The sequence below is a fragment of the Exiguobacterium sp. s59 genome (assembly GCF_018617475.1).
Taxonomy (GTDB): Bacteria; Bacillota; Bacilli; order Exiguobacteriales; family Exiguobacteriaceae; genus Exiguobacterium; species Exiguobacterium aestuarii.
The window spans coordinates 1-115343 of record NZ_JACSKG010000007.1; the positions used below are offsets into that span (position 1 = coordinate 1).

Genomic DNA, 115343 nt, shown 5'->3' on the forward strand with positions numbered 1-115343 from the left:
AGTGAAGTGAAGTGAAGTGAAGTGAAGTGAAGTGAAGTGAAGTGAAGTGAAGTGAAGTGAAGTGAAGTGAAGTGAAGTGAAGTGAAGTGGGCAGTGGTGAGAGACAAACTAAGTTGTGAGTTGACGACTAGAGAGATTATGGAGAAATACGGAATCAAAAATGAATTCCAGATTCACACATGGATGAGATGGTATCGGTCCAATGAAATCTATCGATTCGGCCAACCGATCGGGAAGCAGTACACCTACGGACTCGGTCCTGATTCCGCCAGCGAGGATGACAAGAAAGAGCGTCAACTATCCCACCTGAAGACGGAGAACGAAATCTTAAAAAAATTCATGGAGATCGAAAGAGAGTTGAGAAAGAAGTAGTCCTAAAGGTTGTAGAGCTCCTGAGGAGCAAATATACAGTCACGACAATCCTACGTGTGATAGACGTTCCGCGGGCAACCTATTACCGTTGGGCCAGAGAACCGGTGAAGCACCCTTCGGTGCTAGAGCAAACAATCGTCGTAGTATGTAAGCTTACAAAGTATCGATATGGACATCGAAAGATAAAGGCCCTATTAGAACAAACCTATGAATTGGCAGCAAACCGGAACACCGTACAGAGAATCATGAAGAAGCACCATCTCCAGTGTCGGATCAAACCCAAACGAAAATGGAAGTCTCAGGGTGAGAGTATCGTCATCGCCCCTGACCTTCTCAAGCGAGACTTCACTGCCAGTAGACCGAATAAGAAGTGGGTGACGGACATCACCTACATCCAATACGGGGGCACGACGAAGTACCTCTCCACGATCATCGACCTATTCAACAATGAGATTGTTGCCTATAAGCTATACGATCATCAACAGACGCCCCTCGTCATCGATACGTTAAGGATGGCGTTGGAGAGTCGGAACAATCCCGAAGGGGTTATCATCCATTCAGATCAAGGAAGTGTCTATACATCATATGCCTTTCAAGATTTCGTAAAGAGGAAGTATCTGACGAGCAGCATGTCTCGAAGAGGCAACTGTTGGGATAATGCGGTGATCGAATCGTTTCATTCGAACTTGAAGTCTGAGGTGTTCCAGTACGTCAAGTTCAACTCGTTAAGCGACTATGAAGTGCGTGAGCGGGTGAATAATTACTTAACTTACTACAACGAAGAACGTATCCAAGAAAAATTAGGCTACCTCACACCGATAAAATATGGTGTGGCGGTAGCCTAATCAAGGTATTTTTATTAGTGTCTCATATAGCTAGGTCAGTCTAATCTTTTCTTTTTTTTAGGTTACAAATAGTTCATTGGGTTGACACTATTCGCTGCAGAATAACTGCTGTATTTATAACTGTTTTTATGAATCTCAAAGTGCAAATGATTTCCGAACGAGTTTCCTGTATTCCCAACTGTTCCAATCTTCATACCTTTAGAGACTGTCTGACCACTTTTTACCGAAAGGCTGTTCATATGAGCATAAACGGTTACGTATTTTTGATTCTGTAGACTATGTGAAATCATAACGTGTTTACCGTATGCACCGCTGTTTTTAGATGTAATGACTTTTCCACTGGCAGAAGCGTAGACGGGTGTGCCTTTTGCTGCAGCTAGATCAACGCCATTATGGAATGTATAACCGTAAGCACCATTAGAGTTTCCGTATCCTTGGGTCAGCCGACCTTCTGTAGGAGAAGCAAAAAGAGAGTTATTATATGATGTTTTTTTGGCAACGTGGCTCTTATATTTTTTTAGGTAAGAACTATAGATATACCGTGTGTTTCCTTTGTAAAGTACTTTTGTCCAAGCCCCTTTTTTTCCTAAATAAGAAAAGGTCTGCCCAGTGTTAGTGATGCCGACAATTTTGTGATTGAGAGAAGGACCAGTCCGAACACGAAGATCGTCTGTCTTCACTTTTACGTTATATGCACTACTTGCTTCGACTTTTGGACTATGCATTGAAAAAGTTGTTGTGAGTAAGACACTAGAAGCGATAAGTATTACCTTGTTTTTCATTAGTTGTACTCCTTTAAAGATAAAGATACAGTGACGAACGATTTGTTAAAAGGAATATAGCATCACTATATTACAAAAAAGTATATCAAATTCATTTCAAAAATTGACAAGAGATTTAATCAAAAAATGCATAGTTTTTTCACAAACGGATTTTATGATAAAAATTAAACACATTTCTTTTTTATAAATATTCCAAAAAATAGATTTATTTTTTGTGTGTAGGAAAAAATTGATGGAATTATCTTTTTTGTTAGCTTTTGGGCAGGGTTTTTATCTTTCATTTCGCCATGTTGTCTGGCTTTATATCCCGTTTTTTTATCTTACATTACAGGGGTTTCAGTTAGAGAGTTAAAAGAAAATGAAAAGTGGAACTGGAATGGAGTTCCCCATACATTAGTTTTCCTACTTGGATTTTCGAGCGTATTTTTAGTGATGGGTTTTTCAACGTCATACTTGGCTGATTTTTTTATAGTGTATAAAGATGTTTTACAGATGAGCGGTGCACTTATTTTATTCATATTTGGTGTTATTCTAACTGGTCTATGGACTCCAACATTTTTACTTAAAGAGCGAAGATTGAACTTAGGAACAAGAAAGCGTGGCTATATCGGAACGCTTTTGGTCGGAGTCGGATCAGCTGCTGGATGGACTCCTTGTACAGGACCAATTCTCGCTGGAGTTATTGCTTTGATTGCCACAAATCCTGGTAATGGATTTTTATATATGCTTTTTTATGTTCTAGGTTTCTCCATTCCATTTTTCTTAATGTCGTTTTGGGTCGGGAAATCAAGATATTTAATGAAGTATTCTTCAAAGGTTACAAAAATAGGTGGAGGGTTTATGATTTTATTAGGTATCATATTGTATTTCGATGGTCTAACGAAACTAACTACAATATTGATTGATTTTACAGGGTTTAGAGGGTTCTGACGCTCTATTTTCTATTTCAAGAGGAGAGGCATCGTAAATGTTTCGTAAAAATGTCCTGATGATGGGAGTAGAGGAAAACTGGAAAGTGATGGAGAACATAAAACAACTTAAACCCTCAGGTATAGATATTCATATTTCTTCAAAAGAAGGATGGGTTCGAAAGCTACTTCCTGATTTTAAATATTTTGATTCATTTTCAAAAAAAGAATCAGAAGAAGGGTATATTAGTAATCTCATTGAATATTGTACTTCTCAAAAAATAGGCTGGATTATTCCTTTAAGCGAACAAGAAGCAACTACGCTATCGAAACACAAGTTAAAAATGAGAGAAAATAACGTAATGTTTATAACATCCTTTGATTTGGATAAAACAATACTTCATGATTTATTTTCGGTTCAAGGTAATACCTTTACTTACTCTTTTGACCAAATAAAGAATGCGCCTGAAGGTGTAAAGCTGGGGAAAATTGATGCATATATCGATTATCGATCTGATGAAGTGATTTGCTGTTTTATGAGAGAAGAGTATGAACGGTACCAAGATACTGTTCTTTCATACGAGGTGTTTGCCAACTCGATTTTAGAGGAGTGCGTAGCAATAATTGCTCAAAGGCTTAATATAAAGGGTTCTTTTTCTTTCGATTATCAACGTGATTCGGAGGGAATGTATACGATTACAAAAATAGAATGTTTCATGACGCATTCTACTCGTGAGGCTATTTTTAGTGATTATGATTTCGCTAATTATTTGTGGAGCAATATTCAAGGAATTGTCCTTTTAAAAGAATCAAATGATAAAAGCTCTTTTGTGTATCGCCTAAATGAAGAATACTTTCTTTTCTAAATCTCAACAGTTTGTTTTTATATGTAATCATCTTAAATGAGAAAGGTACTTTATGAATAAACTTTCATTTAAAATAACGTTATTTTATTTTTTCGGGATTCTCATGATTTTCATTCTCTCATCTGCTATTGTATACAACATTCTTGAGCATCAACAAGTAGAAAGTGAGCTGGAGAGCCTTCAAGAGAGAGGCAATAGTCATCGAGATGTTCTTTCCACTAACTTCGACAAGCAAACAGTTGAACACGTTGTTTTAATGGAGGAAAAGGCGATGACTGATGTGATTATCTTAGACAAAAATAATCAAGTCGTCGATTCATCTAACGACGCTGAACAATTTTTAAACCTGGATTGGATTCAAAAAAAGGATGGAATCGTAGAAGGTAATTGGAGAGAAGGCAAATTTTTAGTGACGGTGAGTAATATTGAAGATGGCGGTCAAATAATCATGTTAGAGCCGACGAAGTATATACAGCATTTGATGGGGGAATTGAAACAACAAGTAGTGTTCTCTCTATTCTTGTTAGTACTTTTTCTATTAGTAAGTGTTTATTTTTTGAGTTATATCATTATAAAGCCACTTTTATCAATGAAAGAGGCGACGGTAAAGTTAAGTCAAGGCGAGGTGCTGAAAATCAGAGAAGCTGAGAGAAGCGACGAAGTAGGAGATTTAGCACGAGCGATCACTAAGTTATCTGTTGATTTACGTCACATTCAAAATACAAGAAAGCAATTTCTGACTTCAATCACACATGAATTGCGTACGCCGATTACCTACATCAAGGGATATGCAGGACTCCTCAAAAAAGACGAATCGAGATTTGGAGATATTATCTATGAGGAATCCGAAAGACTTCAAGAACTGATTGAGGATTTGTTTGAACTTGCTAGATTGGAAGAGCCACATTTTCAAATAGATCCTCAGATTACAGAGATGAATGATTTCTTAAAACAGATCAGTGAAAGAATAATTGTTAAATTTGAGGAGAAACAAGTGAAATTAATTCTTCAAATTAATAAAACTCCCATCTACAAAGAGATAGACCAAGCTAGATTCGATCAGGTTCTCTTAAATTTACTGGATAACGCGCTAAAATATACACATGCGAACAAACGCGTATTTTTAAAACTTGATGAAAACTTTATTGAAGTTACGGATGAAGGTGGTGGTGTGGATGAACAATCACTCCCGTATCTTTTTGATCGTTTTTATCGAGTAGATTCTTCACGAAATCGTGAAACAGGAGGTACTGGGCTCGGTCTGGCTATCACGAAAGAAATAGTTGAAGCGCACAAAGGGACCATCGTAGCTATTAATGTAGAAAACGGGCTGAAGGTTGTCATTGACTTGAGGGGGATTCCAGGATGAGAACCATTGCTTTGGTAGATGATGAGAATCGAATGTTAGAACTGATTGAACTCTATCTGCAAGACAGTTATACCTGTATTAAGCTGAACAGCGGAAAAGAGATATTGAACTTGATTGATGTAGATGAGCCTGACTTAATCATATTAGATGTGATGATGCCTTTAATGGATGGTTTTGAGACTTGTCAAAGGATAAGAGAAGTTTCGAATGTACCAATCATTTTATTGACAGCACTCGACGGAAAAGAAGAAATCGTAAAAGGATTGCAACTGGGAGCAGATGATTACATTGTGAAACCGTTCGACGAGGCGGAATTGAAGGCAAGAATTCAATCGATTTTCAGACGAACTACAGTTTCTTCAGGATCAAAAATCGAATCGTCGGGTCTAATCTTAAATGAAGACGCCCATGAGCTGTATTACGATAATCATTTAGTCAAAGTCACACCAAAAGAATTTTCATTACTTGCTAAATTATTAAAAAATCCAGAACGTGTCTATTCAAGAGAGGAACTGCTCTCAAGTTTATGGTTAGCAAATGAGTGGACAGATGAACGAACGGTCGATTCTCATGTAAGAAACTTAAGAGAAAAGCTTAGGAAACTCGAGTTTCCTATTGAAGAACACTTTCGCACAGTATGGGGAATTGGTTACAAGTGGGTTCCTTAAATAAGGAGAAAGAAGACAAGAGAGGAACGGTTAAAAAACCGTTCCTCTCTTGTATATCGTTTATTCTGCAGATAGTTCGTCTTCAGTCACCCATTTATGATTTTTCACTTCTTCACCTGTAGTCGATTCAAAATCAATCATATACACTGTTGTTTGCTTAGCTGAATCGATAGTGGCCGTAGCGTCCTTCATTCCTCCCATATGATCCGCGTCTACTTTTACTTCATCGCCTACTTCATAAGGAGATGACTTGGCATCTACAATCTCTTCTTGAATAATCCATTTATGATCCGTGACGCGTTTCCCGCCATTTGTAGGGTCATAAGAAATGCTATAAGCAGTAGTATCATAAGCACCTACAATTTTAGCCTCAGCCCCTTTCATGCCTTCCATATGTGCTTCTTTGATCATCGCCATGTCGCCAACTTTAAATTTAGGGTTTTTAGCCTCTTGGAGCCCTTTCGGAACCTCTTTCGATCCAGACATGTCCATCGTCGAATGATCCATACCATCCATATTTTTATCCATGCTTCCTGTTGATTTAGAATCATCACTATTGCTTCCGCACGCAGCGAGTGCTAAAGAAAGCGAAGCAGCCATAGTTGTCATAATAATCTTTTTCTTTAATTTCATAAAAATTACCTCCAATTGCTTTTTTATGCTTTCCATAGACTCTATCACATAAATTTGCAGAAACATTGCAGAGAGCAGAAAAGTAACACATTGAAAAAAAACTATAAAATTCATGGGTAGAAAGACATAGTTCTTTCACAATCATTCTTTAAGTTAAAGATAATAATTGATTGGAAGGAATGATCCATATGAAGATAACATGGTTAATCGCAACTATCGGTATCTTCACTCTCATGATTATAGTGGGCGGTTCGTATTTACTTCTTACCCGAGGTACTATGTCAAACAACAAACAGCACATGGGATCTATGATGAATGGAGGAAACACTACTACAAATCAGAATATGATGGAAGGTATGGGACATGGTGCGAGTGTCGATTTAAAATCAACTGAAGAAAAAGAGCGACGATTAAACATCCCTAAGATACTAAAAGCCGATCGTGAAACCAAGAATTCCATTCAATACACGATTGTCGCTAAACAAGGGGAAACAAAGTTCTTTCGAGATGCTAAAAAAAACTAAAACTCTAGGATATAACGGAAATTATTTAGGTCCTGTAGTGGAGTTAAAAAAAGGGAAAACAATAACAATCCGTACGGTGAATCGCTTATCAGAAGCCACTACATCCCATTGGCACGGTCTTGTTGTACCATCATCCGTAGATGGTGGACCACATCAGGTCGTGAAAGCTGGTGAGACGAAGGTAGTAAAGTTTAAAGTGAAGCAAAATGAATCGACATTGTGGTTTCATCCACATCCAATGGGTAAGACTGCTGAACAAGTATACAAGGGGTTGGCAGGATTGTTATACGTAAAAGATGAAAAAACTAAAGAGACGATGCTACCTCATAAATATGGTGAAAATGATATTCCATTAATTCTTCAAGATCGAAAAGTTAAAAATAGGAATGTCCTTGAATATGCTGATGTAGAAAAAATAGATGGGGCTTTAGGCGATACCCTCCTCGTAAACGGAACGATTAATCCGTATTTTAACGTGAAATATTCGCAACTTAGGGTCAGGTTGATAAATGGTCCAATGCACGGAACTATGCAGTGAAGTTATCTGACGGCTCATCCTTTAAAAAAAATTGCTGATGATGGTGGTTACATCTCAAAAGCGAAAAACGTGAAAAAAATTGAATTAAGCCAGGCGAACGTATAGAGGTATTGGTAGATTTTTCAAAAAAAAAATTGGTGAGACTGTTTCATTTGAAACGAATGGAGTAAGGGTCGTTAACTTCAAACTGAAGGATAAACAAGGGGCGAACCTAAGTGCATTGGCGCTGAAAAATGGATATGAAAAGCCGCTAAAGACCTTGTCTACAGTGAATCAAAAATTAACTCTTTTCGGAATGGGCAAAAATGTTGAAATCAATGGGAAAAAGTTTGATAAGACGAGAATTGATATTAAGGCGAAACAAGGAGAATCGGAAATTTGGGAGGTCTATAATAAAAAAGACATGATGGGTGGAATGACTCATCCCTTTCACATTCATGGAGTCCAATTCAAAGTATTAGATCGAAACGGACAGAAACTGGATAATCAAGAAACAGGTCTAAAAGACACTATCGCTATAAAACCAGACGAACGAGTTAAGATTCAGATGACTTTCAAGGAAAAAGGGGTATTTATGTACCATTGCCATATCCTTGAACATGAAGAGAACGGAATGATGGGTCAGTTGAAAGTGGACTAAAAAATAGGTGAATGTTTTCATCTTTTCTTCACAAACTAAGGGAATAGGCTTTGTGTAAGTCAAAAAAGACGGAAAATGGAGGTATTTTAGAATGAATACTGGACAACAAGAAATCTTAGGTGCCCTACACAACTGTATAGTGACTTGTAATGAATGCTTTGATGCGTGTTTGAGTGAACATCATGTTTCTTCGATGGCAGAGTGTATACGTCTAGACAGAGATTGTTCTGAAATTTGTAGTCTTTTAGTACAAGCTATTTCTCGAAACAGCAGCAATATTGATGTTCTTGCAAGAAGCTGTGTTGAAATTTGTGAAAGATGTGCCGACGAATGTTCGAAACATGATCATGATCATTGTAAAAAGTGCGCTGAGGCCTGTAATGAATGTGCAAAAATCTGTCGTAAATTAATTGCTTAAAGCGAAGTGTTAAAAATGAAGGAGCATCTATGTCGCCATGCCGAAAAAGGTATGAGCTAAAAAGCTGATGCTCCTTTATCTATAAAAACTACGGTACTTAGTTATGAAAAATTTCATAACCTTTATAGACCAGTAGTATGGCGAGAAAAAAGAAGGATACATAGAGAGTAACGATTAAACTCTTCATAAATGCTTTCTATATAATCAACTCCATCCTATAGTTTGAGTTGATTATATAGAAAGTTCGTGAAAATAATGAGGAAATAGATTGACAATCATTTATTATTAAAAAATTCTAATGTAAGAGGTGGTGGCTAGGATGGATAAAATATTAATTGTTGATGATGAAATAAGAATGAGGCAATTATTAAGACTTTATCTAGAACCAATAGGATATGAATGTAGTATGGCGAATAATGGGATCGAAGCTTTGGAGAAAGTGAAAAAAGAAACTTTTGATTTGATTTTATTGGACGTCATGATGCCAATGTACGATGGAGTCGAAGTATGTAAGAAAATAACGGATTCTCACCCGGAAGTCCCAATCATCATGATAACGGCTCTAAATGATGCTGAATCCATCGTCAAAGGACTAGATGCTGGAGCTACAGATTATGTCACAAAGCCGTTTAATGGGGACGTACTTTTAGCAAGAGTTCGATCTGTCATGAGAAGAAAAGCAAAAGAACCCGTTATATACCACGGACTTACGTTCGATGAGAGCAACGATTTAATTGTGTTAGATGGTAAGTCGATTGATTTCACACCCAAAGCACATGCGTTACTGAGATTATTTCTTCAACATCCTGGAAGGCTATTCAACAGATTGGAGCTTTATGAATTCGTTTGGTCTTATACATCAGAATCGGATCCAAGGACAGTGGACTCTCATATTAAAATGATCAGAGAGAAGTTAAGAGAGTTAGATTATCCAATTGATAGCCACCTGAAAACAATTTGGGGGAGAGGATATCGTTGGAGTGAGGATGAAACAAAATGACACCTTTGCTATACAAGTAAAAGTGTCATAATAAAAATCATAAAGGAGTGGGTGTCGGTTTCGAGTAGCCATCTTTATACGAAGAATCGATTTCAGAACGAATATCTTTAATCGATTCTCCATCCCGTTGCTTCAAAATAGACTTTACAGCAATCTCAAGACATGTGCTGCATGTTGTTCCGTGGCTTGTCCATTTCACAGACCCATCCGTCGTATTTTCTTCTATGAAGCAATCATAATTATTTTTGTGATTGACTGTTTCACCACAGCCACAATAACAAGGCATTTTCTCTAGTAGTTTACGATTTTTTGATACAGCTTGATAAACATTTCGTACATCTTCAGGTTGAGTTTTTAAAAATGTAGGAAGTATCACCGATGATGATGTTTCTTCAATCTTGTCACCGCTCAAATGTTTCGCATGATCGGCTTCCTTTGAATGATTGGGAGTAGAAGACTTCGTCGTGTCTTGAGCACAGCCGACCGCGATCAAGGACAGGCTAATAAGGCTTACTCTTTTTAAGAGTATGTTAAGTTTCACGATTCGATTCTCCCTCGAGATAATTTTGTAGGCGCGCAAAACAAAGCGTGTGAATTAGCATTTTTCGTATTTTCTAGTAGCTCTTTTTTCTGTTCAAGATAATACCTATTCATTCATTTGACATAGTTTTCATTGATTCAGTTAATTCATGAATCGTCATCAATCGTTTGATGTATACCTCGAACTTGTCCTTCAATTCCTTTTAAAGTTCCAGTACTTGTGTTTTTCACTCTAAATAGTCTTCTTTAAACAAAGGGTCTCATTTTAAAAGATATACCCTACTTGTATGATAGTTTTTAATTTTTAGTGTGTCAAAATACATTTTATATATAAATATAATTTAAAGAAAAAACGATATGTCACTCTATATAGACACCATACAGGTATATATGAACTGAACCCCGAATGATGGACACTTGAAAAAAGTGCCTCACTCGGGGTTTTTCGTGTGCGCACGAATCGCTATAATGAATTCTGAGTGTACCGCTTTTTTTAGGTTATGCCTTTTTGTGTGGACAAGCACCTAAAAGAGAGGGACCTAATATGAAAGTTGTGAAAGTTTTTAACAATAATGTCGTTTTGATTGAAAATGATAATAATGTTGAAGAAATAGTGACTGGAAGTGGCATTGGTTCGGTATCCGAGAGGGAGACACCTTGAGAGATGTCAAAATCACACAAAAGTTTGTACTAGAACAACAGGCATCTGTGCATGAGCTGGAAGCACTTCTACAACGAATCGATGTGAAGGACATCGAATTGGCCGGCGATATTCTCCAACTTTATGAAACTGAAGTAGGGAATACGGTCAACAACATGGCTCTCCTTGGACTAGGTGATCACATTAATTTTGCGGTCGAACGTGCGCGAAAAGGGATGAACTTCCGTTCTGCGTTAGAGTGGGAAATTAAGCAGTTGTATGCGAAAGAGTACTCGGTCGCATCGGCGGAGATGAGTTCGTGATCCTTTCGCCTTATCCTTTGGACTTCAAGAAAGCGACATTTAAATACGAGCTCTCAATCGGAGATGTGCCGGTGACGCTCGATGCTTCAATTGGAGAAGCTGCTTATCCGACAGACGGGGACTCACTAGAGACACTGATTTTGGTCGCAGATGATGCGATGTACATACAAAAATATACATGATTGAGTCACGACATGCCATGACTCGACAACAAAAGAGAGTGTACACGTTTCGACGTCGAAATGTATACACTCTTTTATATATCCATCAAAGTGGAGTCGAATCGATTGTCTGGAAAGCACTCTGTCCCTTTAGAAATATACACATCTCAAAGTATTGTCGTCGCTTTTGATTATATATGACCATATATCATTTTTTTGTATACAAAAATCTAGATTGATCAGGAGAGGTAATTATCGAGATTAGGCGGTACGAGCGTAAGGTTAAGAAGGGCTCGATGAACGCATCAAGGACTCTTCCAACAACCGAGACTCTTCTAATAGTTCTTTTAACGTATTGCTATACGGGTTCAATGAGATTTGAGTATGTCCGATGCTTCCAAAACTGAACGAACGCTGCATCAATACACCCAGGAATGTCAGCTTGTCTGTACTCGTGTAAAACGATACGAATTCCGGGTCGTCGCTTAGCCTCGCCAGGAGGGCAGCCTCACGTTCTTGAGGGGGAAGTTGTTGAAAGACTGGATCACCGATCGATTGATAATAGGCGTCACAAGCGTAAACTAGTGTAAATTTAAGTTCGAGAGCAGCCGCGTGGTCATAGATGAGTTCAAAATGGCGAAGGTCGTTGTCATTCACTTGTGACAGAAGATGTAAGAAGAAAGCGGACTCACTATTCGCAGCGAGTTCTGGCCGGGCGAACACTTTCGCAGAGTAGATGGCCAATAGAATGGTCGACTGATAAGAGTGATTGGTCTCCGAAATCTCTTTGGCACGGGCGATGAACAGTTTGACGACATCATCGCGTGTCTTGAACTCATCCATGAGTCAGGACATGTTCTCGAGGGTCATATCGCCCTCCGAATACAGTTTCCATGCGAGATAGTCCATGAAGCGGTGTCGGTATCTCACATAAGGAGACTTTTCGAGCTCATCGGAAAGACTGACCGAGAGAAGTTTGATTGGGTTAGTTGCTATTTCACAAGCAAGGGCTCCGTAATGACCGAGTGACACAGCAGACTCTAAAACAAGTTTAGAGGCATATTTGACGACTTTGCGGATTGGTTTTCGTTTCTTTCCCATGTAGCATCCTCACACCTTCCTGTAAGGGCTGGTCAACAAACGATTGGACGTCAATAGTGGCCGAACAATTTTTTGAGGGACCTCCACTTGGGCGGGTAAGCATTGCTGCCGCTATAGGAACTAGTCTCCCCCCCCTTCTTACAGACCTCCAACTTCCACTGGGTCCCATCGTGAGTGATTGTTTCTGTTTCTACGAACAACTCCGGCCAGAGATGCGTCTTAAAAGAATTGAATTTCTTTAAGACTTTTGCAGAGTCATCCTGGTTGTACCAACCGGATTCTATCCGTTGTTCCTCGCCAAACGTTTGAAGGATCAAGAGTTCTCGTTTAACGAAACCGTTCGAATGAAAAGTCAAAATGGACTCGTTATAAACGCCAAAACTCCCGATCCATAGCGTCACTTTCATGATAGGGTCTGTTAGTGTTAATTCACTAAGCGGAATGGTTGGCTCTAAAGCTAAAGACTGACGACGTTTGTTCTTTAACTCTGACTCCTGAAATTCCTTCTTGTCGAGAGAATCATCTTTTTTGTGCATCCTAATTCCTCCCGTTACATAAGTTTGATGTTGTACGAAAGTCATTTGTAATGGAGAATTACATAACTGTGTAGAATAAAGGAAGTAATTATCCGAAATGACTTTTCATGGGCTCATCACCATAAGGTGTGGTTGACACATAAAATCCATCGGATTTTGAATTGAACATAGAAAAAAAGCGAAAACCCCGGTGTCGTAATTGTTGCTTAGACAAACCACGATTGGAGTTTTCGCTTTGCCCCAACAGTTTATCAAATTACCTCTTCCACTTCCAGCCCTTTTTCAGATCCAAATGTCGTCAGACGAAGAACCAAACGTTTTTCCGGTCATCCCGGGTCAACATGACATCCCTTGTCCGCTGTGCCAGAGAAAGACCATCCTGCATTCGAAAAAGCGGCGTCGCTTTCGACACGGTCATGCGTGGAACGTCGGTGTACTCTGGATCGAACTGGATGTCCCACGTCAAAGATGCAGCTCTTGTGATTTGACGTTCGTGTATGACTACGCTCTCGGGCTCGTCCGCACTTCCACCGAGGTTTTCCGGAAAGGCATCGCAAAACGTTGCCACGGACGGACAATCTCAGATGTCGCACGCGAGTACGGCCTCCCTTATACGACGGTGGAGCGCTGGTTCTATCAGTAGCTTCGGTGGAGACGATGGAGCGTGCAACGCATGTCCTGGTCGACGAGTTCGCCACGAGAAAGGGGCACCACTATGCGACGATTGTCCTCGATGCCAAGAGTGGCCAGCTTCTGTCCATTGTCCCGGGCCGGGACGTGGCAGCCATCACGGCAGCACTTCAAGGCATATTCGAGGATATCCGTTCTGTCGTCAGTGATTTTGCACCGGCGATGGCGAAGGCCATCAACCATGTCTTCCCGGAGGCAGAACATGTGCTGGACCGGTTCCACCTCGTCCAGTTCGTCACGGACGCCCTTCGCCGACGGCGTCGTTTTTTGAACGAGGCAAGACGCCATCACCACGTTCGCGTGATCGATCGTTCGCTCGCGCGTCGCCCGGAAACACTGACTGGGGAAGACCGGGAGGTCGTCCGTTCCTGTATTCAGGAAGATCCATTCATTCGGAACCTCTATCAAGGGCTCCAGCATATCCTGTATGTGCTGAAGGCGACGTGCGAGATACAGACGCAACGGCGGCTGTCGGACTGGTTGGACCGTTATCAGTTCCATCCGTGCGGGCCCCTGGCGAAGATCGCGAAAGCAATCCGGGTCCGGGAGCAAGCGATGCGCCAGACCATCGTGTCAAGGCTGTCGAACGGGAAGATGGAAGGGACGAACACTAAGATCAAGCTCATCAAACGCCGTGGTTATGGCTATCGAAACCTCGAACGATTCTTTTTAAGATTGCGCCTCGAGATCGGTCGTCAAAATAGCAACCACGAGTTATGGTGATGAGCCAGAAAAAGAGGATGAATTTATCGAAGTTTTCTCAAACAGGGGGTAAAATTACAAAGAATTTTTTCTTTTGTTCTTTGCCCAGATCACTAGAAACGATAGAAAGATCAAAATAAATAAGCCGTACTGATAACCGGGAGGTATGGATTCTACAAGGCCATAAACAACAGCCACTTCAAGAGAAACGGCCGGAATTTTACCGATGGTGCTGGCAATAATGAATAAGCCACCTGGAATGGGCGTCAAGGCCGCCCCTGCTGTTACCAGACCTGATGGGACAAAAGGAATTAAGCGCAGCAAGATGATTGCCCAGAAGACGCGGCTTATTGAAGAACTCTGGATGTATCTCCAGAACGGCCGCTTTAACCACTTTGGATTAACTTTTGAAAACCCATATCGATATAGGTAAAATCCGACGATAGCGCCAAAAATCTCCCCCGACAAAGAAAGGATGACGCCAATGGTTAACCCTAAAGAACTGATATTGAGAGACGTGAGCAAAAAGCTTGGGAAAAAGCCAACTGCACCCATACTTATGTTGAAAATGAGAAGCAGCAGAAATTCTAAAACGGGGAACTGAGTGTTTATGGTATAATCCGCCTCCTGCGCTGTTTAAAAAATTGATGGTATATAAAAGTTCAGTTGAATGAAATTTTAAGATAGAGAAGTGCGTTCTATATCCGTTTTTTTCGAATTCGGTAATACACTAATCCTGAAAAGCCAACGACGAGGAGGAACAAATAGATTGAACTTAAAATCCCAGGTGGGAAAAATGTGCGAACGTCTTCAGAATTAGAAGAAAGGTTTGTCTCAGAAGCACTGACAACGGGAAACTGATAAGAAGACAAAAGAGTGCCATCCTGATCAGTAATCCTTAATAGTCCATCTTCTTTTACAGCGATTGTCACTTGCTCATCTGTTTGGTGTGTATAAAAGAAATCGCCTGGCGTAATGTATTCCACATCACCGGCAAAAAAGCTGCTTTCTTTCGGAATGCTCACTGTTTTAAAATTTTCAAATCCAAAATCCAAAAGTTGAATAGTGTCAGCATAAGCTTCTGCCTCTGTGTCGCTTTTTAAGGTGACGACAATTAAATTCAGGTTTTCTCTTTTGGCTGTCGTGGCCAGCGTGACGCCTGCTTCTGGCACAAACCCGGTTTTACCACCCGTAACGCCTTCATAAGGTTTTTCCCTTAATAGTTTGTGGTGGGTATAAAGCGTGGTATCCCAGGATTCACCGTTCCAGGGCAGTTCTTTTGTTCCAAATATTTTCATGAATTCATCGTTCTTCATCGCATATCGGGTTAACTTCGCTAAATCTTCGGCTGTCGTAACATGCTCGGGATCAAAAAGACCGTGGGGATTTTCGAAGTTCGTATTCCGCAGGCCAATTACATCTTCTAAATATAAATTCATATCAGCAGAAAATAACTCAACGCTGCCGCTGATGTGTTCAGCAATGGCGACGCCGGCATCATTTCCAGAGTTGACTAAGAGGCCCAGCAACAGTTTTTCTAAAGTCACTTGTTCTCCCTCTTCCAAATAAACACGGGTGCCTTCCGTATTGCGTGCTTTTTTACTGATGGTTACAACATCATTTAATTTTCTGTTTTCAATTGCATAAATGGCTGTGGCAATTTTTGTTAGGCTGGCAGGATACATCTGCGACTGTGCATTTTTTTCATAGAGGATTTCTCCAGTCGTTGCTTCCATGACAATAGCTGCTTCACTGGATACGTTTGGCAGGGAAGGGTCATCAGTTTTACTGAAAACGGACGAAACGATTAAAGTGTTGATCATGATTAAAATGGTTGAAACAACACTTAGTTTTTTCATAACTATTCCCTCCTGAGTGATTATTTTAGTTCTGCTTTATTATATAATTGACGGTTTCCCGGTCCGAATCAGTCGGTAAATGAAAGGTTTGCTGGTATTTCTCGTGTCCTTTACCGGTAATCACAATCCAGTCGCCTTCCTTGCTTTCATGGATTGCTTGCTGAATGGCGAGTGTACGGTCTGGAACGATGCTGCCTTTTGAGTTGCCGTATGTTTCATTTAGTTGGTTTAAAACTTCCAGCATATCTCCTGGAGAAACATTGTTCAGGTCGTCCAACGTTAAAATGTAGCGGTCACTCATTTCAGCAGATATGGATAGCATGTGCTTTCTCTTGCTGGCATCTCGATTTCCACGAAAGCCGAAAATATGGGTTATTCGTTGGGCCCCTTGTGATTTTGCAGTTTCCAGGCAGTAAGAGATGGCATCCGGAGTATGGGCATAATCCACAATAACGATCGAGCCCTTGGCCAGTTTCGTGATCTCAAAGCGTCCATCGACTCCCTTGAAATGGTGAATGGAGTTTAAGAGCTTTTCTTTGGGGATACCCAGCAACAATGATGTTCCGTAGGCCATTAAGGTGTTATACATATTGTGCATTCCGGTCATGGCAGCGACCATTTGATACGTTTCGTTACTTTCAATCACCCGCATAGTGGAGGACAGAGAATGAAATTTTGCAACACGCAGGTTGCATTCAGTGGATGTGCCAATTGCATAAATCGGTTTTCCCTTTGTTTGCAGGATTCCACAGAGCTTTCGTCCCCACTCATTATCTGTATTCACTACAGCAATCCCATGTTCTTTCATCTGATTGAACATTGTAAGCTTCGCCTGAAAATATTCTTCCATGGAACTGTGATAATCCAGGTGTTCATGGTGAAGATTGAGGAACAAGCCGTAATCAAATTCAATGCCTTCTAACCGATACTGGGCCAGTCCATGAGAAGAAACTTCCATAATGACGACCTCATCCTGACTGAGGGTCAACAGTTTATGGAGAGCGAGTGAATTTGGTGTGGTGTTCGAGCTTTTCATTTTTTCGCCATTGATAACATTTTGGTTGGTACCGATGACAGAACAACTCATACCGTTGCTTTCCAGAAAGTGCTGGAGCATATAGCTCGTCGTCGTTTTTCCGTTGGTGCCCGTAATCCCAATCATTATTTTCTGGTCAGATGGACGGCCATAAAAATTCCTGGCCAGGATGCCAAGCGCTTTCCGGCTATTTTCCACCTGTAAATAAGGGACACCTAACCGGGTAATTTCTTGTTCTCCGATGATAAGGGCTGCCCCTTTTTCAATTGCCTGGTCAATAAACCCGTGACCATCAATTTCAAATCCTTTAATAGCAACAAACACAAAACCTTTTTCCACATCGCTTGAGTTATCGGCAATCCCCTTGATGTCTAATTCTAATATTCTGGAATCTAATCGGGAGATTAGACCGGATTCGTTCAAAAGCTGATTTGTTTTCATAGATTTGGTGACCTCTCTAAAACTATTTAAATTTGATTTATTCTATTATAAAAATGTTGAAAAAATGTGCAGAATATATACGGGAAGCCTAACTACTAAAACTTAATGTTTTTGTAATACAAACGAAATCGAATCCTTTATGAACCATTACAGATAAAAACCCGGGATCTTAAGGATAAAAAGAGAAATCGCTTGATTATGAGGACAAGTATTTGTTCATTCTGGTTGTCGCTATTGCATTTACCATCTACAACGGATTAACAAAAGAGAAAAACGAATTGCTGCAAGTTGGAGATTCGGCACCCGATTTTGCGTTGACGGATTTGAACGGGGAACGGCATCAGCTGTCTGAGTACAAAGGGCAGGGGGTGTTCGTGAACTTTTGGGGTACTTGGTGCAAATCGTGCGAAAAAGAGTTCCCGCTGATGGAAAAGCAGTACCAGGTATACAAGGATCAAAGTGTGGAGATACTCGCTGTCAATATTGCGCAATCCGATTATGAAGTGAGACAATTTGCTGAACAGCGAAATTTAACGTTCCCGATTGTTATCGATAAGGACAAAAGTGTTATGGAAGCTTATAATATCCGTCCATTGCCGACTACTCTGTTAGTCAATCAAGAGGGCAAAATCGAGAAAATTATTACGGGTGAAATGTCCGAAGAGGATATCGCGAGTTATATGGAACAGATCAAACCGTGCTGATACCTCTGAATTTCCCAAGCATAATGCGGGCCACGTTATTTTGAAAAATGCTGCAAAGAAAAAACGAGAAAAAAACATTTCTTTAAAGTGGACTAACCAAAAGAAAAGAAATGTCAGGTGTAGAAAATTTATAAATAAAAATCAGGCAAAGATCCTCCACCGGACCGATTGGAAGGATTATTCCTTTTGGGTCAATTGTAGAGGGAATGGATTACCTGTTTTGAAATCAAGATATCTGCACAAAAAGTCGAAACTTTTTCGTTAAACTTTAAGAATGTTATACTTATAAAAAATAAAAAATAAAAAATAAAAAATAAAAAAAGACATATTCGGAGGGCATCTACATGAAAAAAAAGAGAATAGGAACGGCAGTGCTGTCGGCTTTTCTTTTGCTGGCAGGCTGCAGCAATGATACAACGGATTCATTTGAAGTGCCGTTTGAAGGGGAACTGAACCATGTTCATGGGATGGGTTATGCAGGAAATGAGAACGGACTGTATTTTGCCTCGCATACCGGGCTGAAAATTTACCGGGAAGAGGGCTGGTTCGAAACGGCGGATAATTTTCATGATTATATGGGCTTTAATGCAACAAATGAAGGTTTTATTACGTCGGGCCACCCAAGTGCAGACTCAGAATTACCCAATCCCCTAGGGATACAGCGAAGCATCGACAGCGGTAAATCGATTGAAGAGATTGCATTTCAAGGAGAAACGGATTTTCATGCCATGGCGGTGGGATATAACAGTAACGACATTTTCCTAATCAATCCGGCCAAGAATTCCCTATTGGAAGCCGGCGTATATAAAAGCGGTGATGAAGGCGAATCATGGAAAACTGTGAAGGCTGAAGGGCTGGAAGGCGAAGTGACTTCGCTCGCTCTTCACCCGGCTGACTCAAACTTCGTCGCTGCAGCTACGGCTGCAGGGATTTATTTCTCACGGGATGGCGGAGAAAATTTTAAAGCCATTACAGACGGAAGTGAAACAGGCACAGCGGTGCATTTCACCGAAGACCATTTGTACTTCGGAAGCAACGGGACAGCGGCGGCTCTGGTGAAGTATACTATGGAAAATGAAGAACTCGAGCCGGTGGATACACCGGACCTTTCACAAGATGCCGTCGCTTTTATTGCACAAAACCCGATGGATGGAATGGAACTAGCGATCTACACATTTGAAGGCAATGCCTACTTGTCGGAAGACGGATTACAGACCTGGAAAACGCTGCTGGAAGAGGGAAAAACCAAGTAGAAACCAGCTAGCCGTTTGAAAAACGAACCGAATCCAACAGCTTTCGGCAGCAGTCTTTGTCTTGATTGCTGCTAACCAATCGACTTAAAGAGGGATGCCATGTTAAACAGGCTTGCATTGAAAATAGGTTTGCTGTTTTTTGTGTTTATTATCATCATTGAATTGGTTTTGTTTCTAACCCTGTACGTTACTTTTGTCAATGAACGGGTGGATGAAGTCATGACCAACCTGCTTGCAAGAGGGAACACCCACAGCGAAGTATTGGAAGACAGTTTTGAACCGGCGACATTGAACCATGTGGCGTTGATGGAATCTGCCTCCGATTTCATCGTCATCATCACGGATGCAGATGGCAACGAATTGACCCATTCCGATCTGATTGAACCTGAAATGAGGGAAGTGTTGGAACACACCGATTTTGATGAGGTTCTGCAGGGAGGGAAGGTCGTGGAAGAACGATGGGACAAAAAAGAGTTTATTGCGACGGACAGCCCAATCACCATTGAAGGAGAACATAGAGGCCACGTGTTCATGTTTGCGGAAACCAATCATATCAAAGGGATGGTCAGTCATTTGCGAAACCAATTCCTGATTGTTGGCCTGATTGCTGTCGGGTTGACCGTCATCACAATTTTTTTGCTATCCCGATTGATTACGTTGCCGTTGATTCGGATGAAAGAAGCGACGGAACAGTTAAGCGAAGGGCACCACGAGGTCAGCCTGAATATTGGCCGAAACGATGAGTTGGGAGAGCTGGCGAAAGCCATCACTGCTCTATCCAGTGACTTGGAACATTTAAAAAATGAGCGGAATGAATTTTTGGCGAGTATTTCGCACGAGTTGCGGACGCCGTTGACCTATATCAAAGGATATGCCGATATCGCGAGCCGGCCGGATGCATCCGAGGAAGAGAAAAAGGAATACATTGGCATCATCCGGGAAGAGACGGCCCATTTGACGGAATTGATCCGGCAGCTGTTTGAGCTGGCTCAGATGGATCATAACCAGTTCGCCATTCAAAAAGAGGAATTTTCACTGGAGATGCTTTTTGCATCCGTCGTTGCCTTGGTTCGGCCAGCTTTTGACGAGAAACAGATTTCATTGGCTGTCCATTGTGAACATGAGATTGTCGCCTTCATTGATCCCGAACGTTTTCAGCAGGTATTGCTGAATGTCTTGGACAACGCCCGCAAGCATTCTCCTGAAGGAACACAAGTGGTATTACAGGGAGTCCAAGATAAAGGTACCATCACCATAAAAATCCGTGATGAAGGAGAGGGCATACCGGAAAAAAATCTTCCTTTTGTCTTTGAACGATTGTATCGGGTCGATAAATCCAGATCCAGACAGTACGGAGGAAGCGGTCTTGGCCTGGCGATTGCGAAAGAAATCGTCGAATCGCACGGTGGTCTCATGACGCTTCAAAGTGAGTACGGACAAGGGACAACCGTCCTGATAGAATTGAAAAGGGGGGATTCGCTTGCAGAAAGTGTTGTTGGTTGATGATGAACAACGAATGCTGGATTTAGTGGCTTTATATTTGAAGCCGCATCAGTACCTCTGTAAAAAAGCACTGGGAGCTCATGAAGCCCTCGACTATTTGGAATCGGAACCTTTCGATCTCGTCTTACTGGATATCATGATGCCGGAAATGGATGGCTGGGAACTGTGCCGCGAAATCCGGAAATTTTCGGATGTGCCAATCATTATGCTGACGGCGCGGGAACAACAGGAGGATATTGTTAAGGGATTGAATATCGGGGCGGATGATTACATCACAAAGCCGTTTAATGAAGATGAGTTGCTGGCCCGGATGGGGGCGCTGCTTCGCAGGAGAACTCCGAAAAATACCATTGAAGTGGACGGTTTGGTGTGGGACGAAGACCGGTTTGAACTTACGTACGGCAAACATATCATCAAATTGACGCCAAAAGAATTTCTGATGGTGGGCCATCTGATGAAGAATGCCGACAAAGTGTTTACGAGGGAGCAGCTGATCCAGTTAATTTGGGGATTCGACTCAGAGACGGAAGGGCGGACCATCGATTCGCATGTGCGAAATGTTCGGGAAAAAATCCGCCAGTCCGGTTTTCCGGTCGATGATCATTTTCTCACGGTTTGGGGAATCGGCTACAAATGGATCCATGAAGCAGAATGATGCTTGATAAAAGAAAAGGTCCGTCGGAAAATATTTCCGACGGACCTTTTTGAGTAAGGTTATGCGGCGTTACGGCAAGCTTCTGCACATCTACGGCAAGCTTCCGCACAGCGTCTGCAATGTTCATGATGATCGGCGTGCTTCTCACATTCCTCTGCGCAAGCTTCGCAAATGGTTGCACAAGCGGCTGCCAGTTCGGAAACGAACGGTGAATTGTGAGTAATGGCATGTTCCAAAAATGCACAAATGTCCGCGCATTCCCGGTCTAATCGAATGCACTGTGCTAGCATCTTCACATCGTCTTCCTGCAGACAAGCGTCAAAACAATGGTTACATTCCGCTGCACAATCATGTAATGCCCGAATCAATTCCTGATGTTGTTCATGAGCCAAGTTAAAACCTCCATTTCTTATTTTTGCTTCATTTACTGGATTTCCCTCTCCTTTCCAAACTAAACAGAAATACCGAAACTCCATAGAAACTGCACATTTTATAGACAAGTAATCAAATATTAAAATCAATGGTGCGGTTTTTTTGGGGGGTCATTGTGAACTTCTAAATTAGAGTCATGGAAACAGCGATAAAGTAAAATGATACTAAACACTTGATATACCCTATCGGGGTATGTTAAGTTTAAGGAAATATTACTTTAGGAGGAATAATAATGATTGAAACATTAAAAGTACAAGGTATGTCCTGCGGCCACTGTGCAAACTCGGTTGAAACGGGCGTCGGTGAACTCGAAGGGATTTCATCTGTGACAGTTGATCTTAAAAAAGGCGAAGTGGCAGTAGACTATGATACTGCCAAGACATCATTAAACGAAATTCAGAAAGCGATTGAAGAACAAGGGTATGACGTCGTATAAGGGTGCTTTCACAGCACACTTTACTTTTAAATGAAATATACCCCCGCGTGGTATATTCGGCAAGAACTTTGTGAATGTTAAGAATGTAAATAGGGTTAAATAGGATAAGAACCACTAGTTTGGAGGAGGCGCACTGAATGGCTAAAAATGATAAAGACCATCACCACCATCAAGACGAACAGGTAGATCACAGTAAAATGGATCATTCCAAACATGTTGGGCATTCGTACCATGAAGACCAAGTGAAAGAAGGCATTCAAGACGACAGCAATCCTGCCAAAATTCATGATGATCATGCCCATCACCATCATGGTGGCCACGATCATAGTAACCATGGACATCACAATCATGGTGGCCACGATCATAGTGACCATGGACATCACCATCATGGGAATTTCAAAGAAATTTTCCTGAAGTCGCTGCCCTTGGGCATTGTCATTCTATTATTGTCGCCGATGATGGACGTTCGGCTTCCTTTCCAATTTACTTTTCCATACTCGGATATTGTGGTCGCTGTATTAGCAACTATCTTATTGGTTTATGGCGGAAAACCCTTCTATCAAGGTGCAATCGCTGAATTTAAGGAAAAAGCACCGGGTATGATGGCCCTTATTTCATTAGGGATATCCGTTTCCTATTTGTATAGCATTTACGCCGTGCTGGCACGCTACGTAACCGGCGATCACATCATGGATTTCTTCTTTGAATTCGCGTCCTTGCTGTTGATCATGCTCCTTGGGCACTGGATCGAAATGAAGGCTATCGGAGAAGCAGGAGACGCGCAAAAATCGCTCGCCGAATTGGTGCCGAAAGATGCACATGTGGTATTGGAAGATGATTCGATCGAGACGCGTCCCGTAAATGAGCTGAAAGTCGGAGACCTTGTACGGGTTCAGGCCGGAGAAAACGTCCCTGCCGATGGCATCATCAAAAGAGGCACCTCGCGGATCAATGAAGCTTTGCTGACGGGGGAATCTAAACCCATTGAAAAAGGAGCCGGAGACAAAGTGATCGGCGGTTCCACGAACGGTGCAGGCATCATATATCTTGAAGTACAGGAAACCGGCGACCAATCGTTCATTTCCCAAGTACAAACCCTGATAAGCCAGGCGCAGGATCAACCTTCAAGAGCTGAAAATCTGGCTCAAAAAGTAGCCGGCTGGCTGTTTTATATCGCCATTGTGGTGGCTTTCCTCGCTTTTGTCGTTTGGCTGTACATTGCTGACATTCAAACCGCTGTTCTTTTTACGGTTACGACATTAGTCATTGCATGTCCACACGCTCTCGGCCTTGCCATTCCGCTGGTTATTGCACGAAGCACCAGTTTAGGTGCAAGCCGCGGGCTGTTGGTGAAAGACCGCGAAGCATTGGAGCTGGCAACTAAGGCTGATGTAATGATACTGGATAAAACGGGTACATTGACTACTGGCGAATTTAAAGTTTTGAACATGGAAACACTGGATGGTCAACATACCGAAGCCGAAATCGCGGCGTTAATGGCAGGGATTGAAGGCGGGTCCAGCCACCCAATCGCCCAGTCAATCGTCCAATACGCTGAGAAACAAGGGATTCAGCCTGTCCACTTTGATTCGATTGATGTTGTGTCGGGTGCGGGTATAGAAGGAAACGCCAATGGCCGCAAATACGAATTGATCAGCCAAAAGGCACTTGGAAGAGATGTAGCGGTGGATGTTCCCCAAGGGGCAACATTAAGTATACTAGTTGAGGACGGGAATCCGATCGGTACGGTCGCATTAGGCGATGAATTGAAAGAAACGAGCAGAACGCTGATACAGGCATTGAAGCATTACAATATAAAACCGATTATGGCTACAGGTGACAATGAAACGGCTGCCCAAGGAGTAGCAGAGGAACTGGGCATTGAATACAGAGCCAATCAATCACCGCAAGATAAATATGGTTTAGTGGAATCACTGAAAAATAATGGACAAACGGTTATCATGGTCGGCGATGGCGTCAACGATGCACCATCCCTTGCAATAGCAGACGTTGGGATAGCAGTCGGTGCCGGAACTCAAGTCGCCATCGATTCCGCTGATGTGATTTTGACTCAGTCGGATCCAGGCGATATTGAATCCTTTATCGAATTGGCCAATAAAACAACCAGTAAAATGAAACAGAACCTCGTGTGGGGAGCCGGTTATAACTTTATTGCCATTCCCATAGCGGCGGGTGTTCTAGCCTCCATTGGGATTACGTTGGCTCCTGCCGCAGGAGCAGTTCTGATGTCCGTGTCCACGGTTATCGTGGCTATCAATGCGATGACATTGAAACTAAGAAATAGAGCTGTTTAACACCGTGTTTAATTGTCGTACACGAAAAGTGCTGCCTCCCAAAAGTTGAATTTTCTTTAACCTTGGGGGCACAGTTTTGTATTAGGTTAAAGTCAAACGGAGGTTTGAAGACTTTGGATAATTAAATATATTTTTATAGTTAACATATGAGATATTATCGGAAGAGAGGAAGCCCAAAAGCTTCTTCTCTTTTCTACTTAAATTCAATTAACACAAAAAAGTTTTCAAAAATTGATCATTCATTCATTAATCGCCGATTGTAAAATTAAGCTAGACAATTGAAAAAGCCATTCGTGGTACACTCACAATGTATTTTCCGACCAAAGAAAAACATAGAAGTGATTACGAATGACCTACACCCATCTTACCACGGATGAACTGGTGATGATAGAATCCTACCACCGCCAAAATATACCTGTAGCGATCATTGCTAAGTTGATGAACCGTTCCAGGCAGCCAATCTACAACGTCATCAATTTCCTGAAATCAGGACATACAGCGCTCGACTTCTACACGCAATACAAGAAAAATAAGAAACGCTGCGGCCGGCGGAAGATTGTCCTGCCGAAGAAACAAGTGGCCTATGTTCAAGACAAGGTGGCGCAGGGCTGGACGCCGGATGTCATTGTCGGCCGGGCAGAAACGGCCATCGATTGTTCCGCGCGCACCATCTATCGCATGTTCAAAAATCAGGTCTTTGACGCCGCCACGCTGCCGATGAAAGGAAAACGGAAACCCAATGGACACCAGGAACGCCGGGGAAAACAGGCGTTCAAACGCCATATTTCCGAACGGGAAGCCGACAACCCGTCGTTCAAAAAAGAGTTCGGGCATATCGAAGGCGACACCATTGTGGGTGCCCGCCACAAAAGTGCGGTGATCACGCTGGTCGAACGGCTGACGAAAGTCATCATCGCCCTGAAGCCTGCAGGACGCAAGGCTTGCGATATTGAAACTGCGTTGAACCAGTGGTTCCAAGGGGTCCCGAGAAATCTGTTCAAATCCATCACGTTTGATTGCGGCAAGGAATTCTCCAATTGGAAACCGTTGTGCAACCGGCACGACGTCTCGATTTACTTTGCGGATCCCGGCACGCCTTCTCAGCGCGCCTTGAATGAAAACTCCAACGGGATCCTGCGGAAAGACGGCTTGGCAAAGGAAATGGACTTCAACCAGGTGGATCAAACATTCATTTCGTCGGTGGACGACAAGCGGAATAACATCCCAAGAAAGTCACTGAATTACCGCACACCGTTGGAGGCATTTTTGAGTCACCTGAATGGAGTCGATCTGTCTAGCTTAAATTGACAAACGGAAAACTCAAAAGGGCACTGAAAGTTTCGTTCTCCACCATGATATAGATTCCTAAACCAATAAAGACAATGGGTATAATCCATCTACCGTAATTCTCTAAGGTTTCAGAGACATGTTTAAAAGCTGCCAAACGATATCCAATAAAACACCAAATCGCAACCATAATAAAGAAAGTAATAACCGTTACTGCTAGTTGGTTCATGGTTAAAGTAGAGAAGAAAGGAACATATATTCCAATGTTATCTCCGCCATTAGCAAATGTTATAAATGCTACACTTAAAAAGACACTATTATACTTTCCAGAATTTAAACTTGAAAGAATTGCATTTTCATCCTCATCTTCTCCCTTTATAAACAACATAATCCCTAAATAGATTGGGATTAGTCCAAGTAATCCTACCCATTTCTCTGGAATTAACATAACTCCAAAAGTTCCTAAGAGACTAACTACTACTAACAAGGTAAAACCTAGATATTGTCCAATAATTATATCCTTAGGGGATATATGCTTATTCTCTGTCTGGTTACCTTTTAAACCTTCACTCGTTTTCACCTGTGCTTTTGCCTGTGAAAATAGCAGCATCAAAACAAAAATATCATCAATATTGGTAACTATAAATGCCCCTATTGCAGAAATAACGTTCAAAATTAAAGTCAATTACATCAACTCACTAACTGATTTTTTATTATATTTAGAAGTTATACTCATAATGAGTCCTTTTTAAAAAAGGAATTTCCATCTGTCTGGAAGAGCCCTTTTTAGCACTTTTTCCTTTATTCTTTCACTCTCATTAGTCGCAAACCATTTAGAGCTACTAGAAGGGTTGCGCCCATATCGGAAAGAATGGCAATCCAAAGCGTTAACCAACCTGGGATAACCAATAGTAAGGCAATAAATTTAATAGCAATTGCAAAAGTAATGTTAGCTTTGATGATATTAAGAGTTTTCCGGCTAAGTTTTATAGTGAATGGAAGTTTTCTTAAATCGTCTCCCATTAGAGCGACGTCTGCAGTTTCTAAGGCTGTGTCTGTACCAGCTCCACCCATTGCAATCCCAACTGTTGAGGCCGCCAATGCAGGTGCATCATTGACCCCATCTCCTACCATTGCTACGTTGCCATACTCGGATCTCAACTGTTTAATAAAGTCTAATTTGTCCTGTGGCATTAATTCTGCCTCTATATCAGATACTCCAACCTGCCCTCCGATAGCATTCGCAGTGCCTTTGTTATCACCAGTAAGCATAATTGTTTTTTTGATTCCAAGTTGATGTAACTTTTGAAGAATTTCCTTACTTGACTCACGAACTTCATCAGCAACTGCAATAACTGCAAGTATTTCTTTTTCGGTTCCAATAATCATGGCTGTCTTACCTTGATTTTGAAGAGTAGTAACATTTTGCTCTAAGTCTTTATCGAAATCATTAGTCAATAATTCCTTAAAGAGTTTCGGGCTACCGATGTAATAAGTCGTCCCGTTTACGATACCCTTTATACCCTTTCCTGTGATAGAAGAGAAATCCTCTACCTGTACGTCAGAATAAGTAATGTTTTCTTCTTCTGCTTTTTTCATGATGGCTGAAGCAAGAGGATGCTGAGAACGATACTCCAATGCAGTAATAATGGATAGTAATTCTTTTTCATTTATCTGTTTGTTCAACACATTATAATCAGTTACAGCTGGGACCCCTTTTGTTAATGTTCCTGTTTTATCGAATGCAATAGCCTTTAAGGCGCCCATTTCTTCTAAATACACTCCGCCTTTTACAAGGACCCCTTTTTTCGCAGCATTTCCAATCGCTGAAACAATAGAAATAGGAGTCGATATAACCAACGCACAAGGACAACCAACAACAAGAACAGCTAATCCTTGATAAATCCATGTTTCCCAACTGCCATCAAAGAATAATGGAGGGACTATAGCAACTAATGCTGCAATGATCATAATAATCGGTGTGTAATATTTTGCGAATTTATCAACAAATGCTTGCGAAGGAGCACGTTCCCCTTGTGCTTCCTCTACAAGATGAATAATTTTAGAAATTGTTGTATCTTCTACAAGTTTCGTTATTTCTACTTCAAGTAATCCTTCTTCATTTAAGGTACCTGCAAATACTTCATTATCAACCGTTTTCTCGACAGGGACTGATTCACCTGTAATAGCTGCTTGGTTAACGGCAGAGTACCCACTTACAACTACACCATCCATCGCAATCTTTTGACCAGGTTTTACAATCATGATATCCCCAACAGCAATATCATCAACATGAATCATTATTTCTTGTCCATTACGTCTAACAAGTGCCTCTTTAGGAGCGATATCCATTAATGAACGAATCGATTGTCTTGCTCTATCCATAGAGAATCGCTCAAGTGCTTCACTGATTGCAAAGAGAATAACAACAATGGCAACTTCTGCCCATTCTCCAATAATAGCACCACCTATAACAGCCACTGTCATAAGGGTTTTCATATCAAATTCAAAACGTAGTAAGTTTTGCAAACCAACTTTAAAAAGTGATAATCCTCCGATAAACATGGATGCTAAAAACAATAAGGTAGTAACAATGTTCTCTTCTCCATTCACATACGAGGAAAGATAACCAAAGGCAATCAATAAGGAAGCATAAAGTAGAGTACTATGCTTTTTATAAAACGGCACTTTATCTTCTTTCGTATCTTCTTTTACCTCTTGTGATGCTTGGCGAGCAGATTTTTCAGGTGTCACTTTGAGATTCTCAAATGCACCTGCTTTTTCTAGTTCTTCTATCGTTGCATTACCATAAACAGCAATTTTAGATGCACCAAAATTTACTTTTGCATCCTCAACTCCAGATAGCTGTTTTACATTTTTTTCGAATTTACCCGCGCAGTTTGCGCAAGTAAAACCTTGTACACGATAGGCCTTCATTTCTTGTTCAGATGTTATTGCCTTTTGATCAGACATTGACATTCACTTCTTTCTTATGTTCTAGTACAATCATCATTATTTGTCTAATATGTTCATCGTCTAACGAATAAAACGCTAGTTTTCCTTCTTTTCTATATCTTACAATCCCCTGCTTATGAAGGGTCCTTAAATGATGAGAAGCATTTGCCACCGTAATACCAATAATATTTGCTATATCACACACACATAACTCTTCATCTTGACACAAAGCATAGGTAATCTTTGCCCTATTTTCATCCGCAATTGCTTTTAACATTTGGGCAACACTAACAATATCGATTGTTTTTAAATCACCTTGTATTCGATTGACCTTTTCCTCGTCATAACAAAAAATTTCACAAGTATCTTTCTTATTCACATTATCACCCCATTGATATTCAAGTGTTCACTTGAATGTAGTATATACCTTTCCTTGGTTAATATTCAAGTGAATATTTGAATGAAAAACATAATCTCGCCAAAATAAAATAGCAACAGCATTGCGAGAGATGGGTAGAATTGAAAAGACAATCTTTATATTAGACTATATTTCTAATGAAACATTACGCCGGCATATCCAAAGAGGATTAAATAAGGGTGAAGCTATGAATGGATTGGCAAGAGCCTTATTTTTTGGTAAACGTGGAGAGTTACGGGAAAGAGGATTGCAAGATCAACTTCAACGAGCTAGTGCCTTAAATATTCTTATAAATGCTATTACAGTTTGGAATACCGTTTATCTCACAGAGGCTACAAAGATATTAAAAGAAAAGGGCTTATTAAAAGAGGAGTTATTGCCTCACATTTCCCCATTGGGTTGGGAACATATAAATTTACTTGGAGAATATTTATTTGATTCGAAAAAGGTACCCAAATCAAATGAATTATGACCTTTAAAGATATAAAAATTAAGCTGATATCTCCTTAGCGTTGGTGATATCAGCTTATGTTTTCCATTTATTGTCTTAACGTGGTTTTTATGACAAAATGTTGGTTATACCCCGTATATGATGAGTAAGTTAAATGAGGACAGTTCCACACGAATTTAAGAATATTACTAAGAGTAAATCCTGTCATCTTTGATATAAGAGGGATCATCATGAACTTGAACGAACATAGCCGAGATAAGCTATTGGGAATATTTCAAGACTTACAGCGTACAAAATTCATGTCGCATGACACCTAGTATACTTGAGTCATCGATGCATATCCCTCATCAAGCTATAACGCTTATCAAATCATGAATTGATAAGCGAAAGCCTTGGTATATCAGAACGCTGACGTCAGAGCAATCCAAGTAGTGTCTCGTTTCTTCTGATGGGTTAGTCGTCAGAGGTGGTAACATCTAATGATCGTATTCAAAATTATTCTTCAATATGATTTGAAGCTTTTTTATATTTATAAAATGTGGACCTAGATATATCTAAAGTCTTTGTGATGTCGTCTACTGTCATCTTGGCTTCATACATCATCATTGCTCTGGCCATGATTTGTTCATCGATAGGTTTTCTGCCACCCATTCTTCCTCGAGCCCGGGCAGCCTGAAGCCCAGCGTTCGTACGTTCACGAATCAGCTCACGTTCCATTTCTGCTAGTCCAGCCATCATAGTAAAGAACAATCTACCTGCAGCTGTGGAGGTATCGACACCTAGTGTAATGATTTGAAGATTGATTCCGCGATCCTTCAAATCATCAATCAATTCAAGAAGCTTCTTTGTGGTTCTCCCCAACCGATCTAACTTCCAGACAACCAGGGTATCACCTTCTCGTAAATAATCTAAGCACTTTTCAAGTTTTTAACACTGGAGGCCTTCTCTTGAAAGATTTTAGTACAACCAGCTTTCTTAAGTTCATCTAACTGAGAGTTCAAGTTCTGATCAAAGGTTGATACTCTTGCATATCCAATTCTCGTCATGAATAACCTCCATTTATTTGTTTTTTTACTCATTAATAATAAAAGAAAACGAACATTGATAAAAAGATAAGTTAAAAGACAATGGAAACAAAATGAAAAGGGCTGTTTAAAGCCCTTTTCATTTTAATGTGAACTAACTATCAAACATATCTTTTTAACGTTCGTTTAATAGATTTTTTTTATAGTGTTTCTAAGTGTTAATAAATGATTTATTTTTTTGCCTATTCTATTTTGCTCCTCAATTGGAGGTATAGGAATAAGTAGTTTTTTTAGATTCTGAGCATTTACATTTGGCTGACCAGTGCCAGCAGACATTTCTCTTAGTTGTTCCCAATAAAGAGGGCTACGGAGATAGTACATTAAATACTCTCTATTAAAACCATCAATTAATTGAACCCTTATTAAATATGATGCGAACAGGATAGGGATATCAGATGATAAGTCACGTATTAAAAAACTTTTTCCTATAGTGCCACCAGTACGAGCGATTAAGACATCTCCCTGATTCAAACTATACTTTTCAACATTCTTTTCTTCAATCATACAGTATGGGACGTTATTCCAAATAACCGAGTTGTTTTGAATATCTGTAATCCTCAACAATTTAGCGTTTCCATTTTGTTGAGCTGATGCTGTATAACCGTAATGTATTTTTTGAGTGATTTCTCCAAGTCTCACCCATTCCCATGTCTCAGGAATATCAAAAGGAATTTCTTCCTCGATTATAGGAGGAAGAGCTTTTTCTTTCTTGATGATTTTTTCTTTGACCATTTGTTCCTTTTGTTCAGAAATTCGTTTCAGTAGTTCTGAAGCGGGTTCATCCGAAGTATCTTGTTCTACTAATTTTCCTTCAATAGCATATTGCAGAATTGATTTCTCTAAGTCTTTAGGGAAACGCATATTTAAAGCTTCTAGCTCTAGGTAATGGGTACTATATGAATCTATTTTTAAGATTAAATCATCAATTTTAGATACGATTCTTCTCTGCTCTTCTATAGGTGGGAGAGGGAAAACCATCTTTAAAATACTCTGACGATCAATCCCTGGAATAACACCTTGACCAGATTTTCTTATTTGATTGATGTTCGCTTTTAAATATATATCGATATATTTGATCTCCATTAAGTGAGAGTGTTTGATCGCCATTATCTGTCTAGCTATATGTGCCTTTTCAACATTACAAATGAGTGTTTTTCCAAATCCAGACCCTTTACAAACGAGAAGGAGGTCACCCGCATTTGCAATACATCTTGGCGTTTCTGTCCATCTATTAAGTAATATTCCTTCTCTGTTTAATGTGCTGGCACCAGTGATATAAGGGATACCTCTCTCCATATCATTATAGTTATCCGGAGAAAAATCTTGGCCAGACAAGAGTGAAATTACTTCTCCCAAACGAACCCATTTCCAATTATCAGGTATATCAAAAGGGATTTCTTGTTCAGTAATTAAGGGAAGAGATTTTTCTTTTTTGACTATTTTATTTTGAATCATAGCTTGTTTGTTTAGTTTAATATCTTCTAATAAAGTATGAGCCGATTCTTCACTAAGATTTTGATTGGACAGTTTGCCTTCGATTGCGAACTGTAAAATTGATTTCTTTAATTGATCAGCATTCATTTCGTTTCACCTAACATAGATTGAATTTCATTTAAGATACTATCAATTTCATGATTTAGACGTGAGCGCTCTGCTAAATAATTTTCGATTAGTTCTTGAGGCTCTAAAATAACTTCTTCATCTTGAGGAAACTTACATAGATCAAGGTTGTAATTTCGGTCGGTGATTTCTTCAGCTGTAAATTTACGTGCTTTTTCGTTTTTTCCGTCGATGATTTCTACACGATTATTCCACCACTCCAATGCAGGTTCGAAATGCTCTAATTTGATTGGACGTGATTTTGAGAAGTTTTTATAACCTTCTGGCATGTCTAATCGGTAAACCCAAACATCTTCTGTCGGTTTTGTTTTATCAAAGAACAACATATTTGTGTGGATGGGTGTATATGGTGCGAATACGCTATGTGGTAACCGGATAATCGTATGCAAATTGAATTCTTTGATCAGTTTTTCTTTAATCGCGAGCTTCGATCCATCTTCACCAAACAAAAAACCATCTGGTAAGATGACGCCAGCGCGACCATCCTTTTTCAACCGATACATAATAACGGACATAAATAAATCAGCTGTTTCACTACTGCGTAATTCGAGTGGGAAATTCATTTTAATGCCATCAATCTCTGATCCGCCGTAAGGAGGATTCATTAGTATCACTTCAAATTTTTCACGTTCAGAGTAATCGCGCACGTTTTTTTCTAAAGAGTTACCATGCACAATCATTGGATTATCGATGTCATGGAGTAACAAGTTTGTAATTGCTAGCAAATAAGGAAAAGCTTTCTTTTCGATTCCGAACACAGAAGCATTATAAAGTTCACGCTCTTCAGTTGTGGTGACTTGTTGGATTAAATGATTCAACGATGAAGTTAAGAAACCACCAGTTCCACATGCGAAGTCGGCGACACGCTCTCCTAGCTGAGGGTTAGTTACCTGAACCATGAAATCCGTGGTGGCGCGGGGAGAATAAAACTCTCCCGACGCGCGCTGAGCTTGAAGATCCTTTAAAATCTGTTCATAGATTTCGTTAAAGGCATGACGCTCCTTGTAATCAGTAAAGTCAATTTCATCAATGACGTTTATGACTTGGCGTAGGAGCACGCCATTTTTCATGTAGTTGTTCGCATCTTCAAAAGCAAATTTGACGATAGATTTACTTACCGGTGTCAATTCGTCTACCGGAAGCGTTTTGAGAGTAGGGAAAAGAGTACCGTTCACGAAATTAAGAAGTGCTTCTCCCGTTAAAGATCTTCCGTCTTTCTTATCGACGGCCCAATTTTCCCATCGACATTCTTCTGGAATGATGGAAGTGTAGTTATCGTCATGCAGCTCCCATTGTTCTTCTTTCGCTGCATAGACTTTGAGAAACAAAATCCAGACGATTTGTTCGAGGCGCTGCGCGTCACCAGAAATTCCGGCGTCGTTACGCATAATGTTTTGCATATTCTTTACAAACGAGGTGATTGACATGAATTACAACTCCTAGGAAATATAAATTTCATCTTTTAATTGTTTTAATGCATTTAAATACTCTTTTTTTCCACCAAAAGCCTTAACGATTTTAAGTGAACTGCCGAAACGCTGAAACTCTGGGAGTTCAAGAACGGTAGTACCGTCAATTTCTTTGACCCCTTCATTTTGGTACTTTTCAAGCAATAATTCGAGGACATCACGAGCCACATCTTGATACTGATAGATATAACCACGTTTTTTCACGTTGTTCGCTCGCTCAGCCTTTGTCAGTGGCTTTTGATCGTAAGCTAAGTGACAAATCAAATCAAACTCATCGAGATCCTTCAAGTGCGGTTCCTGATCGAACAAAGCTTCTAATAAAACACCGTGTTTTTTCAATTCATCAAGTAGGGATTGTTTTTGTTCGGCACTTTTCCATTTACGTAAAAACTCCTCTAACGTAGCATATTCACTACGAATATTGCGCTTCGTATAATCAATCAAATTTTCAGTGATGAGTTTTCCGCCCATATCATAATAATAAACACGTTCATTAGCGATTTTTACATCAACATCGTTGACCCGATATTTTTTGGGTGCTGCGTAATAGTCATCTTCATCACTGTTTCCGCCTGGAAGTCCAGTAGGAGAAGGAGTGTTCGTATTCGACGTTCCACCAGGCTCATTTGTTTCGTCTGGTAGCTCACCATCTTCAGGCACTTCGTAAATGACTTCAGGGTCTCCATCAAACTCTGGATCAGCAAATAGACGACTAACATTACGGAAGTCCATGATAGTGAAGTATTCTTTTCCAAATTCGGGATCAAGACGGGTCCCTCGACCAATAATCTGCTTAAATTCAGTCATCGAGTTGATATTTGAATCGAGTACGATGAGGCGACACGTCTTAGCATCGACACCTGTTGTCAGTAATTTTGATGTGGTGACAATTGTCGGGTATTGACTTGAACGATCGATGAAGTTGTCGAGCTGAGCCTTCCCTTCAGGCGTATCGCCCGTAATGCGCATGATGTACTTTGAGTTCTCTCGCACAAGGTCAGCGTTAAGGTTGACTAATGCGCTACGCATACGTTCTGCGTGGTCAATGTTTGCGCAGAAAACAATCGTCTTCATATAGCGATCATGCTTTTTTAAGAATTCTGTGATTCGTTTGGCGACTTCTTCCGTGCGACCATCAATAATCATGTTTCGATCAAAATCGGAAATGTTATACTCTCGATCTTCAATCTCATTTCCGAACATATCAACTTTACCTTTTTCAGGACGGTAACCTTCTAAATCCCGGTCCAATCCGACTCGAATTACTTTATAGGGAGCAAGAAATCCATCATCAATTCCTTGTTTTAGACTGTACGTATAGATTGGTTCACCAAAATACGTGATGTTGGAAGTATCTTTTGTCTCTTTTGGTGTAGCAGTCAAACCAATATGTGTCGTATCAGGCCCACTGAAGTATTCTAACACTTTACGCCAACGGCTTTCTTCTTTAGCTGACCCACGATGAGCCTCATCGATGATGACTAAATCGAAAAAGTCAGGCTCGAATTGTCGGAAAGGCTCCATTCCATCTTCACCGGCTAATTGTTGATAAAGAGCTGTATAAACTTCATAAGAACTGTCGAGAACACGATTTTCTACTTTTGTCATTACTTTTTCAAACGGTTTGAAATCGTTGATCATGGTTTGATCAACCAAGATATTGCGATCAGCTAAGAAGAGAATCCGTTTCTTTATACCAGCTTTCCAGAGACGATAGATAATTTGGAAGGCTGTGTAGGTTTTTCCTGTCCCTGTCGCCATAACGAGCATGATACGATTCTGGCCTTGGGCTATTGCATCAAGTGTGCGGTTGATTGCGACACGTTGATAGTACCGCGGTGTTTTATCACCGAGTTGGTAGTAATAGGGCTCATCAATCAACTGTTGTTGCTCGGTACTTAAACCGGCATCTTGTTGATAGCGAGACCACAGTTCATCGTGAGAAGGGAATTCTGACAACGAGATCGTCCGCTCTGCACCTGTTAAGCGATTGTGTTCAACGAATGCGTCCCCGTTCGAACTGTAAGCATAAGGGATATCCAAGATTTCCGCGTAATCGATAGCTTGCTGCATCCCGCCACCTACTGGATGATTGTTATCTTTAGCCTCGATAATAGCCAGAGGATAGTTACTTTTATGCATTAGCAGATAGTCTGCACGCTTTCCTTCAGCTCTAGCTGTCAAATTACCGCGGACAATTACACGCCCATCAGTAAAGTAATGTTCGAAATAGATTTGAGACTTCATGTCCCAGCCAGATTCTACAATGGCAGGAGTTATAAATTTATTTTTGATATCTTCTTCAGTCATAGCATGCTTCGGTTTCATAGACCCTGCTCCTCCTTGGGATAACAGATAATTACATCAATAGTTTACAGCAATTGGCTACTGAAACCTTAATAAATATTTTCTGTATATCTTCCAAAGACAACTTTTTTTGTGAAATCGCTGATTTTCATCAGATAAAAGTTTGAACACAAGTTTCGAGACGTCAATTACAATTCAGAGATTAATTATTTAGAAGTTTAAAAAGCCGAGGAGCGAAACTTCGTTTCGTGACGCAGACTTCAAACAACCGTCAGGGCGTTAGTCCATCGACCGTTCCACGTGAATGATAGCCTCGAACGGCACATGGATGACCCCGTCCCGCTGATTGGCCAGTTCGACGGTCCGCTCCAAATAGTTCGTTCGGTGCACGAACCCCTTGAACCGTTTCATCTCCCGCTCCGCCACATATTTCACCTCGACCATATCCCCACTGAAAATTGCGTCATTCAGCACATTTTCATAAACCGATAAGACCTGTTCATCGACATCTGGCATCTCAATCTTTTGAATCTCCTTGTAATACTTCGTTAGCAAGGCTCTGTGTTCGGGCATGAGGAACGGGATCCATTTCAGCTCACCCCGATCGCGATACATCGTCATCACAATTCTCCTTTCACATAAACGAACATTTGTTCTTATTTTATACCCAGTTTATCTCGTTTGAACAGCCTTTTTCGTGATTGGTTGATCCGTGCGTCCTGTTTCCGTACTCTAGCTCGCTGGTCGTCGGTGCAAGGGACGTCAAAAAAATGACGCGCCCTCCGGCCCGTCTTCCTTCGCTTTTGGCTCAAAGCAAGGCTTTTCGCTCGTTGGCTACGGAAGCCTGGTCCTCCGTTTGCTCTACGCATTTTTTTGAGGCTCTCCCTGCGGTCGCCCTTGCACCGTCTCCCGACGCTCGCTGCGTTCCCGTCAACAGGACGCACAACGGTGTTCGTTCTGAGGACAGCTTATCCGAAAGGGGACAAACCATCATGGAACTATCGTCAATCATCGAGGTCATCCGTATCAAACAAGAGGTTCGAGAAGAAATGGTCGCCCTCGAGCACGCCGTCATCCAATCACCCGACAATGCCCGACAAATCGGGGCATCCTTCATCGGGGACGATGACCGTGAAGTGTTCCTCGTCATCATGCTCAACACGAAGAATCGGGTCATCGGCGTCCATCGGGCGCACGTCGGGAGCGTCAATTCGAGTGTCGTCCATCCGAGAGAAATCTTCAAATGCGCCATCTTGAACAATGCCTCGTGCATCATCGCCTGTCACCAACATCCGAGCGGGGACCCGAGCCCGAGCCGGGAGGATATCCTCGTCTCAGAACGGTTGCATGAGGCAGGAGACCTCATCGGCATCCCAGTGCTCGACCATCTCATCCTCGGTGCGGACGAATCATATGTCAGCATGAAACAGCGAGGTTACATGGGTTGAATGGAATGGAGTGGGGCCGGGGGACCGGTCCCGGTCCGTCCGGTAAGGGCAAGGACGAAAAACATACGTTTTTCTTTGAGAAGACGGGCGACTCGCGTTGCTCTCGCCTGGATCCATAGAGCGGGATCCGGAAAAGGGTCGTTTTCGCATAACGAAAACGAGATGGTTCGTGTGTGAAGGTTGGACGTTGTTTTGGACTGTCTCGTAAGAAGATTGTTTGATGAAATGTCAGGAGTGAAAATACGGTTTGTTTATTGAAAATGACCATGTTTTCTAAACAAGCCCTAGGGCTTGTTTGAAACAACACCAGGGCTTACGTGAAATTAGGCTAGATGTTGCCTGCTTAGATGCGAGGTATCATGAGACTATCAACAGGAGAGGATGATTCAGATGGACAGCTACCAACTAGATCAACAGACGATGGACGAGATGACGGAGGTATTGCTTCGACGCCTTCCTGACCGGCTCCAAGAAGATTTTGACGACTTAAAACTTGTGAGCATGGATCTTCTTTGTGATGTGAAGGAAGGGGAACGCTTGACCCACCTCACCGTCTTTTTCAATACGAATATGATTCGACGGAATCGTCGTACATAAGAAAAAGGAATGATTGTATACATGTATATGTGTATACAATTTTTAAAAGTCTTCATTTCTGTAGCTTCATGAACAAGGACTGAACTGTCTTTTTACGGGGAATCGTTCTATAGAGAACCGGAAGGGGGAGGCGTGATGGACGAGGGGCTGCTTGATGACTATGCGTTCGAAGGATTGGATCCGTTCGTCCGGACCGTGTTCTCGGAACTGATGGAACATCCCGAGTGGATACGTGTCGTCGACAGGGAACATTGCGTCGAGAAAGTCGTCCGGTTCGATGAAGGACGGAACTCGCCTTACTTCCGGGTGTTGATTTACTTGGATGCAGAAGAGCGTCCGATCAAGAAAGTGTATCTATATGGGACATGGGTGGTGGCAGATGGAGACGTCAGCTTCGTCGTCTCGGAGCTATCCAAGGGTGTATTTGAATATGAGGTGATGCATGTACATTGGCTCATCAAGTATCGGTTCGAGGATTGGGGCGTGTCTGAAGACGGGGCATGGGAGAAGGAATGGTAATCCGGGCTCATGCGTGAGCGTCTAACGCCTTATGGCGAAGTCGCTCATCGCACCGCTGCCCCCCTGACGGCCCGATAACAAGAGCTGCTGGCTCACCGCCGCATCTCTATGTTCCTGGCCCTTTCTAACGGGAGGCACGGAGCGTAAGGGCAACGTCAAAAGCAAGAGCGTGGGCGCGTCTAACGCCACGCGGAGTGGCATTCGAATCTAGGACAGGCCCAAATCGCGGACGCAATTCTCGACAGGATCGTACACGACTCCTATAAAATCCTGGTCGATGGCGAAACCTCAATGAGGGAACACCACGGGCTAGGGATAAGCTAAGATCTTGGCCATCGATGAGTCGATGGCCTTTTTCTTCATATTGACTCGCTCAGTCGTCCGCACTAGTGGCTCTCTGTATCCGCAATACTCAGCAGGACAAAAAACGCATCCTTCGAGTTTTTGAGGATGCGTTTGAGCAATGTGACTCTATTTGACTCGCGTTTATATTCCTACATATAAGCATACAACTGATGGTAGTTTCCAAGGTGGAGCGACGGAATGGACGTATCAGACATTGGAGCGGAAAGGATATATCATAAAATTGGTATTTTTCGAGCATATATCACAAGGTTGATGTTGTCGCGCGATTCAATAAAAACGAGTTTTTTCATCATGGATTAGCTCGTCTATATTATTAATTGTAATAATTAAAATTTATTATTTTACTAATATTTCGTTTTTGGGCATAGAATGATAGCTTCTTGCTGTCGTATGTGAATATATAAAGTATTTACCGGGCTCTTCAAAAATATAAGAAATTACATACAGTCCGTCTTGTTGATAATTGGCTTCAATTTTTTCGTGTTGGCTTTCCTCTTGGCCTTCTTTCCATATCTCGAATTCAACTTTATCCGCATCGTCTACTTTCTCGTTTCCTTGAGAAACAGTTGCTATAAGTTCAATAACTTCGTTTGCTTTTACTATTTCAGGATCTGTTTTAAATTGTACATCAATTAATTCTGGAATCACTTCAGGTCCATTATTGCTTACTGTACTTCCACAACCAGATAATACTAACAAAACAATCAACAGTGAAAAAAACCTTGCCATCTTTTTTCTCTCCTTTAAACGATTTAATATTAACATACACGAAAATGTGATGTATTGATTATTACATTAAAAGTGACCTGATCATGCAATCTTATTAGCTATCGAGCATAGACCCCATGTCACTTTTAAGGTTCAAGACTTTATAGAGCGTCGTATGCTCGATTGGTTTACTTTTCTATATAAAAAATAAAGAAATGTACATTTTATATATTAAGTTCAATTTTATATATTAAGTTCAAAAGATATTAATTGAACTTAATCCAAAAAGTTGGATCATGAAATAGATCATCTGGTGACTTCGACAACCTAGGTTTGAATTTGGACCTTCATATCCGTAAATTTATCATCGACCGTTAGACACGGCCTTAGTAACCTAAGGTTCGTCTCGACGTATATTGCCAGTTGAAGGTCATCAAAGGAGAGAAGAGTCTGTACTTCAAGATTGAATCGATTAAAGATTGTCTACCCATCCATATCGTTTTTAATATCTACATAGTGAATGTGTATGTCGCACCTGAGATTGTATTCCCCAGGCACTCGTAGGGGGGTGGGGGCACGAACGAAAGCTCATCCTAACTTTCTGAAGTTTTTCTTGCGAGTCAGTTAGCGTTTGGTCACCGAGACTTTAAAAGCTTTCGGACATAAAAATCGCCCCATAAAAATTAGATTATCAGGTCCAACTTTTACGGGGCATCTAATATTCTGTGGTCTAAATATTAAGTGATTTACTGAAGTAATTACATAGTGTTAAACAATTTCGCCTCTGAAATTCAGAAAAATTGGGATGGGTTGACTGTATTCCCTGCACTTGTAGCTGAGTACGAATAGTTTCCTCGATGGACTTCAAAGTGTAAATGAGAACCGGTCGAATTTCCGGTACTCCCCATCGCACCGATGTTCTGTCCTCGGGTCACACGTTGTCCGGCGGAAACGGACAATGAGCTCATGTGAGCATAAAGGGTAGTCCAAACTTGACCGCCTATGACATGCGTAATGATGACATGATTTCCATAAGGTCCACCCCAGCCTGCTCGAGTTACAGTTCCTGTTTGAGCAGCCATAATAGGAGTTCCTACTGGTCCAGCTGTATCTAGTGCATTATGGAAGCTGTAGCCATTGGCCCCGCCTGCTGGACCCCATCCTTGGGTTACGATACCTGAGGTTGGACGTTGAAAAACTCCGCCACTTGTTGGAGAAGCGAGTGAATCCGTAGTCTTTGAAGTGTTTACCACTTTCTCAGAGTTTGGTGATTTTTCGAGAGAGGCTTTATTCTCGCTGATTTCATTTTTTTCGGCACTTTTTGCTTCTGCAGCTTTACGCGCAGCCTCTTTGGTACGAATTTTAGCTTGTTCTTCAAGCCTTTGGGCTTCAATCTCTGCTTGAATTGATTTTTCTTGTTCTTGAAGCGTCGATTCCATTTGTTGCAAGCTTACCAATTTAGATGTGAACTGGATTTTTTCGGCCTCTAATTTTTTTATTTGAGCAGCCCGCACTTTAATTTTGCCGTTCAATTTTTTCTGACTATTCTCTAGCTCTTCTTTTTGACTAATAAGCTTATCTTTTTCAGTGTCCAATTCAGCTTTAGCAATTTGAAGCTTATTTTTTGTTGATTGATATTCTTTGAAAAGTTCTTGATCATTTTCTTGAATCGTCCCTGCGGTGATCATGCGTGAAACCAGATCACCAAAGTCTTTTGAACCAAAAATAAATTCAGCCCAGTTTATAGAAGAACCACCGTTTTTTTGCATCGTGACCATGCGTTCTTCCATCAATGTCTTTTGAGAGCTCATTTTTTTCTGGAATTCTTTAATTTGAGTTTGAATCTGAGCAATTTTCTTTTGGGTTGTCCGAATTTCAGCCTTCTTCTGGGTGACCTCATTGATAATATCCTGTAACTCGGATTCCAAGTCATTCAGTTTCTGTTCTTCGAGTGTGATATCTTGTTCACGCTGCTGAATTGACGTATTAGCTTTACGTTGCTCTGTAGAATTTTGCGCTTGCTTCTGCTGGATATTTTTTTGTTTTTCAGTCAAGTTTAAAGCGTAAGAAGGGGATGCGCTTTGAACTAACATAACACCAAGTAAAGTTGAAGCTATAATTTTTTTCATGGTAAACAATGTTGTTGCCTCCGTAACTTATCTCTATTATAAAAAATGCGTTGCTGGATAAAAGTATTCGTATCATGATTAAAACTCGAACCGGAATCATTGTATCAATATTACTTCACCATCTATATTTCTATTTCTTTTCATTTCTATGTCAGTTGTTCTTTTGAGTTTATTGTCATTCGAGTATATCAAGAGAAATACTTATAATGCCATTTTGATGAGGAAATGAATGATGACCACTGAATTTAGGACATTTTGTCTCAAATTCAGTGGTCAAATCGTTTGTTAGTATTTGTTTGGTGTTTATTTAGTAGTAACTCTTCATAAATTTATCAATTCCTTTGGCGGTTGCTTTGATCATGTTACTTCCCGACATATAGGAGCGATCTACTGAGTTAGCAATAAAGCCATATTCGATGAGAGTAGAAGGTACCGTGTTTCTTCCTACCACATAGACATCTTGTCGCTTAACGCCTCGATTTTTAAAATCTGGAACGTTCATGGCGATTTCTTGATTAATTACTTCACCTAATCTGCGGCTAGCGTTCGCATATGGATTTGTGGTGTACGCGCTAGAAGTAGGGACGAGTGCTTCATGACCTGTAGCGAAAGAAGGTGAAGAATTAATGTGGACGCTTATGAAAGCGTCAGCATCAAGCCTTTCTGATAGATTGGTCCGCTCAACAAGTGACAAGTATCTATCATTTGAGCGCGTTAGTTTCACTTCATAAAGCTCATAGTTTTTCTTTAGTTCGTCGGCCACACGATTAGCAATGTTTAGGGTGAGTACTTTTTCTTGAACTGTACCGTTTGAAGTCACTGCACCAGCATCTCCCCCACCGTGTCCAGCGTCAATTAAAATCACGTGTTTGTTAGCTGGAATCACCGGTGATTTTATAGGAGTTTTTCCGGTAAATGGTTGCACAAAACCAGATGATACGTAACCGACTTGATTGTTATATCGCACCTTGTACCAACTGGCGCTTTTCGATATGACAGAAATCGAAGTGCCTGAGGGAATTGTTGTCAAAATAGATCCGTAACGACTCGCTTGGTTACGTAAATTAAGATTTTCGATAGTAATATATGTTGGATAAGTGGATAAAGAATCCCCCGGTGCCACTTGCACTATATAATGTCGAGCAGGTGTGAATCCTGTAATACCGTTATACATAACTTTTAACCAAGAACCCGTTGTGCCCGATTTTCCTAGTACAGTCACTTCAGTAGATGCTGGAATCGTAATAAGGACCTTTGAGTTCACTAAAGACATGCTTGAGCGAATCTCGGTCGTTTGCTTACTTCGTGACTTCATAGCCGAGGGCGATATGGTTACATACTGACTTGCCACATAGCCTTGAGTCCCATTGTATGATACTTTATACCAAGGGCCTGAGGCAGCATGGTACATTAGTGGGCTGGACTTTGGGATAGTCATTAAAACGGGTGATTTGACAGATGGGCCCTTACGCAGATTTAGTGAAGTTTTAGTTTTATATATTGTGTTTATTGAACTGACTGAATTTTTAGGTATAGGTTTTGGCGTCACGTACTTCGTTGAGACATAACCGATTTTTGAATTAAATGAAACTTTAAACCAGGATTTATCTTCTCCATATACACCTATCTTCTTAATGGTTTTTCCTTTTGGAATCGTCAAAAGGACTTTGCTTTTTGAAGAGAACGAGGAACGCAAATTCAAATTTTCAGTTGTTATGAATAGAGATTCCTCTGCATGTACGACGTTTAGGACGTTAACACTAGTTAAAAGCTTAAAGGGATAGAAAAAAGAAGTTAATAAAGCCAAGGAAATTACTAAGCTTATTCGAAATTTATGTTTAGACTTCATAATAGACTCCTCATATGTAGTTTTTTTGGTTGTAAAGACCCATGAATGGTTTTTTACTATCTGTATGGTACTTATCCTTTAAATATTAGTCATTCTATGCAACGATTATTGGCTTTCGTCTATCTACAGTTAAAAGTTTTCTTGCCCTGTTTTAAAATGCACTATTATTAAGGGGAATAGACGTATTTTAAGAAATAAATTGGCCCTCCTTTCATCTGCATAAAAGTTTAGTTGCATGAATGTGTTAGAATGTAACTTGTTTGACTCATAGATTTCGTTTTTAGAAGTCCATGGATTCAATGTTGAAAAACTAAGGATACTCTAGTATTTTTAGCTATAATTCTGATAAAAGAAATAACGAATTTATAAAAGAGGTGAATTGTTTTGAAAACTAATCAACTATTGACTATTTTTACATCCGTATTAGTAATTGCAGTCTTAGCTTTTTTATTTTTAAATGATCAAAGTTCCGAAAAATCAAAGACTAAAATTGTTCAAGATGAAAAGATATCAGTTAATAATCAACCTACAATAGGTAAAAAGGAAGCGCCGATATCAATTGTAGAATTCGGAGACTATAAATGCCCTTCGTGTAAAGAGTGGGGTGAAACAATCTATCCTCAACTTGTAAAAGATTACATTGAAAGTGGGAAAGCTTCCTTTAGTTACATTAATGTTTTGTTTCACGGAGATGAGTCCACTTTAGCTGCCCTTGCATCAGAATCTGTTTACAAAAATCACCCAGAATCATTTTGGCAATTTCACAAAGCTATTTATGAAGCTCAACCTGACGTGCAAATACACGATAATCCATGGGTTACGGTGGAGAAAATGGAAGAGATTGCGACGAAGACTGTCCCTTCTCTAGATTTAAATAAATTTAGAGAAGACCTATCAAGTCGTTCTTCTAGATTAGAATCAGTTAAAATGGATGCGGCGCTCGTAGAAAAATACAATGTTACACTGACCCCGACGATTGCAGTTAATGGGGTCATCCTTGAAAATCCATTCGACTATACCTCTATAAAAAAACAAATTGAAAAGGAGCTAACCCAATGAGCGCTTCAGTAATAAACCGATATGGACTGTACCTCGCCTGGGTTGTTTCAATTACTGCAGTACTTGGAAGTCTATATTTTAGCGAAATTCGTGGTTTTATACCTTGTGAACTCTGTTGGATTCAACGTATCTTTATGTACCCAATAGCTTTGATTCTTGCAATTGCAGTTTTCAGAGAAGATAGCTCAATCAAATTTTATGTTCTCCCTTTATCAATAATCGGATTCTGTATCTCTTTTTACCACTATCTTGTACAAAAGGTGCCCGGCTTTTCGGAAGTCAGACCATGTGAACAAGGAGTTTCCTGTAATGCACAGTACATTGACTGGATGGGTTTTATCACAATTCCGTTTTTAGCGTTGACCGCCTTTTTTCTGATTACAGTCATTCTTGGACGAATCAGTACCAAACAGTAGTTTTTGATTTGGATTTGAAAAATGAAGAACTAATTGTATCAAATTGGTATGCTTACTAAAAAACAGCTTTGATTTAGAAAAACATGAAAAGCTTTTTGAAGTTGGAAAATAGATTAGACAATACCCAGTAAATAATTCAATTGACGTTTTCTTAAAACGTTAGTGTACTATATTGATTTTTTGAAAAAGCGTGACTACCTATCGAGTATGAGATCTAACTAGCTCTCTAATAGGTAGTTTTTGTATGGCTAAAAATAAGAAATAATCGCAAAACCAGAGAAAGTATCTCAAATCTTCAAGTATGTAGAGCTGATAGAATAAATGTTTTTTAAATTAAGTGTTGACGGCACAGCAAAAGTCTAATAAGTTATATATGAACATATGAACATGTATAGTTATCATGAGCGGAGGTACTGACTTATGGATGAACCGATTGAAGATACTACAGAAAATGAAATAGAAATAGGGGCGCAGATTGACGATGAGACTCTATTTATTGTATCTCAGACGTTCAAGGCACTTAGTGACCCGACAAGAATTAAAATATTAACCCTGCTATGCACAAAGGAACATTCGGTCAACGGAATAGCTGATCTTCTTAACTTAAGTCAATCAAACGTGTCTCATCAGCTACGTTTTTTAAAAAATCTTCGACTTGTCAAGTTTAGAAGAGAAGGAACTACTCTATTTTATTCAGAAGATGATCACCATGTCATGAACTTACTAAGACAGGCGATTGAGCATGCGAAACACCACTAAATATAGTAAGGAGAGTTAATCTTATGGCACATAATCATGCACATGATCATTCTCATACCTCTAACAAAAAGATTTTGATCATTTCATTCTTTATTATTTCGGCATACATGGTTGTAGAGGCGATTGGAGGGTACCTTACAAATAGCTTAGCACTTTTAGCGGACGCAGGTCACATGCTTAGTGATGCGGCTTCGCTCGCTATTGCATTACTTGCCTTTAAATTAGGTGAACAAATAGCGAACAATCGTAAAACGTTCGGATATAGACGCTTCGAGATTCTAGCAGCTGTTTTAAACGGGGTCACACTCATACTGATTTCCATATATATCTTTTATGAGGCCATCAATCGATTTATTCAACCACCTGAGGTCGCATCCGTAGGAATGTTAATTGTTAGCAGTATTGGCCTTGCTATAAACCTTCTTGTTGGATGGATTATGTTAAGAGGTGCAGACGTAGAACATAATTTGAATATGCGAGGTGCTTATCTACATGTTGTAAGCGATACGTTGGGTTCAGTCGGTGCAATACTGGCAGCGCTTCTTATCATGGCATTTGGATGGAACTGGGCAGATCCGCTCGCAGGAATCATTGTAGCGGGACTTGTTTTACGAAGTGGTTATTTCGTGACGAAATCCGGATTGAACGTATTAATGGAAGGTGCACCACAAAACGTTGATGTCGAAAAGGTTCTTCAAGTCATTCACAACAAGGAGGGGGTACGGAGTATACACGACTTTCATCTTTGGAGTATCACAAGTGGAATGAATGCACTCTCATGTCATGTTGTCGTTGATGGTAATTTACAAATCTATGACAGTGAGAATCTACTTCAAGAAATTGAACACGATTTAGCACATCTGAACGTTCAACACTCTACGATTCAATTCGAAACTCTTTCTCATCCTCACAGCGATGAATTGCTTTGCAAACTGAAGGTAGGGGAAGTAGTACATCAACATTAAAAAAATCACCTGTTGAGTAGGATTGACAATCAAGAGGAGGAGACAGCAATGCTGATTTTGGATAATAGTTACTTAATTTTGAGCATGTATAGAAACTCGATTTTTGGCAACGGAGTTTTGATAGATGATTGAATATATTTCTTCGTTAGAACCCCTTACTCAAGCATTGCTGGGTACTTTATTCACTTGGGGGATGACGGCGCTTGGTGCCGCGTTAGTGTTTATGACAAAATCAATGAATCAAAAGCTAATGGATGGGATGCTCGGTTTTGCTGGAGGAGTAATGATTGCCGCTAGTTTTTGGTCATTACTCTCACCTGCAATTGAGATGGCGGAACAAGATTCTCTTCCGGCGTGGTTACCAGCTGCAATCGGTTTCTTACTTGGAGGATTCTTTTTATCAGGTGTTGATAAAGTGATTCCACATCTGCATCCCACTTCACCGATGGATGAGGCTGAGGGTATAAACCCTAAGAAGAGAAAGCGGAGCACGTTACTGGTGTTAGCAATAACATTGCATAATATTCCAGAGGGACTTGCCATAGGCGTTGCATTTGGAGCAGTTGCAGCAGGATTCCCTTCATCATCAATCACGGGAGCTATCGCGCTGGCAATCGGAATCGGCATACAAAATTTCCCTGAGGGTGCTGCTGTGTCAATGCCATTGAGACGAGATGGATTATCTCGTCGTAAAAGTTTTTTCTATGGCCAGTTATCTGGTATGGTTGAACCGTTCGCGGCGTTGGTAGGAGTAGTAGCAGTACTCATAATGGAGCCTTTACTTCCGTTTGCGCTAAGCTTTGCTGCAGGAGCAATGATTTTTGTTGTAGTGGAGGAGGTAGTCCCAGGATCTCAAGAAAATGGAAACAAGGACTTGGCTTCTGTTTGTTTAATGTTTGGCTTTACAATCATGATGATTTTAGATGTGGCTTTAGGCTAAAATAATTATTTTTTTAATGGTTATCACTTTATTTTTTGACTGATATATATTCAAGATACTAACTATATTCGGAAGTGTAAATAATGAGCCTTAATTATATTTACTTTCAGTCGGTATTTTTACTGTTGGATAAATAAAAATACTAGAAGAAAAAATATAAAACCTCTTGCCCTGGCAATTAAAATCGTGGAGTTATCTATTTCATTCTGAAATTTCCTGAAAATTTTGGGGGTGATTTTGATAGAGAAGGAAAGCAAATTCGGAATTCAAGTGCTAGAGAAGGTGGAAGCCCACCAAGTCAGTATATACATCATTTTTTTGATGTTGGCAGTAATCTTTGGTCTATTGAATACAGAAGCTGTATATCTCGATATTTTTATTTCTCCCCTTTTAGGAGTTTTGATGTATGGGATGTTCGTTCAAATTCCGTTTCTGAAATCGAATGGATCTGCTACAAACATGAGGTTTGTGGTAGCTCTTTTATTAGGAAATTTTGTTGCCGTTCCTTTAATAGTTTAGGTTTTGGTTATCATATTTCTTCAAGATTCATCACTAATGCTGGGGGTGTATTTGGTGTTGTTAACACCGTGCATCGACTATGTGATTGTTTTTACAAAGATGGGAAAGGGAAACGAATCAATATTGTTAAAAGTAACACCGATTCTTTTAATTTTACAGACGATACTCTTACCCATATATTTATTCGTATTATTAGGAGAAAAGGCTATTAGTATCGTTAGGATGGGTCCATTTCTAGATGCATTTCTATTTTTGATTTTTATACCGCTTCTATTAGCGATAATGACACAATTGTGTTCTAAAAAGAGTTCTTTAGGTAATCGTATCATGAAAATGCCGCCATGGATTCCCGTTCCATTTATGTCTTTTGTACTTTTTGTGGTAGTTGCCTCTCAAATTAGGGAAGTGTATAGTGACCTCGGGACATTAATAGATGTAATACCAGTTTATATTTTATTTCTACTTATCATACCATGGGTGTCAAAGTCCCTTGGTAAGTTGTTCAAACTAGATATTGCTTCAAGAAGAGCAATTACATTTAGTATGGGAACAAGGAATTCACTTGTAGTTCTTCCATTAGCATCTATATTACCAGAGCCCCTATCAACACAAGTAGCTGTAGTGATCATTTTACAGACCGTTACCGAATTGTTCGGAGAAGTCTTATATATAAAATTAGTGCCTAAATGGTTCTAACAAATTAGATACATGTATTTAATTTCGCTTTCAAAAATTACGTCCTTCGATTGTTTATTAAAATATTAAGAACTGCGCTTAAGTTCTCAAGTATGCGTTGTTTACAATCAATAGGCAAAGAAATTTATTATATTGCAGAACGCTAGAGACCAGTATTATTCTAACAACTAACCTTTTTAAGGATGGACTACCAAGTGAGGAGAGATCGAACAATGGCGAGTACTGATAAGGCATCAAAAAATATCAAACTAGCATTTATAATTAATCTTGTTTTCTCGATTGGTGAATTTATCGGGGGATTTTTGATTAATAGTGTTGCAATCATGTCGGACGCCATTCACGATTTAGGTGATGCTCTTGCATTGGGCCTGTCCTGGTTCTTACAAAAATTTTCGAACAAAAAACCCGATCATAACTTCACTTTTGGATATAATCGTTTTTCCCTTTTAGGAGCATTAATAAATGCGACAATATTAATAATTGGATCTGTATATATTTTTACTCAAGCAATTCCTCTACTGTTTGAACCGGAGCATTCTAATGCACAAGGAATGATTTGGTTTGCAATTTTTGGTGTGCTTTTAAATGGTTTTGCGGCATTCCGTCTACACAAAGGAAAATCAGTAAATGAGGGAGTACTATCTTGGCACCTTTTAGAAGATGTTTTAGGTTGGATTGCCGTTCTTGTAGTAGGGATAGTTTTACTCTTCAAGGATATACATATACTTGACCCCATCCTATCAATTGCTATTGCGTTGTTTATATTAGTGAATGTGTTTCGTAATTTAGTTAAAACAATGAAAATACTTTTAGGTGCTGTCCCTGATGGTATTGACATCGATGAGGTGAAGCAAAAGATTGAAGGTATTGAAGAAGTGATTTCTGTTCAAAACCTATATGTCTGGTCAATTGATGGCGAAGATAACGCCATGAATTTACACTTAATAGTAGAAGAGATGAATCTAAAGGATTCAACTATTGTTAAACAAAAAGTCAAAGAAGTGACTTCAAAACTAGATATTAAACATTCTACAATAGAGTTAGAATCAAAAAAACACAACTAAAGAAATAAGTCATCCTTGCACCAAATCCACACTGAGGTTCGACATATGAGTAAAAATTCTATACTTCATACCGTCTGATACCAATAAATACTTTTCTACGTGCAAGGAAACTGAATATCGAATGAGGGTATATTTAGAAACCCCCTCATTCGTTTTTTTTTTGAACACTATCGAAATTTCGTCTCTTAAAATAGGATGTATTCGAATGAATGAATGATTCCAAAACGAACGTTCAAATATTTAGATTTAATTGTCATAGTTTAGTAGACCTATCGACCGGATTTTCTTTCCATACTTCGGAGAATATTCCGGTCAATGAATAAGGTTCGGCCTCGATTAAAACTGTCTGATGATAAAAAAGTTGACAATGAAACCTAAAAAGATGACTCGGGAACAATACCGAAGTCATCTTAAAGCCGTCTTAAAAAACAGAGATCATTTATTTTTATCATACCCAGTACAAATTCGAGGATATAAAAATGAATATTTTTGTTTTTTTATTCTTTGACATTCATCAGTCTTAAACTGTTCAGTGCTACCAGAAGAGTTGCCCCCATATCGGACATAATAGCTATCCATAGGGTGAGCCAGCCCGGGATGACCAAGAGTAATGCAATCGCTTTGATACTGATAGCGAACGCGATGTTCACTTTGATAATATTTAGGGATTTTCGGCTCAATTTTATCGTAAACGGTAGTTTGCTCAAATCGTCGCCCATCAGGGCGACATCTGCTGTTTCCAAAGCGGTATCCGTTCCAGCACCACCCATGGCAATTCCAACAGTAGAGGCAGCGAGTGCCGGAGCGTCATTTACGCCGTCCCCGACCATCGCGACATTGTCGTACTCAGCTCGCAAGCGTTTAATGACATTTAATTTATCCTCTGGCATCAATTCTGCCTGGATTTCGTTGACGCCAACTTGCTGGCCGATAGCTTTGCCTGTCCCTTTGTTGTCACCCGTCAGCATAATTGTCTTTTTAATACCCATATCATGTAGTTTCCGGATGATTTCTTTGCTGGATTCCCGGACTTCGTCGGCTACGGCGATAACCGCCAATATGCTTTGTTTCGTTCCGATAATCATCGAAGTCTTACCTTGCTGTTGCAGAGCCGTTACGGTTTGGTCCAGATTATTATCAATACTTTCAACACCTAGCTCGTTAAAGAGAAGCGGGCTTCCGATAAAGTAGGTGGTGCCGTCTATCGTTCCTTTAATGCCTTTTCCTGTGATGGAAGAGAAGTCCTCAACTCTGATAGAGGTGTAAGGTATGTTTTCCTCGTCCGCTTTTTTCATGATGGCAGAGGCCAACGGATGCTGAGAACGATATTCCAATGCCGTCACGATAGAAAGCAGTTCTCTCTCGTTTACCTGCTTGTTCGTGATTTTAAAGTCTGTGACGACAGGTACACCTTTGGTCAGGGTACCGGTTTTGTCAAATGCAATAGCTTTCAGCGCGCCCATTTCTTCCAGGTATACGCCGCCTTTAATCAAGACCCCTTTTTTGGCAGCATTACCGATGGCGGAAACAATCGAAATCGGCGTCGAAATGACTAAGGCACACGGGCAACCCACTATTAGAACCGCCAATCCTTGATAGACCCAGGTTTCCCAGCTGGCATCTCACGTGCGGCCTATTACAAATGGTTGAACCGCACCGTATCGGTGCGTCAAGAAGAGAACGAGAAGCTCCTGGAGGACATTCGTCTACTCTATGACCAGGCGAACCGTACATACGGCTACCGTCGGGTCACGATGACAATCAATCGGCTACGCAGGCAACAAGGTCTGTCCACGTTCAATGAAAAGCAAGTCTATCGCCTGATGCATATCCATGGGATCCAATCGATCATCCGCGGGAAGCGGAAGAGACATAAGAAGTCGATGCCACAGCATGTGGCCGAGAACCTGATGAACCGAGAATTCGGTGCGTCTCGGCCGGACGAGAAATGGTGCACCGACGTCACCGAGTTCAAATATGGTACCGGGAAGAAGGCGTATCTGAGCGCGATCATCGACCTGTACGACGGATCGATCGTCGCCTATCGTATCGGAAGGTCCAACAACAACGGGATCGTCTTCCAGACGATGATGCCAGCCATCGCGGGGCTCCGTCCAGGAGCGCGTCCGATGATCCATAGTGACCGAGGGCTCCAATATACCTCGAGAGGGTTCAAACGTATGGTGAAAGACGCAGGACTAATCGGCAACATGTCCTGAGTTGGTCGTTGTCTCGACAACGCCCCGATCGAGAGTTTTTGGGGCACTTTGAAAGTCGAGATGTACTACTTGCGTGAGTTCCAGGTCTATAGCGAACTCACGTCGGCCATCGAGACCTACATATCGTTCTACAACCATGGTCTACTCTAGAAACGACTAAACGGCTTGAGCCCTGTCGAATACAGGTCTCAAGCCGTTTAGATTGGTTTTCATTATTTGCCCTGTCTACTTGACGGGGAGCGGTTCAAATCGCAAAGGGCGATTTGGTTTGTCAATAGCCTGACTAATCGGGCGAATGGTGTTTTTGTGTTCAAAAATGAGACCATACCCTTATTCTTCTCCCGATTTTTTTGAAGTTTTCCCACCGTCTGCTTGCATGTTTTACGCGGTCTATATCCAATTGCTTGAATCTTATCGAATGTATAGGTCACTTTTTACTTGATAATTGGGAGCAATGATTTTCTTTTTTTGCGGCAATGGCTAATCTTACACGGGAATTGCGATTGTCTACATTCTGTTTTATGGCGTGGTAGACTTCTCCGTCTATGCCTTGTAATAAAACTATGTAAATCATTTCTAATAAATTATCGGTATGGACCTAAGGAACGGAGTCATCAAGGTGAACCCATGTCACATTGTCGAAGTTCAGCATGCGTTTAATGTGATCGCCACCCCATAAGAATTCGTTTCTGCACAGATGGCACCAAACCTTAGAACGACAATAGGTAGACCTTTGTCATTATAAGCGGATAGGGTTTGTTCAGAAAGGATTTTAGTGGAGATATGTTTCTGGGTGGTCATATGCGAGGGTGTAGACGTCAAGTTGATTTTGACACTTTTTGCTCGTTTGCCTTTTACACTTCTGCCGAAAACAATGATTCTCGGTTCCTCATCCGATGACTGTCGTCATCACTATGTATGATTTCGACGCGATGGAGTAAGCGGTCCAGTATCGCAGTCGTGATGCCCTGGTCCCCGATCAATTCGCCCCATTGATCGGGGCTTTTGTTCGAGGTCAGGATGATCGAGCTGCGCTCATAAAGGTGGTTGACGAGATGGAAGAAGAGATTGGCTTCTCGTTGGCCCATCGCCATGTACATCAGGTCATCGATGATGACCAGGTCCGAATCTCGCAACCTTTTTAACTGGATCTTCGACTTGCTTGAGAACTCTTCACTTTTTAATAGTTGGACGAGTTCGCCCATCGTGACGAAGTATACCTTGAACCCGTGGTTGACCGCCTCGATTCCCAGCCCCACAGCCAAAAACGTCTTTCCGACGCCCGGAGGGCCCAAGAGGATCAGGTTGTACTGTTGTTCGAGCCAGTTGAGTTGTTTCAACTGCTTCAGCTGTCGGGCGGTTAGTGCGGTCTGTTCCACTAAATTGAACTCCGAGAGGGATTTGATGAACGGGAATCGGGCCCACTTCATTCGTCTTTCCAAACTTTTAGCGTCTCGTTTTGCGCGTTCATGGTTCGTGATGGCACTTAGAAATTCGATATACGTCCAGGAGGCCATTTCGGCCTCTCTCAAAATCTGTGGGAGGGCGTCAGCCGTCTCGGCGAGACGAAGCTGCCGAAAGTCCTGTTGTAACTCGGAAACGCTTTGACTCATTTTGCCGTCACCCCTTTCAGGATGTCGGTGTAGGCTTGGATCGGCCTCGTTGCGACCTGTATCCCGGATTTCTTCGGACGTTCGGTATCGGGTTTTGTATCACACCCATCGTCCGCGAGGATCGCGAGATAGTGGACCACGTCCCGGAAATCGTTGGCGCTGAACAGACTCTCTTGCGAACACTTTTCCAGTGCTATCGTTAAGTGATTAGGATACATGGTCGCGACGTCCCTAATGATGTTGAACTGGTCACGTCGGTATCTCGGGTAACGCTTTGAGAGCTACCCAGATAATCGGACGCCGCCCCTCTGTCCTCGAAATAGGTGAGGACCTGTTGCTTCAGTTCTTCGATTCCTTTGGAACGATCCCGAAGGTGGTCACGGCTTTGAATCAGTTTTCCGCTCTCTTTGCTGACCCGGTGGTCTGCGATCACTTCTCCCTCGGGAGATTCGCGAATCAATAACCGTTCCTGTTCGGTCACCTCGAGGAACACCACCTTCTTCTTGACCGATGAGTAGGTCCCGATTGGGACGGTGTAACGGTTTGAGCGATAACGGATTGTGTTGTCCTTTCTGACGTTCCTTGCTATACTTTCGGTACGGATACTTTCGAAAGAGAGTAGCGATAAGACCGGTTGTAAGTGTTGTTTTTCGACGGAGAACACTTCAGCTGGTCTTTTTTTCGTTGTCTGATGGACGTTATGATTTCCAGTCCTCTCCAACCATCTCATGGAACGGTGGTTCCAATCCTCGATATGCCGGTACACTCGGCTGTCCGCGAAGTTCCGTTTGATGTACTTCACGACGTTCTCGATCATACCCTTCGACTCCGGGTCGGCCCTGCGACATAAATGAATCTTGAACTTCCGTTCGTTCACGTAGGCTTGAAACTCATTGGTCAATAGGACGTCACCTGCGTTCTCGTTGATTGCGATGAGGTGATCCTGGTCGTAGACGATTTCAGAAGGGCGCCCACCATAAAATTGGAACGCATTTTCGTGGCAGTGAATGGTGTCCTTGGTGGTGAACGGTCGTTCTCTCCATTCGGCATATTTCATCCGAGAGTGCGTAAGTAAGAACGCGATGAAATAAAGCTTTATCATTTTTCCATCTTTAGTCCGTTGTCTGGTCTCACCCCAGTCCACCTGTATTTGCTTGCCCATCGGTTGTTCTGGGATGGCCTCGTAATGGCGGACGACCCTTTTCTTTTCGATCTGATAGATTTCTCGGATTTCATTCACGTATGTCCTGACCGTGCTCGATCCGACCGACAGGTCGGGATATCTTTCAAGTAACCAGTCATGTACTTGTGCGCTGCTCAAATGCAGATACTCCTCCAACCATGCAATGATCCAGTCTCGGTAGGCATCGAGCTTCTTCTTTCGTGAACAGGCTTTCTCGTCAAATTCATGTAGGGCATCTTCATATGTCATCTTCAGGTACTTATATACCGTCGGTCTCGATATTTTTAGTGCTGTGCGATTTGAGCCACTTTCATGTTTTGCTGATACATTTGATGAATCTTGATATGTAACACTAACTTTTCCTCCAAATCCATTCCCTCCAGATAAAATAGCCTCAACTACTCTATCGGAGTTCTGTTCTGATTTTTTGGCAATAGTGTAAAATCGTATCGAGCAAAAACTGTCAATTTTATTCTAGCGTTCACAGAGGGATGAAGAATCGTCTAGGTATAGTGAACTCGAGACATAATTTCACTAGGAAAGACACTCTTTTTTGAATGAAGAGTGTCTGAGCTTGTTCACGAGTTGATGCGACGTCATCGTCATCTTTTCCATGACATGAAGTAAAGTTGAGAAAAAACAAGGTCGATTTCGTGGAAACAGATAGCGCTTTCGTTATAATGAAAGACGAATCGATATAAATAGAGGTGAGACATAATGAAACAGAATAAACTATTGGTCATCGCGACGCTCTTCGCGGTCGCCTTGGTGGCCGTCGTGGTCGTCCTGATGAATCAACCGACCGAACAAGCCGAAACGGCGGCACCGGCGACGACAGAACACGTGTCGACGGAAGGCCAGCCGACGCTCGGCGATGCGGACGCACCCGTCTCGGTCGTGGAGTTCGGGGATTATAAATGCCCGTCTTGTAAACAGTGGGGCGAAACGGTCTATCCGAAGTTGAAGGAAGACTATATCGACACCGGAAAAATCAGTTTCAGCTACATCAACGTCCTGTTCCACGGACAAGAGTCGATTTTGGCATCGCTCGCTTCAGAGTCGGTGTATGAACAAGACCCGGACGCGTTCTGGGATTTCCATAAGGCGCTCTACGACGCGCAACCGGCGAGTCAGCAGCACGACGAGGCATGGGTCACGGTCGAGCGGTTGACAGAGATTGCGAGCGAGACGACATCGGTCGACGTGGCGAAGCTCGAGGACGATTTGAGTGAAAACTCGACGGTGCTCGAACAGGTGAGTCTCGATGACGGGCTTGTCAAAGAGCACGGTGTCCAGTTCACGCCATCGATCATGATTAACGGCGTCATGCTCGAAGACCCGTTCGACTACGAGACGATTGAGCGATTGATTGAGCAAGGCACACCATGAAGCAGTCATTCTTGACCCGTTATGGTCTGTATCTCGCTTGGCTCGTCGCCCTCACGGCGACGTTCGGCAGTCTTTATTTCAGCGAGATTCGTGAGTTCGTGCCATGTGAGCTCTGCTGGATTCAACGCATCTTTATGTATCCGCTCGTCATCTTGCTCGGGGTCGCCGTGTTCACGGACGACCGGGCGGTGAAGAAGTATGTCTTGCCGCTCTCCATCATCGGCGGTCTGATTTCACTGTACCATTATTTGGTTCAAAAAGTACCCGGTTTCGCCGATATCAAGCCGTGCGTGCAAGGCGTACCGTGCAACGTGCAATACATCAACTGGTTCGGGTTCGTCACGATCCCGTTCCTTGCCTTGACGGCATTTACTTTGATCACGCTCCTCGTCTGGCGCGTGAGACGCAACTGACAATGAAGGAGATGGAACGTGTGAAGAAATGGATGCTCATTGGCTTGATTAGCCTGATGGCGGTGCTCGCCGCGTGCAGCAATGAAATTGAAGACCCGCTCAATTGGGAGATCGAGTCGTTCAATTATATGAATCAAAATGAAGAGATGGTCAGTCTCGATGATTTGAAAGGGAAGGTATGGATGGCCGACTTCGTGTTCACAAACTGTGAGACGGTCTGTCCACCGATGACGTACAACATGACGAAACTCAATGAAGCGCTCGTCGAGGAAGGCGTCGAAGACGTCCAATTCGTGTCGTTCAGCGTCGACCCGACCGTCGATACGCCGGACAAGATTCAAGCGTTCATGGCTGATTACGACTTGGCGAAAGCCGATTGGCAATTCTTGACGGGCTATTCGCAAGAAGAGATTGAGGCGTTTGCGCAACAAAACTTCAAAGCGCTCGTCCGCAAACCGTCAGAAGGCACCCAAGTGGATCACGCGACGTGGTTCTATCTCGTCGATCAGGACGGGAAAATCATCAAGGCGTATCAAGGATTCCAAGACGTGCCGATCGAGGACATCGTCAACGACATCAAGATTTTACAGAACTCTTAAGACGGCCCGTGCTGTCTCAGATTGTAGACATCACATTGTCTGCAGTCTTTTTTATTTGCCCGACCGGGCACAGTTCGCTTTTCTGAGGACAAACAGGGAGCCGCATCGAGACATTGTCGCTGCTGGACCTCCCTTTGCTTGCTGATCCCCTGGAAGTCTCGCCGTGCCCTTGGTCGGTCCACGCATCAATCCTTTTTTTCGTAACGTCATCGCTTTTTTATAATGAGGGACATAGAAACAGTTATGTAGGAGAATCGAATGATCAGGAAATCAACAAAATCGGAAAACCAACCGAACTCAATTGGAGATAGTAACGTTCGACGAACTCGTGCCAGCGAACCAACTGTTACGGAAAATCGAGACACGCATTTACAAAACGATGGTCGAATTTTTTGATTGTGAACGGAGATTTTTATAATAACAATACAATTACCACAAACGGGGACGCGAGCATCGGACTAAATCAAGCGGCATCCGTAAATTTTAGTGTATCTTCAACAACTGACTATTGTGCGTATATTTATTTGGATGGATATACTTTTTTTAAAATTATGACATTCTGTGATTAAATATAATTCAATAGTTTCAAAGTGGAAGTTGTAAATCGTACCATTATTTATATTAGATGAATTATAAAATTAAGTGCAATACCCCAACGTGAACGCAAAAAAAGCCATAGCGGCGGCCTAGTGTAGAATGAAGTTACGACGCAAACATTCAGACGGAGGAGTCGCCATGAGCTATACCCATCTTACCACAACCGAGCGCGTGGAAATAGAGACCTATCTGGGGCTTGGGCGGCAGTCCTCGACCGTCTCGCGGGAGATCAGACGGAACCCCGGGTAAAAATCGGAACGTGCACAGGAACGCTATGTGAGGGCGAAAGAGAACTGTGGCGCTAAGACGAAGCTCGACGACATGATGCGTCTGACGATCATCGAGAAACTGCGGGCGACCTGGTCCCCGGAACAGATCGTCGGGCGCATCAACGTCGGGCTGACCGTCTCGGACCGGCCGCGGGAGGTCGGAGGCTTGCGTCGCGACGTTCATCGAGCGCAAGGACCGGTTCTACCTCGTCCTACCAATCGCGAACCGCAGTGCGGCCTCGATTTTGGAGGTGATCAACACGTTCCATGGCGTCTTCCCAGAGGGGTACATTCATGACGGCGACGACGGACTGAGGCAAGGCGTTCAGCTGTTACGAGCGCATCCGGTCCTCACTTGGCATGCCACTTTATTTCGCCGACCCTTATTCATCACGGTAGCAGGGGAGCGATGTGAACCTCAACAGTCTTCTCCGCTAGTTCTTCCCGAAGGGTTTAAACTTCTCATAGGTCAGTGATGACGAACTAGCAGACGCACTCGCCAAGATTAATGCTAACCAGCATTTACTTACTGAAAAATTAAAATGGAATGTGAGGGAAGATTATAACTGCTACTAAGAATGTGAAACTAATAGTGGCTTTTCTCTCATTTAATAAGAAGGAATGAGAAGGGCAATAAATACAGACCTATCGTGGTCAAAAACAATAAAAATAATCCAGGATAAAAATAATTATCAACTGAACCAATAGGAATACTTAAGATGCTAAATGTACTGTTTGAAAACATACCTAATTTTTCAAGAAGGATATTACTTGTTAATCCTACGCATATAAGCAATAAAGATGAATAAAAAAGGTATTTATTATTAATCAAATCCAAAAAAATCCTAAAATTTGTTTATTAAAAGAAAATAATGTTCTAATATTATTCTGTAAGAAAGAAATAGAGGCTATTTGCTTCTTTAATACTTATTATAACTCAAAAGCAGAGGAATAAAATGAAAAAAATTTCCACTTTAACTTTAGCAACTTTACTTTCTGCTAATCTATTTATCCCATCAGTTGGCGCTGAAGAAAATGTAAACTACTTTATTGATAGCTTGAGTGAATTTTCACAAGAAAGTAAAGAAATAATGGATAAGAAAAAAGCTAGCAAAACTAATCAAAAGTTGACTAAAATAAACAACTCTAAATCTTTCAGTTATTCTGTACTCTCATCAAATGAAGGTTTACTTCCAGAAGAATTAACATTAATTAAAAATACTAGCCCAGAAGTTCTTAATCAATATAACGAATTGTTAGAAGAGGAAATCTCTGTTTTTTCTATCGCTGATGATGAAAATTTAGGAGGGAATTCTAAAGTGACGTATACACTTCCTAAAACTGGAGCAGAAATTACAGTGGTGACATCAAACGAATTAGTTGAATTGGCAAAAACTCCTCAAAATAAAGCTACTGTTCAAAGTCTTCAATTAACACGAAGTTTTGGTACATATTCTTATAAAATTGCATATAGTATCCGTGCGTTATTGTACCCTGATTCTACTTGTGGTCTTGTGACTACCTATACCACAAGATCTGATGGCTTAAGATTAACTGGGCACAGTACTAGTGGGACGTCGAGTATTTTTCCGACAGCAATCAAAGCTTCTTCGCAAGCAATTGATTCACGTGCTGAAAAAATCGGATACGATATTAACGCTATGGGATTATACAACGTTACTGTCGGTGGCTATAACGGAATTGGATTAATGTCATTTGATATGTCAATAACAAGTAAAGTGAGATGGGATGCTTCTACGTCAACTGGACTTAAAGTTACTCAAACGTATTCGCAAGTAGGAGATAAGTCTCGTTAAGCAGTATAATAAGTATTAAAAATATTTTTTTAAGAAATGAAAACAATTTTCTAGAGGTACACCATTCTCCGGAATGGTGTTTTTGTTTGGTATCCATTTAGTAATTTCTTATCAATTTGAAACCGATTAAAGTAACAGCTTACTTTAATACAATGGTCATGGTATTATTTAATAAAATCATCGTTGTGTTAAAAGGAGGCTTATCATGTATACGATTGATGAGGCATTTGAAATCTTATCGAAGAACAAGCTCACAAGCCATAAGGAGACGGTCCGCAACTGGGTACGAAAAGGCGTGATCCAGGCAGAACCGCTCGAGTCACGTAAAAAAGGATATCGGATCAGTGAGGAGGCGCTCGAACAGTTCATCAAAGAACGGATGCCTGAAGGGTGGGAGCTGCATCCGGAGTCGGTGACAGGGGAAGCAAGGGATGTCATCAAGAATGAAGAAGAGGCCCCGTATCATGTTGAAGTCGATGTAGAAGCGATTAAAGAACGGGTCCGCGAGGAGATGTGGTATGAGCTTCTCGGTAAATTCGTCTTTGAAGACTATTTTGTCCTGAAGAAATCGGAGGTCAAGGCTGCCGTCGAGCATATGCGCTATTCAAAAGAGTTCGAAGCCGAGGTGTGGGAACGTTGCTCGGAGCACACGTGGGGCCACGCAACACCTCGAGTCCCGTACCTGCTCGATTACTTCATGTTCGAAGGAGAGCGGATTCCCTTCAATAAAGATTTCGGTGGAAGAGATGAGCAAATCATCCACGCGTTAATTGAGAAAATTCGGCTCGATAAAGTGAATCGAAAACGTAAATGAATATAAAAAGACATTCTCTTAGAAATGGAGGATGTCTTTTTATACAATCATCATTGTTTTATTTTTTTAGTTGAAATCATTCCCCGACCATTCCGTCGTTGTCGTTATCACGCATATAGGGGTAGAGCCAATGGTCGCTCATAATCGGCATCGTGAAACCGGCGTCTTTCGCTTCCTGGATCGTCACCTGACCGTTTCCATTCGTATCTACGCTCGAGACATCACCTGTGGCTTCAGGTGTAGCTGCGGGATCCGGTTCACTTTCTGTGAGGCCGAGCGCTTCGTTCACCTCATCCGGGTTCACGTTGTCGAAGGAATCGGTGACGACATTTCCTTTGACCGTATAGGTGTATTGGTAGTGTGACGGAATATGAGTTTTCGTATCCGGATATGTGATGATCGCCTCGAAGTCGGTCGCGCCACCTGCCTTACGGATCACATCCTCCATATAAGCCTGGTCCCCGTAGCGGTTGAGCGTGCTATCCTGTGGTGTGATGTTGTAGGCGTTCGAGACGCCCCCGAGCGAGTCGGCGATGACATGACCCTCGTCGAGATCACTGTGTTCGACGCCTGGGACCTTCGCCTCGTCATGATAGTAGCGGCCATCCGAGGTCACATCCTCCGAATCATCATCCTTCAGGATGATCTGATCGGCGATGACACGAATCAATTGACCATGTTCGTTCGTGAACGCCCAATACTCGCGATCTCCATATCCGATATCGACGACGACGTTCGCCTCACGGTACCCGGACAAATCCCCACCATCAACATTGATCAGTTTATAGCCGGAGAAATGATTGTTAACCGAATTTGTGACCGTTTCCTCGGTTGTTGCAGGCTCTTCGGAAGTCGTCTCCGTATTTGAGTCGTCTGTACTCGTTTCAGTCGTCTCGACGACTTCTTCTGTTTGAGAGTAGCAGGCTCCTCCACTTTCTCACTTGTAGAAGGGGTGTCTCCACTGGTACAACCGGCCATCAGCAGGATGGCCAAAGGGAAGGCTAAGTAGGTGAATTTCATTTTGTTCTCCTTATAGCATGTATATATGTAGATGAGTCAATACGATCTATGTTCAATTATATCCTCCGCATGTTTACGATGCGCCAATCCTTCACGTTTTGTTCGTCCATATGTTGAGTGACGCGTTCAATCATTCCAAATCGTTCGCGCTGACAAAAGTTGTAGGCTTCTTCCGGTAATGGCAGTTCTACCTCAATTGTGACTTTCACTTTTTTTCTTCGTTTGTTGAATCGACTGAGCAAATGATGTTCCAGCTTCGTGATGAACGCGTCGTCGCCAACACCCTCTTCTGACTTCAGTACGCCAGTGATTTCGGGACTGATTCCATCGAGGTGGTGTTTGATTTCAAATGGTGTCGCATCCAGGTATTCGCAAAGGTGATCAAACCGAAGTATCTCTGTATTGTGATATTGCTGAGTCCATTCTTGAAGTCGCATGAGGAGAACCCCTTTTTAGTTCAAGTGTACCGCGTAGGGTTTTAACAAACAGTGACGAAATCGTGTACAGCGTGTATAAGGTACCGCACATGAGACCTAATCGATTTCATAATTTTGTCCCGCCTTAAAAACGGACTTTGTTCTGAGCCTCCATCTCTGCCAACTTTGCCTTTTTCACATCGGGATTAGTGGTGAATCGATAGCTGCTCCCCTCATGAATCCAGGTCTCATCAAAGATGATGCCGTTCATAATGTGGCGATACGGCATAGCAGTGCATAACGTGTATCCCTTCAGATAGTGTGCGGCTTCTTGAATAGAGACACACTCTTTTAATTCCATTCCATCTTTAAAAATCAGAACCGGTTTATATGTCTTGTTTATTGCGATGGGTTTTCGTAAATCCATTTCTCTCACTCCTCCTATCATCACACCCTGACTATTTATGTATGAGGTCAACCTCGAGAATTAGAAGCAATTTAACAAATAGCGGCTTATAATAAAGGTGTGTTGGATAATTTTACAATAATTTTAAAGTGGAGTGATAAAAGATGAATAAATTGATCAAGATTGGGAGTGCCGTTCTATTTAGTGGAGTGCTGTTGGTGTCGCCATATGGGGAAGCATCGGCCGCTGCGAGCATCAAAGTCCATTACATCGATGTCGGACAAGGAGACGCCATCTACATCAAGATGCCAAGCGGTGAGGACGTCATCATCGACGGCGGGAACAAAGGAAAGGGCGATGCCATCGTCGCCTATCTCAAAAAACAAAAAGTCGACGATATCGAGGTATTGATCTCGACGCATCCAGATGCGGATCATATCGGTGGATTGGATGAAATTTTGGATGCCTACCGTGTCGAGAACGTCTACGCGCCAAAAGTGAAACACACGACCCAGGCCTACAAAGACTTCCTTCAAGCCGTCAAACGGGAAGGGAAGACCATCAAAACGGCACAGGCCGGAGTGAAACTGCCGATCAAAGGTGTCAGTGCGAAGTTTGTCGGTCCGGTCAAATCCTACTCGAACAGTGACTTGAACAACTGGAGTACAGTCCTACATGTCACGTACAAGAAGAACACGTTCTTGTTCACAGGGGACGCGGAACACGCCTCTGAGAAGGATATGATGGCGAAGAAGCAGACGCTCCGGGCGGACGTCTTGAAGGTGGGCCATCACGGTGCCAAGACGTCGACGAGCAGCACGTTCCTGAACACGGTCAAACCGAAGCATGCCATCATCAGTGTTGGGAAGAATAGCTACGGACACCCAACATCCGAAGTGGTGACGAACTTGAAACGCCAGAAGGTGAATACGCTTCGTACAGACAAGAACGGCACGATCATCATCACGGGGAACGGTTCAAGTTATGCCGTGAAGAAATCAAAATGAAGCGACGGAGAGGGATCATCGACCGCTTTGAAGGGGACTTGGCTGTCGTCGAATTCGGAGAAGTGACGGAGGATATTCCAAAGTCACGACTCCCTGATTCGGTTCAATCAGGTGATGTGCTTTGGTTTTACGAAGATGGGCGAGTTGAGTTAGATGTAGAGGAAAAACAACGGCTATCGAAAGAAATCGAAGAGCTAATGGATGAACTTTGGGAAAAGTGAATTTTTAAAGAAATGGAGGTAGATGATGTTTTACGGAACAAAATTTTATTACAAAATACTGTATTTCTTGACCGCTATGTCTCCTGCATATTTACTTTTTTTACTTCAATTCCACTCTAAATTCAAAGTTGACGTTACTGATATAACCATTTGGAATATAAAATTTAATGTTATTTATGTATTAATAGCTACAATTTGTATCATGTTCATACTATCGATAATTCTAAGTTTTTTAATAAAACATCAATATTTTTCTAAATCTAATACTAGAATATACGTTGAAACTATTCACTTTTTTAAAGAACACAAATTAAAAGAAATAAATGGAACGGTTACTACATTTTTGTTGGGTGTTATTATACCTTCAATATTTATAATTGAAACCGATCCAAAAATAGCTTTAGGTACATTTATATTCCTACAATTTTTGATTTACAAAATCATTATGAAAAGCACTGATATTTTCCCGAATGTCGTATTGATTATTTTTGGAATTAATCTATGTAAAACTCAAGAGGACAACTATGTATTTACTTTCAAATCAAAAAAATACAACGAGTTTGTTGTATATAAAATTGGGGACCCTAACAAATCTAGAATGTATATAACAATGTATGAGAAATGAGGAAAAGTGAATGGGAATTCAACATTTGTATGTTTGTACAGCAAAAAATGGCAAGCTACATCGTTTTTACAACTTGATTATGGGTGAAAATGATAAAAACAAAATCGAAAAGTATATTAAAACAGATTTGGATACAAAAAAGAAATCCGAATTTGAAATGAACGAACTAAGTGGAACTGCATTAATTGAAGATCTTCCTTATTATGTCGATATGGAAACGGTTAAAAAAGAGAGTTATTTATATGAATTTAAAGAAAAAATCAATTTGCTCAATGACCCTAAAGAAGTTCCTCCAAGAGTCCTTCAACTAAAAAAGCGAGGGAAAAATAAAGGGGATATTAAAAATTTCGATGATAATGAAGTTTCCAAATTTTTTATAATTGTAGATGAAGCTTCACTTTATTTTTTGCAGATAAGTAGAAATGCTACTATACAGGATACTCCTTTTATAAATATGTCAGTGACTAGTGAGTCGAAAATGATTAGTGTTGATAGAGGAGTTCAATTTCCAAATATTATAACATCGAGGTTAGATCTTAGTTCTAATAGATTATACGTGTATGATGTAGATAGATTTGAAAGCATGCTGATGCAAAACGAAAGTAGAACGGAGAAATCAAAAAAAGTAATTGAACAATTTAAGATAGGTAAGAATCATATTTCTAAAGAAAAATACAAAGTTAAAGGTTTGGAAAATAAAGAAGTAGAAAGCATGCTACTCAATAGTAAAAGAACAGTAAGAAGACTTTCTAAATATCAAGATCAAAAAATTCAATTTGAAATCGCAAAAATAGTAAGTGCTGTTGAACGACTACCCTCCGATAAGAAAGTGGATTTTAATCATGAAGAAAAAACAATCACTGTCACTGTGGAGAGTTCTAAAACCTTTGTAGGTATACTTCACAATGTTATTGTAGAAAGATTAATTTCTGGAGAAGTGGAAGTAATTGTTTAATAGAATAACTAAATAATGAGTATTGGATATATTGTATTAGCATAGGGCTTAAATCAGCCCTATGCACAGGGGAAATTAAATCAATCTTTCGATATTAAACAAAGCTGTTCTTGATAAAGACTTTTTTTCTTCTTCGAGCAACACATTATGCCAACTATCTTCAAGATTTTTGAGGGTTGGTTTTTCAACCTTATTGTTCTTTTCTAAATCGTGTAATGGATGAACTGTTTTTTCGGGATCAAAGTGACCGCTAATCAATGGCTGATCTGGTAATGCAATCGTGTAAACGACAAGCGCGTCGTCATTGAAGTCGTGATTGTTGGCGACACCGAATGATTGGAACCCGAATCCTTTATCGTGAATATACATGAGCGGCTCATCGACGCGATCCATCTTCAGGTTCGTCTCGAGAGCCGCTTTTGCGTTCAGATAGGGCTCCACCTCCTCTGGGAACACACTTTGTACGGCATGAACCCGTTCATAAAGACTGAGGTCAGCGTCTTTCCATCCCATGCGCCGCTCCAGCTGTTCAAGGTAATCGAGTGGGCTCTGTTCTTTTTCCTGTTGCAAGGTGTTCACCTTCTCTAAATGTGACTCGATATGGTCGAGGAAAGCCGCGGATGTCTGATGGACCTCCTGCAACAGTTGTTCCTTGTCGAGGAGTTCCTTGTCTTTCGTCCAACCGGCTAAGTAAGAGAGCGAGAAATCGTCCGTCGGGAAACCGAGTTGATGTGAGACGACATAGGCGACCATCTCGGCTTGGAACTCCTTCTCGGGTGCCATGAGCGGTTTGTCTCGTTCGAGGTTCCGCTCTTGGTTGTGCAGCTCCGCGTGCGCGAGCTCGTGGATCAGGACGGTGATGTCCTCGATGGATGTGTTCCGTGGGTTCAAAGCGATCGCATGTAGCTCAGGGTAATAACAGCCTTTCGCCGTCCCGATTTCGTCGAGCGGTTCCTCCAATAGTGTCACATTCCGGGCATTCGCGAGCGTCTTCAAGGCGTCACGGATGTCTTGTTCGTTCTCGAGCCCGCCCTCCCGATGATACCGTTTGAAGATGTCCGAGACCTCGATTCCTTTCTCGCGTGCGTCGGTCTGCGTGTATTCGAAGACGTGACCGATTTTGAAGTACATCATCTTGCGTGACGGAATGCGTCCTTGTTTCACGCCGTCTTTGACTGGCTTCGGTGCCTTGCTGAGCGGCACCCATTCGTCTTTATGCAGGGCGTACGTCACTGGACTTGGGACGAATACCTTGATGCCGCGCTCACCTTTTTGTACCTGTGCGCCTTGCTTCTCCCAGAACGGATAAGAGCCGACCGCGACCGCGCCTGGGAACTGGGACTCGATCAAGACCGCGTTCCGCATCGAGTATTGATGGAACTTGCCGAGGAACTGGAGATGCTCCCGGATTTTCTCCGGACTCTCAAAGTAGCTGTCGATCTGTTTTCCCATCTGTTCGGTCAAGGCCTCAAGCTCGGCCTTTCGTTCTTCGTTCGTCTTGATGTTGGCCATCGTGTCAGACTCCTTCCTTCAACAAGTCGGTGACAGATTCGTCGGTATCTGTGAATTCGTTCAGTTCACGTTCGAGTTGTGGCGACGTTTCCGGGATGTCGAGTAACAGCCGTGTCCGCTCGAAATTGACGGGAAGCAAGATGATCTCGTCTTGCGCGATGGCGGTCAAAAGTTGATGCTCGGAAACGGACACCGGGATGTCGTACCGTTTTCCATAGATGAGGACCGTGACGGTATCGGGTTGAAGCGTCAACAGTTGTCCCATCGTGAAGGGACGATCAAGTGGTCGCATAGGATTCATCCTCTCTCAAAAGTTAATGTGTCCTTCTTCTGTTTTTGATGCTCGATGCGTTCCTGGACGACACGTTCCGCCGTCGCGAGGAACGTCGGCTTGAATTGGTCGGTCGTCATGATGTCCTCAATGCCCTCGGTCTGCATCAGCGCCTGCAGGAGCTCAGTCAAGATTTGCCCGTGGCGGTCGGATCGGTTCGCGGCGAGCCGGATGCGCTCGAGTTCCGTCGACACCTGTTCGTTCATCAACGCTTCGATCTGACGGGAGACCTGCGTGCTGATCGAGCGGGTGAGGAACTGCATGTCCCACTTCTCGTCAGCCAGTTCTTTATGCTCGTCTGCGATATGGTCGATGACCTGACCGAGATGGCCGAAGCGTTTGTCGTCGGCAAATTCCTCCAAATAAGCGACCGTCTCCGGCTTCAAACGGAGACGGATCTGTCTCAACTCTTCCATCGGCCTCCCTCACTTTCCATATTCGATGTCTCGTTCCAACTGTTCGAAAGCCCGTTGATTTTTCAGGTGTTCGAACTCATTGTTCATATGCCGCTCGATCCTGTAGAGTGATTCGTTGAATATCTTTTGTTGTTTGAATGCTCGTTGGACCAGATGTTTGGGGGCTTCATTTTTCTCAACTATCGTTTGTTCTTTTGACAAGTCGCGCATCTCGGAAAGGATGGCATTCCCCATCCGAGTGTAGAGGTCCTGTCGCTTCGTCGTCCGGTACCGCTCGGCCTTCTCCGTATCGCCGTAGCTGCGACGATGGAACGACACCTCCTCTTCAAGCCGCTCGTTGAAGGCTTGAAACTCTGATTTGAAGTGGATGTCGATATAACTGTCGGTCAGACGATTGAGCGATTCACGGAGTGGCTGCATCCCGTTCATGTTGTAGCGCCACTGTCGTTTGTCTTCCGGCAACCGCTCATAGATGTCCTTGAATTGACGGACGAGCTCGGGATGCAGGACACGGTTCGGGAGCGTTGGAATCTTCCGGTTCCGTTTATGGGCGACCAGTTCGTCTCTTATGAACGCATTCAGTTTCTCCTGTTCTTTCGTCCGGTCGGCGAGGGAATGGATGACCTTCGACTTCATCAGCTCGATCGATTTTGGTTTGCGTTTGCCGCGCTCGCGCATATGGCTCGTCTCGACGATGGCGACATGCACGTGGATGTTGTCGGTGTTGTAATGCACGGCGCCGGTCCAGTAGGCATGGACCATCTTTTCTTTTTGGAGCATCGCCTCGACCGCGTTCCGTGTCGCCTGGATCAACCGTTTCTCGTCGACGAGGTCATCGTGAAGCACACCGGTCTCCCGTAGCCAGGCGTTATCGAACGAGATGACGTCCTGCCAGAGGATGCTCCCGTCCGCTTGTGCGTGTTTGAAGATGTCACGGACGGTGCGACGCTTTTCTTGGTCCAACCGGTCGTCCTCGCGTGTGAAGAGACCGCTCGATTTCGTCTCGTCTTCCATATAGTCGTGATACGTCTCGAACTGATCGGGGCTGTCTTTCGCATCCGGTCGATTGATGTAATCGAGGTATGTCGTGTAGCGACGTGACTTCTTTTTTGTGCTCGGCACCTTGAACTTCGACTTGATGACGACACCCGGTGTCTCACGCATCCTGCATCACCTCGTTCAACAAACGGGTCACTTCGGCGAGCTCGTCTGCGCTCCGTTTCAGGTGGAGCGTGTTCGCCTCGAGCTGTCGTTCGAGCCGCTCGACCTGTGTCGATTGGATGCCGTTCGCACACCAGGAGGCGAGCAGTTCTTTCAAGTATTGTTGCCGGGAGCGGTTGTGTTCCTTCGCCCATTCATCGATTTGCTTCACGATGACGGGGTCGATGTCGCGGAGTAACAGATCCATCTGCCTGACCACCTTTCTAGAGGCTGTATATTGCCGAGGTCCTAAAAGTTCGTTCAAAGAGCATAAGGGGAAACTGCTATCACTTGTCGTGATAGCCCAGGCAGAGCCTGGGGTTTCCGTGATATCACCAAAAGTCTGAAAATGGCACGAAATGTGCCAGTAAAACCAGCGATTTGGCACGAAATGTGCCACTTAAATCGACAGTTCCCGGAGCCGAACGCGCAACTTGTCGTGCTTTTCTTCGAGCGCTTCGACCGATTGTTCGAGCTTCTCGAGTTCCAGGTTGAGCTCATCACGTTTTCGGCCAAGATCGAAAATTTCGTTCTCTTGTTCGACCTGTTCGTCGAGCGAGAGGTAGGGGAGTTCGTCTTCAAGATCCTCTTTGTCACGGTCGAGTCGCTTGATTTGTTGTCGCTGCGCCTCGACTGACTGCTGTGCTTTTTCTAATTGTTGCTCTGTCTCCGCGAGCTCGTCCTCGACGAATAGTCTCGTGAAGGTTGTCTCGTCAGATGAGGTGTGGCTCGCCTGTTCGATGGTCCGACGGTCGGTATAGAGTGACGTCAAGAGACTGTTCTCCCGTTCTTTGGCTGTGAGTGAGTCGATCGATTGTGACTCGTCCACCCCATAGATTCGGACAGCGAGCTGGTCAAAATCGTTCGGCACATCCTTCAGTTCGAGCACGTATTGATCGTTCCGGTCATACAGCACCATGACTTCCTTCTCAGAATCCGGACGTGCCTTATAGACATAGCGGAAGAGATGGTCGTTCGTGTTACCTGGTGCTTCATCGAGCGAGATTCGGATGCGGATTGTCTTCGTCTCGGTATCGTAACTAAACGCGTGGAGTGTCACGGTCTCGCCGTTCGAGAGTCGGATTGGCTCGTTGATCGGTGTCTCATTGACCGGTGCCTCCTCGGCGAAGAAGAACGACGAGGTGCCGAAGAAGAGGAAACCGATGACAAAGAATACGCCGAGTCCAAGGTAGAACCGGGAGACGTTCTGGGTGAGACGCCGTCGCGTTTGTCGTCGCATTTAAATCCCTCCTTCCGGTGCCAGGTCTTCCATCTCGGTGACGACCAAACGTCCATCGATGGACTCGAACGCCAAGGTCAACAGTTCTTGCGTCGTCTCTTCATAACCCGTCTCGGTGATCAACAGGTCCTGTTCGAACCGGACGAGACAATCTTCTCCGGAGACAGAAGGGAACACCTCGATATCGCGGACGGTCGTCTCGAACGTGCCGACGTCACTGCCGTCAGCGGCGAAGAGCGTGGTCGCGAGTTCTGCCGACATGACCTCTTTCGCCTGTCGTTTCTGGGTCGTGTAACTGTCTTTCGTGATGGTGAAGGCATACTCCACGAAGCGCGTCGCGCGTGTCGTCACCTCTTCCATTCGTTCCGTCTCCTTTGAAGCGACGACTTGTTCGGTGTCCGCTGACGTATCATCGGAGGTTGCCGATTCAGAGTGAGTGACGCTTTTATTTTTCGTCTCACTAGGGTCTGAAGTACTCGTGACAGCCGTCACTTGTTGATAGAAAAAGCCGTTCGCCGCGAGTGAAATAAGAAGCAGTACCCCGAACAGATACGCGAGGTGACGTGCGGTGAAGTTCATCCTTTCTCCTCCTTTCCATACATCTATGACTCAAAATCCGAAGACCGGGGCGGGGTCGATATGACCTGACCATTCACTCGTCTTGATCTCGAAATGAAGATGGTTCCCGCTCGATCGGCCTGTCGTGCCGCAGTACCCGAGCGCCTGCCCGGCGTCGATTTGTTGCCCGCTTTGGACACCGAGACGACTCAGGTGCGCGTACGCCGTGATGTAGTTGTCGTGTCGGACTTGGACGAGATTGCCGTACGGTCCGCGGTTCCCGCTATAGATGACGGTGCCGCTCTTGACCGCGTGGATCGTGTCGGACGGGGTGCAACTGAAGTCGATACCGGTGTGGTTATCCCGTTGTCCGAAGACGACGCGCCACCCGAAACGCGATGTCACGTTGAGCGGGATGGCGAGCGGGGAACGTAACCCCGACAACAGTTCTTTCGTGATGATCCCGTCGGCGACGGCGACCGGCGCGAGGTATTTCAACACCGCGTCGACATACTCGATGTCCCCGTAACAGGCACCGTGCTGGACCGCGCTCGGGCGATGACAACGATAGATGCCGGTGTGTTTCACACGCTGGTACATCATCTGGGAGAACGAGATGGCGAGCTCTTTCGAATATCGTCCGCCGTTCTCTTGGACATAATCGATAAAGCCGCCGCCGAAGTTGTAGCTCTGTAACGTGAGCTGCACGTCACGGCTCGCTCGCTCGAAAACGGAGGCGAAATGCTCGACGCCATAGACGATGCTCTCCTCGGGGGAAGTGATGCATCCGATGCGTCCACACTTCGATTCGCTCGCCTGCATCGGGTCGTTCCCACGACCGCCGCTCTCCTGCATCATGAGCGCGAGTACGAGGTTCGTCTGTTCGGCCAGTCCGTGCTTCGACAGTTCCGATTCGACCAAGCTCCGATATTGGAGCACCTCGTCGCTTACCTGTAGACCTCCTGCGGTATTGAACGTGACGTCGGTCGGTTGTTCGTTCTGGACACCCGTGAGCGTGTCGAGGATCCCGACAACGAGGATGATCAGGAACAACACGAGTGTCGCAATGCCGAGCAGGATGAGCCGCCACTTGAGCGTCGCGAGCTGCCATTTGGCTGCGACGGCGAAGCGGGCCGTCCGTTTCGCGGCCGCCCACATCAGGCACCTCCACCGAACAGGGCGAGCTCTTCGGGCGCGACATCGACGTCAAAAATGAGGTTCTGCACGCCCGAGATACTGAGGACGACACGCCCCGTCTCGAGCGAGGGGATGATGCGCATCTCGGAGTTCGAGAGTTGGCCGTCGAACACCGTCTGGATGATTGGGATGCTCTCCGCGTCCTGTTCGCCGATGATTTTGTATTGCGTGAGCTGGAAGAGCGACTTGACGTTCTCAGCGTTTTCGGACTTCGATCCGGCTGGCACGAAGTCGGTGATCAGATGCGACACGAAGAAGATGCCGCCGAAGTATTTGCGTGCCTCGCGCATGCAGCGTTGCAGATACAGGATGGCCGGCTGTGCGATATCGCGCGTGTTGATCAAGTGGTGCGCCTCGTCGATGACGATGAGGTACTTGCATGCTTCTTCCGTTCGGAGCACGCCTTGGTTATAGGCTTTCAGTTGACTCGAGCCGTTGGCGATCATCCCGTCCCACAGCATGTTCATCAAGGAGAACACCTGCGCCTGGAACACCTCGTCCCGTAGGCTCGTCAGGTTTCGGAGCGGGAATGACACGATGAGCTCCTCGTCGAACCGGTCGATGGAGGAGTGCCCGTCGAAGATGTTGCCATAGTTATGGACGAGGTTCGTGACGGCGAGCTCGATGTTCTCGAGGCGCCGCACCCGGTTCGGACTGATCGCATCCTTGATCGAGGTACGCGTGTCATCCGTGTAGAGCTCACGACGGACGAGTTTCAAGAAATCGGAGAACGTCGGGTACCGGTCCGCCGGATGCGTCGTGATGGGCAGTTCACCCTGTTCGTCCCAGAGCCCGTGCCGGACGTACAAGTCCCGAAGCAGGATCTCGAACTCGTTCGTCTCTTCTTGCGTCGCCGCCGGGTTGATGTAGTGATAGAACACGGCCATCTTTGAGAGGTGCTGCATGAACGAGAGTGCCTCGTTGGCGTTGCCGTCATTGTTCGTCACCGTCTTATAGACATGGAGCGGGTTGATGAGCCCGGCCGACCCGTCGAGCGCGATTTCTTTCCCGCCGAGCTGACGCACGAGGTCGGAGAACTCGCCCGTGACGTCGAGGATACGGATTTTGTTGCCCTTGATGGCCTGATCGAGCACCGTCTTCTTGAGGAGCGTCGACTTGCCGGACCCCATCTTGCCGATCATGAGCGCGTTGTAGAACTTGCGTTGCTTGTCTTTGTGGAAGAGGTCAAAGATGACGCTACCGTTCGTGTCGGTCGTCCCGTAATACGTTCCGGTCGCATCCTGGAGCGACGTGAAATGGAACGGATAACCACCGGCGATGGAGAGGGACGGGATTTCTTTCCCACGGCGCCGGTTCGGAAGCTTTTGTTGTTGGTCATAGCTCGTGAAGAGGCTCTGCCACTCCCATTCCTGTTCGTTCAGGAAGATCGTCGAGCGAAAGTTCCGGGCCTCGAGCTCTTCCATCACTTCTTGTACTTTCACCTCGAGCGCGTCGAGCGTCTTCGCCTTCACATAGAGCCGCAGATGCAGATATTTCATCGTCTCGCCCTGGGTGATCTGTTCATAGAGCTCGTTCAGTTCCTTATACGTCTCCCGGGCGTCGATGCGGTCGATGTTGTCCTTCGCGTTCTCGAAGCGTGTGTTCTGTTCGGCCATCGACTTGTTGATGGTCTGGATGATCTCCCGCTTGTCGGCCGTCCCGATGTCGAGCGTCGTCAAAACGCCTGGCATGTTTAAGATGGGTTCGAGCCAGTAGTCATAGACGAGCGACTGATATTTATAGACATGGAGACAGGACAGGTAGCCGTCCCCGAGCCGGACGAAATTGGCGTCGAACCGGATGCCACCTTGTGGCTGAATCTTGGCGATGACGTCAGGGTTATAGCCTTTCTCAATCTTGACGGTCTCCGGGTCCTGTTGTTTGGATAACTTGGCACGTAGGCGCTGCCACATGCGCGTCACTCCTTTCTTCAGGCGTCGAGTTGGGGTTTCGTGTTCGGGTTGTTCAGTTGATAGAGCACATGCACCTTCTGGTCGAGTGTCAGCTCGCGCATCGGGTTCGAGCGGCGGAGCAGTTTATAGAGATGCGTCTTCCGCTCGCGTAGCGTCCGCTCGTCGTCGGCATAAAAAAAGAGGAGATAATCGCGATTGGTGCGATGCTCCTCGAGGTATTCGAGCTCCTGCTTCTTTTTGAGTAAAAAGGGCAGGTAGGCCGGTGTCTGATGTTGTCGAATCTGTCGTTCGATGCTGATTTTTTGCCGCTCGAGATTGAGTGGTGTGTTCAGCGGCACGACCTTGAGCGGGTGCGTGTACGCTTGCAAAAGATAGGCAAGCGAGAATACGTCATGGTCCTTTTCCTCCTCGTTCAAGGAGTAGATGTCCTTCGAGGTGAGTTGGACCATGTCGAGATAGGTCCCATCCCGCATCTCGAATGCTTCGGTCCCGGTGACGTCGACGACCGGCATCAGTTCGGCGACCGTCGGTTTGACGACGACCTTGTCTTTGATCTTCCGTTTCTCGACCACGTCCTGTTCGTCGAGCCAGGTGCCCGTGCGTCTCGGTTCTTGTAGCGACTCCTCGATGAACGCCATCTCAGTCACGTCCTTTCGTGTGCGCGTCGAGCGCGAGATAGGTGTCTTTCCGTTTGATGAGCGTGTAATAGAGCGCGTGGACCATCCGCTTCTGCGGGTTCGTCGTCGGCCGGAGTACCATGAACAGCCCGAAGACGACGAGGAAGACCGTGAAAGGGATGTGCAGCACGGACGGGATGAACGGGAGCGTCACGAGCCGGAGCACGATGAGCCCGACAAGGAACAGGAAGTCATGCAGATAGAGCATCTTGTTGATCTTCAGTTCGGTCGTGACCTCGTTCGGAATTCGGTAGTTGCGCATAGGTCATCACTCCTTTTTCTTCGTGTTGTCAGGTTGAGGCGGCGAAGTCGGATAAATCCGTCGTGACTCTTCATGATTCTGCGTATGACGATGCGTCTGATTTTCACGCACCTGTTCGATGACCTCGGTCTCGACATCGAGCACGGTGTCTTGATGGATGGTCCGTCGGGCGCGTCCTTGACGTTTCTCTGATGCCGCATCACTCGAATCTATCGTAGATGACGTAGATGAGTCGTTTGAATGTGGTGTTTTTTGTTGCGTCGGTGGCGTCTGAGCTTCTCCGGCTACCGATTCGCTTTGACGATTATCAGGTCCGGATGCGTTATCGATAGAACGAGTGACCGGTTCGATAGGCGACGAACTAGGGCTTGGAGAATGACCAGAACTTGAATGATCGTGAATCGACTCCGGTCTTGATGTCTCCGATGATGTTGTTTGATGGTCGGGTCCACGTTCGGTATTTGATTCAGGGTTCGTCGCATGAATCGATTCGGGAGACGTGCGGCCCGACGCTTCTTTCTCGTGTGGGGAACCGTGCACTTCAAGCCCGGATTCTTGACCGTTGTTTGGTTGCGCAACGTCCTTTGGATTTGTCGGTTTCTCTTGATCGGTCTGCGTGCGACTTGCGGTTTGGTTCTCTTGAGCGACATTGTCTGGATCAATGTGTCTCTCGGTGTCCATCCGCTGTGAAGCTTGGTCCGCTGCACTAAGTGTTGAACCGTTATGCGGCACGGCATTTGAATCCACCCGTGTCGTCGCGGCCTCATGAAGCGATGGCATCTTTTGTGCGCTTTGTGTGGCACGCGCGACCTTTGAGACCGCATGGGCACCGGCCGAGGTCACGCCTTTCCCGGCAGCATAGGCGCTGAGGGCGACACCCCAGCCCCGTTTGAGTCCGGCATCAATCCCGAACAGCCGCTCGACCATGTTCGGTCCGTCGATCAAGGCGACCGAGAAGGCGATGAGGGCGATCAGGTAGGCGAACCCGTCCAACGTCTCCGCGAGATAGGCGGTCCCGATCGTGTACAACTTGATGGAGACGAAGATCAGGATGATCACGAGGAACGTGTTCAAAATGCTTTGGATGACCTTTTTCGTCTTTTGACCACTGTGCAGATCGGCCGGTGCGACGAGGATTGCCAAGACATAGTTGAAGGCAAGCTCGAACGAGAGACGAGCCAGTTTGTAGGCGATCGAGAACAGCGTGAAGCCCATGATTCCGAGTGTCACGAAGATGGTCAACCAGTTCGGCTGATAGCGGTAGTAATACTGGTTGTTCCATTCGACGCCACTTTGGTCGAGTTTACCGAGACTTGTCTCTTTTCCGTTCCATAGAATATAGGACTCGGCCAATTTGTTTCCTGTTGCCGATAAGTCATAGTTGTTCTTGTCGAAAATCTCATTAATTCGGATATTATCAATCAACTCAGTCGGAATGGCATTTAATGATTCGCCTGTATTAGCATCAAAATTCTTCGAATCGTGCTCAATCAAATCATGCACATTCCGCTTTAAGATACTCTCAGATAATGAGGCTTCTCCGTCGTAAAGCGAGTCTGTTCCGATTTCTGCGATTGCCTCGTCAGAGAACTCCTGAATTCGGCTCATAGTTGGTGAAAGTAAACCTAAGATCAATAGTGTGATGAACAGGTTGATCAAAAAACTCTCACGTTCAAATTTCTTTTGGAAAATCAACAAGTACCCAGTGAACAAGAAACTTCCTGCTAAAAGAACATACAAAAAAGGTTGAATCGTAAGAACGAATTCAACCACTTGTTCATTATTGAAGAATGTATTGGTTAATAGGATTTGATTCGTGATTGATTCAAGGCCGTCAATCAAGACTGATAGTCCTCTGACAAGAATCCATCCCATTGAGCGCAGTGCGTCATTGACCATACTACTTATTTGGAGTACATCTTCGTATTCCTGTAATTTGGTGATTAAATCGGAATCAGCCATTGAAAGACCCCCAATCTACTGAGTCCTAGTAAAGAAGTCTGCTAACTGTTGTTTGTAATTATCCGCCGTCAACATTCCAACATTGATTTCATCTGTGACGTTTCCATCTTGAATCGAGTATAGAACGGCACCTTTTAGTTCGTCAGTGTATTCAAAGTTACCACGATCGACAAGTTCTTCGCCATCTGGCTGAAACGTATTATAGAGCGTGACTTGTTGACTCTCTTCGTTTGCTACCTCTTTTACGAATTCAACGAACTCTTCGAATTCACCATCTTCTTCTTTTACAATCAGCAAATAATCATCCTCTTCGGCTGTCATGACCTTCTCAACGTGTTCAATATCACGTTGAACCAAAGACTCATTGGAATTTGAGCAAGCTCCAAGTAAAAACAAGCTGATTCCTAAAGTACCCGCAAGTAGTTTCCTCATAACGTTTACCCCTCCGTCAGACGATTTTCCCCTTCAATAGATCCGCGACTTTCAGGTTGACGCGGAAGTCGAACTTATCTATTAGTGTAACAGTTTTCGGGGTGTCTGAGGTGTCGTCCTGATAGACGGTCAGAAAGCCATCGGTCGTCTGAATGTTGAGAACATCGCCCCGTTCGAGGCGGACGCGCTGCGTCTCGATGATCCTCGCGACGACACGCAATTCGTTCTGGATTCGCTTCTCTCTCGCACTCTCGGCCATGGGTTCGGCCTCCTCTCTACGGTGTGCCTTGCTTCAGTTTCTCGAGTCGTTTCGCGATCATTGTGCTCAAAAAGCTCTTCTGGCTGTCGGTGACGTCGTAAACTCCTAGGTTCAGGTTCGTCTCGAACTCGGGTAGGGACATCCCGCCGATGTCATGTCCCTCGAACATCGAGCGGAGGATGCTGTCCTGTAGCACGTCCCGTACCGTCAGTGGCTTTTCTTCCTGATTCGATGGAGCGTTGATTTCTGTTTCGTCTTCTTGCTTCGCAAAACGGATACGGATCTGATCGAAGTCGAGACCGGCGTGACGGCAGGGGATCTCGATGTCATGCAGGGAGCGGTCCGTGTCAAAATCGTCCGCCAGATATTCATAGCGGTATTTCATCGCCGTCCTGCCGCTCAGGAAGATCGGATACGACTGGATGCGTCGCTTCTTCATGTCCTGACGCTTGATGACACGGATGATGATCATCTCGCCTTCTTTGAGTCCCATGACCTCGGTCGCCGTCATGAGCCGACGGCCGTCCACGTTCTCCGTCTTCGATTTTTTGAGTGAGAACGTCTGACCGGACCGAGATTTCGTGACGATGGTCGCCTCACCGAGTTTCTTCGAAATCAGTTCGGCGGTCGACTCGTCCGCGGTCAACAGATAGTGCGTGTTCCCGCAGTTGCCATCAATCGTCTTCCAATCCTCCCCGTACAGGTTCTCGAGTTGGGAGTAGGCCTGGATGACAAGATTGAAACGCATGTTCCGACCGAGACAGACGGTGATGATGTTGGCCATGCCTTCGATTGGCGGCATGTTGCCGAATTCATCGAGTAAGAAAACGACCTGACGCTCACATTTGCCTTGTATAGTCTGCGAGGCGACCCGGGCGAGCGCCGTGTACACCTGTTTGATATAAAGGGATGCGATGACATTGAATGTCGGGTCATAGTCCGGGACAATCAGGAACACCGCCACAGGTTGGAGTTGATGCATCACTTCACGGATTTGGATTGCACCGTCGATAGAGTAATCGAATTGTCCGGTTTCCTCGTCCTGCGCTTCTAACTGAATCGTTGAAGTACCTGAGTCGGTCGAGATTTGAACGGTGTTTCCAGATTGAAGCGACGACGTATGGTACACGATGAAGCTGCCGTCGTCGTCCGTCGTGAGCGCATGGGTCGTCCCATCGGGGAACGTGAATGTGAGTCGTGTCAAAGGCTCGGTCCGTCCGCTGATCCAGCGGTTGAATCCGATGCGTCGCATGTCGAGCGAGTTCATCGACGTCAGCTTCCCGGTCCCGTTCAACGTGAAGATCCCGAGTTTCGCATTGGTATTGGCTAAAATACTCGCCCGTGTCTGCCCACCCGAGAAGTGGAGCGTCGCGAACTGGAGCCGGGCGGGATGGTTCTCCGGGAACCGTTGAAAGAACTCGTCCAGTGCGGAGATCTCCTGTCCTTGTCGCGTCACGACCATCCGTGAGCCGAGGTCCGAGAGCATGAGCGCGACGTTGTACATGTTGATCTTCTCCGGTGTATCCTTCGCCTCCTCACAGAGCCCGAGGATGAGCGCCGTGCACAGGTCGATCGACGAGTTGGCCCAGAACGGATCTCGCGCCTTCGGGTCATGGTACAACATGAATGCGACCGAGCGTGCATACTGTTGGGCGAGCGAGTAGTTCTCCCCAAGGAACGCATCGATCGTCAGTTGCAACAGGTTGTACGACATCGATTGGAGCGGGTTCATCAGGTTCAACACTTCGACCTGATAGCCGCGTTGCTCGAGCGTCTCCTTCGATGCGGCGAAGAGTTCACCTTTCGGGTCGTTGATGATCAAACTCGCCTGGTCACGCGCCCGGCTGTACAGGTCGATCGTTGAGAAGACGAACGTCTCGCCCTTCCCGGATCGGGTCGTCCCGATGACGAGGTTATTGACGGGCGAGTCGTCGATGAATAGCTCGTTCTTGACTCGTCCGACGGGGACACCACCTAATCCGTCATAGCGCTTCTTCCGGTCCGGGACGCGACGATACTGTTGTTTCAATTCATCGAATGAGGTGAAGCGGGCGCTCCCTTTCTGATTCTGTCGCAGATCCCGGAAGTTCAGCCATACCTTGCCGAACACGACCAATCCGATGAACAGACTGAACGCGATCAGTCCGATCAAGACGGTCGAAGAGGGAAGACTCACCTCCAAGAACAAAGAGGGTGAGAGCGTCGGAATCGTCGCCCCGGCCAATAGCCCTTCTTTTAGAATTGGGGTCATGATTTGTCGAATGGTGTTGTAGACCCCATTCAGTAGATAAAAAATCCCGACCGGTAACACCAACAGGCAGAACAAGGCGGGGAAGATCAGACGTATCGGGAATCGTGGTGATTGGGACGGAGTTCTCAATTATTTCACCTACCTTAATCTCAATAATGAATCGTTTGCAACTCAACTTCTTCAGTAGCGATAGCGGATTGAATCTTCTCACGAGCTGAAGTGTCCTTGCTAGATGTTTTCTTTAGCTTCTCGTTCAGTCCGTCGATCGTGGCCGTGATGTCTTGGTATTTATCGATTTTTGCTTGTACGGCAGGGTCGTTTGTCTTGGATGCCCACTCGTTCGCGGACTCGATGTCACCGAGATAGAGATAGGCGGTCACTTTCGCCGAGATACGGGGAGCGGTCCACTCCACGTCTTTCGTATTGGCCACTGTCCCATGATCCCGTTCCAGTGCGGCGATATCGAACGCACCCTCATCGGTCGGATGTGACGCTTGGAAGTCCTGAAGCCGTTCCAGTTTTTCCTTATCGGCTAGATTGAGCCCGGCCAGCTTCGTCTCGATCAGGATGGGGTCACCCGTGAGTTCGAGCGCTTTCTGATCCGCATCTTCTTCGAGATAAAGGTCGACTAATAGAGCATTCTCTTCCTCGGACCGGTCTTTTCGTTCCAACAGTTTGATGAGGTACGACTCTTCGCCTTGGAGCGCCTGTTCGTAGGCGTCTAACCACCTTTGTTCAGTACCGGTCACCTGTTCGGCGTGCGCCTCCTTGTCGATGAACCATTGCGCGGCAGTGAATAATGTGGTGAATAGAATCCCAACCGTGGCCGCCCCGTAGATGAGGCGGCGCTGTATTCGGGTCAGGCGTGACTGATAGGTCGACGATACAATCGGATTCGATTTAGCGGACGGGCGCTTATAGTCTTCCGGTGTCTCGGACTCGATCTCGTCGAGGATCCACATCTTCTTCGCGTTATCCTCTTTCTTCGTCCGGATCCGTTGTACCCGGTCCTTCACTTGATGATACAGGTTCGGATAGGTGCCTCCGGTCCCGAACGTGAACGTCCCTCGATAGAGCAGCTCGTCTTTCTGATCGAAGAGCCGGAAGTCACCGGAACAGCTCGTCCCTTCCTCGCTACGTGCCTGATGTAGATCATGTGTTGCCACGACGGCCTCGGCGAAGGTGAGCCGCTCATAGTTCTGAATCCGTGTGTCCGGTACGTCGGTGAATCGTACAAACAGCATCTCGTTCCTCCTCTCGTTTCAAGCAACAAAAAAAGCCTTCCGATTGGAACGCTACGTGTGTGTGCATTAGAATTTGATGTTCTGGTCGACCATCTCGGCGAGCGTGAACGCGCCCATGACGATGATCAGACCGACGGCGCCCCCGACGAGCCACCCGACGGCCTTCGAGCGGCCGCGATCCCCGCCGAAAATAAAATAGAAGCCCCCGATCGCGAAGGCGATGGCCGCGGCGATGACGGCGAGCCCCTGGAAGAACTGAAGCAAGCTGAGCCCTGTCTCATTGAGTCCCATGTCGTTCCCTCCTTAGTCCTGGTGCGCCGGCGACTTGAAGCTGAGCTTCGCCTCGAGCGCCTCCAAAATGAGTTCCTGGTTGTCTTGGATGACCTGTTGATGTTGTTCGTCGAGCCACTCCTCATAGTCCTTCCCTCGGATGCGTAAGAGTTTCTCGGCAAAGCTTCGGTTCTGTTTCTGTTCTTTTGATGCCACGGTACACACTCCCTTCCCTTGATCTCGTGATGTGCAGCAGCACATCATTAAGGACAGTCGGATTTGGTGCGGTGGGTTTCTAGCCGTTCCCCCACGAACTCCGCTCCTCATGAATCTAAGGAGCTGTACAGGGTTTTTCGATGACCCGGAACGATGTTGTGACCTTGTGGCGAGTTTTAGGCGACTCTCGCCGAACCATCTGTGCGTAGATCCCGCCCACCCGGTCACTGGTGAAGGACACGCCGGTATGTGATTGGAGTAGACCATCCTTAAGGATGTGCTGCTGCGTCGATGTCGATTACTGGCGGACTCTTTTTCGCTTCTTGACATGGATGAGCTCGTCATCCGGGTTCTTGCGCTTGGCGAGCACGTGGGCGTCACAGACGACCGTGCGGATCCGATAGTAGAGTTGCGTCAACTGAACCGCTTCACCGCTCGCCTTCTCGATGCCGATGAAACCGTGCAGTTCATACGTCTTGCCGTCGAACGTACGGACCGAGTCTGCCTGCGGTAGTTCCTTCAGGTCGAACCGGCGTCGCTCGAGCTTGGAGACAGAATGTTTTGCCCCGTAACCGAAATCGATGGCATCCCACGGGACCGTCGCGAGCGTGTGCCCGAACGCGCGGGCCAAGTGATCGATGTCCGCGATCGACGGCACCGAACGGTTCTGTTCATATTGGCTGATGGCTGGCTGTGAGATCTCCCCGAACGTCTTCTCGGATAGTTCGATCTGTGACCAGCCCGAGAGCCGGCGGTTCTCCTTCAACCACTCCCCGAATCGATACATAAGCCTTCCCCTTTCTGTAAATCAGAGCAACGACCAAACAGATGTTTCCTTTTATTGGTTCCAATATAACAGGGTGAGGAATAAAAATCATCAGTTTTCTGATATGTCAGGAATTTTACAATTGACGATTCTTGTCGAATCCTCTTTACGTAAGGCTTTAGAGACAACAAAAACTCAATAATTTTTGTTTTGTATTACAAATGTAAAAAAAATAACGCTTTGATTATAGAAAATAATGACAAGTATTTTGATTTCAAGAGATTGTGGTAGGGTAGAGGAATAGAAGAGTTCATAAAGAATAAGTCATGAAGAGAGGACTTTGATTGTGGGGTGAGCAAGTGGAATTGAACGAGGCAATCATCGAGCGGATGAAGGAGCTCGCAGCGGAACGCAACATGACGATACATCAAGTCATTCAAAAAGGCGGGTTGAATCAGGCGACAATTTCAGAACTAATGAGCGGGAGGACTAAACATCCGAAAGTAAGTACGATTCAAAAGTTTTGTGATGGTTTAAATATTTCTCTAAACGATTTTTTTAATGACAAGAAGTTTTTAAAATAGATTTCTAGATTGGATGTAAGGCTTTTAAATGAATCTGAAAGAAAAGATCCGATTTGATTATCTAAGAAACGCAAAATCCTACGAAAGCCAACAAAAAGCAGAAACATTTTTTCTACAGCAAACCTACTAATGATAATATTAATAATAATTAGCCATATACCCTAAATAGTTCGAGCTAATTTTTTTGTACTGGAGAAAAGAAAGCATATAAATTTTAATAATATACATATTATTAGGAGGAAATAAATTGATTGAAATAATCATCCCCCATTCAGATTTTGAGACAGACATAGAAGCAGTAAAATTCGTAAACTATCTTAAAGATCACCAAGAGGAACTATCACTTCAAGATTCTAAGCTTTATTATCGGTATCCATTACTTAAAGAATTTGACGAAAATCTTAGATTTCCAGGTTTTATGATTGTTAGTCCTTTACATGGAATAATTATATTTTCTAAAAACGAAAAATCTGATCGTACTTTTGATGATGATCAAATATTTAATCTATATGAAGAATTAGACGAATTATTTGGTTTCGTTCTAGCACGTCTAATAAAAATTCCTAATTTAAGAAAAAAACGCTCTCGTCGCGAATTGAATGTTCAAATTGAAAGTGTTATTTATACTCCTAACCTTGAAAGGGATTTACCGAGTTTAGAAGACTACGACCACAAGAGTATTAAATCTTTGAATGAATTAAACAACTTATTTAATTCTCTTAAAACTGACAGGATTTCCGAAGATAAATTAAAAGACATTTACTCAATAATTGATGGTACTAGAAACATGCCAAGGCCAGTTAAACGTGACGTGGATCTTGATGAAAATTTAAAAGGGGCAGTTTTGAGTCGTCTTGATTCTCAAATTGCTACTTTTGATCAACAACAGAGGCTGGCAGCTTTAACGATTATCGATGGACCACAACGAATTCGTGGAATGGCTGGTTCTGGAAAAACAATAATTTTAGCTATGAAAGTGGCTCTATTACATCTAGAAAACCCTGACTCGAAGATTCTTTATACCTTTTACACTAAAAGCTTATACGATCAAGTAAAACAATTAATCACAAGGTTTTATAGAATGTATGATGATAATGATCCTAATTGGGATAACATTCACATTTTACATGCTTGGGGTGGAAGAAGCTTACCGGGCGTCTATTACAATTCTTGTATTCAAAATAATGTTAAACCATTAGCTCTTGGAGAAGCTAAAAAACGAGCTATTCTTAAGGATGGGGACATGAGTCCATTTGAGTATATATGCAATGACTTATTAGAGAAAACACAAGGTAACCTTCACAGAGTATATGATTATGTAATGATTGATGAAGGCCAAGATTTTCCTAAAACTTTTTACTGGCTCTGTAGAAAATTAGTTAAGAATGACTGTTTAATTTGGGCCTATGATGAACTACAAAATATACTAGACATAGAACTTCAAGAAACTTTAGATTTATTTGCTAATACTTATGGGGACGAGGGGTTCTCATTACCTGATCTTCAACAAAAACACCCACATCAAAATAATGATATTGTTTTACACAAGAGCTACAGAAATCCAGCTGAAGTACTTGTCACAGCACATGCTATAGGCTTTGGAATTTATAACGATAAACCTTTGCAACGATTGGAAAACAAGGAGCACTGGGAAGACTTGGGTTATGAAGTCATCAATGGCAATTGTGTTACTGGAGAAGACACTGAAATTAAGAGACCCTTAGAAAATAGTCCCTCATTGATTTCTGATTATTATAGCCGTGATGAAATAGTTAAAAGCTATATAGCAACTAGCTTTTCAGACGAGGTAGAGTGGGTTTGTCAAGGTATCATTCATGATATATCAGAAAAACTCTTGCCTGAAGATGTAATGATTATTTGTTTAGATGATCGAAATGTTCATGAGTATTTTAAAAATATTGAAGAACGTCTACAGTCAGACGAAATATATGTTAATAATATTTTGAACTCTTATAGCGGAGATATATTCCACGTAAAAGGTAAAGTAACCTTTACTACTGTTTACCGAGCCAAAGGGAACGAAGCAGCTTCTGTTTATATAATTGGAGCTGACAGTTTAAAAAATGATCGCTTAAATATTGTCGCACGTAATAAATTATTTACATCAATGACCAGAGCAAAAGCTTGGTTAAGATTATCGGGAACAGGAGAAGAGTTTAAATATTTAATTGAAGAGATATCTAAAGCTAAAGCTGAATTCCCAGTTATGAAATTTGTGTACCCGGGTATTGAGGAAATTAAGACTTTACGTAGAGAACTTGCTATAGAAAGTGAAAAAATGAACAGGAACAGAGAGGCCATGTTAAGAACATTAAGTGATCTTGGGATGAACATTGAAGAGGCTATTAAAATGTTACAGGACAATTCTAAAAAATGAGTTTATCTTTAGGTAAATTAAAAACAGAGTATGAAAATGCAAAGAGACTATTAAAAGTCTTAGGAATAAAATTTGAAGAAAATCTTCATAAATCTTCCAGGTTATTAAATAGTGACTTTAGTCAAGAATTCAAAACTGCATCTTTGAAAAAAGATTATTTTAATTGCTATAAAGTGGCCAGAGATAATCAAGATTATAATTTATTATTACAAGACTATTCATTTTTTCAATTCGGATATTCTATGAATGAAAGAGACCAAATAGAGGAGTTGAGGTATGCTTATTACGAAGTCCCGGCTCTTATTGAAAGCTATGAAGAATTTTTAGAAAATCTTGAGTTCTCAATTGAAGAAGTTGGAGATGATTTTTTCGAAGATTACCAACAGTTTATTAGTGAAACAAGACTAAAAAATCATGTCACCAGTATTCGATATGATTACAACTTGGAACAAGCCCAAGAAATTGTTCACCCTACTTCTCATCTTCATATCGGTCAAGAAAATGACGTACGACTTCCTATGTCTTTTGTTATGACACCACAAACTTTCGTTGCTTTTGTAGCTCGTCATTGTTACTGGACAACTTGGCAAGAGGCAATACAAGATCCTACAGTACTTGATTCTTATTTAAGAATCCATACGAATAATAAATTTTTAGAAGACATCCACTTTACACAAAATGATAAAAAAGATATTCATTTTACATTGAAAACAAATTCATAAGCTAATGATAAAGTAACTTTATGTTGTAGGTTTAGTATTTCGTCCTAAATCTACAATATATTTTTAGTTTAATTAACTTGTGATAATATAAGGTTATCACAAGTTACTGGTTTAAATCCGAAATCACCGATACCCATGTATTACTTTTAAATTACTAGAATATCCTTTAAAACATCTGTAAATAATCAAAAATACAGATGTATTACACATAAATCACTAGTTCCTGTTCGTAAGTTTCATTTTGTATGAAAATTGATTAGAAAAGAGGAAGAGGTATGGAGATCAAGAAAAAGCAGCAGGCGTTCGAAGTGGCATTGCGAAAATTGACCGGGGCAAATCCAAAATTAGCCGAGGCGCTGAAAAAGGACCATATCGATCTCGATACGTTAAGTGACATCGAAGTGATTGAATTGTTCTGGGCAACGGAATTATTCCCAATCTACGCTGATAAGAGTCCGCACACGCGTCGTGCCTATAAGCAAGATCTCGAGTTCGTTCTCAGTTTTATGATGACCAAAACTGAAGGTCTAAAGCGCTTAACCGTTCTAGATATTCATCGTTATTTGTTTGACGTAAACGAGCAATATTCACCTCGCACTGCACAACGCAAGAACAATATGTTAAAGCGTCTCCTGACTTACCTTCACATCAATAACTATCATCAACACAACTTAGCTTTTCATGTGAAAAATCAGAAGCGACCAGAACCCCTTCGTCGGGAAGTTGATTTTGAAGAAATTGAACGCATTGCTGAATCGTTTCGTTATACGGTTCAACGAGCGCAAAAAAAGGAGCTCATGGAGCTCCGAAACGAGACGATCGGTTATTTGTTATTGACGACCGGAATGCGTGCTTCAGAGCTTCTTTCCGTAAAATTCAATGACGTGAAACGAAATCAACACACATTTTACATTGAAGTGAAAGGAAAGCGTGATAAATGGCGTCGAATCCCTCTCACCGAGAAAGCGAGTCATCTGATCAATCGATTGCAGACACTCATGATGATTGAAGAAGTGAATTCTCCTTACATCGCTTTCAGTACAAAAAAATCAGAAAAGGCTTTGACTTATGAAGCGCTCCGTTTGATGACTCATAAAGCTGTGGAGATCGTAGCAGCGGAAAATAGTAATCCGCCACACTGGTTCCGCCGTGCTTATATCACAAAACTTCTTGCTAACGGCAATTCGCTAATTGGGGTTATGCAGTTGGTCGGTCACGAATCGATAAACACGACGAACGGTTACTTGCAATCACTTGATCGACTCTCAAACATATCGAACGCTGACTTACCATTTGAATAAATCCCTGAACACTCGGATAAAGTTGTTTCGTTGAACATTAAGATACCTATCATCATCTTAAAGGCAGCATAAATCAATTATAGACGTGCTAGGTTTTCTTCTATTATCAATAAAACCTTTGCAACTTATAAAGAAGAGCGAGCAGGAAAGCATCTTATTTTCAATCTATAAAAACTAACATTCCACTTATATTTAATTTCTATTTTTGGTTATTGGGCATTTGTAGTTTTAATGTCGTACTTCTTAAAGAAGCTGTTAAAGAAGTTTTTTATCAGTTCAGCACTTTTATCTTCATTCATTAATTCATAACCACCGAATCTGTAGACATCATACCCATGTAACTTCAAATCCCGATCTGCCGAAACCATCTCTGCATACCTTTGAGGACTAGCAACGTTTTCTTCTGAATAATGTTGTTTCCCGTCAATTTCAATAACAACTCTTTCTCGATTTGGAAGAAGTAATAAGAAATCCATTCTCTGACGTGGCAGATAAATTTCTCCATTCCGCTGTCTTTTTGTATAGGGATCATAATGAAGGTAAACTTGAGGGATTAGTGCGGGCAGGTTTTGATGATATTGACCTCTGAATAACTGAAAATACGCTTTAAAGAAAGTGATTTCTGGGGGAGAATCTAACGACCTTACCAATCGCTTATACAGCGAAACTTCTTTTTCTTTATAGGATGTCAGTGTAGGATTCATACCGCTCCACCAATCAACTAATTCTGCCCAGTACAATCCATCAGAAGATATTGGATTTTCATAAACCAAACAGTTGTCTTTGTGCTTTACGATGGCAATGTCATTGTTGAGAGAATCATTTATAATAATTTCTGGCTTAGCGCCTACAGCAGCAAAAATAAGGTTCTTTACTTCGCCTCTCACTCCGTTTTGAATTCTAATAACTTTATAGATCGGGTATCCAGAGAGTTGGCTAGTAGGATACAGATAAAATCCATCACTATGCAAATGTTCATTCAATAAATTGATATATGCCTCTTGGGAGGATTGATCTCTTATCATCGGATGAACTAATTGCTCTAAAAAATTCATGAATTCTTGGTCATTTTTTATCAATAATTCAAAGTATTCCTCCAATAAGAACTGTTCATCATAGTCATAATTATTAATCATGTGTTGCCAAATATCCTGAGCAGCGGTATCAAATCTATCATCTCTTGAAGGCATCGCGTCTAAATCCCAAATTCTTTTAAAGAAAGAAACGACATCTGCTCTACCCCATAAATCAGTTCGCTTGTATAGCTCATCAAAAATGTTTTTTCTAGTTATTTCACTGATTTCAAAAACCCCTTTGGGATTCACACTGTACATTAATTTTGATAGAGACTTGGCACTTTCTCCATAGTCGTCAATAATTCTTTTAGAGAGGTCCAAAAGAAAGAGTTGATTCTTCCCCTTTAACCTCTTTTGGACATACAACCTCTTACTAGAGAATGCCTCACTTTCTTCTCCCTCGTCTAATCCATATCTTCCACAGACAATCGGCAAATTATAAGCTTTTTCTCCACTTAAAATATTTGAAATCTCCTCAACTATTTTATTTAATTTTGCCACGAGATCACTCCTCACGATGATCGGATAATCCTAATTAACTTCAATATATACTTAATAACGATCATTTGGGGCGTTTATTCTCCCGTATACTCAACGGACATAATATCTTCTATATCATTACTAGGCCTAAAGAACACGGCGAACGGACGAAATATTGGATGAAGCTTTAGGGATTCCCGGTCCGCGACCAACACTTTTTCTCTGTCATGGCAGATCATCAAAAAAGGGGATTTATAACCGAGCTAAACCTTGATTACTACCTTGATGATAAGCCCGAAGTTTTTAACGTATTGAAAGAGTTCAATGGAACAAAGTTGATTGTACGAGCCCTGACTTACAATCGGCACTTAACGTTCTCAAGAATAGTAGGTTGGACAATACATTCATAATTTTCTTGAAGGAGTCAAACAAAGAAAGTAGTAGACAGGACTTCACTTCTGACTCTTCTCCATTCATCAGCGAGAATTAATAAGTGAATTCAGAAGAACTTTCAAGTTTGGCGGTAGTGGAAAATTCACACTGTTTCGATTCGTTATCAGAATACCTTTATAAGAAAAATTCAAAATGGCCTTCCATCGTCCCCTATCACTTTTGTCAGTCACGTTCACCTTAAATTGTTAGATATCGAGCGCTCATTACGTTTTTATCAGGATGTCATCGGTTTTAAGATTTACGAGAGATAGTCAAAGGTTGCCAAGTTGACTGCAGATGGTACGACTGTGTTGCTATCAATCGATCAGCCAGAAAGAGTGACCCCAATACCTCGTCGTACGACAGGATTGTATCACCTAGCTTTTGTATCACCTAGCTTTTCTATTACCTAATCGCTTCGACTTAGGAAGAGTTATCAAACATCTTTTAAAGCAAGAATATCCATTACAAGGAGCCGCGGACCATTTAGTCAGCAAATCCCTCTATATGACGGATACGGATGGGAACGAAATCGATATTTATTTTGATTGTAACTCATCAAAATGGGTTTGGAGAAATAATGAAGTCGTGATGCCTTCAGAACCCTTAGAGGCTGATAAGCTGCTAGAGGCCGCGTCGGAATCAACGTGGGATGGTTTGCCAACCGCCACACTACTCTGTCATATTCATTTACATGTCAATGATATGAGCAAGAATCTAAACAAGGGGCTGGGGTTCAAGGTCGTCAGACGTTATGGTGAGCAGGCGAGTTTCATCTCTGATGGTAAATATTATCATCACATCACTTTGAATAAAAAGAGAGATAACATTGTTTTTCAGTTAAAAGTTATCGGAGCTATGATAAGCACGAAACACAAAAAGTTTGTTGTTACTGCCCCCTCAGGAAATCGTATTTACTTGTCTTACTGATTAAGTTTAATGATTGGATTGGAGTCTTAAATGGTTCTCCTTTCATTTTCAAATGTTAAATCTTATCAGGTTATATTGAAAACGTTAGCTTTGTGCTAGCGTTTTTTTGCATTACGATTTCAGGAGAACACGAGAATCAAATGTCAGAAGTAAGTACTCTCTTTTTTACACTACAATATTAATTGTTTTTCTTTCTTGATTCGTACCTTTTTATGATTTCCTTTCCTTTAACGTTTATCTATTCAATCTCAATTCTTTTATTCCTGAACTTATTGTTTCTGTAGAAATAATTTTTGCAATATGTACGTCAATTCTCATTTAGGTGTTTATTATGTGTTTCCTATAAAATATAGTTACTTATGATGAAAGGAATGAGTTCAATGGGTAGAGACAAAAAAGAAGACATGAAGCAATCTGGTCGTGAATTTGCTCTGGATACATTTTTGACCGTAGGAAGTGAAATAAGTGCGGAAGTTGCTAAGAAGTCTATCGCAAGTGCGGCAGGTGATTTAGCTGTAGATGCGGCGAGCTCATTTATCCCCGGGGTATCAGGAGCAGTTCAAGGCTATAAACGTGCTCGCTTCGAAAGAAACATGATACGTGTCGCTGAAGAGTTAAATTTAAAGATGAAATCCCTTCAGTCGAATCTCGATTCTAAAACCAGTGAACAAAAAGAACAGATTGATAGACTGTTTCAATATGTAATAGACTCGGCGATAGACGAACAACAAGAAGAAAAAATTAAGTACATGGTCAATGGATTTGTACAAATCACGAAACATGATTTTTTATCAGAAGACTTTGTTTTAACTTATTACGACGTGTTGAAAGAATTGCGAATAATCGACATTTCGGTTTTACGGCTAATGAATTCGACTCGCTTCTGGTATCAAGAGGATGCTAGAGAGACATTTCATGATGTCATGGAAAGACATGGGATATCCTATGAGCAGTATGAAGCAGTAAGAAGAAATTTACTTCGGATCGGTTTATTGACAACTCGCACAGATCTTAATGTCGTTGATGATCTCAAAGAAATTTCCAAGACATTCAAAGATATTATTACATACCTTGAAAAACTTTCGAATCCGAAGTCCAATCGTTTACCAAAATTGAAAGAGCCTAAATTTAAATCTAAGGAGCAGTTCGAAATCTCAAGGTTCGGGAAAGATTTTATTGATTTCTTTTTTGAAATGAACCAGAACGAAGAGGAAGAACCTTTGTTGTGATAATTGTTTTTTTTTGCAAAGATCGACTTCTATCCAGACTCTTTTTTACTTCCCATCAAGAATATGATGAATGTTTTCGTGTCTTCTTGGTTGAATTTTATATTTGGTAAATCAAATGATATGTAAGATGCTGAAAGTTTTCATCATAACGAGTAAAGATATTTCATCAAAAAGAGATGATTCTAGAATATATATGAATCATCTCTCCTTTTAGATGAAAAATAAATTAATAAGGCATTTTTATAATCACTAGTCTATCTTGTATTTTTAGAACCATGATTTAAGTCCTTTGGTACATCGCTTCAAGATAGGTATTTATTTAACATATTGATCTGAAACGCTCGAAGATTATCGGAGAAGTATCTATAGTTAAGAGAAGCCGCAACTAAAATAATGGATTGCATCACAATACCTATATAAAATAATAATGGTTCTTCACCTGTGATTAAACTCCGGACCAACAAGAAGAAGATAAGCATTAGTGACCCTGTCGTACTGACGAACAATGTTCCAACCCCATGGATTGTGCTCAACAAATGTCTATATCTCCCCTCTAAATAAGCACGGACTCCTTCATCCTGTTCCAATAACATAGAGTGCCACACGTGTTCAAGATAGTAGTAATCTTTATTTCTATTTTCGTAAAGCTTGCCAAAGTTCGCATCTGTAGAAAACTTGTCTCCTAATTCGGTTCTAAATCTATTCAGACTGTCTTTTGTTCTAAAACTCCAAAAACATACAAAATAGACTTGATAAATTAGATAGCCCAAGGGAACTCCTGCAACTATCAAAGAGATTAATAACGGAACATTTTTTATGAATTCGGAATAATCATTTTGCGTAAATGAAAAATAAAAGAATAACCAAAAAATGAACACCCATCCTGGTATTCCCCATCTAATTAAATATTTCGTTTCAAAGTTCATCCAATCAATCTCCTTTTTTCTTATAGAGTATCACGTTTCAGTCGTAACACTGCTAATTAGAAATTTAATTTCAGGTCGATGTTTCCATATATCTTTTCTACATCCACTTCTTATTTCAGACATCATTTTAATTTTAGTCCCTTTCTAAAAAAGTATGCGCTGGCGCACACTTTTGCGGTAATTGAAATAAATAAAAACTCTCCGTACGTATTCTACTTTATATGCTATATTTATTCAAAGAAGAGGTGATTAATATGGAGAATCATTCATCCTCCAACAGCCGCTCGCAACAACTCATCATTTCGCAAGCGGTTAATACGATTAAACAGCATGGTATGGAGGAGATCCTCCATAGTGTATCCATTTTTGATATTCATGAATTTGTCTCAACGCTCTATCAAGAGCACTATGCGCTTGAAAATATCGAAAGCGCCTATAAAAAGATTCGTTATTACTCTTTTATGAAACTAAAGCGTCGCTGGGTAAAAACAGCCGTGCGAAATTATCAAGAGAATCGTGGTTATAATAAAGAACTTCGAGCCAAACACGACATGATCTCAGCTTATGTAAAAGTTGCAGGTCTTGAGGGACTTTACAAAGAGTTTCACGTGAAAACGATTGAAGACTACATGAATCTCTGTATCACCGAGATTGAAGAATGGGCAGAAGATCCAAACCAACTCATCCATACGTATCCATACTGGTCTCAAAAAACCGTCAATCAAAAAACTACGACGTTAAAAACAGATGTGCTCATGATATTGGGGGAAGTTGCAAAGGAAATTGATTCAACAAAGCGTGTAGCACATCATTCACCAACACTTGCTGTTGATATTCCATTTTTTGGGATTTCTGATCGCATCAAAAATAAGACTGAACAACTTGATGAGAAGCTCAATGAAGCTTCACAGCTTAACCTCGAGCTTTTGAACTACGATTCGGTCGTCCCGAAATATAAAGATGGCGTCCCACAGAACCTTTCTGTTCTAGTTAGTAAAGAGTTTATTCAAGAGTTAAATGGTAAAGTACCTGATCTAGACGCAAAAGACTTCGAGGCTTTCACCGAGATCTTGTCATATCGGGATATCTCGTTCCAAACGAGTCGCAAGATCATCTTCCCACTCGTTCAATTAGTTGAAAAACTCTATGCTAACAAGAGTGGAAAGAGCTATGACTTAACAACAAAACGCCTTATGAAACTTGGTTATTACCGAGTAGCTGGGCACAATGAAGAAGGCGATTTCTTTATCCGGGGCCTCTTCTCTTCCGTTACCATCAAGAACGCCACAACCCTTGCGGATAGTCAGGTCATCGTCACAGTAGCTGAAGAAGTGTATGATGATCTACTCAAGCAGCAAATCGTCAGTATCTACGGTGAACAGATTGAACAGTTGAAAGGGAGCTTTGCCTATCATTTGGCATTCGTTCTTCAAAAAGAACGCATTGCGTCGCTTCAAACAGGGGAGCAAAGCCCGGTTCGTCGGCATTGGCGTCAATTTACTTATTCGATTCGCTTTAATAAATCACGAAAGTCAGAGAACTTGCGGGAACTTGAGGCAAATCTTGATCGCATTAAAGAACATGAATTTATTTTGAAAGATTGGCATCGCTCGGGCGACTACTATTTCTTCACGTTTTACCCGCTCGAATCATGGGAGCTATTAAATCATCCCGATACATTGCTACTCTAACTACTCTAATAGAAACAAAACATAGAAGAAGCCTGCTATATTAAAGGCTTCTTCTTTTTTATGCTTACTCTATAGTTTATGTTTCACATGGAACGCTTTTTTGTGGATTGATGACTAAATACAGGTGAGTACCAGTATTTAATTATCAGCTGTATCCTATCAAACTACATTTATGCGATTTGGACAAAATCATTTTTTTAATTATTTGCATAAGCTTGTCGTACTGAAATGACACTTATGAGTAATTTAAAAAGAACATTTTTACCAAATTGTTCGCTTTAGGGTGAAATGATTTGTAAAAGTACGTACTGAAACGACATTTTAAATTAAATTTGGTCGCAAATTGCCGTACTAAAATGACATGCCTCTTAATTTGGTCGCAGATCATCGTACTGAAACGACATTTATTTGGTTTTTGTCGCAGTTTGTCGTACTGAAACGACACTTCTCAACTTTTTGATGAAAAACCAAAAAAAAAAATTAAGTGTCTGTCTCTTAAAAATGGTCGCAAATCATCGTACTGAAACCGCATTTTCGCTTATTTTGGTCGTGAATCGTCGTACTGAAACGACACTTTTATTAAAATGGTCGCAAACCGTCGTACTGAAACGACATTTTGACTACTTTTCGTATAAAATTTCTACTCTGAATCACTCTCAAATGGCTTTCTTAAGCAATTCCTCCTAATTTGGTCGCAAACCATCGTACTGAAATGACACATTTTTATATCTCTAAAATGGCTTAACATCAACGTTTCATCAAATTTGGTCGCGATACATCGTACCAAACCCACACTTTGACACTATCTCGAAAGAACAAGATACTAAAACTAGCATATTTTAGGATAGAGGAGGTGTAGGTACGTGGCTTACAAAAACCGTCACATTTTAGTTGCAAACAAACTACTCGTCGCGATGAGTGGCTTAACTCGTTGGACGAAACGAGCTGATCACTATCGCTATGAACAGCATCACTATAACATCCCTACATGCTTCACTTCTTTTAAGTGGACAAAGTCACGGATTCGTCATGTCCTCACACTTCTTTCTTATGCAGATGACCAAGGAAAGATTGAGTTTGTGGAAGATACAGAGCTTGCTTCTTCCGCTCATACGTCTGTTCGTTCTTTACATAATAACTTAAAAACATTTGAAAGCCATGGCTTGTTACGGCTTATCAGGCATTTCCCAGGAGTGCTCTCGATTGAACTAACCGATTATCTTGAGAATTATCGTGACCTTTATGTTGACGGAACTTCTATCGTTTCGAAGACCGGGTACACGTCTATTTGGCATGATCTTCTTTCCGAACTGCTCACGCTTGATAACGTGAACGCTTTGCGTCTTGCGTTACGTACACTCGTACAAGTTGAAAAAGATATCCATGTTCAATCACATGACCAAGCCATCCTTACCTATGACGAGATTAAAGGATTCTTGCCTAAATACTGTGGCCACAAACTTGCCATTCAAAAGATGATGGCTCGTTTGAAATTCCTTCAAGTGTCCCTTGTAGAGGACAGCCGTCATTTCTTAAATGTGGTGAAGCAAAATCTCACGCTTAAAAAACGCGTTCAAGATATTACACGTCCCGTCCTCGTTGAATTGACATTAGACAAGTCTCAAGACAGTAAAGTGATCCGAGAAGAAGAGCGTTCAGATGCTCAAATTGCTTGGTTCGAGTTGCGTAAGCGCGTTGGTGAGTTCTTCGATTTCGATGCACTAAAAGTAAGCCGTGAATCTCTCTATTCAATGAGTGATACGTTCGGTGCATTAGCGTTCCGTGAAGTCTTGGCTGACTTGAAACAAGCGTTTCTTCACCATCGTGAAGACTTAATTCATTCAAGTGAGCATCAACTCTTCTTCAATGAGCCGATTCTTTACCTTCATCAACAACTAAAACATAAAGTGGAAAAATTGACGATCGCATGATGGTCTTTTTGGCATGCCTCATTTTGAAAAATTGTATGAAAACATCCCGAATCTATATCCATTGTTGATGCATTCCATCAAAAGGCATCGTATATGACCTGTGTTTCATAAGGTCATTTTTATATTTTACATCTCTGGAAAAAAATCAAATACAATCGTTTTTATTTCAAATATATAGCGAATAAAATTGGCTGTTGGATATGATTTATCAAAAAGGAAATGAAAAAAAAATAGCCCCTTTGAATAAAAGAAACTATAGCTGACATATTTACAATCTTCTAAATCTCTCGAAAACGTTGGTGTCAAAAGGATTTTCGGACTTTCATTTTTCCTAATTCTTTTAATCTATCTTTAATTCTTATTCATTCTATTTAATCTTTTTTATTCATAAGAATATGGTTTTGTATTCTTCTCTTAATCGATTAGATCTGAGCGTTTGATTACATGTACATTCTCTAACGACTTAAATCATAGTAATCGTTCAAAAAACCGTTCATACAATATCATGAAGGTGTCACATCCATGATGACTTAATCCTATATACCCCTCATACAATAAAGTATATATCATCTTCTAGGAGGTCTTTCCTATGAAACGAAGTATTCGCTATGATGTTGATTATGTATTCGCTGGTTTTGACAATATTGAAAAGTATGGACATTGGACATATCGTGATGAAATTACAGATTTAGAACTTAAAAACGCTGGAGAAAATATTGAGAATCTCGTATTTACGGGTCAAATGTTAGATGAAATTTTTGCAACTGAATTTTTCTATCAGTACGTGACAAAACTACTCGGTGCCCCTTGTGTCACCACTAATGCGATATTCGAACATTTACATAACGAAGATGACGGTGTCTATACACTAGGATCACTCTCTGTTTCGCTGATGGAACCAACCTATCAATTTGACATGTAATGTATACATCATTAGAGCTACACGATGGTCTTAGCTTTTATTTGATGTCATCTTATCTATCGATGTTTCCATGTTCGATGTTTTTAACTTTAAATATGTATGGGTTAGAAGCTGTATGCTCCTTTAGTATCCACATATCCTGATAAGGGCTTAGCTCAAGTTGCTATGTATTATTCATTCACTAATTTCAAATTCGAAGACTATAACACAAAGTTGTAGTCTTTTTTCTATTTCAAATAGTAAAACGCTCTTGAGGTGTGAGTCGAAAGTATACGTTTCGACGTCGAAATGTATACAAATCAGATGATATATTCAAGTAAATAAAATACGTATACAATCTATTTTTAATTTGTATACAAATTATTTATTTAAATATGTCAGTTGTTCATTATTTTTAGTTGTTCTATAAAACAGAGTGTGGCATCATAAGAACTAGAAAGGGGAGAGGACATGAACATATTAACGTTTTACATTTCGAAAGGTGGATCTGGTAAAACTACCTGTTCCTTGAACATGGCTTATGCATTAGGAGAGTTAGGGGAACGTGTTCTTCTCATTGATTTAGATCCTCAGGGTTCTCTTAGCAAACTAATGTTAAAAGAATCCGATACGATCAAATACATGACCATGTTTGATGTACATACACGAAATTTAGATATTAAAGATATTTTGTTTGATGACGAAACGTATCATGTCAGTCTTCTTCCTTCAAATGAACGAAATGCAAGGTTAATTAATTTACTTTCTGAGCAAGATAAGCTCTTCCTATTAAAAGATATGATTGCACCGCTCGAAGATGAATTTGATTGGGTCATCTTAGATTCAGTTCCTTCGATCAACGAACTCTCAAAAGTTGTCTTGTCGACTGCCAATACGACCATTATTCCATTTATGCCGAAAAAGCTTGTCTTTGATCAGCTAGGAAGTACTATTCGCACCGTACAAAAAGTGAAAAAGTTCTATAATCCAGATCTAGAGATTGCCGGGGTCTTACCTGTGGCGATGGATCATACGTTAAAAGCCGATAAAGAATATTTCGAAGCAATGGAACAAATTGCGTTGACTGAATCGTTGCCTATTTTACCTGTCATCAAACGATCGACATTTATTGAAAAAGCAGCGGATAGCGGAAAAAGTGTCATTCAATACCGCTCCAAAGAATCAAAACAGTTATCTGAACCGTTTCGAGAGTTGGCACACATAATCAGAACAACCAGAGGTGATTCTATATGAAGGCCAGAAATCGTAACATTCATAAAATCAAACCGAGTGAGCAACACCCTTATCAGAGCGGTTTAACGAATATCAGTTCACTAGTTCAAAAGCTGCCAATTTCAAAGGAAGTTGAAGACCTCGTTCATGAAATCAATGAACTCGCCAAAGTACAAACCATTTCCGTATTTGAAATTGGCAAACGTCTAGTGGTCGCCCGTTCTGAGATGCATGATAAAAAAGAGTGGGGGACGTTTTTAGAAGCGGTCTCCATGTCCGCCTCACTTGCCTCACGATATATAAAAGCCTATGAGACGCTGCATCCACTCGAGTCATCGCTAACAAGTCTACCAGCATCCAAAATTTTTGAACTCATGTATCTCGATAATGTCGATGAGGTCGTCGAGCAAGGCCTATATATTAATGGTGAAAGAAGACAGGTCGAAGAACTCACGGTCAAACAGATCCGTGATCTTCGAAAAGGGAACACTCATACACCCCTTAAAGTGAAACCTTTTCAGCAAGAGAAAAAGTCATCTTCGATCTTGTCCGCGCGTATTCCAAGTGATCTTTCGGAACAATTTCAACAGTATGCCCATGCACATAATCGTAGTGTCAGTGAGTTACTAGCTGAAATGATTGAACGAACTGTATCAGACAATATAATTGAAGCCACAGATGAACAAGGAGAACAGTCATGAAGAAAATCGCATTGTACAATCGTAAAGGTGGAGTTGGAAAATCAACGACAACCATCAATTTAGCTCATGCCTACGCACGGGATGGCTTACGTGTACTCGTGATTGATGCCGATGATCAGGCGTCTTCAACGAATGGATTAGGTCTGACGAACGACTATGAAGGGAAAGTGCTATTGGATTGTCTACTCGAAGAGAACGATCCATTTTATACACCGATTGAACAAGTCATTGTCACTTGTGAATATGAGACTGGAACGATTTACTTAGTTCCGACAAGACGGTCTGCTTCACCGAGTGATTTAACGAGTCAAATTGGTTATGAGTACCGACTCAGTGAAGAGTTGGCCAAACTAGATGAACTATTTGATATTTGTTTAATTGATTGTCCTGGTTCGACGTCAGCGTTGAATCCTTATGCGCGCTGCGCTCTTGTCGCACAAGATCGAATTATCATGCCTGTACAAATGCAAAAGTTTTCGATGGACGCAGTATACTCGGCTCCTGAAGAGTTAGAAGAAATGAAACGATTCCGAGAAGATATTCATATCGCAGCGTTTATCCCGACAATGGTCAGTGCACGTTCTAAAGGGGATACGACGACGGTAGAAGAACTTGAAGAGCTCGGGAAAGAGGTCGGGATTCCTGTCCTTACAACAATCCCGTATGCCGTTAAGGTACAAACCCTACAACGTGAATCTAGACCTGTGATTGATCATAAAAGTCCTGCAACGGATGCTTATTTACAACTTGCCCAGGAGGTACTTTCTCTATGAGTCGCCCTCGTAAAAAACATACGCCTAAAATTTCGACATTCAGTGCTAATTTACCGGTGAAACAAGGAACACAATCTAGTGAAGATCGTACGGATCAAGTGGAAGCTGTCAAAGAATTTTCTGCAACGACGACTATTACGAACCCGTATCAGTCCTTACCAGCAACCGGACTTTCTCGTATTATCACAAAAAAACTGCCCGAAGACATGGAAGGCATTGTTCAATACTATAATCACATTGATGCGATTCAGGCGACAAGTTTTGTCGAAAAGTGTCGTATTCTTGCGCATGCAAATAGGTTGTTCCGTGATCCGGAAACAAAAAAGGAATTTAAACAAGAAGAGGGAAATTGGAAAGACTTCTTAGCGAAGATTGGGATGTCTCATTCCCAAGTGAATCGCTTTGTTTCTTTTTGGAATACGTTTGGTCCGAATATTTTAGAAAAAACGATCGAACAAGATTTCAGTGCGACCAAGTTAGCGGAACTCTTATCATGGCCAGAAGACCCAAAGCTCGCATTACTTGAGAGTAAGAAATATTACACAGCAAATGGGGACAAAACAGTTTATGAAATGACACGTGAAGAATTGCGTGAAGTGAAGCGTATGTTGATCGAGCGTCAAGAACAGCGCGTCATTGAAGCTGACTCTACCACAGTGAAACCTATGAAGGTTCACATTCGATTTTCAGATTTAACGGATCCATTATATGTTGGATTAACACAAGCTGCTAAAAAAGAACATGTATCTGAAGATGAAATTATTCGACGTGCGCTAAATCAATATCTAAAGCATCATGAATAAAATTTTACTCTGAAGTGGATTAAAGAAAGGAAGTTTGTAAAGTGTATGGCGAAGGCAAATATGAAGGGGTAGATCTAACAAAGTTGAATACAAGCTTACTTGGGCTTATAGACTATTCAAAATCAATTAAAGCAGATATTTCACTGAATTCTGCAGTGAAATTAGTGCAACAGAATATCACTGTCGAAGCATTTCTTCAAAAAGATAAAGAACAATTAAGTAAAGTAAACGCTGCAGTTAAACGCTCTATGAAAAAAATCATGAAACATCTAAGCCCTGAAGTGATTCGTGAGTTATGTGCAAAAAGAACAAACTATCAGTTAATTCTAGTAGATAAAGAAGTTACACCATCTACTGTTGAGTTACTAAGGATGTCTCTTATACATTATGATGAGCTATTTACCATGGATTATGAAACTTTCAAAGAAAAAACGGGTGGGAAAAATCGAGAAGTAACATATGACAAGTTGATGAAAACTCATATGTATTATGAACAGCATGTTTATAATCAAACAATCACAAGTCATGCATTTTATGTACGTCCCCTAGAGGATCAATTGTTGATCGCTCTTACTAAATCTATTGACAAAAAAGTATTAGAAAGTGAAATTCAAAAGTTTCTTCAAGAAACCTATGATACTTTGCCAGCTACATTTACTATTCATGATTTAACTATTAATCAAGGAATGAAGAAACACCTCGCTTTCCACATTTTACATAATTTAACGGAACAAGGATTCTTGACCTACAAGGATCATCTGATTAAAAAACAATTACGTACATTCGATGAGTTGATGAATTGGGAAGGATTACTTTATAAAAAAGAATTTACCTGGAAATTACAAAAAGGGTTAGGAGATAAGGAAATTGCGAAAAAGCAAAAAGTATCGCGACAACGAGTATCTCAAAAGATCCTTAAATCCTTATCGTATATACCAATTTCACATGTATCAGAAGCTAAAGAGTATGCTGATTTATTCCAAGCCTATCATTTTTCTGAAGAGTCTTTTTCTTTCATTTTTAATGAGCGTCCAGAAACATATAGGTTTCTCGTGAAGAAATTAAAAAGGGGAGACCAAAGCATAAGCGAGTTTCCTAATGAGTTAACTAATGAGTTAACTAAAGAACAACATAAGCGACTCATTGAGTATCTAAATAGCAAGTAATTTACGAGATGGAGATTAATGAATTTCTATAACCAAATGCATTAAGACCTCTCTGACTATACAATTTTGGAGTGTTTTGTTATAGTAAATGTAACAGAACCCACCACGCCTCTTTACAATGCGGACCACGGTGGGTCATTTTTTTTATACAAATGGGGGCAAGGACATGGATTCTATGGAGCCTAACCAGTTAAAAGTACCAAAAACTTACGAAGAACAAGTATCCATTTTAAAAGAGCGTGATCTACATATTGAAAATGAGCAAAAAGCTATAGAAGTACTTAAACGGATCAATTACTATCGTTTGACCGCATACGGATTAACACTGAAGACGAGTGATAAAGCAGATCAATTTAAGTCTGGAATTTCATTTGAACATATTTTAAAGCTCTACGAATTCGATAAAGAACTGAGACTTTTGTTGCTAGATGCAATTGAAAGTATTGAAACTGCGTTTCGCGCTCATATCGCTTATTATCATGCGCATACGTATGGTGCAGTTGCTTACAAAGACCCTACGCACTTTAAAAATGAAACGTATCATGCTAAGTTTTTGACTAATCTTGAGCGTTCACTTAAAGAAAATGAGCGGGAACTCTTTGTGAAGCATCATCATACAAAATATCAAAGTAATTTCCCGATATGGGTAGCCGTCGAGGTCCTGTCCTTTTCGACACTCTCCATGATGTTTAAGAACTTACATAATCAAGACAAGCAAACGATTTCTAAAGAACATTATTCGATGGATTTTAAATACATTGAAAGCTGGTTATATACGTTAACGATGATTCGGAATATCTGTGCACACCATGGGCGGTTATATGGTAAAACGTTAACGATTCGACCTCAAGTATTTGCGAACGTTAAAAAAGAACTTTCAAATGAACGAATCTTTATTGTATTCTTTATCATTTCAAAACTGTTGACTTCAAACGAGCGGAGCGTATTTGTAGACAAGCTTACTCACCTTTTAGACTCATACGCAGCCTTTATTGATTATAAACAGTTAGGTATTCCTCAAGGGTGGAAACAATATTTCGAATAACTGTATAGATGGAAAGGGACGAAGAAGAAGTCAATATGCGACTTCTCTTCGTCCCTTTTTGTTACGAATTATTCTGTTGAAGGTTTCGTTCCCGAAGAACAGCAAGCTCTACCTGTTCTTGTAGTCGATGTTCAAACGCTTCTTTTTCACGTCGAAGAAGTTGCACTTCTAAATGAAGTTTTTGATTCTCTTCTTCGAGTTGTTCACTCCGACGTGTTTTACTTTTTAATTCATCTACAGCATCCATTAAACTTTGGTTTTGGCGATTTAATTGTTTTTGACTCTCTTCAAATTTTCGAATGGTCCCTTCCAAATCAAAGATCGTCTTTTTATGAACTTTCAACTCTTCTTTCGCTGATTGTTTCTCAGTCTCTAGTGCATTTAGTAAGTTTTGTTTATCTGTATGTAGTTGTTCCAATTGCTGTTGAAGTTGTTCTAGCTCTTCCTGATGTTGCATGACTTTAGCTTCATATTCTCTATGAAGGTCTTCACTTTCCTTCACAACACTGTCTTCAAGTTCACGTATCGTTTCAGTATATTGAATTGTCATACGTTGAGTTTCTTTTTGTTGCTTCTCTAAGCGAAGCGCTCGTTCTTGAAAGAGTGAAGTAATCTGATTAAGTGTAGTTTCAAGTACACCATTTTCTTCGTCGATTAATGGGTCTGGTGATTGTTTATCAGCTAATTGAATGAATTCTTCAAACAATTGATTCGTCGTTAGGTGTCGTTCTTGCATTAAACGTTGAATATGTTCTGTCACTTCTTCAGAGACACGAAATGACTTTACTTTTGTTTCGTTTGAGGCCATATCCTATTCACTCCACGGTATTTTTTTTTAGTATATCATATGGTTTTGGTTCAATTTCGTATTTGAATTGACATGGAATCTGTATATAGAAATTTAAGATGTACAAATAGGATGTTTACAACTTGTAGGAGGTCATCAAAATGGCTTATAAATTATAATGTTCAATTCCAAAAGCGCTTAAATTCATAATGTACGACACTGATAAAAGTAGATAACTCTATTGTATTTATTGGTATTGATGGATCGGAGGAATAATTGTGTTTGTTCAGTGTGAAGATTTAGAAAAAAGTTTAACATCGTCTATATTAACCATGTTACCTTAAGTGTAAACATTTCGACGTCGAAATGTTTACACTTAAATTCTAGTATGGTGTATATAAAAAAGAACCTTGCATGTGATGTAGCGACATTCTTTTTTATAGTTCTAGAATGCGTAAGATATCCTTAAATGTATGCCAGGTTTCCTTAAGTTCTGCTTTTTTAGGAATGTAGATAATGAGACCATCATGCCCTCTAGTTAAATTGACACGATATGCATTTCGTTTGATCTGAAGCGGCGCTCTGTCTGGCATAAAACTGAAAAATGTTACGTAGATCTGCCTATCTGATCAACAAGTGGCCAGTTTACGGGTGAAACCGTTAGAGGAATTTATGTGATGCAGACTAATGGTCTCTTTCTTCGCAGTAGTGTTTATTGTAGTTGTGATCGCATTTTCGGTGGATATGATCCTGGGGAATCAGTTGCATCAGCATGGTCGTAGTTTGTAGCGATTCATGTCGTTTTATAAGTCTGACGTAGTACATGTCAGGTTCGTCTTTTTGATGATAGACAGACTTGGCGCTTACCGTTTTATTTTAAATACATGACTGAAAAAGTGTGATCGTTAGATTAGATATAGGTATACACTAATTGACGAAGTAAAAAGTTAGATTTGAAGATATCCCGATAAACGTCCAAAAATATGATTATTATGAGTATTTTTGAATTTATGATACGACCAATTACTCATTTTTATTGAAATTAAAAATCGGTGTTGTAGAGGTGAGTAGAGTATGAGAAAGTAAAATCGACGCCAACAAGAAAAGGATTTTCAGGAAATAATGTACATTTTATTAATCGTAAAATGAAAGGTTGTACTTAGAGTTAAGGAGGTAATCGATCGGTGAAAAACATTTGTAATTGTGAAGATTTAAAACGTATTAAGGTAGAAGCGGATATTGGGGCGGACCCGATCTGGTGTGCAGTTTGCCACTACAATGTGGAATTGGACGTCTTTCCGATTTCTGACTCGTTGAAGCAAGATTTTCATGACTGGGTTAGTCGATTTGGGGAATGGGTGGACTGGGAAACCGATACACTCACTACAGACGGAAAGGTCAAGGAGAAACAACATAATAGTGAAGGTGAATTCCTTACTAAACGCTTGAAACAAGAGCTTGGTGAAACATATGAAATTGAATTTATTGCTTCAAAAATGTATGAGACATATGAATAAGGGGGAGTAAGCGTATGTACAAGTGGATTACTGGAGTTATTTTAACTGTATTTTTGTTCGGTGTAATCGGTCCTAACGTTAGCTATGCCATGCAAGACGAAAGCGAGCTCGATTTCGAACAATATGTTGTTGATTACCCCGAGGGACTTGAAGAATTTGATGCTCGAATCTACTATGATAATGCAGAATTAGGTTTGATTGAATCTGAACATAGTAAAGATCCGGGTTTCCAAGTAATGGCGCTTCCGCTCGCGCCTATCATCATTGCAGTTGTAGTTCGCTTAGTTGGACAGTGGGTAGGAAAGCAAGCGGTTAAAAAGATTTCTAAACATGCTGCAGAACGAGCAGGACAACGGGGGATTACTGAACGACAATTTGCCAGTGCAATGGCATATGGAACGAAGTACGTAGATAAAAACACAGGCGCGAAGATTTTGTACCACTCGCCGACCAAAACAACACTGGTATTAGATAAAGCAGGGAAAGTCGTTGTGACTACGTATAAACAAAATAGCCCAAAAGCGGTGTGGAAAAAGCAAAGTTGGTAAAAAGGTTCGGGATTGGGGTGTAACCCGTTAGATTAAGAGAAAAAAGGAGACCTGTAGCGATTCGTTCGCTCCAAGTCTTTTTTTCTTTTTTTATGGGTTCGTACACATATTTCGGACTAAATAGATAAAGGGATTACTATAAATTTGTTATTGTGCTTTTAGATTTAAAAGTCCATCTCCAGGGAAATGCTCTCGCCTGAATCCAGAATTCGGATCCGGGAAAAGGAATGTTGTCGCGTGGCGAAAACAAATGGTTTTGGTGAGAAGTCAAAGGCATAAAGAAATCACGTTGTTCCGTCTATTCATGAATGTGTATTTGCGATGTTTGGATTAATGAAAAATGAGTGCGTGTTTGGTGAAAATGACCGTTTTTCCTACGTAAGCCCTGGGCTTGTTTTAAACAAGCCCAGGGCTTATATGAAACAAGCCGAGATGTTGAGAGGTCAGATTCAAGGTATTGTTGAGCTATCAACAGGAGAGGATGATTCAAATGAGTCAGACCAGCAAACGATTGAAGAGACGAAAGAGGTATTGCTTAGAAGACTTCCTGAACGGATGGACATCGATCCTGGGGTATTTGAGTTAGTAAGCATGGATCTCCTTTGTGAGGTGAGAGAAGGGGAACGATTGAAACAGATGACGGTCTTCTTCAATACGAACATGCTTCAAGTTCATAACTGATTATTTCAAAATGTATACATGTATACTTGTCGATGGGTATACATGTATACATTTTTTCTCTTATGAATGGTTGAGGAGTTGTTAAGCGAGATGTAAATCACATAAATATAGATATTAGGAAACGGTAGATAAAAATTGAAAAGGATCAGACATGATAGAGGAGTAGCTGCTCAATAGTTAGGTGTGTGTGGATGATTTTTTCTTAGGCAGTAGAGGCATGGTCTTTTCATTCGGAAAGTATTTTATTCCTCTCTATCGATACTATCGCATCGACTATAATGGACCTATCGAGAAGGTCTAACCCTCAACATATGGGTATTTACTGTTTTTTGTTGAGATACTGTGACAAAAAAGCAATTCTCTTCGATGTGATCAGTGTGTATCACGATAAAATTATAGGAGTAACCACTAATGAAGCAATTGACCCCTTCGCAACTCAGTGACATCCTAACTAAGCATAGAAAATGGCTCATCAAAGAAGTAGGTGGCGAGCGCGCTGACTTAAGCGGTGCTAATCTAAGTGACGCTAACTTAGTTGACACTGACCTACACCATTCGAACCTAACAAAAGCTGACTTACGCGGCACAAAACTAAATGGCGCAGACTTACATCACGCCAATCTCGTTGAATCCAACTTAAACGATGCCAATCTCGTTGAAGCCAACCTCAGTTATGCGAATCTAAGTTGCGCAACCCTAAGTGACGCGGACCTAAGGCACGTAAATTTAGTTGAATCAGATCTTAGGTTTGCTAACATCCATCACGCTGATCTGAGCTTCTCGAATTTAGACCATGCGAATCTAAAAGGAGCAAACCTAACTAGCGCGAACCTATTTGCTACATCGTTAAATGGCGCAGACCTAAGGGATGCACAATTAGATCATGCAGAATTAACTGGCGCGTCTTTCATTGAAGCAGATGTACATGGTACACGATTCCATTCTGCTAACCTCGTTGCCGTTGACCTAAGCCATGCAAATCTAACGAAAGCCGACCTAACGGGCGCAAGACTGGTTGAAGCCGATTTAGTTGAAGCCAACCTAAATTACACACGTTTAATTGAAGCAGACCTCAGTTTCGCTAACATCCATCAAACAGATATGAGTCACGCTAATTTAAGAGATGCAACCTTAAGAGAAACCAATTTATTTAAAACGAACCTCTTTGCTGCCTCACTGAATGGTGGAGATCTAAGAGGTGCACATGCATATCGTTCTGACCTAATTGGCGCATCTTTAATCGAAGCCAATCTAAGCAGCATACGACTACACTATGCTGACCTAGGTATAGCTAACTTCAACTATGCTAATTTGACAAATGCTGACCTAAGTTCCATGAAACTACTTGGCTCATACTTAAAAGAAACCAATCTAACAAATGCTGATCTAAGGTGGGCAAGACTATATAACGCAGACTTAAGCGGCGTAAGTTTATATGCAGCAGACTTAAGTGACGCTAATCTAGTTGAAGCGAATCTAGCGAATGCTGATCTACGGGGCACAATACTAAATGGTGCAGACTTAAGTGACGCTAATTTAGTTGAAGCGAATCTAAGCTATGTCGACCTAGTTGATGCTAATCTACGCTTCGCTGATTTAACCAAGGCTGACCTACGCGGGGCAATACTCATTAAGGCAGATCTATATGAAGCTAACCTAAATGACATATTGCGACTGTAAGCATCTAAGTTGCCCATAGAACAGGGTGTTATTTAAATTACCGAGCACAATGCACGTGTCTCGATTAAATAGGCGAAGTATGTTGGGTGAAAACCAAAAATGTGCGGAAGCATGCTTTAAGTGTGCAGAAGCATGCCGAAAAATGGCATCTTAATCAGACTATAGAAAATCAAAAAACAGGCTGCGCAGTTGTAGATGCGGGCCTGTTTTTGTGTGTTTTAAAAACCTCTTCTTAATGCTTTAATCAGATTTAAATCGAACTGCATAAAGGTTGTTCTTGCTCCGATATTTTAATTATAATCATTTGTTCTTCTGAAGATGCTTCAATTGAAAGTAGAGTGCTTGGGTTGATTTCCAGCTGCTTTCTTAGTTCAATGGGGATGGACAATCGGCCATTTCGAAATATGCATTGATTTAAGGTCTTATCGTGATGGGTCTTTTTAATAATGATTCGGCGGTTCTTTTCGTAAATAAACACATATGCTCCATTTTCGATTCTTATTGATTTGGTAATGTGACTGGGAATGGTAACCTGTCCGTTTTTTGTGATTTTCTTTAAAATGGCCATACTTCAGCCCTTTCATTCGATTTATTATGAAAGGATAGCTGCCCAAGGAGGGCTTAGGCAGTATCTCCCTGTTATTCAGGCTTATTGCCTGCATCCGGATCTGGTGTAAAACTTGGTGTAAAGCCGTCATACTTCACCATATTTACCATACCGGCTGTAGCATGATGCAAATCATGGCAATGGAATAGCCAGTTACCAGGATTGTCTGCCTTAAATGCTACGACAACTTCTTCTCCCGGTTTTAAATTTATGGTATCCCTAATGATTGAAGAGCCTTCAACCGGCTTGCCGTTTTTGCTCAGGACTTGAAAGAAGTGTCCGTGCAAATGCATTGGGTGGTCGTCCATCATCGAACTGTTGGTTAAAGTAACTTTTACAAGATCTCCTTCTTTAACATTAATATTGTCTGTCTCAGGAAAGGTCTTTCCATTGATGGTAAATACTTGCCCCTCTCCATCCATTTTTGTATTAAGATCCATTGTATACTCAACATCATAATCCTGTTCGAGTGTGAACTCAGCATCTTCAAACACACCGTAATTCATATAGTTAAACTCTGGGAGCTGCATTTCCTGGTTAGAAGTGTCAGTGGACCCTTCTGTATTATGTTGATGTAAATGATGAATTTGCCTATGTGGCAAACCAGGGTACAAAAGACGCTCCATCTAACTCCGTCACAGTGATTGAACTTGCCTTAAGAAAAGCAACTGCTGAAATTATAACCGGAAAAGGGGCGCACGGAGTCGTAACCAGTCCGGACAATAAGAAAGTATATGTAACCAATATGTTTGAAGATACAGTGTCAATCATCGACAAAGGGCAAAACAAGGTAATCGAAACGATCGAAGTGAAAGGTGTTCCAAATGGTATCAGCATAACAGAATAACGCCAAGCCCCGCTGCCCACATTGATATGCTCCCCAATAGGTAGACAGATGAAATAACAAATCTGTTTATTCTATTGGGGAGTGTTTTTTTTGGCGAGAAGTCGGCATACGATCGAACAAAAATTGAGTGCGCTGCGCATGATGGAAGAAGAAACATATACTTGGAAAGAAATCATGGAGGCTCATGGCGTCTCTAGGCACACCCTCCAGGTGTGGAAAGTGAAATTCGATACCGGTGGGATCGATGCGTTGAAGGAATCGAAGGCATGGAAATCTTACACCAAGGAACTGAAAATCGCGGCCGTCCGCGACTATCTCGATGGGTTCACTAGAATGGAGGTACTCTCCAAGTATCAGATCAGTGATTGGTCTGTTCTTCGTAAATGGATTAAGAAGTATACTAGTCATAGCGAGTTAACAGATTCGAGAAAAGGGATGGATCGAGCTATGACAAAAGGAAGAAAAACTACATTCGAAGAGCGCCTTGAGATCGTGAAATATTGTTTGGAGAATGGACGCAACTACCAGCAGACCGCGGAACAATTTCAGGTGTCCTATGCCCAGGTCTATGGCTGGATCAAAAAGTATGACACGGGCGGGGCAGAGGCGCTCGTGGACCGCCGTGGGCGTACGAAGCCAGAGGACGAACTAAGCGAAGAAGGGAAGCTTAAGCGCCGTATCCAGCAAATGGAGCTTGAGAATGAACTTCTTCGTGCGGACATCTTGATTTGATCTTGTAATTGAGTGAGTGCAATTTCATGTGACGACACCTTTCGCTCATACTCCTCTTGAAGTCGTTCAGCTTCTGCAATTACGCTTTGTTCAAGGTCATGAATGGTATTTTTATATCGCGCGTTGATTCGCTCATGTTCTTTTTGTTGCGTTTCTAGTCGAGAGGCTCGTTCATTGAACAGGGCAAGCACTTGATTCAGTGCTGCTTCGAGTGATTCGTTCTCCTTGACGACTAAGGGGTCCGGTGACTGTTTATCGGCCAATGATATTAATTGCTCGAATAATTGGTTGGTTGATATTTGACGTTGCTCCATTAAACGCTGAATATGTTCTTTCACTTCTTGTGACACGCGGAATGACGTCACCTTGGTCTCGTTTGATTCCAATTCTAATCCCTCATTTGGTTATTATTTTGTATACAGCATATGTAGTTCCTATATTTAAATCATATAAATACAAGTTGTTATAAAAAAGAGTCACTCATAAACTGGCACTTTGTGGTGTAGGAAGGTATACATTTCGACGTCGAAATGTATACCTTCCTACACTTTTTACTTATGAGAATGTCTCAATAGTAAGCTAGTAGTCGAATCATCTATTTAATCCTAGCGACTAAGCAACAAAACGCTTAAGACAATTCCTACTTTGTTTTATTACATCATATAAGAGATGACAGTAGTTAACAATTTAAAGCTGTATGAGTTCAAAATAAAAAACATACAAAATGAACACGAATATATAGATTGACAAATAACGTTTACATTCGTAAACTCAAATAGATTACAAATGTAAACGAAAAGAGAGGAGAAAAAATGCTTTCGAAATTTCAATTATCTGATTTGCAAATGGTTAATCACTCTACGCAGCCTGTAGTCTTAAAGTTCACCGCCGATTGGTGCCCGGGATGCCGTCAGCTCGCACTACTATTTGAAAGCGTTGCTGAAGGATATCCAGATGCGTTTTCTAGACAAGAATATAGCCAATGAAGACTGAATAGCGAACCCAAAAACATAATGGTTGACAGTCGACGTTTACGAATGTAAACTTAAATCAAATAAAACGTTTACGATTGTAAACTTAAAATTGGAGGTTAGACAAATGGCTGAACATGTCGAAAAACAAATCACGGATTCAGAATGGGAAGTCATGCGTGTCGTTTGGGCCCAAAAGCACGTGACCAGTAAAGAAATCATCGAGGTATTGGAAAAGAAGATGAGCTGGAAGCCTGCGACGACGAAGACATTCATTGGAAGGCTCGTGAAAAAAGGGATGCTCTCAACCGAGGCCGAGGGGAAGAAATTCATCTACTCCGCGAACGTCGTTGAAGGTGACGTCATCAGAGAGACGTTACACGATCTACTCGATCATATCTGTGACAGGGATGTCGGGAACACAATCGGAACGATGATCACACAGGCGACACTGAGTGTACAGGATATCGAGAATCTCAAAAAAATCCTAGAGATGAAGGAAAGTGAAGCGGTGGAGGACATTCCATGCACCTGTACCCCGGGTCAATGCAGATGTCAGGACCATTCCTGTGGATCCAGACATTGAGTTTGAAATGATGTCATGAATGTAGTGAATAGGAGGAGATTCAAGATGAAAAAAACGATTTTAACGATTAAAGGTATGTCATGCGCTCATTGTGTCAACAAAGTCGAGTCAGCACTTGAAGGTCTGAATGGGGTTGAAAGTGCGAAAGTCAACTTAAAGAAAGGCATTGCAAAAGTGAAGTACGATGAAACACGACTAGATGTGAATGAATTTAAAGAAGTTGTGGGCGAGGTCGGTTACGAAGTCGAATCAGCCCAATAATAAATAATAATGGAGGTAAGACGATATGGAGAGTAAGACATTTGCCGTGGAAGGGATGACCTGTGCGTCCTGCGTTCAGACAGTTGAAAAAGCAACAAAAAAATTGCCTGGCGTAGTGACCTCCAACGTCAACCTAGCGACTGGGAAATTGAGCATTCATTACGATGAGACGAAAATCTCGCCGCTGGATATTCAGACGACCGTCGAGAAGGCTGGCTACAAGGCCTCAACGGAGACCGAGCAAAGATCATTTGTCATCACAGGGATGACTTGTGCCTCATGTGTGCAGACGATTGAGAAGGCCACGAGGAAAATGGTGGGTGTGACTGAGTCGAATGTGAACTTGGCGACAGAAAAATTAGTCATTCGATATGATCCTCAGCTGGTGACTGTATCAGATGTCATCCGAGTGGTGGCAAACGCCGGATATGAGGCAAGAGAAGACCAAGAATCAGCGGATAGTCAAGATACCGAGAAAGAAAAGAAACTGAAAAAAATTCAATCGATGTGGAACCGATTTGTAGGGTCGGCGATTTTCACGATTCCATTACTCTATGTGGCGATGGGGCATGTGATCGGCCTACCCCTACCGATGGCATTGCATCCAACGATGAACCCAGAATTGTTCGCTGTCTTGCAGCTCATGATGACCATCCCAGTGATGTTATTCGGATGGAAATTCTTCTCCGTCGGATTTAAGACATTGTTCCGAGGGCATCCGAATATGGATTCACTTGTCGCACTAGGGACGAGCGCAGCCTTCTTCTATAGCGTCGGTGCTACCATGGCTATCCTCTCAGGTTATGAGGGATACGTGAATAGCCTCTACTATGAGACAGCCGCAGTCATTCTCACGCTGATCACATTAGGTAAATATCTTGAAGTCCGGACGATGGGTAAAACATCCGAAGCGATTGAAAAATTGATGGGACTGGCACCTAAGACGGCAAAGGTCGTCCGCAACGGACAAGAGTTAGAAGTATCAATCGACGAAGTCATCGTCGGCGACACGATTATCGTAAAGCCTGGTGAGAAGATTCCGGTGGATGGCGTGGTTCTATCAGGTAATACGTCTGTAGACGAATCCATGCTGACCGGTGAAAGTATCCCTGTTGAAAAAAATGTGGGTGCTCAAGTCATCGGTGCCAGCATCAACAAGAACGGGATCATCCAATACCGAGCCACGAAAGTCGGTAAGGATACGGCGCTATCTCAAATCATCAAATTGGTCGAGGATGCACAGGGCTCTCGAGCTCCTATCGCAAAACTGGCCGATATCATCTCGGGATACTTTGTACCGATTGTCATCGTCGTCGCGATCCTTTCAGGAATTGCATGGTATTTAGGCGGTCAGACCGGCCTCTTCGCCTTGACGATCACGATTTCAGTACTGGTCATCGCCTGCCCTTGTGCACTAGGTTTGGCCACACCAACAGCAATCATGGTGGGTACGGGCAAAGGTGCTGAGAATGGTGTGTTGATCAAGAGTGGCGGCGCCTTGGAGACGACCCATAAAGTCCAGACGATCGTGTTCGACAAGACAGGGACGATCACTGAAGGAAAACCGAAAGTGACAGATATCGTGACAGTGAATGGACATCAAGAAGATGAGTTGTTACGCTTGACCGCTTCCGCTGAAAAAGGGTCTGAACATCCATTGGGCGAAGCAATCGTAAGAGCGGCAGAGGACAGAATGATGCGTGTCATGGATATCGATCGTTTTGAAGCCATCCCAGGGCACGGGATCGAAGTACTGATCGACGGAAAAGTCTTGCTTGCCGGAAACAGAAAATTGATGAAAGACCGCGGCATCTCACTGGATGTCCTTGAAGGCGCTTCAGACAAACTCGCACACCAAGGCAAGACGCCGATGTATATCGCGATTGACCAACAAATCGCAGGGATCATCGCTGTCGCAGACACCGTCAAAGAAAACAGTCGTAAAGCCATTCAGAAACTTCAACGAATGGGTATCGAAGTAGCCATGATCACCGGAGACAACAAAGGTACGGCCATGGCGATTGCGAGACAGGTCGGGATCGATCGGGTACTGAGTGAAGTGTTACCTGAAGACAAAGCGAACGAAGTGAAGAAGTTACAGGCCGAAGGGAAGAAGGTCGCAATGGTCGGTGATGGAATCAATGACGCACCAGCCTTGGCCCAAGCAGACATCGGAATCGCGATCGGTTCGGGTACTGACGTTGCGATCGAATCTGCAGACATCGTCTTGATGCGAAGCGATTTGATGGATGTACCTACAGCTGTCGAATTGAGCAAGTCAACCATCCGCAATATTAAACAGAACCTGTTTTGGGCATTTGCCTATAATGTCATGGGTATCCCGTTTGCGATGGGGATTGTTTATCTACTTGGTGGGCCCTTATTGAACCCGATACTTGCTGGAGCGGCCATGAGTTTAAGCTCAGTCTCGGTCCTGGTGAACGCACTCCGTTTGAAACGATTCAAGCCTTCGATGATCAAATAAAAGGAGGAATTGGGATGGATAGAGATCTACAGCTCGAACTTTACACGCGTCCGACGTGTTCAGATTGTCAGGATGCCAAAAAATACTTAAAAACAATCTCAGTCTCTTATGTGAACAAAGATGTGGGTGTGAACCTTGACCTTGAACAAGAAATGGTAGCGATATCAGGAAATCGAATCGTACCACTGTTTGTCTTCTACAAAAAAGGGATGCTCAGAAAGAGAAAAGTAGTGAAGTACTTTGTTGGCTTCGAGAACAACAAAGAGGAGATTCTAACATTGCTACGATAAGCAACGATAGCTCACTCTCAGAACCTGTTGAAAGCGTGTCGCGCAATGAGGGACACGAACATAAGGTGGCGAGGGTGTAAAAAAATCGATACTTTTACACCCTACCCATGTATGGTAATTAAATAATCAGGAGGAACATATAATGAAAAAATCAACATTTCAGGTAGCGGGTATGTCTTGTGGATCTTGTATCAATAAGATTGAAGGATACGTTGGAAAGTTAGCGGGTATTGAATCAGTGAAG

General features: G+C 42.2%; 116 protein-coding genes and 11 pseudogenes (1 of these 127 running past the window's edge). 74 read left to right on the forward strand and 53 right to left on the reverse strand.

Annotated elements, in window-relative coordinates; translation table 11 throughout:
• The first annotated feature begins 96 nt into the window (after window positions 1-96).
• Together KNO91_RS13205 and KNO91_RS13210 are read left to right on the forward strand one after the other, a co-directional pair.
• A complete protein-coding gene (locus KNO91_RS13205; protein WP_214818349.1) occupies window positions 97-372 on the forward strand; it encodes a hypothetical protein in 276 nt (91 codons plus the stop codon).
• Window positions 336-1217 (forward strand): IS3 family transposase, encoded by an 882-nt coding sequence (locus KNO91_RS13210; RefSeq protein WP_371816673.1) that lies wholly within the window; start codon window positions 336-338, stop codon window positions 1215-1217. The genes KNO91_RS13205 and KNO91_RS13210 overlap by 37 nt, the downstream gene beginning before the upstream one ends.
• A 62-nt stretch (window positions 1218-1279) precedes the next feature.
• On the opposite strand, the gene KNO91_RS13215 is transcribed toward KNO91_RS13210, so the two are convergent.
• Complete coding sequence (locus KNO91_RS13215) at window positions 1280-1999, reverse strand: peptidoglycan DD-metalloendopeptidase family protein (protein WP_211779490.1); 720 nt, start codon at window positions 1997-1999, stop codon at window positions 1280-1282.
• A gap of 294 nt (window positions 2000-2293) precedes the next feature.
• Here KNO91_RS13215 and KNO91_RS13220 point away from each other — a divergent pair, with 294 nt between their 5' ends.
• From KNO91_RS13220 to KNO91_RS13235, 4 genes are read left to right on the forward strand one after another with little or no spacing between them, the layout of a single operon-like run.
• Window positions 2294-2929 carry a cytochrome c biogenesis CcdA family protein gene (locus tag KNO91_RS13220; RefSeq protein WP_371816674.1) on the forward strand — a complete coding sequence of 212 codons (636 nt, stop codon included), beginning with the start codon at window positions 2294-2296 and terminating at the stop codon, window positions 2927-2929.
• Window positions 2930-2966: 37 nt separating this feature from the next.
• Window positions 2967-3773, forward strand: a complete 807-nt coding sequence (locus tag KNO91_RS13225; protein ID WP_214818351.1) for a hypothetical protein — start codon at window positions 2967-2969, stop codon at window positions 3771-3773.
• 52 nt (window positions 3774-3825) lie between these two features.
• A complete protein-coding gene (locus KNO91_RS13230) occupies window positions 3826-5142 on the forward strand; it encodes a sensor histidine kinase (protein WP_214735330.1) in 1317 nt (438 codons plus the stop codon).
• Window positions 5139-5810, forward strand: coding sequence for a response regulator transcription factor (locus tag KNO91_RS13235; protein WP_214686845.1), 672 nt, complete (start codon window positions 5139-5141; stop codon window positions 5808-5810). The genes KNO91_RS13230 and KNO91_RS13235 overlap by 4 nt, the downstream gene beginning before the upstream one ends.
• A gap of 60 nt (window positions 5811-5870) precedes the next feature.
• Here the strand turns inward: KNO91_RS13235 and KNO91_RS13240 are convergent, their stop codons facing one another.
• The gene (locus KNO91_RS13240) at window positions 5871-6443 is read right to left on the reverse strand and encodes a YdhK family protein (RefSeq protein ID WP_214686843.1); all 573 of its coding nucleotides are present in this window, start codon (window positions 6441-6443) and stop codon (window positions 5871-5873) included.
• A gap of 188 nt (window positions 6444-6631) precedes the next feature.
• On the opposite strand from KNO91_RS13240, the gene KNO91_RS13245 reads away from it, so the two are divergent.
• The 5 genes from KNO91_RS13245 to KNO91_RS13265 all read left to right on the forward strand — a co-directional run bounded on the left by KNO91_RS13245 (window position 6632) and on the right by KNO91_RS13265 (window position 9563).
• Entirely contained in the window at window positions 6632-6967 is a 336-nt protein-coding gene (locus tag KNO91_RS13245) for a hypothetical protein (protein WP_214686842.1), read from the forward strand.
• Window positions 6951-7505 carry a multicopper oxidase domain-containing protein gene (locus KNO91_RS13250; RefSeq protein WP_214818352.1) on the forward strand — a complete coding sequence of 185 codons (555 nt, stop codon included), beginning with the start codon at window positions 6951-6953 and terminating at the stop codon, window positions 7503-7505. The genes KNO91_RS13245 and KNO91_RS13250 overlap by 17 nt, the downstream gene beginning before the upstream one ends.
• 220 nt (window positions 7506-7725) lie before the next feature.
• Window positions 7726-8145 carry a multicopper oxidase domain-containing protein gene (locus tag KNO91_RS13255; protein ID WP_251126664.1) on the forward strand — a complete coding sequence of 140 codons (420 nt, stop codon included), beginning with the start codon at window positions 7726-7728 and terminating at the stop codon, window positions 8143-8145.
• 91 nt (window positions 8146-8236) lie between these two features.
• On the forward strand, window positions 8237-8563 hold the full coding sequence (locus KNO91_RS13260; RefSeq protein ID WP_214720047.1) for a four-helix bundle copper-binding protein: 327 nt from the start codon (window positions 8237-8239) through the stop codon (window positions 8561-8563).
• A gap of 319 nt (window positions 8564-8882) precedes the next feature.
• Window positions 8883-9563, forward strand: a complete 681-nt coding sequence (locus tag KNO91_RS13265) for a response regulator transcription factor (RefSeq protein WP_214684184.1) — start codon at window positions 8883-8885, stop codon at window positions 9561-9563.
• Between the two features lie 37 nt (window positions 9564-9600).
• Here the strand turns inward: KNO91_RS13265 and KNO91_RS13270 are convergent, their stop codons facing one another.
• Window positions 9601-10104, reverse strand: coding sequence for a PCYCGC motif-containing (lipo)protein (locus KNO91_RS13270; RefSeq protein ID WP_214684186.1), 504 nt, complete (start codon window positions 10102-10104; stop codon window positions 9601-9603).
• Between the two features lie 543 nt (window positions 10105-10647).
• Here KNO91_RS13270 and KNO91_RS13275 point away from each other — a divergent pair.
• Genes KNO91_RS13275 through KNO91_RS13285 form a run of 3 tightly spaced genes read left to right on the forward strand, consistent with a single transcriptional unit; the run spans window position 10648 to window position 11248 of the window.
• Window positions 10648-10764 (forward strand): CAT RNA binding domain-containing protein, encoded by a 117-nt coding sequence (locus tag KNO91_RS13275; protein WP_214818353.1) that lies wholly within the window; start codon window positions 10648-10650, stop codon window positions 10762-10764.
• Window positions 10761-11066: a PRD domain-containing protein gene (locus tag KNO91_RS13280; RefSeq protein ID WP_051638972.1), complete on the forward strand. Its 306-nt coding sequence runs from the start codon at window positions 10761-10763 to the stop codon at window positions 11064-11066. The genes KNO91_RS13275 and KNO91_RS13280 overlap by 4 nt, the downstream gene beginning before the upstream one ends.
• A 17-nt stretch (window positions 11067-11083) precedes the next feature.
• A complete protein-coding gene (locus KNO91_RS13285; RefSeq protein ID WP_235263542.1) occupies window positions 11084-11248 on the forward strand; it encodes a hypothetical protein in 165 nt (54 codons plus the stop codon).
• Window positions 11249-11509: 261 nt separating this feature from the next.
• Here KNO91_RS13285 and KNO91_RS13290 read toward each other — a convergent pair whose 3' ends face one another.
• From KNO91_RS13290 to KNO91_RS15345, 4 genes are all read right to left on the reverse strand, one after another.
• Window positions 11510-12070 carry a hypothetical protein gene (locus KNO91_RS13290; RefSeq protein WP_214818354.1) on the reverse strand — a complete coding sequence of 187 codons (561 nt, stop codon included), beginning with the start codon at window positions 12068-12070 and terminating at the stop codon, window positions 11510-11512.
• A gap of 3 nt (window positions 12071-12073) precedes the next feature.
• Window positions 12074-12328 (reverse strand): hypothetical protein, encoded by a 255-nt coding sequence (locus tag KNO91_RS13295; RefSeq protein WP_214735179.1) that lies wholly within the window; start codon window positions 12326-12328, stop codon window positions 12074-12076.
• 50 nt (window positions 12329-12378) lie between these two features.
• Window positions 12379-12864 (reverse strand): hypothetical protein, encoded by a 486-nt coding sequence (locus KNO91_RS13300; RefSeq protein WP_214735178.1) that lies wholly within the window; start codon window positions 12862-12864, stop codon window positions 12379-12381.
• A gap of 298 nt (window positions 12865-13162) precedes the next feature.
• On the reverse strand, window positions 13163-13432 hold the full coding sequence (locus tag KNO91_RS15345) for a hypothetical protein (RefSeq protein WP_214784099.1): 270 nt from the start codon (window positions 13430-13432) through the stop codon (window positions 13163-13165).
• Between the two features lie 9 nt (window positions 13433-13441).
• Between KNO91_RS15345 and KNO91_RS15460 the strand changes: the two genes are divergently transcribed.
• Window positions 13442-13507, forward strand: a complete 66-nt coding sequence (locus tag KNO91_RS15460) for a hypothetical protein (RefSeq protein WP_353047515.1) — start codon at window positions 13442-13444, stop codon at window positions 13505-13507.
• A gap of 14 nt (window positions 13508-13521) precedes the next feature.
• Window positions 13522-14277, forward strand: a complete 756-nt coding sequence (locus KNO91_RS13315; RefSeq protein WP_214818360.1) for an ISL3 family transposase — start codon at window positions 13522-13524, stop codon at window positions 14275-14277.
• Window positions 14278-14331: 54 nt separating this feature from the next.
• Here KNO91_RS13315 and KNO91_RS13320 read toward each other — a convergent pair whose 3' ends face one another.
• From KNO91_RS13320 to KNO91_RS13330, 3 genes are all read right to left on the reverse strand, one after another.
• The gene (locus tag KNO91_RS13320) at window positions 14332-14811 is read right to left on the reverse strand and encodes a TVP38/TMEM64 family protein (protein WP_214686824.1); all 480 of its coding nucleotides are present in this window, start codon (window positions 14809-14811) and stop codon (window positions 14332-14334) included.
• 143 nt (window positions 14812-14954) lie between these two features.
• Window positions 14955-16115, reverse strand: coding sequence for a D-alanyl-D-alanine carboxypeptidase family protein (locus tag KNO91_RS13325; RefSeq protein WP_214782756.1), 1161 nt, complete (start codon window positions 16113-16115; stop codon window positions 14955-14957).
• 25 nt (window positions 16116-16140) lie between these two features.
• Window positions 16141-17592, reverse strand: a complete 1452-nt coding sequence (locus KNO91_RS13330; protein WP_214818362.1) for a UDP-N-acetylmuramoyl-L-alanyl-D-glutamate--2,6-diaminopimelate ligase — start codon at window positions 17590-17592, stop codon at window positions 16141-16143.
• Window positions 17593-17790: 198 nt separating this feature from the next.
• On the opposite strand from KNO91_RS13330, the pseudogene resA reads away from it, so the two are divergent.
• The 4 genes and pseudogenes from resA to KNO91_RS13350 all read left to right on the forward strand — a co-directional run bounded on the left by resA (window position 17791) and on the right by KNO91_RS13350 (window position 21707).
• Window positions 17791-18296 (forward strand): annotated as a pseudogene (gene resA / locus KNO91_RS13335) (thiol-disulfide oxidoreductase ResA).
• Window positions 18297-18640: 344 nt separating this feature from the next.
• Window positions 18641-19549, forward strand: a complete 909-nt coding sequence (locus KNO91_RS13340; RefSeq protein WP_214818364.1) for a F510_1955 family glycosylhydrolase — start codon at window positions 18641-18643, stop codon at window positions 19547-19549.
• A gap of 99 nt (window positions 19550-19648) precedes the next feature.
• Entirely contained in the window at window positions 19649-21052 is a 1404-nt protein-coding gene (locus KNO91_RS13345) for a sensor histidine kinase (protein WP_214818366.1), read from the forward strand.
• On the forward strand, window positions 21030-21707 hold the full coding sequence (locus tag KNO91_RS13350; protein WP_029595517.1) for a response regulator transcription factor: 678 nt from the start codon (window positions 21030-21032) through the stop codon (window positions 21705-21707). Before KNO91_RS13345 ends, KNO91_RS13350 begins: the two co-directional genes overlap by 23 nt.
• A gap of 59 nt (window positions 21708-21766) precedes the next feature.
• On the opposite strand, the gene KNO91_RS13355 is transcribed toward KNO91_RS13350, so the two are convergent.
• Window positions 21767-22099 carry a four-helix bundle copper-binding protein gene (locus tag KNO91_RS13355; RefSeq protein WP_214782768.1) on the reverse strand — a complete coding sequence of 111 codons (333 nt, stop codon included), beginning with the start codon at window positions 22097-22099 and terminating at the stop codon, window positions 21767-21769.
• Between the two features lie 272 nt (window positions 22100-22371).
• On the opposite strand from KNO91_RS13355, the gene copZ reads away from it, so the two are divergent.
• From copZ to KNO91_RS13370, 3 genes are all read left to right on the forward strand, one after another.
• A complete protein-coding gene (gene copZ / locus KNO91_RS13360) occupies window positions 22372-22575 on the forward strand; it encodes a copper chaperone CopZ (protein WP_029336157.1) in 204 nt (67 codons plus the stop codon).
• Between the two features lie 281 nt (window positions 22576-22856).
• Window positions 22857-24890: a heavy metal translocating P-type ATPase gene (locus KNO91_RS13365; protein ID WP_483299301.1), complete on the forward strand. Its 2034-nt coding sequence runs from the start codon at window positions 22857-22859 to the stop codon at window positions 24888-24890.
• Between the two features lie 348 nt (window positions 24891-25238).
• Complete coding sequence (locus KNO91_RS13370) at window positions 25239-26198, forward strand: IS30 family transposase (protein WP_214818368.1); 960 nt, start codon at window positions 25239-25241, stop codon at window positions 26196-26198.
• On the opposite strand, the gene KNO91_RS13375 is transcribed toward KNO91_RS13370, so the two are convergent.
• From KNO91_RS13375 to cadC, 3 genes are all read right to left on the reverse strand, one after another.
• A complete protein-coding gene (locus tag KNO91_RS13375) occupies window positions 26185-26862 on the reverse strand; it encodes a CadD family cadmium resistance transporter (protein WP_214818370.1) in 678 nt (225 codons plus the stop codon). The two genes, KNO91_RS13370 and KNO91_RS13375, sit on opposite strands and share 14 nt — an antisense overlap.
• A 116-nt stretch (window positions 26863-26978) precedes the next feature.
• Window positions 26979-29150 carry a heavy metal translocating P-type ATPase gene (locus KNO91_RS13380; RefSeq protein WP_214818372.1) on the reverse strand — a complete coding sequence of 724 codons (2172 nt, stop codon included), beginning with the start codon at window positions 29148-29150 and terminating at the stop codon, window positions 26979-26981.
• The gene (gene cadC / locus KNO91_RS13385) at window positions 29143-29511 is read right to left on the reverse strand and encodes a Cd(II)-sensing metalloregulatory transcriptional repressor CadC (protein ID WP_003322301.1); all 369 of its coding nucleotides are present in this window, start codon (window positions 29509-29511) and stop codon (window positions 29143-29145) included. Before cadC ends, KNO91_RS13380 begins: the two co-directional genes overlap by 8 nt.
• Before the next feature lie 94 nt (window positions 29512-29605).
• On the opposite strand from cadC, the pseudogene KNO91_RS13390 reads away from it, so the two are divergent.
• Window positions 29606-30022, forward strand: a pseudogene (locus KNO91_RS13390) (Tn3 family transposase); the annotation flags it as partial.
• A 474-nt stretch (window positions 30023-30496) separates the two neighbouring features.
• Here KNO91_RS13390 and KNO91_RS13395 read toward each other — a convergent pair.
• From KNO91_RS13395 to KNO91_RS13415, 6 genes are all read right to left on the reverse strand, one after another.
• Complete coding sequence (locus KNO91_RS13395; protein ID WP_371816675.1) at window positions 30497-30886, reverse strand: recombinase family protein; 390 nt, start codon at window positions 30884-30886, stop codon at window positions 30497-30499.
• Between the two features lie 23 nt (window positions 30887-30909).
• On the reverse strand, window positions 30910-31080 hold the full coding sequence (locus KNO91_RS15465) for a recombinase family protein (protein WP_371816670.1): 171 nt from the start codon (window positions 31078-31080) through the stop codon (window positions 30910-30912).
• Window positions 31081-31212: 132 nt separating this feature from the next.
• Window positions 31213-32667: a restriction endonuclease subunit S gene (locus KNO91_RS13400; RefSeq protein ID WP_214818374.1), complete on the reverse strand. Its 1455-nt coding sequence runs from the start codon at window positions 32665-32667 to the stop codon at window positions 31213-31215.
• Window positions 32664-34133 carry a class I SAM-dependent DNA methyltransferase gene (locus tag KNO91_RS13405; RefSeq protein ID WP_214818377.1) on the reverse strand — a complete coding sequence of 490 codons (1470 nt, stop codon included), beginning with the start codon at window positions 34131-34133 and terminating at the stop codon, window positions 32664-32666. Before KNO91_RS13405 ends, KNO91_RS13400 begins: the two co-directional genes overlap by 4 nt.
• A 12-nt stretch (window positions 34134-34145) precedes the next feature.
• Complete coding sequence (hsdR, locus tag KNO91_RS13410; RefSeq protein ID WP_251126666.1) at window positions 34146-36503, reverse strand: EcoAI/FtnUII family type I restriction enzme subunit R; 2358 nt, start codon at window positions 36501-36503, stop codon at window positions 34146-34148.
• Window positions 36504-36761: 258 nt separating this feature from the next.
• Window positions 36762-37103, reverse strand: coding sequence for a YolD-like family protein (locus KNO91_RS13415; protein ID WP_251126667.1), 342 nt, complete (start codon window positions 37101-37103; stop codon window positions 36762-36764).
• A 371-nt stretch (window positions 37104-37474) separates the two neighbouring features.
• Here KNO91_RS13415 and KNO91_RS13420 point away from each other — a divergent pair, with 371 nt between their 5' ends.
• From KNO91_RS13420 to KNO91_RS13435, 4 genes and pseudogenes are all read left to right on the forward strand, one after another.
• Window positions 37475-37930 (forward strand): JAB domain-containing protein, encoded by a 456-nt coding sequence (locus tag KNO91_RS13420; protein WP_131486123.1) that lies wholly within the window; start codon window positions 37475-37477, stop codon window positions 37928-37930.
• Between the two features lie 390 nt (window positions 37931-38320).
• On the forward strand, window positions 38321-38527 hold the full coding sequence (locus tag KNO91_RS13425; RefSeq protein ID WP_029596469.1) for a hypothetical protein: 207 nt from the start codon (window positions 38321-38323) through the stop codon (window positions 38525-38527).
• A gap of 135 nt (window positions 38528-38662) precedes the next feature.
• Window positions 38663-39046: a hypothetical protein gene (locus KNO91_RS13430; protein WP_214818380.1), complete on the forward strand. Its 384-nt coding sequence runs from the start codon at window positions 38663-38665 to the stop codon at window positions 39044-39046.
• Window positions 39047-39241: 195 nt separating this feature from the next.
• Window positions 39242-39370 (forward strand): annotated as a pseudogene (locus tag KNO91_RS13435) (ATP-binding protein); the annotation flags it as partial.
• A 378-nt stretch (window positions 39371-39748) separates the two neighbouring features.
• Here the strand turns inward: KNO91_RS13435 and KNO91_RS13440 are convergent.
• The 3 genes from KNO91_RS13440 to KNO91_RS13450 all read right to left on the reverse strand — a co-directional run bounded on the left by KNO91_RS13440 (window position 39749) and on the right by KNO91_RS13450 (window position 44098).
• A complete protein-coding gene (locus KNO91_RS13440; RefSeq protein ID WP_029336184.1) occupies window positions 39749-40141 on the reverse strand; it encodes a FixH family protein in 393 nt (130 codons plus the stop codon).
• Window positions 40142-40911: 770 nt separating this feature from the next.
• Window positions 40912-42249 (reverse strand): murein hydrolase activator EnvC family protein, encoded by a 1338-nt coding sequence (locus tag KNO91_RS13445; protein WP_029336183.1) that lies wholly within the window; start codon window positions 42247-42249, stop codon window positions 40912-40914.
• Window positions 42250-42556: 307 nt separating this feature from the next.
• Window positions 42557-44098 (reverse strand): N-acetylmuramoyl-L-alanine amidase, encoded by a 1542-nt coding sequence (locus tag KNO91_RS13450; protein ID WP_081828362.1) that lies wholly within the window; start codon window positions 44096-44098, stop codon window positions 42557-42559.
• Between the two features lie 384 nt (window positions 44099-44482).
• Here KNO91_RS13450 and KNO91_RS13455 point away from each other — a divergent pair, with 384 nt between their 5' ends.
• The 7 genes and pseudogenes from KNO91_RS13455 to KNO91_RS13485 all read left to right on the forward strand — a co-directional run bounded on the left by KNO91_RS13455 (window position 44483) and on the right by KNO91_RS13485 (window position 50516).
• The gene (locus tag KNO91_RS13455; protein WP_029595508.1) at window positions 44483-45157 is read left to right on the forward strand and encodes a thioredoxin domain-containing protein; all 675 of its coding nucleotides are present in this window, start codon (window positions 44483-44485) and stop codon (window positions 45155-45157) included.
• Entirely contained in the window at window positions 45154-45573 is a 420-nt protein-coding gene (locus KNO91_RS13460) for a disulfide oxidoreductase (RefSeq protein ID WP_029336179.1), read from the forward strand. Before KNO91_RS13455 ends, KNO91_RS13460 begins: the two co-directional genes overlap by 4 nt.
• Before the next feature lie 420 nt (window positions 45574-45993).
• Window positions 45994-46332: an ArsR/SmtB family transcription factor gene (locus tag KNO91_RS13465; protein ID WP_029336177.1), complete on the forward strand. Its 339-nt coding sequence runs from the start codon at window positions 45994-45996 to the stop codon at window positions 46330-46332.
• Between the two features lie 23 nt (window positions 46333-46355).
• Window positions 46356-47297, forward strand: coding sequence for a cation diffusion facilitator family transporter (locus KNO91_RS13470; protein ID WP_029336176.1), 942 nt, complete (start codon window positions 46356-46358; stop codon window positions 47295-47297).
• A gap of 124 nt (window positions 47298-47421) precedes the next feature.
• Entirely contained in the window at window positions 47422-48237 is an 816-nt protein-coding gene (locus KNO91_RS13475) for a ZIP family metal transporter (protein WP_029336175.1), read from the forward strand.
• Between the two features lie 321 nt (window positions 48238-48558).
• A pseudogene (locus KNO91_RS13480) lies at window positions 48559-49452 on the forward strand (arsenic resistance protein).
• 212 nt (window positions 49453-49664) lie between these two features.
• The gene (locus tag KNO91_RS13485; protein ID WP_029336174.1) at window positions 49665-50516 is read left to right on the forward strand and encodes a cation diffusion facilitator family transporter; all 852 of its coding nucleotides are present in this window, start codon (window positions 49665-49667) and stop codon (window positions 50514-50516) included.
• Window positions 50517-51013: 497 nt separating this feature from the next.
• On the opposite strand, the pseudogene KNO91_RS13490 reads toward KNO91_RS13485, so the two are convergent.
• Window positions 51014-52138 (reverse strand): annotated as a pseudogene (locus KNO91_RS13490) (heavy metal translocating P-type ATPase); the annotation flags it as partial.
• Here KNO91_RS13490 and KNO91_RS13495 point away from each other — a divergent pair.
• Window positions 52130-52885 (forward strand): annotated as a pseudogene (locus tag KNO91_RS13495) (IS3 family transposase); the annotation flags it as partial. The pseudogenes KNO91_RS13490 and KNO91_RS13495 overlap by 9 nt on opposite strands.
• A 704-nt stretch (window positions 52886-53589) precedes the next feature.
• Here the strand turns inward: KNO91_RS13495 and istB are convergent.
• Together istB and istA are read right to left on the reverse strand one after the other, a co-directional pair.
• Entirely contained in the window at window positions 53590-54348 is a 759-nt protein-coding gene (istB, locus tag KNO91_RS13500) for an IS21-like element helper ATPase IstB (RefSeq protein ID WP_214818381.1), read from the reverse strand.
• Window positions 54345-55884, reverse strand: a pseudogene (istA, locus tag KNO91_RS13505) (IS21 family transposase). Before istA ends, istB begins: the two are co-directional and overlap by 4 nt.
• Window positions 55885-56248: 364 nt before the next feature.
• Between istA and KNO91_RS13510 the strand changes: the two are divergent.
• From KNO91_RS13510 to KNO91_RS13530, 5 genes are all read left to right on the forward strand, one after another.
• Window positions 56249-56920: a DsbA family protein gene (locus tag KNO91_RS13510; protein WP_214689672.1), complete on the forward strand. Its 672-nt coding sequence runs from the start codon at window positions 56249-56251 to the stop codon at window positions 56918-56920.
• Window positions 56917-57333: a disulfide oxidoreductase gene (locus tag KNO91_RS13515; protein ID WP_214689674.1), complete on the forward strand. Its 417-nt coding sequence runs from the start codon at window positions 56917-56919 to the stop codon at window positions 57331-57333. The genes KNO91_RS13510 and KNO91_RS13515 overlap by 4 nt, the downstream gene beginning before the upstream one ends.
• Window positions 57334-57344: 11 nt before the next feature.
• Window positions 57345-57932 (forward strand): SCO family protein, encoded by a 588-nt coding sequence (locus KNO91_RS13520; RefSeq protein ID WP_214689690.1) that lies wholly within the window; start codon window positions 57345-57347, stop codon window positions 57930-57932.
• Between the two features lie 1822 nt (window positions 57933-59754).
• The gene (locus tag KNO91_RS13525) at window positions 59755-60615 is read left to right on the forward strand and encodes a hypothetical protein (RefSeq protein WP_214782782.1); all 861 of its coding nucleotides are present in this window, start codon (window positions 59755-59757) and stop codon (window positions 60613-60615) included.
• A gap of 205 nt (window positions 60616-60820) precedes the next feature.
• Window positions 60821-61429, forward strand: coding sequence for a helix-turn-helix domain-containing protein (locus KNO91_RS13530; protein ID WP_214689682.1), 609 nt, complete (start codon window positions 60821-60823; stop codon window positions 61427-61429).
• Between the two features lie 76 nt (window positions 61430-61505).
• Here the strand turns inward: KNO91_RS13530 and KNO91_RS13535 are convergent.
• The 3 genes and pseudogenes from KNO91_RS13535 to KNO91_RS13545 form a co-directional block, all read right to left on the reverse strand.
• Window positions 61506-62449, reverse strand: a pseudogene (locus KNO91_RS13535) (DNA/RNA non-specific endonuclease).
• 56 nt (window positions 62450-62505) lie between these two features.
• Window positions 62506-62886, reverse strand: coding sequence for a hypothetical protein (locus KNO91_RS13540; protein ID WP_214818383.1), 381 nt, complete (start codon window positions 62884-62886; stop codon window positions 62506-62508).
• 124 nt (window positions 62887-63010) lie between these two features.
• On the reverse strand, window positions 63011-63292 hold the full coding sequence (locus KNO91_RS13545) for a hypothetical protein (RefSeq protein WP_214818384.1): 282 nt from the start codon (window positions 63290-63292) through the stop codon (window positions 63011-63013).
• Window positions 63293-63435: 143 nt separating this feature from the next.
• Between KNO91_RS13545 and KNO91_RS13550 the strand changes: the two genes are divergently transcribed.
• Genes KNO91_RS13550 through KNO91_RS13565 form a run of 4 tightly spaced genes read left to right on the forward strand, consistent with a single transcriptional unit; the run spans window position 63436 to window position 66079 of the window.
• Window positions 63436-64278 (forward strand): ComEC/Rec2 family competence protein, encoded by an 843-nt coding sequence (locus KNO91_RS13550; RefSeq protein ID WP_214818385.1) that lies wholly within the window; start codon window positions 63436-63438, stop codon window positions 64276-64278.
• Window positions 64275-64499 (forward strand): DUF3006 domain-containing protein, encoded by a 225-nt coding sequence (locus tag KNO91_RS13555; protein WP_214818386.1) that lies wholly within the window; start codon window positions 64275-64277, stop codon window positions 64497-64499. The genes KNO91_RS13550 and KNO91_RS13555 overlap by 4 nt, the downstream gene beginning before the upstream one ends.
• 25 nt (window positions 64500-64524) lie before the next feature.
• Window positions 64525-65124: an antibiotic resistance protein VanZ gene (locus KNO91_RS13560; protein WP_251126668.1), complete on the forward strand. Its 600-nt coding sequence runs from the start codon at window positions 64525-64527 to the stop codon at window positions 65122-65124.
• A gap of 10 nt (window positions 65125-65134) precedes the next feature.
• On the forward strand, window positions 65135-66079 hold the full coding sequence (locus KNO91_RS13565; protein ID WP_214818388.1) for a hypothetical protein: 945 nt from the start codon (window positions 65135-65137) through the stop codon (window positions 66077-66079).
• Window positions 66080-66154: 75 nt separating this feature from the next.
• Here the strand turns inward: KNO91_RS13565 and KNO91_RS13570 are convergent, their stop codons facing one another.
• From KNO91_RS13570 to KNO91_RS13660, 19 genes are all read right to left on the reverse strand, one after another.
• Complete coding sequence (locus tag KNO91_RS13570) at window positions 66155-67591, reverse strand: ImmA/IrrE family metallo-endopeptidase (protein WP_214818389.1); 1437 nt, start codon at window positions 67589-67591, stop codon at window positions 66155-66157.
• 4 nt (window positions 67592-67595) lie between these two features.
• The gene (locus tag KNO91_RS13575) at window positions 67596-67883 is read right to left on the reverse strand and encodes a hypothetical protein (protein WP_214818390.1); all 288 of its coding nucleotides are present in this window, start codon (window positions 67881-67883) and stop codon (window positions 67596-67598) included.
• A gap of 5 nt (window positions 67884-67888) precedes the next feature.
• The gene (locus KNO91_RS13580) at window positions 67889-68338 is read right to left on the reverse strand and encodes a hypothetical protein (RefSeq protein WP_214818392.1); all 450 of its coding nucleotides are present in this window, start codon (window positions 68336-68338) and stop codon (window positions 67889-67891) included.
• A 9-nt stretch (window positions 68339-68347) separates the two neighbouring features.
• On the reverse strand, window positions 68348-69502 hold the full coding sequence (gene mobP2, locus KNO91_RS13585) for a MobP2 family relaxase (RefSeq protein WP_214818394.1): 1155 nt from the start codon (window positions 69500-69502) through the stop codon (window positions 68348-68350).
• Window positions 69495-69746: a hypothetical protein gene (locus tag KNO91_RS13590; RefSeq protein WP_029596487.1), complete on the reverse strand. Its 252-nt coding sequence runs from the start codon at window positions 69744-69746 to the stop codon at window positions 69495-69497. The genes mobP2 and KNO91_RS13590 overlap by 8 nt, the downstream gene beginning before the upstream one ends.
• A 192-nt stretch (window positions 69747-69938) precedes the next feature.
• Window positions 69939-70778, reverse strand: a complete 840-nt coding sequence (locus KNO91_RS13595; protein WP_214818396.1) for a coiled-coil domain-containing protein — start codon at window positions 70776-70778, stop codon at window positions 69939-69941.
• Entirely contained in the window at window positions 70779-71357 is a 579-nt protein-coding gene (locus tag KNO91_RS13600; RefSeq protein WP_214818398.1) for a hypothetical protein, read from the reverse strand.
• 30 nt (window positions 71358-71387) lie between these two features.
• Window positions 71388-72494 (reverse strand): lysozyme family protein, encoded by a 1107-nt coding sequence (locus tag KNO91_RS13605; protein WP_214818401.1) that lies wholly within the window; start codon window positions 72492-72494, stop codon window positions 71388-71390.
• Complete coding sequence (locus KNO91_RS13610) at window positions 72494-74446, reverse strand: VirB4 family type IV secretion system protein (protein WP_214818403.1); 1953 nt, start codon at window positions 74444-74446, stop codon at window positions 72494-72496. The genes KNO91_RS13605 and KNO91_RS13610 overlap by 1 nt, the downstream gene beginning before the upstream one ends.
• Window positions 74447-74463: 17 nt before the next feature.
• Window positions 74464-75018, reverse strand: a complete 555-nt coding sequence (locus KNO91_RS13615) for a hypothetical protein (RefSeq protein WP_214818407.1) — start codon at window positions 75016-75018, stop codon at window positions 74464-74466.
• Between the two features lie 67 nt (window positions 75019-75085).
• Window positions 75086-75385 (reverse strand): DUF5592 family protein, encoded by a 300-nt coding sequence (locus tag KNO91_RS13620; protein WP_214818410.1) that lies wholly within the window; start codon window positions 75383-75385, stop codon window positions 75086-75088.
• A gap of 6 nt (window positions 75386-75391) precedes the next feature.
• Window positions 75392-77347: a pLS20_p028 family conjugation system transmembrane protein gene (locus KNO91_RS13625; protein ID WP_214818413.1), complete on the reverse strand. Its 1956-nt coding sequence runs from the start codon at window positions 77345-77347 to the stop codon at window positions 75392-75394.
• Window positions 77348-77362: 15 nt separating this feature from the next.
• Window positions 77363-77779 carry a hypothetical protein gene (locus tag KNO91_RS13630; RefSeq protein WP_026824338.1) on the reverse strand — a complete coding sequence of 139 codons (417 nt, stop codon included), beginning with the start codon at window positions 77777-77779 and terminating at the stop codon, window positions 77363-77365.
• 16 nt (window positions 77780-77795) lie between these two features.
• Window positions 77796-78038: a hypothetical protein gene (locus tag KNO91_RS13635; protein WP_012390470.1), complete on the reverse strand. Its 243-nt coding sequence runs from the start codon at window positions 78036-78038 to the stop codon at window positions 77796-77798.
• Window positions 78039-78054: 16 nt separating this feature from the next.
• The gene (locus tag KNO91_RS13640) at window positions 78055-80289 is read right to left on the reverse strand and encodes a VirD4-like conjugal transfer protein, CD1115 family (RefSeq protein WP_214818416.1); all 2235 of its coding nucleotides are present in this window, start codon (window positions 80287-80289) and stop codon (window positions 78055-78057) included.
• A 149-nt stretch (window positions 80290-80438) separates the two neighbouring features.
• Window positions 80439-81533, reverse strand: a complete 1095-nt coding sequence (locus KNO91_RS13645; RefSeq protein ID WP_214818419.1) for a hypothetical protein — start codon at window positions 81531-81533, stop codon at window positions 80439-80441.
• 66 nt (window positions 81534-81599) lie between these two features.
• Window positions 81600-81824, reverse strand: a complete 225-nt coding sequence (locus KNO91_RS13650; RefSeq protein WP_012390467.1) for a hypothetical protein — start codon at window positions 81822-81824, stop codon at window positions 81600-81602.
• Between the two features lie 12 nt (window positions 81825-81836).
• Window positions 81837-82019 (reverse strand): hypothetical protein, encoded by a 183-nt coding sequence (locus KNO91_RS13655; RefSeq protein ID WP_021065836.1) that lies wholly within the window; start codon window positions 82017-82019, stop codon window positions 81837-81839.
• A gap of 298 nt (window positions 82020-82317) precedes the next feature.
• Window positions 82318-82806 (reverse strand): helix-turn-helix domain-containing protein, encoded by a 489-nt coding sequence (locus KNO91_RS13660; protein WP_214818421.1) that lies wholly within the window; start codon window positions 82804-82806, stop codon window positions 82318-82320.
• 323 nt (window positions 82807-83129) lie between these two features.
• Here KNO91_RS13660 and KNO91_RS13665 point away from each other — a divergent pair, with 323 nt between their 5' ends.
• From KNO91_RS13665 to KNO91_RS13680, 4 genes are all read left to right on the forward strand, one after another.
• Window positions 83130-83369 (forward strand): helix-turn-helix domain-containing protein, encoded by a 240-nt coding sequence (locus KNO91_RS13665; protein WP_214818423.1) that lies wholly within the window; start codon window positions 83130-83132, stop codon window positions 83367-83369.
• 247 nt (window positions 83370-83616) lie between these two features.
• Window positions 83617-85767 (forward strand): DEAD/DEAH box helicase, encoded by a 2151-nt coding sequence (locus tag KNO91_RS13670; RefSeq protein WP_214818425.1) that lies wholly within the window; start codon window positions 83617-83619, stop codon window positions 85765-85767.
• Window positions 85764-86489 carry a DUF2290 domain-containing protein gene (locus tag KNO91_RS13675; protein ID WP_214818427.1) on the forward strand — a complete coding sequence of 242 codons (726 nt, stop codon included), beginning with the start codon at window positions 85764-85766 and terminating at the stop codon, window positions 86487-86489. The genes KNO91_RS13670 and KNO91_RS13675 overlap by 4 nt, the downstream gene beginning before the upstream one ends.
• 275 nt (window positions 86490-86764) lie before the next feature.
• Complete coding sequence (locus KNO91_RS13680) at window positions 86765-87790, forward strand: tyrosine-type recombinase/integrase (protein ID WP_214818429.1); 1026 nt, start codon at window positions 86765-86767, stop codon at window positions 87788-87790.
• A gap of 209 nt (window positions 87791-87999) precedes the next feature.
• On the opposite strand, the gene KNO91_RS13685 is transcribed toward KNO91_RS13680, so the two are convergent.
• A complete protein-coding gene (locus KNO91_RS13685) occupies window positions 88000-89367 on the reverse strand; it encodes an AbiJ-related protein (protein WP_214818430.1) in 1368 nt (455 codons plus the stop codon).
• A gap of 614 nt (window positions 89368-89981) precedes the next feature.
• On the opposite strand from KNO91_RS13685, the gene KNO91_RS15470 reads away from it, so the two are divergent.
• The 3 genes from KNO91_RS15470 (at window position 89982) to KNO91_RS13695 (ending at window position 91937) form a co-directional block, all read left to right on the forward strand.
• Entirely contained in the window at window positions 89982-90050 is a 69-nt protein-coding gene (locus KNO91_RS15470; RefSeq protein ID WP_371743097.1) for a hypothetical protein, read from the forward strand.
• Between the two features lie 235 nt (window positions 90051-90285).
• Window positions 90286-90708, forward strand: a complete 423-nt coding sequence (locus tag KNO91_RS15475) for a VOC family protein (RefSeq protein WP_371816671.1) — start codon at window positions 90286-90288, stop codon at window positions 90706-90708.
• A gap of 380 nt (window positions 90709-91088) precedes the next feature.
• Window positions 91089-91937, forward strand: coding sequence for a hypothetical protein (locus KNO91_RS13695; protein ID WP_214818432.1), 849 nt, complete (start codon window positions 91089-91091; stop codon window positions 91935-91937).
• 302 nt (window positions 91938-92239) lie between these two features.
• Here the strand turns inward: KNO91_RS13695 and KNO91_RS13700 are convergent, their stop codons facing one another.
• Window positions 92240-92863, reverse strand: a complete 624-nt coding sequence (locus KNO91_RS13700) for a BA5345 family protein (RefSeq protein ID WP_214818434.1) — start codon at window positions 92861-92863, stop codon at window positions 92240-92242.
• 254 nt (window positions 92864-93117) lie between these two features.
• Between KNO91_RS13700 and KNO91_RS13705 the strand changes: the two genes are divergently transcribed.
• The 9 genes from KNO91_RS13705 to KNO91_RS13745 all read left to right on the forward strand — a co-directional run bounded on the left by KNO91_RS13705 (window position 93118) and on the right by KNO91_RS13745 (window position 103107).
• Window positions 93118-94554: a hypothetical protein gene (locus tag KNO91_RS13705; RefSeq protein ID WP_147538803.1), complete on the forward strand. Its 1437-nt coding sequence runs from the start codon at window positions 93118-93120 to the stop codon at window positions 94552-94554.
• Between the two features lie 863 nt (window positions 94555-95417).
• Window positions 95418-96485: a hypothetical protein gene (locus tag KNO91_RS13710; RefSeq protein WP_214818436.1), complete on the forward strand. Its 1068-nt coding sequence runs from the start codon at window positions 95418-95420 to the stop codon at window positions 96483-96485.
• 589 nt (window positions 96486-97074) lie between these two features.
• Window positions 97075-97407, forward strand: a complete 333-nt coding sequence (locus tag KNO91_RS13715; protein WP_214818439.1) for a hypothetical protein — start codon at window positions 97075-97077, stop codon at window positions 97405-97407.
• A gap of 450 nt (window positions 97408-97857) precedes the next feature.
• A complete protein-coding gene (locus KNO91_RS13720; protein WP_214818440.1) occupies window positions 97858-98640 on the forward strand; it encodes a ParA family protein in 783 nt (260 codons plus the stop codon).
• The gene (locus KNO91_RS13725; protein ID WP_214818442.1) at window positions 98637-99320 is read left to right on the forward strand and encodes a DUF3102 domain-containing protein; all 684 of its coding nucleotides are present in this window, start codon (window positions 98637-98639) and stop codon (window positions 99318-99320) included. Before KNO91_RS13720 ends, KNO91_RS13725 begins: the two co-directional genes overlap by 4 nt.
• Window positions 99317-100093: a ParA family protein gene (locus KNO91_RS13730; protein ID WP_024127810.1), complete on the forward strand. Its 777-nt coding sequence runs from the start codon at window positions 99317-99319 to the stop codon at window positions 100091-100093. Before KNO91_RS13725 ends, KNO91_RS13730 begins: the two co-directional genes overlap by 4 nt.
• The gene (locus KNO91_RS13735) at window positions 100090-100896 is read left to right on the forward strand and encodes a hypothetical protein (RefSeq protein WP_214818444.1); all 807 of its coding nucleotides are present in this window, start codon (window positions 100090-100092) and stop codon (window positions 100894-100896) included. Before KNO91_RS13730 ends, KNO91_RS13735 begins: the two co-directional genes overlap by 4 nt.
• A gap of 41 nt (window positions 100897-100937) precedes the next feature.
• Window positions 100938-102062, forward strand: a complete 1125-nt coding sequence (locus KNO91_RS13740; protein WP_214818446.1) for a hypothetical protein — start codon at window positions 100938-100940, stop codon at window positions 102060-102062.
• Window positions 102063-102228: 166 nt separating this feature from the next.
• Window positions 102229-103107: an Abi family protein gene (locus KNO91_RS13745; RefSeq protein WP_214818447.1), complete on the forward strand. Its 879-nt coding sequence runs from the start codon at window positions 102229-102231 to the stop codon at window positions 103105-103107.
• A gap of 61 nt (window positions 103108-103168) precedes the next feature.
• Here the strand turns inward: KNO91_RS13745 and KNO91_RS13750 are convergent, their stop codons facing one another.
• Complete coding sequence (locus KNO91_RS13750; protein ID WP_214818448.1) at window positions 103169-103915, reverse strand: hypothetical protein; 747 nt, start codon at window positions 103913-103915, stop codon at window positions 103169-103171.
• A gap of 1163 nt (window positions 103916-105078) precedes the next feature.
• Here KNO91_RS13750 and KNO91_RS13755 point away from each other — a divergent pair.
• From KNO91_RS13755 to KNO91_RS15480, 5 genes are all read left to right on the forward strand, one after another.
• On the forward strand, window positions 105079-105411 hold the full coding sequence (locus KNO91_RS13755; RefSeq protein WP_024127824.1) for a hypothetical protein: 333 nt from the start codon (window positions 105079-105081) through the stop codon (window positions 105409-105411).
• Between the two features lie 14 nt (window positions 105412-105425).
• On the forward strand, window positions 105426-105959 hold the full coding sequence (locus KNO91_RS13760; protein WP_214818450.1) for a DUF4258 domain-containing protein: 534 nt from the start codon (window positions 105426-105428) through the stop codon (window positions 105957-105959).
• 417 nt (window positions 105960-106376) lie between these two features.
• Window positions 106377-106640, forward strand: coding sequence for a hypothetical protein (locus tag KNO91_RS13765; protein WP_214818452.1), 264 nt, complete (start codon window positions 106377-106379; stop codon window positions 106638-106640).
• 411 nt (window positions 106641-107051) lie between these two features.
• Window positions 107052-108320, forward strand: coding sequence for a pentapeptide repeat-containing protein (locus KNO91_RS13770; protein WP_214818453.1), 1269 nt, complete (start codon window positions 107052-107054; stop codon window positions 108318-108320).
• A 79-nt stretch (window positions 108321-108399) separates the two neighbouring features.
• Window positions 108400-108474 (forward strand): four-helix bundle copper-binding protein, encoded by a 75-nt coding sequence (locus KNO91_RS15480; RefSeq protein WP_353047512.1) that lies wholly within the window; start codon window positions 108400-108402, stop codon window positions 108472-108474.
• Window positions 108475-108570: 96 nt separating this feature from the next.
• Here the strand turns inward: KNO91_RS15480 and KNO91_RS15485 are convergent, their stop codons facing one another.
• Together KNO91_RS15485 and KNO91_RS13785 are read right to left on the reverse strand one after the other, a co-directional pair.
• Entirely contained in the window at window positions 108571-108888 is a 318-nt protein-coding gene (locus KNO91_RS15485) for an AbrB/MazE/SpoVT family DNA-binding domain-containing protein (protein WP_214818455.1), read from the reverse strand.
• 71 nt (window positions 108889-108959) lie between these two features.
• Window positions 108960-109487 (reverse strand): annotated as a pseudogene (locus tag KNO91_RS13785) (multicopper oxidase domain-containing protein); the annotation flags it as partial.
• Between the two features lie 5 nt (window positions 109488-109492).
• Between KNO91_RS13785 and KNO91_RS15490 the strand changes: the two are divergent.
• The 8 genes and pseudogenes from KNO91_RS15490 to KNO91_RS13825 form a co-directional block, all read left to right on the forward strand.
• Window positions 109493-109774: pseudogene (locus KNO91_RS15490) on the forward strand (YncE family protein); the annotation flags it as partial.
• A gap of 90 nt (window positions 109775-109864) precedes the next feature.
• Window positions 109865-110500 (forward strand): annotated as a pseudogene (locus KNO91_RS13795) (IS3-like element ISEnfa5 family transposase); the annotation flags it as partial.
• A gap of 851 nt (window positions 110501-111351) precedes the next feature.
• Entirely contained in the window at window positions 111352-111492 is a 141-nt protein-coding gene (locus KNO91_RS15495; protein ID WP_353047513.1) for a thioredoxin domain-containing protein, read from the forward strand.
• A 112-nt stretch (window positions 111493-111604) separates the two neighbouring features.
• On the forward strand, window positions 111605-112063 hold the full coding sequence (locus KNO91_RS13805) for a CopY/TcrY family copper transport repressor (protein ID WP_029336169.1): 459 nt from the start codon (window positions 111605-111607) through the stop codon (window positions 112061-112063).
• A gap of 45 nt (window positions 112064-112108) precedes the next feature.
• Complete coding sequence (locus KNO91_RS13810) at window positions 112109-112324, forward strand: heavy-metal-associated domain-containing protein (RefSeq protein WP_029336168.1); 216 nt, start codon at window positions 112109-112111, stop codon at window positions 112322-112324.
• 25 nt (window positions 112325-112349) lie between these two features.
• Window positions 112350-114809, forward strand: coding sequence for a heavy metal translocating P-type ATPase (locus tag KNO91_RS13815; protein WP_214818457.1), 2460 nt, complete (start codon window positions 112350-112352; stop codon window positions 114807-114809).
• A gap of 14 nt (window positions 114810-114823) precedes the next feature.
• Complete coding sequence (locus KNO91_RS13820; RefSeq protein ID WP_029595503.1) at window positions 114824-115099, forward strand: glutaredoxin family protein; 276 nt, start codon at window positions 114824-114826, stop codon at window positions 115097-115099.
• 142 nt (window positions 115100-115241) lie between these two features.
• Window positions 115242-115343: the 5' end (the start) of a heavy-metal-associated domain-containing protein gene (locus KNO91_RS13825; protein ID WP_214734613.1), read on the forward strand. Its footprint extends 141 nt past the window's final position; 102 of the gene's 243 nt are visible here — the first part of the coding sequence; its start codon is at window positions 115242-115244; the stop codon falls past the right edge of the window.

Coding starts and splice junctions, on each gene's coding strand:
- KNO91_RS13215 (WP_211779490.1), bottom strand. CDS start 1,999: ATGAAAAACAAGGTAATACTTATCGCTTCTAGTGTCTTACTCACAACA.
- KNO91_RS13225 (WP_214818351.1), top strand. CDS start 2,967: ATGTTTCGTAAAAATGTCCTGATGATGGGAGTAGAGGAAAACTGGAAA.
- KNO91_RS13230 (WP_214735330.1), top strand. CDS start 3,826: ATGAATAAACTTTCATTTAAAATAACGTTATTTTATTTTTTCGGGATT.
- KNO91_RS13235 (WP_214686845.1), top strand. CDS start 5,139: ATGAGAACCATTGCTTTGGTAGATGATGAGAATCGAATGTTAGAACTG.
- KNO91_RS13240 (WP_214686843.1), bottom strand. CDS start 6,443: ATGAAATTAAAGAAAAAGATTATTATGACAACTATGGCTGCTTCGCTT.
- KNO91_RS13245 (WP_214686842.1), top strand. CDS start 6,632: ATGAAGATAACATGGTTAATCGCAACTATCGGTATCTTCACTCTCATG.
- KNO91_RS13250 (WP_214818352.1), top strand. CDS start 6,951: ATGCTAAAAAAAACTAAAACTCTAGGATATAACGGAAATTATTTAGGT.
- KNO91_RS13260 (WP_214720047.1), top strand. CDS start 8,237: ATGAATACTGGACAACAAGAAATCTTAGGTGCCCTACACAACTGTATA.
- KNO91_RS13265 (WP_214684184.1), top strand. CDS start 8,883: ATGGATAAAATATTAATTGTTGATGATGAAATAAGAATGAGGCAATTA.
- KNO91_RS13275 (WP_214818353.1), top strand. CDS start 10,648: ATGAAAGTTGTGAAAGTTTTTAACAATAATGTCGTTTTGATTGAAAAT.
- KNO91_RS13290 (WP_214818354.1), bottom strand. CDS start 12,070: ATGGATGAGTTCAAGACACGCGATGATGTCGTCAAACTGTTCATCGCC.
- KNO91_RS13295 (WP_214735179.1), bottom strand. CDS start 12,328: ATGGGAAAGAAACGAAAACCAATCCGCAAAGTCGTCAAATATGCCTCT.
- KNO91_RS13300 (WP_214735178.1), bottom strand. CDS start 12,864: ATGCACAAAAAAGATGATTCTCTCGACAAGAAGGAATTTCAGGAGTCA.
- KNO91_RS13315 (WP_214818360.1), top strand. CDS start 13,522: ATGGAGCGTGCAACGCATGTCCTGGTCGACGAGTTCGCCACGAGAAAG.
- KNO91_RS13320 (WP_214686824.1), bottom strand. CDS start 14,811: ATGGGTGCAGTTGGCTTTTTCCCAAGCTTTTTGCTCACGTCTCTCAAT.
- KNO91_RS13325 (WP_214782756.1), bottom strand. CDS start 16,115: ATGAAAAAACTAAGTGTTGTTTCAACCATTTTAATCATGATCAACACT.
- KNO91_RS13330 (WP_214818362.1), bottom strand. CDS start 17,592: ATGAAAACAAATCAGCTTTTGAACGAATCCGGTCTAATCTCCCGATTA.
- KNO91_RS13340 (WP_214818364.1), top strand. CDS start 18,641: ATGAAAAAAAAGAGAATAGGAACGGCAGTGCTGTCGGCTTTTCTTTTG.
- KNO91_RS13345 (WP_214818366.1), top strand. CDS start 19,649: ATGTTAAACAGGCTTGCATTGAAAATAGGTTTGCTGTTTTTTGTGTTT.
- copZ (WP_029336157.1), top strand. CDS start 22,372: ATGATTGAAACATTAAAAGTACAAGGTATGTCCTGCGGCCACTGTGCA.
- KNO91_RS13370 (WP_214818368.1), top strand. CDS start 25,239: ATGACCTACACCCATCTTACCACGGATGAACTGGTGATGATAGAATCC.
- KNO91_RS13380 (WP_214818372.1), bottom strand. CDS start 29,150: ATGTCTGATCAAAAGGCAATAACATCTGAACAAGAAATGAAGGCCTAT.
- KNO91_RS15465 (WP_371816670.1), bottom strand. CDS start 31,080: ATGAGTAAAAAAACAAATAAATGGAGGTTATTCATGACGAGAATTGGA.
- KNO91_RS13400 (WP_214818374.1), bottom strand. CDS start 32,667: ATGAATGCTGATCAATTAAAGAAATCAATTTTACAGTTCGCAATCGAA.
- KNO91_RS13405 (WP_214818377.1), bottom strand. CDS start 34,133: ATGTCAATCACCTCGTTTGTAAAGAATATGCAAAACATTATGCGTAAC.
- hsdR (WP_251126666.1), bottom strand. CDS start 36,503: ATGAAACCGAAGCATGCTATGACTGAAGAAGATATCAAAAATAAATTT.
- KNO91_RS13415 (WP_251126667.1), bottom strand. CDS start 37,103: ATGACGATGTATCGCGATCGGGGTGAGCTGAAATGGATCCCGTTCCTC.
- KNO91_RS13420 (WP_131486123.1), top strand. CDS start 37,475: ATGGAACTATCGTCAATCATCGAGGTCATCCGTATCAAACAAGAGGTT.
- KNO91_RS13425 (WP_029596469.1), top strand. CDS start 38,321: ATGGACAGCTACCAACTAGATCAACAGACGATGGACGAGATGACGGAG.
- KNO91_RS13430 (WP_214818380.1), top strand. CDS start 38,663: ATGGACGAGGGGCTGCTTGATGACTATGCGTTCGAAGGATTGGATCCG.
- KNO91_RS13440 (WP_029336184.1), bottom strand. CDS start 40,141: ATGGCAAGGTTTTTTTCACTGTTGATTGTTTTGTTAGTATTATCTGGT.
- KNO91_RS13445 (WP_029336183.1), bottom strand. CDS start 42,249: ATGAAAAAAATTATAGCTTCAACTTTACTTGGTGTTATGTTAGTTCAA.
- KNO91_RS13450 (WP_081828362.1), bottom strand. CDS start 44,098: ATGAAGTCTAAACATAAATTTCGAATAAGCTTAGTAATTTCCTTGGCT.
- KNO91_RS13460 (WP_029336179.1), top strand. CDS start 45,154: ATGAGCGCTTCAGTAATAAACCGATATGGACTGTACCTCGCCTGGGTT.
- KNO91_RS13465 (WP_029336177.1), top strand. CDS start 45,994: ATGGATGAACCGATTGAAGATACTACAGAAAATGAAATAGAAATAGGG.
- KNO91_RS13470 (WP_029336176.1), top strand. CDS start 46,356: ATGGCACATAATCATGCACATGATCATTCTCATACCTCTAACAAAAAG.
- KNO91_RS13475 (WP_029336175.1), top strand. CDS start 47,422: ATGATTGAATATATTTCTTCGTTAGAACCCCTTACTCAAGCATTGCTG.
- KNO91_RS13485 (WP_029336174.1), top strand. CDS start 49,665: ATGGCGAGTACTGATAAGGCATCAAAAAATATCAAACTAGCATTTATA.
- istB (WP_214818381.1), bottom strand. CDS start 54,348: ATGAGTCAAAGCGTTTCCGAGTTACAACAGGACTTTCGGCAGCTTCGT.
- KNO91_RS13510 (WP_214689672.1), top strand. CDS start 56,249: ATGAAACAGAATAAACTATTGGTCATCGCGACGCTCTTCGCGGTCGCC.
- KNO91_RS13515 (WP_214689674.1), top strand. CDS start 56,917: ATGAAGCAGTCATTCTTGACCCGTTATGGTCTGTATCTCGCTTGGCTC.
- KNO91_RS13520 (WP_214689690.1), top strand. CDS start 57,345: ATGGAACGTGTGAAGAAATGGATGCTCATTGGCTTGATTAGCCTGATG.
- KNO91_RS13525 (WP_214782782.1), top strand. CDS start 59,755: ATGAAAAAAATTTCCACTTTAACTTTAGCAACTTTACTTTCTGCTAAT.
- KNO91_RS13530 (WP_214689682.1), top strand. CDS start 60,821: ATGTATACGATTGATGAGGCATTTGAAATCTTATCGAAGAACAAGCTC.
- KNO91_RS13540 (WP_214818383.1), bottom strand. CDS start 62,886: ATGCGACTTCAAGAATGGACTCAGCAATATCACAATACAGAGATACTT.
- KNO91_RS13545 (WP_214818384.1), bottom strand. CDS start 63,292: ATGGATTTACGAAAACCCATCGCAATAAACAAGACATATAAACCGGTT.
- KNO91_RS13550 (WP_214818385.1), top strand. CDS start 63,436: ATGAATAAATTGATCAAGATTGGGAGTGCCGTTCTATTTAGTGGAGTG.
- KNO91_RS13555 (WP_214818386.1), top strand. CDS start 64,275: ATGAAGCGACGGAGAGGGATCATCGACCGCTTTGAAGGGGACTTGGCT.
- KNO91_RS13560 (WP_251126668.1), top strand. CDS start 64,525: ATGTTTTACGGAACAAAATTTTATTACAAAATACTGTATTTCTTGACC.
- KNO91_RS13565 (WP_214818388.1), top strand. CDS start 65,135: ATGGGAATTCAACATTTGTATGTTTGTACAGCAAAAAATGGCAAGCTA.
- KNO91_RS13570 (WP_214818389.1), bottom strand. CDS start 67,591: ATGGCCAACATCAAGACGAACGAAGAACGAAAGGCCGAGCTTGAGGCC.
- KNO91_RS13575 (WP_214818390.1), bottom strand. CDS start 67,883: ATGCGACCACTTGATCGTCCCTTCACGATGGGACAACTGTTGACGCTT.
- KNO91_RS13580 (WP_214818392.1), bottom strand. CDS start 68,338: ATGGAAGAGTTGAGACAGATCCGTCTCCGTTTGAAGCCGGAGACGGTC.
- mobP2 (WP_214818394.1), bottom strand. CDS start 69,502: ATGCGTGAGACACCGGGTGTCGTCATCAAGTCGAAGTTCAAGGTGCCG.
- KNO91_RS13590 (WP_029596487.1), bottom strand. CDS start 69,746: ATGGATCTGTTACTCCGCGACATCGACCCCGTCATCGTGAAGCAAATC.
- KNO91_RS13595 (WP_214818396.1), bottom strand. CDS start 70,778: ATGCGACGACAAACGCGACGGCGTCTCACCCAGAACGTCTCCCGGTTC.
- KNO91_RS13600 (WP_214818398.1), bottom strand. CDS start 71,357: ATGAACTTCACCGCACGTCACCTCGCGTATCTGTTCGGGGTACTGCTT.
- KNO91_RS13605 (WP_214818401.1), bottom strand. CDS start 72,494: ATGTGGGCGGCCGCGAAACGGACGGCCCGCTTCGCCGTCGCAGCCAAA.
- KNO91_RS13610 (WP_214818403.1), bottom strand. CDS start 74,446: ATGTGGCAGCGCCTACGTGCCAAGTTATCCAAACAACAGGACCCGGAG.
- KNO91_RS13620 (WP_214818410.1), bottom strand. CDS start 75,385: ATGCGCAACTACCGAATTCCGAACGAGGTCACGACCGAACTGAAGATC.
- KNO91_RS13625 (WP_214818413.1), bottom strand. CDS start 77,347: ATGGCTGATTCCGATTTAATCACCAAATTACAGGAATACGAAGATGTA.
- KNO91_RS13630 (WP_026824338.1), bottom strand. CDS start 77,779: ATGAGGAAACTACTTGCGGGTACTTTAGGAATCAGCTTGTTTTTACTT.
- KNO91_RS13635 (WP_012390470.1), bottom strand. CDS start 78,038: ATGGCCGAGAGTGCGAGAGAGAAGCGAATCCAGAACGAATTGCGTGTC.
- KNO91_RS13640 (WP_214818416.1), bottom strand. CDS start 80,289: ATGACCCCAATTCTAAAAGAAGGGCTATTGGCCGGGGCGACGATTCCG.
- KNO91_RS13645 (WP_214818419.1), bottom strand. CDS start 81,533: ATGCTGTTTGTACGATTCACCGACGTACCGGACACACGGATTCAGAAC.
- KNO91_RS13650 (WP_012390467.1), bottom strand. CDS start 81,824: ATGGGACTCAATGAGACAGGGCTCAGCTTGCTTCAGTTCTTCCAGGGG.
- KNO91_RS13660 (WP_214818421.1), bottom strand. CDS start 82,806: ATGTATCGATTCGGGGAGTGGTTGAAGGAGAACCGCCGGCTCTCGGGC.
- KNO91_RS13675 (WP_214818427.1), top strand. CDS start 85,764: ATGAGTTTATCTTTAGGTAAATTAAAAACAGAGTATGAAAATGCAAAG.
- KNO91_RS13680 (WP_214818429.1), top strand. CDS start 86,765: ATGGAGATCAAGAAAAAGCAGCAGGCGTTCGAAGTGGCATTGCGAAAA.
- KNO91_RS15475 (WP_371816671.1), top strand. CDS start 90,286: ATGACGGATACGGATGGGAACGAAATCGATATTTATTTTGATTGTAAC.
- KNO91_RS13695 (WP_214818432.1), top strand. CDS start 91,089: ATGGGTAGAGACAAAAAAGAAGACATGAAGCAATCTGGTCGTGAATTT.
- KNO91_RS13700 (WP_214818434.1), bottom strand. CDS start 92,863: ATGAACTTTGAAACGAAATATTTAATTAGATGGGGAATACCAGGATGG.
- KNO91_RS13705 (WP_147538803.1), top strand. CDS start 93,118: ATGGAGAATCATTCATCCTCCAACAGCCGCTCGCAACAACTCATCATT.
- KNO91_RS13715 (WP_214818439.1), top strand. CDS start 97,075: ATGAAACGAAGTATTCGCTATGATGTTGATTATGTATTCGCTGGTTTT.
- KNO91_RS13720 (WP_214818440.1), top strand. CDS start 97,858: ATGAACATATTAACGTTTTACATTTCGAAAGGTGGATCTGGTAAAACT.
- KNO91_RS13725 (WP_214818442.1), top strand. CDS start 98,637: ATGAAGGCCAGAAATCGTAACATTCATAAAATCAAACCGAGTGAGCAA.
- KNO91_RS13730 (WP_024127810.1), top strand. CDS start 99,317: ATGAAGAAAATCGCATTGTACAATCGTAAAGGTGGAGTTGGAAAATCA.
- KNO91_RS13735 (WP_214818444.1), top strand. CDS start 100,090: ATGAGTCGCCCTCGTAAAAAACATACGCCTAAAATTTCGACATTCAGT.
- KNO91_RS13745 (WP_214818447.1), top strand. CDS start 102,229: ATGGATTCTATGGAGCCTAACCAGTTAAAAGTACCAAAAACTTACGAA.
- KNO91_RS13750 (WP_214818448.1), bottom strand. CDS start 103,915: ATGGCCTCAAACGAAACAAAAGTAAAGTCATTTCGTGTCTCTGAAGAA.
- KNO91_RS13760 (WP_214818450.1), top strand. CDS start 105,426: ATGTACAAGTGGATTACTGGAGTTATTTTAACTGTATTTTTGTTCGGT.
- KNO91_RS13765 (WP_214818452.1), top strand. CDS start 106,377: ATGAAACAAGCCGAGATGTTGAGAGGTCAGATTCAAGGTATTGTTGAG.
- KNO91_RS13770 (WP_214818453.1), top strand. CDS start 107,052: ATGAAGCAATTGACCCCTTCGCAACTCAGTGACATCCTAACTAAGCAT.
- KNO91_RS15485 (WP_214818455.1), bottom strand. CDS start 108,888: ATGGCCATTTTAAAGAAAATCACAAAAAACGGACAGGTTACCATTCCC.
- KNO91_RS15495 (WP_353047513.1), top strand. CDS start 111,352: ATGGTTAATCACTCTACGCAGCCTGTAGTCTTAAAGTTCACCGCCGAT.
- KNO91_RS13805 (WP_029336169.1), top strand. CDS start 111,605: ATGGCTGAACATGTCGAAAAACAAATCACGGATTCAGAATGGGAAGTC.
- KNO91_RS13810 (WP_029336168.1), top strand. CDS start 112,109: ATGAAAAAAACGATTTTAACGATTAAAGGTATGTCATGCGCTCATTGT.
- KNO91_RS13815 (WP_214818457.1), top strand. CDS start 112,350: ATGGAGAGTAAGACATTTGCCGTGGAAGGGATGACCTGTGCGTCCTGC.
- KNO91_RS13820 (WP_029595503.1), top strand. CDS start 114,824: ATGGATAGAGATCTACAGCTCGAACTTTACACGCGTCCGACGTGTTCA.